We start from the raw sequence: 102925 nt of genomic DNA, 5'->3' as shown, positions 1-102925 counted from the left end.
CGACCCGGCAATCCATCATCTTCGTGAAATCGCTTCTTTCGCGCGCTCCCGCGCGCGATGGATACGCGGGTCAAGCCCGCGTATGACGATTGCGGAGGTGGCGGCGCCAGCCGCAAAGGTCACGATCGTTCAAACCGCCGGCTTCGGCAGGCCGTGGATCGCGCTCGCGGCGCGGACGGTGTTGACCAGCAGGCACGCCACCGTCATCAGGCCGACGCCGCCCGGCACCGGGGTGATGGCGCCCGCGACTTCTTTGGCTTCGGCGAAGGCGACGTCGCCGACGAGCTTGTCCTTGCCGCCGTCCGGCGACGGCGTGCGGTTGATGCCGACGTCGATCACGGTGGCGCCCGGCTTGATCCAGTCGCCCTTGACCATCTCGGGCCTGCCGACCGCGGCGAACACCAGATCGGCCTGTCGGCACAGCGCCGGCAGATCGCGCGAACGCGAATGCGCGATCGTCACCGTGGCGTTCTCGTTGAGCAGCAATTGCACCAGCGGCTTGCCGACCAGATTGGAGCGGCCGATCACGATGGCATTCATGCCTTCCAGCGAGGCGTGGACCTGCCTGGCCATGATGATGCAGCCGAGCGGCGTGCACGGCGTCAGGGCGAACAGCCCCGAGGCGAGCCGGCCGGCATTGACCGGGTTGAGGCCGTCGACATCCTTGGCGGGGTCGATCGCATCGATCACCGCATTGCTGTCCAGCCCCTTCGGCAGCGGCAATTGCACCAGAATGCCGTGCACCGCCGGATCGGCGTTGAGCTGGCCGATCAGGGCCAGCAGCTCGGCCTGCGGCACGTCGGCCGGCAGCCGGTGCTCGAACGAGGCCATGCCGGCTTCCTGGGTCTGCTTGTGCTTGCTGCGGACATAGACCTCGGACGCCGGATCGCTGCCGACCAGCACCACCGCGAGCCCCGGCGTGATGCCGTGGTCGGCCTTGATCCGCGCCACTTCGGCGGCCACGCGGGCGCGCAGATCGGCCGAGATGATTCTTCCGTCGATGATTTGCGCGGTCATGTCGTCCCCTTTGTTATTCGATCGATGCGCTCCGCGATCGGAAGCGCGCTCCCTCTCCCATGGGGAGAGGGTCGGGGTGAGGGGGTACGGTCTATCTTTAGGCCGTAACCCCTCACCCGACCGGCTTCGCCGGTCGACCTCTCCCTATGGGAGAGGTGATGCATCGTGTGCGGAGGTGCTATTGCCCAACTTGGATGCCGAATCAATCCGGCTTTGGCGCGGTCAGTTTTCGCAATATCTCGCCGAGCTTGGTCGGATCGCCGTCGACCGCGATCTGCTTCTGCCGCGACGTCGCCCCCGACAGCAGCCGGACGTTGCGTTTCGGCACGCCGAGCGACTTTGCCAAGAGCTCGATCACCGCCCGGTTGGCCTCGCCGCCGTCGGCGATGGCGCGAACCCGCAGCTTCAGCACCGGGCGGCCGTCCGACAGCGTCTCCAGCCCGTCGATCTCGTCGCGCCCGCCGCGTGGCGTGACCCGCACCGCGACGGCGACGCCCTGAGCAGAATACCGCCAAGCCTCGGCCATGGAAACTCGGGCTCCGGCGGTGGGCGGCTCAGAACACCGAGGGGTAGATGTAATAGGTGATCACCCGCTGCAGGAACATGATCAGAAGGATCAGGATGATCGGGGAGATGTCGAGCCCGCCGAGCGACGGCAGCAGATTGCGGATCGGCGCCAGCAGCGGCTCGGTGATCCGGTACAGGAATTCCGACACCGCAGAAACGAACTGGTTGCGCGTGTTCACGACGTTGAAGGCGATCAGCCAGGACAGGATCGCCGAGGCGATCAACAGCCAGATATACAGATCGAGAATGATGAGAACGATGTCGAGAATGGCGCGCATGGCGGTGGAAATCTCGCGGGTTCGAACGCGGAAGGACTAGCCGTAAATATCGGTTCGGGCCCGTGCAAACAAGGGAACTCGCTGCAAATAAAGCCCGATGCGGCCAATGCGGCACGTCCTTGACTTGGCCCGATCAGGCACTGTAAATGGCGGCGTTCGCTGACCGGCGCATGACAATGCCTGCCGGCCGCGGAGGGGCCATAGCTCAGCTGGGAGAGCGCGTCGTTCGCAATGACGAGGTCGGCGGTTCGATCCCGCCTGGCTCCACCAGCCTTCGCTGGCTTCGCCAGCTTCGGCTCGGCAAGCCCTTCAGACGCGAAGGCTGCCGCGGCGTAGCCCGAAGGGCGAAGACGGGCCGCTTTCAAGTCGGCCCGCGCAGCAACAATCCCAGCATAAGTACCTTCGATAAACTGCTTCGCGAGGCGGTGAGATAGCCCAAATCCGTCATGGCCGGGTTTGTCCCGGCCATCCACGTCTTGTTCGAGGCGACCGCCGCAAGGCGTGGATGCCCGGCAACAAGGCCGGGCATGACGCGTGGCAAACGTGTTGCCTGCCCCCAAGGGGCCGGGGCCTATCGCCCTCACACGCTCCTGAACTGCGGCGGGCGTTTTTCGACGAAGCTGGCGACGCCTTCCCTGAAGTCGTCGCTGCCGAGCGAGACGACCATCTCGCGATTGGCCTCGATCGTGGCCTCGGAGAGCGTCTGGAACGGCACCTCGTAGAGCTGCCGCTTGATCACCCGTATCGAGGCCGGCGAGACGTTGTCGGCGAGATCGCGGGCGTACGCATAGGTCTGCTCGCGGAGCTGCTCGGCCGGATACAGCCGGTTGACGAGACCAATGCGCAGCGCCTCCTCGGCCGACACCCGCCGCGCCGACAGCAACAGGTCGAGCGCGTGCGCGTGGCCGACGATCCGCGGCAGCATCCACGAGATGCCGTGCTCGGCGATCAGTCCGCGCCGCGCGAAGGCGGTGGTGAACACCGCAGAGTCGGCGGCGAAGCGGACGTCGCAATACAGCGCGTGCACCAGCCCGATGCCGGCGGTGGCGCCGTTCAGCATGCCGATGATCGGCTTTCCGATCGCCGGATAGAACGCGTAGCGGGTCTGCCAGTCGGACCGGCGGTTCATGTCGAACGGCGGCAGGCTCGACGCCCGGCGGACGTCAGACGGGTCGATGGTCTGCAGCACCTGCATGTCGGCGCCGGCGCAGAAGCCGCGGCCCGCGCCGGTCAGCACGATCACCCGGACGTCCGGATCCTCCGCCGCCGCTTCCATCGCCTGCCGCACCTCGCGCTCCATCACCGGCGTCCACGCATTCATCCGGTCCGGCCGGTTCAGCGTGATCGTGGCGATCCTGTCGGCGACGTCAAAGAGGATGTCCTGATAGAGGATGTCCTGGGTGCTCAACGGCGTCACTCCCTTTTTGCTTTTGTTGCGCCCTTCGCGGGCATTCTTGGTGCGGCAGCGCGCTTCCGCGCGCCGCCTGCGCCGGAGAGTAGCAAGCGCATCCGGCGGATGGAAAGCAGCCCGTGAATCGAGGGGGAGTTATTCGGCGGCTTCGCGCAGCGGCATCGCCGGCAATGCGAGCGGCGTCCGCGTCAGCCAGTGATCGAGAAAATCCGCAAGCCAGGCGTGCTCGGCGGCGTCGTGCAGCGCGCGGTCGGCGAAATGATCGCGGCGCGGCCGGGCGCCCGGCAATTCCAAGCGCTCGTGGCCCCTGGTGGTCCAGCGATGCAGCATCGCCCAGGTGACGTCGGGATGGAACTGCAAGCCGTAGGCGCTGCCGATGCGGATCGCCTGAACCGGAAAGTCGCCGCCCTCCGCCAGCAGTTCGGCGCCGGCCGGCAGATCGAAGCCCTCGCAATGCCAGTGATACACCTGCCGCGGCCATTGCGCGCACATCGCACGGCCGGCCGCGGTCGGGCGGATGTCGTAATAGCCGATCTCGGCGCGGCCCTCGGGATGCGGCGAGACTCTGGCGCCGAGCTGCGCCGCCAGCATCTGGGCGCCGAGACAGATCCCGAGAAACGGCCGGTCTTCCTTCAGCGGCACGGAAATCCACGCGATCTCGCGGCGGATATAGTCGTCGGGATCGTTGGCGCTCATCGGGCCGCCGAACATCACCACGCCGGCGTGGCCGTCGAGCGTGTCCGGAAGCGGATCGCCGAAGCGCGGCCGGCGGATGTCGAGCGGATGGCCCAGGGCACGCAGCGCATTGCCGACCCGGCCGGGCGTCGAGGTCTCCTGATGCAGCACCATCAGCACAGGCCGCGGGTCCGCCACCTGGCCGGCGGGCTGCAGCTTGGGCGAAGCCACCCGGGAAAAATCGTCAATCGGTCGCAGGAGCATGGCGTCTCGGAGCTGGCGGATTGATCAGGATCGTCGCACCGCCGTGCAATTGCCTCGACGGATTGAAGTTTCTCAGTCGCCAGTTACTAAAGCAAGCTCCGGGCCAGAATTATGGCCGGACCGCCCGTCCTCAGCGCTGCCGCTGCTGATAGCCGCCAACCGCGGCGAGAATGAAGCCGCGCGGAAAGAACCGCAGCAGGAACGGCACAATCTTGATGCCGATGCCCGGCAGCACCAGCCGGCGGTTGTTCATCAGGCCCTGATAGCCTTGGCGGGCGACCTCGGCCGGCGAGACGTTGAGCACCGCCGAATCGAAGCCGGGCTCGAAGCCGGCCCGCGACTGGAACTCGGTCGGCACCGGCCCCGGGCAGATCGCGGTGACCCGGACGCCCTTCTTGCCGAGCTCCTGATGCAGCGCCTCGCTCAGCGACAGCACATAGGCCTTGGAGGCGTAGTACACCGCCATGCCCGGCCCCGGCAGGAAGCTGGCGATCGAGGCGACGTTGAGAATACCGCCGCGCAGTTTGGCGACGCTGTCGGCGAAGCGCAGCGACAGGTCGGTCAGCGCGCGGATATTGACGTCGATAATGCCGAGCTGGTCCTCGCGGTCGATCTCCGCGGCGCGGCCGAACAGTCCGTAGCCGGCATTGTTGACGAGGTACTCGACCTCGACGCCGGCGGCAGCCAGCCGGGCCACGATCTCGTCGACGGCTTCGGGCTTTGCCAGATCGCAGGCGATGATGATCGGCTCCGGGCCGCCCTTGGCGGTGATCTCGGCGGCCAACACCTCGAGCCGATCGGCGCGCCGCGCCACCAAGGCTACTCTGTGAGCATTTGCCGCGAAAATGCGCGCCAGCTCCGCACCGATCCCCGCCGATGCACCCGTAATCAACGTCACGCGTTCAGTCACAATGCAAGACTCATGAATTGAGAGGCCGGATGACCGCCGGATCATCACTAGGCCTAATGCAAGATGCAAGCAGCGTGCAAGGACATTGGCGGCTCGTGTCCTATCGTCGGGCGCCTGACGCCCGTCTCGCGGCCAGAACCAGATCGAAGCCGCCGATCATGACAGTTCAGAAACAAGTAGTGCCCGTAAGACTGCCCGGGCTTAGTTCGCCGGATCGGTTTCCGGTTGCTGCGCGGCGACCTGGCGTTTGAGACTGATGCGATCGCGCGACGACACCGCGAGCAGGTCGGCGGCGCGCCACACCACGTTCTCCTCGAACTCGGTGACGTTGCCGTCGGCGAATACCAGCTCCCACATCATCTCGATGATCCGCAGCCGGCCCTGCTCGTTGACCGAGCGCATGATGACGCTGGTGAAATTATACAGATCGACCGCCTCGCCTTCGGCCAGCGTCGCCGAGGCGATCAGCTTGGCGGCGGTGGTCGAATCCAGGTCGAAACGCGTCTCGAGCAGCTTGTGCAGCTTGCTGCGTTCGACCTCGGAGGGTTCGCCGTCGAGCGAGATGACGTGAATCAGCAGCGCCGTCGCGGCCAGCCGGTAGCCGCCATCGTCGAAGGTCAGTTCGTCCGGCGCGGTCGGCGCAACGACGTCGGAAATGAATTGGCGCAGTTTATCCAGCATCGGCTTCGAACTCTCCGCGTCGAGGGGGCGAACTCAGGCTCGTTTGATGACGTGGAATCGTAACGTTGGCAATCCGGCCGGGTTCCCGCCGGCTTGATGACGGTTCGGCAATGTCGTGGATGCGTCAAGGAATTTCATAGACCAGCACCTTGTCGGCGATGCCGCGCAGCGCGGCGTGTTTCTCGATCGGCGCGATCGCCTCGCGGTCGAGGATCGCGGTGACCGCGGGCGTGTCGATCACCGCGCCGGTGAGGTGGATCGCCTGCGTGGTTGCAAGCCCGAGGACGCGCGCGGCGATGTTGACGGTCTGGCCGAAATAATCCTGCCGCTCGTTCAGCGTCACCGCAAGGCACGGGCCTTCGTGAATGCCGATCTTCACCACCAGATCGCGCGTACCTCGCTCCTCGTTGAGCGCATCCATCGCCTTGCGCATCCGCAACGCCGCGGCGAGCGCGTGGTCGGGGCGGTTGAAGGTCGCCATCACGGCGTCGCCGATGGTCTTCACCACCGCGCCCTTCTCGGCGGCGATGATCTCGAGCAGCGCGCGGAAATGCGCCCGCACCAGATCGAACGCCGCGAGGTCGCCGACACGCTGATACAACGCGGTCGATCCCTTGAGGTCGGTGAACAGGAAGGTCAGCGAGGTGATCTTCAGCCGCTGGTCGGGGCTGAGATTGTCGGCCTTGAACACGTCGCGGAAAGTCTGGTTGGTCAGCATCCGCTTGGCGGTGAGGATCGGCTTGCGCTTGCCGAGCAGCGTATGCAGCGCGTCGGCGGCGACCCACACCGCCGGCAGCACCCGCTTGTCCGCATTGTTGGTCAGCGACAGTTTCAGCAGCCCCGGCCGCAGCGACACTGTCGGCGTCAGCGGGTGCTGGCGCTCGAACGTCAGCGACACCGACTGCACTTCGGAGCTTGGCTCGCCGGCGACGTCGATGAACTGCGCCGAGTGCGTCACCGGCTCGAACACGATGATGAACTCGCCCGGCAGATCGAGCGTCAGTTCGGTCGTCTCGCCCGGCTGCAACGCCGCGGCGCCCAGCGTGTCCTGATCGGACAGCCGCGCCAGCACGTCCTCGTCGAGCTCGATGCCGGAGCTCCAGAACATCTGCCGGGTGTAGTCCCACAGCGGCAGGCTGTCGGGATCGTGCGCGCCGATCCGCCGGATGGCCGGACTGATGGTGAAGGCGGCCTCGACCTGATCGTCGACCGAGGCCTCATAGGCTTTGGCGCACAGCGCGCAGGTGTATTCGTCATGCCGCAGTGCCTTCAGCGACGGATGGCTGTCGAGCACGCCGCTGCAGCCCGGGCACAGCACGTTCCAGCTCATGTCGAACAGGCCGAGCTGGGCCGCATGCAGAAACCCGGCGATCACCTTCTCCTCGTCGAGGCCTGTCCGCGTCGCGAATTCCAGCACGTTGATGCGGTTGAGTTCGCTGTCTTCGCCATCGGCGATCAGATGCGCGATGGCGTCGACGACGGGAGCCTCGGTCGTCTGTCGCAGCACGGCGTAGAGAGGTCGGACATCGGTCATGGCCTTCATTTAGGTCACGTCTCGATGTCGGCCAAATGAAGCCTTGTTGATCACCGCCGCGTGAGCCGGAACAGCGGCGAGCGATCGGGCTGGGTGGTGACGATGCCGATCGGCATCACCGGGGCCGTATCGATCAGTTCGATCCGGAACGTGCCGACGATCCGGGCCAGCGCCAGCGTCGCCTCGACCAGCGCAAAATGCGCGCCGATACAGATCCGCGGCCCGACGCCGAACGGCAGATAGGCGAAACGATCCGGCGGCGGCGCGCCCGGCAGGAAGCGCGACGGCATGAAGGCGGATGGATTGTCCCACAGCTTCTCGTGCCGATGCAGCAGCCACGGCGCGATCAGTATGACGTCGCGCCTGCGGACCGCGTGGCCGGCGACGGTGTCCGGCCCGGCGGCCTCCCGCGCGATCAGGAAAGCCGGCGGATACAGCCGCAGCGTCTCGTCGAGCACCGCGCGGGTGAACGGCAGCTTGTCGATCGCCGGCGTCCGGGCGGTGCCGGCACCGCGGGCCTCGTCGGCGAGGTCGTCCTGGGTCTGCGGATCGAGCGCCAGCAGATACAGCGCCCAGAACAACGCGGTCGCGGTTGTCTCGTGGCCGGCGAGAATCATGGTGGCGACCTGATCGCCGAGCTGATCGTCGGAGAACGCCTCGCCGGTCTCGGGATCGCGCGCCGCGACCATCAGGTCGAACAGATCGCGCGGCGGCGCGCCCTCGCTCTTGCCGGCGGCGCGGCGGGCGGCGATCAGTTCGCCGACGAACCTCGTCCAGCGCCGGCGGAAGAATGCGCGGGAAATATCCTGCGGCGTCGGCCAGCCGAGCGGCAGCAGCAGGTCGAGAAACCGCGGGCTCGCGAGTCTGGTGCCGTATTCGATGACGTAGTCGCGCAGCGCCTTGCCGTGGCTGCCCATCTCGAACGAGAACATCGTCCGCCCGGCGATCTCGAGCGCCAGATGCTGCATCCTCTCGCGCAGGTCGACCGGCGTGCCGGCGCTCGCTTGCAGTTCGGCGACTGCCTCCTCGGTGGCCGAGATCATATGCGGCACCAGCGTGCCGACCGCGCGCGGCGTGAACGCCGGCGCCAGCGTGCGGCGCTGATGCTTCCAGGCGCGGCCCTGCGCCAGCAGCAGGCCTTCGCCGAGCATCGGCTGCAGCACGCGGATGCCGGTCGCGGTGCGCGTGTAGTTCTCGTCATTGTCGACCAGCACATGCCGGATCGCATCGGGCGTATTGAGAATGTAGCTGGCGTGGTTGAAGAACCGGCCCTTGACGATGTCGTCCTGATAGGCGCGCGCACCCCAGCTCGCGATCGCATTGCGGCGGATCGCCGCGAGCCGGCCGAGCGCGGAGATATCGTCCGGCGCGCGCGGCGGCGTCGGCGGAACCAGCGGCGCGCGGCGATCGGCAATGTCGTGGACTTCGGCGATGCTCACGGCTCGTTCCTTGTCGCGGGTTCCACAGTCTCTGAAGCTAGGAAGCGAACCGGGCGCCGGAAAGGCCTGTTCAGTGAGTTCGGCCACAGTGACGCGGTTGTCGGAGATCCGGCATGCCGGCGCCCGATTCACCCCCGTTTGAACCGGCCGATCATTGCGCCGGCCCGCGTTGCCACTGGACAGGCCCGGAGTTTCGCGGGCATCACTGCAGGCAAGCGCCGAAAATCGGCGCAGGCGGCGGGGATGGCGTCGAATGGAAGGGCTTTGATGACGGGCGGGTCGAAGCGAGGCGCATTCTCCGCCGGCGGTTTCGCGGCGCCGCTGCGCCATCCGCTGTTCCGGCGGATCTGGCTGGCAAGCCTGTTGTCCAATCTCGGCCTGATGATCAACGGCGTCGGCGCCGCCTGGGCGATGACCCAGATGGCCTCCTCGGCCGACAAGGTGGCGCTGGTGCAGACCGCCCTGATGCTGCCGATCATGCTGGTGGCGATGCCGGCCGGCGCGATCGCCGACATGTATGACCGTCGCCTGGTTGGGCTGGCGTCGCTGATGCTGGGCCTCGGCGGCGCGACGACGCTCACGGTGCTGGCGCATCTCGGCCTGGTGACGCCGGAGATCCTGCTCGCCTTCTGCTTCGTGATCGGCACCGGCATGGCGCTGTTCGGCCCGGCCTGGCAGGCCGCGGTCAGCGAGCAGGTGCCGGGCGAGGCGCTGCCCGCGGCGGTGGCGCTGAACGGCATCAGCTACAACATTGCCCGCAGCTTCGGCCCGGCGCTCGGCGGCATCGTGGTGGCGACCGCCGGTGCGGTCGCGGCGTTCGCGGCGAATGCGCTGTTGTATCTGCCGCTGCTGGCGGCGCTGTTCCTGTGGCGGCGGGTCAACGAGCCGCCGCGGCTGCCGCCGGAGCGGCTCAATCGCGCGATCGTCACCGGCGTGCGCTACATCGCCAACTCGCCCTCGATCCGCATCGTGCTGGCGCGGACGCTGATCACCGGCATCGCCGGCTCGTCGGTGCTGGCGCTGATGCCGCTGGTGGCGCGCGATCTGTTGAAGAGCGGCGCCGAGACCTACGGCATCCTGCTCGGCGCGTTCGGCGTCGGCGCGGTGATCGGCGCGCTGAATGTCGGGCTGGTGCGCGAGCGGCTGAGCAGCGAGGCCGCGATCCGCGGCTGCGCGCTGATCATGGGCGTGGCGATGGCGGCGGTCGCGCTGAGCCGCTGGTCGCTGCTCACCGCCGCGGCGCTGGTGATTGCGGGCGCGGTGTGGATGCTGGCGATCGCGCTGTTCAATATCGGCGTGCAGCTCTCGGCGCCGCGCTGGGTGGCGGGACGCTCGCTGGCGGCGTTTCAGGCCTCGATCGCCGGCGGCATTGCGATCGGAAGCTGGGTCTGGGGCCATGTCGCCGACCTGTCCGGCGTCGCGCCGTCGATGCTGATCTCGGCCGGCGTGATGGTCGTCTCGCCGCTGCTCGGGCTGTGGTTGCGGATGCCGTCGGTCGGCACCCAGATCGAGGACGCCGATCTTCTGGCCGATCCCGAAGTCCGGCTGGCGCTGACCCCGCGCAGCGGACCGCTGGTGGTCGAGATCGAATATCGCATCGATCAGGACGACGCCCGGGCGTTTCACGGCGTGATGCAGCAGGTGCAGCTCAGCCGCCAGCGCAACGGCGCCTATGGCTGGTCGATCGCGCGCGACATCGCCGACCCGGAACTGTGGACCGAGCGCTATCACTGCCCGACTTGGCTGGACTATCTGCGGCAGCGCAACCGCTCGACCCAGGACGATCGCAATCTGCATCAGCGCGCGATGGCGTTCCATCGCGGATCGGACCCGATCCGGGTTCGCCGGATGCTGGAGCGGCCGTTCGGATCGGTGCGATGGAAGGACGAGTCGCCGGATCGCACCACCGGCACCGAGGTGCTGCCAGTCGCCGGTGTCAGCGGCGGCTCGACCTGAACCGAGCCGTTACTGGCCGTTGTCGGTCAGCACCTTGGCGCAGGCCTTGCTCAGCCGCGCGCGGTTCTTCTGCAGGCAGGCCAGGATGACGCCGTCGCCCTGGTCCATCACCGCGCGGCAGAACCGCGAGACGTCGCGGCCGCAGCCCGGATCCGGGCGGCCGGACTGCGCCTGCGCCGCAGAGACCAGCAGCAGCATGGCCGCAAGGGTGACAACTGATTTCAGCATGGCGCCTGTCCAAATACGTGCCGAATAAGTGAACGACTTGCCGGAGCCTTCAGCAAGTCGGCCGCGCTGGTTTCGTTCCACCGCGCCTCCGGCAGGCGGTGGCGGATCGCGACCGGGGATGCGCTAACCGTCGCGCGGAACGATCACCGTCGGCTTGGTCAGCTCGACCACGTCCTTGGCCTGATCGGTCAGCACCCGGAACTGGGTCTGCAGAAACTCGGTCTGGATCCGGACGACGTCCTGGAAGTCCTTGGCGTGCAGCAGCTGTTCTGAGAAGTCGAAGGTCGCCTGGACGTTGCGTTCGACATAGCCCTTGAGCGTGTTGGCCTGGCTGCTGGTTCCCATCGGAGACACCGACAGGCTCTTTTCGATGAACTGCAGATAGTTGTTCATCGCGCCGCGCGCCTGCTCGAGGTTCTTCGACATCATGTTCAGGATGACGTCGGATGAGTCCTTGTCTGCCATTTCAATCTCCCCCCGGGCCGCAAACGCCGTTGCTATCGATCGTGATCTATCGATGTATTGATGACCAAATCGCGCGCGCCGTCCAGTGGAAGCGTGCGCCGTTTGACAAAATGGCTAATCCGAATGCCGCGCGCATCCCGCACGCAGGACGTCATCCCGAGGCAGCAGCATCCCCGGGCAGCAGCATCCCGAGGCATGAGCACCCGACGCACCGGCTAAGCGAGCCTCGAAGGACGGGCCGCATCGACGCCGACGCGATTCCGCTTCCCGTCGAGGCTCGCCCCGACGGGAGCCAGTCAGGACGGGAGCTACTCAGCACGACGCGCGCGGCGCCCGAGCGGAGAAATCACCAATCGGGCGCCGGGGCGGGACTTAGTTGAACCGCGCCCGATCGAGCTGATCGACGCTCTTCTGCGCCCGATAGATCTCGGTGACGTACCAGGCCAGCACGATCAGCGTCGCGATCCGCACCACCGACACCGGCAGCATCAGGCTGAACGCGACGATCAGCAGCGCCACCGCGGCCGCCTTCACCACTTTCACGCGATCGCCGAAGATCGGATAGAACCACGCCTTGTTCTCTTCGGCCCAGAACGGCGGCTTGACGCGGTTGAGGCCGTAGCGCGCCCAGGTGTCCTTGAAGCCGAGTTCGTAGGCCCAGACCAGATACAGCGTGACCCAGAACGACAGGAAAGCGACGACGACGGACATCGGTCCGGCGGCGAAGCCGACGACGATCAGCACCGCAACGGCGAGTGCGATGAACCATTTTTGCATCGGTTTGACCCTTGATACTGCAGAGGGCTCCGCGTCGGACACCCGACCGCGCAGCCCCCTTTGAGAAGTGCCGGCGGCGCTTATTTGCGGGCGCAGGACACCACGATGGCCGTCGAGGACGGGCCGCAGCTCGCGGTGATCTGTCCGTTCTCGATCAGAAGATTGTCGCTGAATTTCGCGCCGGTGGAGCCGATGCAGATCGCCGAGATCAGCGCTTCATCGGCTTCGCAGGTGGTCGGGCAGCCGTTCGCCGGGCACGACGACGACGTCACGGTGCGAAATGCCGGGGGCGGCGGCGGAGCGACCGGCGTCGCAGCGATGGCCGGTTCGATCAGCATGGCGCGCGGACCGCCGATGCGATCGCTGACCGCGAGTGCAGCAACAAGGGCGACGGAGCCCAGCAGGATCATCGTTGAGGAGCGCATACTACCTCCATACCAGTTGGTTTTGCACGATTCCGATCTTAACTGCAGCATCGTAGCAACACTCGGGAATTTCAACAGGGACAAGTTTAATCAGACTAAATGCCGGGCGAATGAAGCCGGGCGGAAGCAGGCGAAAAATCTGACGGAACATGGCGAAGTGCGCCCGCGATCCGCTTCGCACGACCTTGCACCGGGCACGATACCGATGCCTATCGGTCTGGCAAAACGGGCGGATTTCAAACACGGCGGGGAACACGCGAAGCCGGCAGCCGGCGCGGTCGCAACCGTCGAGCGGAAAGCGGCAGCGACATCGCCCTCATTGCGACCTCGTCGCTCGACCTGAGTGCCGAGACGCCGTTGTCAGTTAGTTCGACACGCTCCGTCCGGGACATTCCGGACAAATCACTGCGATGCACGCAGATGATTCGCCGCAACGCACATCGGCGCGACCAAGTGATTCGCGCGTGGCCCGAAGCCGCGGCCGATTCATCGACGGCAAGCGCCGCTCGCCACGGCCCCGGAAGCCATGATGATTTCACACCCCAGGCAAGCGGTCCGACGTTTGTCAGCGGCCCGATAGGTTGGCGGCGCTAGACCCTCTGTGCAGAGCACCGGGACGCGGCAGCGGCGGATCGGGATCCGCGACGCGCCGCCCCCCTTGCTCGCACCATCGCTGAAGATTGGATATCCGATGAACAACGCCCTGCTCCTCAAGCTGCACCGCTGGACCACTCTGGTGTTCGCGCTGCCGCTGATCGCGATCATCTTCACCGGGCTGATCCTGTCGGTCGAACCGATCATCCAGAGTCGCGGCCTGCCGGCCGGCATGGTCGACGCCGAGCGCATCACCGGCTTGCTGCAGCGCCACGATCCCGCCGGCAAGGCGCGCGGTCTGGCGATCAACGCCAGCGGACAGCAGATGCGCCTGATGGGCGTCAACGCGCCGGCGATCGACCTCGCCACCGGCGAGGCGGCGACGGCGTCGGATCCGCTCGGCGATGTGCTGCTGTGGGCGCGGCGCACCCACGAGCGTTTGCTCGGCTACGAGTGGCTGGTGATTTCCTCGACCATCGCGCTGGTCGTGGTGATGGCCCTCGGCATCCTGATGGGCCTGCCGCGGCTGCGCAACAGCCTCGCCGGATGGCACAAGGGCGCGGCCTGGTTCACGCTGCCGCTGCTGCTGCTGAGCCCGATCACCGGCCTGTTTCTGGCATTCGGGCTGACGCTGCAGAGCGCCCCGCCGCCGGCGGCGGCCCTGGCTCCGCTGCCGCTCGCCGATGCCGTCCGCGCGGTCGCGCAGTCGCATGACGTCGCTCATCTGTCGATGATCGCCAATCGCGGCGGACGGCTGATGGCGCGGATCTACGAGGGCGGCGAACTGCGCGCCTACAGTTTCGCCGCGGACGGCGTCACGCCGCTGCCGCGCAACTGGCCGCGGCTCTTGCACGAAGGCAACTGGTCGGCGCTGATCTCGGGGGCGCTCAACGTGATCGTCTCCGTGGTGCTGTTCGGCCTGCTGGTCTCCGGCGTGGTGCTGTGGGCGCGCCGCAAGCTTCGCCGCCGTCCGCAGACGGCGCCCGGCAAGACAGCGACCGGCACAGCCTGATCCGCCGGCGATGGCTGACGGAGGCTTAACGGGATCGCTCGCATTGTCGGCGGGCGGTCAACGGATCGTTGCGCGAGGCGCGTTAGGTTTGCCGCCTCCACCGCTGCGAGTGCGTCATGTCCAGCATTTCCGCGATCGCCGTCTCCGGCCTGAAGGCCGCGACAAGGCGGCTCGAAGTCTCCGCCAGCAACATCGCCAATCAGCAGTCCACCGGCGCGCTGCCGGCGGCGAACGGCACGGTGCCTGCCGGCGCGCCGCAGGCGTACAGGCCGATGCAGGTCAATCAGACCGCCGTCCCCGGCAGTGGCACCCGGACCAGCGTTACCACGACGGCGCCCGGCAAGATCGCGGTCTCCGATCCGCAGGCGCCGTTCGCCAATGAAGACGGCATGGTCGCGGCACCCGATGTCGATCTGGCGCAGGAACTGATCGGCCAGATGGTCGCCAAATACAGCTACACCGCCAATCTCGCGACACTGAAGGCCGACCGCGACATGAGCAAGGCGCTTCTCGACGCCACGGCGTAGTCGTCAATCCGAGCCGTCATTGCGAGGAGCGCAGCGACGAAGCAATCCAGCTCCGTGCACGGAGCCGCTGGATTGCTTCGCTTCGCTCGCAATGACGATGAGGATGCGTTGTAACTAACCGATCGGCCCGCTGGCGACGCGCGGCGCGAAATCCGGCACGCCGAGTTCGTCCTTGCGATGGCACGCGACGTAGTGCTCCGGCCCGGTCGCATCGAGGAACGGCAATTCCTCGCGGCAACGCTCGATCGTGAACGGGCAGCGCTGCGCGAAGCGGCAGCCGGGCGGTGGATCGACCGGCGACGGCGGCTCGCCCTTGACCAGATACTTCGCCTTCAGTTCGTCGCGCAGCGGCCCGGGCGGCACCGCGGCCGACACCAGCGACCACGTGTAGGGATGCCGCGGCCCGGTGAACAGCGCCGAGGCCGGCGCCTGCTCGGCGATCTTGCCGAGATACATCACGGCGATCTCGTCGCAGAATTGCTGGATCACGCCGAGGTCGTGCGAGATGAAGATGTAGGTGAGCCCGCGCTCGCGCTGCAGCTTCTTCAGCAGATTGAGAATCTGCGCCTGGATCGCGACGTCGAGCGCCGAGACCGCCTCGTCGCAGACGATCAGTTCGGGTTCGGGCGCCAGCGCCCGGGCGATGCACAGCCGCTGGCGCTGGCCGCCGGAGAACTGATGCGGAAACAGGTCGGCGGCCTCGGGCGGCAGCCCGACCTCGGCCAGCAATTGCCGCACCCGCTCGTCGCGTTCGCGGCTGGTGCCGATCTGCAGCAGGTCGAGCGGCTCGCGGATCTGGTCGCCGGCGCGGCGGCGCGGATCGAGCGCCGAGAACGGATCCTGAAACACGATCTGCACATGCCGGCGCACCTGCCGCAGCGGCTCGCCGCTGAGCGGCATGATGTCCTCGCCGCGGAACACGATCTGGCCCGAGGTCGACGGCACCAGCCGCATGATCGCCTGCGCGGTGGTCGACTTGCCCGAGCCGCTCTCGCCGACGATGCCAAACGTGGTGCCGCGCCGGACCCGGAAGCTGACGCCGTCAACGGCGTGGACGAAGGACGGCTTGCCCCACGGCCGCTTCCGCCCGGTGCGGAAATGCACCACGAGATCGTTGACGTCGAGCAGATAGGGGCTGGCGTCGTCGGGCCGCAGGTCTTCGTGAATCATCATGCCGCGATCTCCTCGGCGCGCCAGCACGACACCGCGTGCCCGGTCGAGACCGCGTCGAGCGGCGGCTGCGGCCGCGACCGACAGACGTCGCGGGCATTGGCGCAGCGCGGCAGGAAGGCGCAGTCCGGCCCGCGCTGCCCGAGCGACGGCACCATGCCGGGGATCTCGCCGAGATCGATCCATTGCGGCGGTTTCGCCACGCCGACCGCGAGATGCGGCACGCAGGCGAGTAGTCCGCGGGTGTAGGGATGGCGCGGCGCGGCGGCGATCTCGTGCGACGGCCCGGTCTCGATGCAGCGGCCGGCATACAGCACGGCGATGTCGTCGGCGAGTTCAGCGACCGCGCCGAGATCGTGGGTGATCAGCACGATCGCGGTCTCGGTCTCGTCCTGCAGCTTGGCCAGCAGATCGAAGATCTGCGCCTGCACGGTGACGTCGAGCGCGGTGGTGGGCTCGTCGGCGATCAGGAGCTTCGGCTTGCAGGCCAGCGCCATCGCGATCATCACCCGCTGCCGCATGCCGCCGGACAACTGATGCGGATAGGCCTTGGCGCGCTGCTCGGCGGCCGGGATCTGCACCGCCTTGAGGAACTGCACGGCCTGCTCGCCGGCGTCCTTGCGGCTCATCCGGCGGTGATAATACAGCACCTCGGCGATCTGGTCGCCGACGGTGTAGAGCGGGTTGAGCGCGGTCATCGGCTCCTGGAACACCATCGACATCGCGTCGCCGCGCAGCGCCCGCATACGCCTGTTGCGGACTGCCAAGACGTCCTCGCCCTCGAGCAGGACGCGACCGCCGGTGATGACGAAGCCTTCCGGCAACAGCCGCATGATCGCCAGCGCGGTCATGCTTTTGCCGCAGCCGCTCTCGCCCACCAGCGCGATGGTGCGGCCCTTGTCGATGCTGAACGACAGATTCTCCAGCACCGGGACGAGATCGCCGTCGCGATTGGTCATGCTGACGCTGAGCTTGTCGACTTCGAGTACCGGCACCATCGTCATCTCCGTCGCAGCCGCGGATTGACCGCATCGTTGATGCCGTCGCCGACCAGGCTGATCGCCAGCACCGACAGGAAGATCGCGGCGCCCGGGAAGGTCACCGCCCACCAGGCGTCGAGCACGTAGTTGCGGTTCTGGCCGATCATCAGGCCCCAGCTCATGGTGTTGGGATCGCCGAGCCCGAGGAAGCTCAGCCCGCCCTCGAACAGGATCGCGACGCCGATCGCCAGCGTCGCCGACACGATGATCGGCGGCAGCGCGTTGGGCAGCACCACCCGCAGGATCAGATGCAGATTGCCGGCGCCGGCGGCGCGCGACGCCTTGATGAAATCGAGATCGCGCAGCCGCATGAATTCCGCGCGCGTCAGCCGCGCCGCCGAGGTCCAGCTCACCGCGCCGATCGCCAGCGTGATGGTCATGAGCTTCGGCCCGAACAGCGTCACCAGCACCATCGCGAACAACAGCGGCGGCAGGACCTGGAAGAATTCGGCGATCTTGACCAGCAGGCTGTCGATCCAGCCGCCGAAGAAGCCCGCCAGCGAACCGACCGTCACGCCGATGGCGATGGTGATCAGCGCCGCGACGGCGCCGACCGTGAGCGTCGCGCGGCCGCCATAGACCAGCCCCGCCAGCACGTCGCGGCCGAGATAGTCGGTGCCGAGCCACGCATCGGCGGACGGCGGCGTGAACGGCAGGCCGACGATCTCCAAGGGGTCGAGCGGATAGATCCACGGCCCGAACAGCGTCCCCGACACCAGAACGATCAGCAGCACCGCGCCGGCGACGCCGGACGGGCTCTTGAGAAATTGACGAAACGCGGCGCTGGCCGGCGACACCGCTTTGGCGGCGGGCAGTGCGCCCGGCGCCGCGGGCGGCGGCGCGGCCTGCGCCACGATCAGCGTCTGGTCGAGCGTGCTCATCGGGCCCCCGCGCGGATTCGTGGATCGACCAGGCGATACACCAGGTCGGTGATGATATTGGCGGCGATCACCATCACCGCGGAGAAGAACAGCACCGCCATCAGCGTCGGATAGTCGCGGCGCAGGATCGAGTCGAACACCAGCCGCCCCATGCCGGGCCAGCTGAACACCGTCTCGACCAGCACCGCGCCGGCGAACAGATTGCCGAACTGCAGGCCGACCACGGTGACGATCGGGATCAGCGCGTTGCGCAGCGCGTGCTTGAAGATCACCACGCGTTCCGGCAGGCCCTTGGCGCGGGCGGTGCGGACGTAGTCCGCAGAGAGCACGTCGATCATGTTGACGCGCGCCAGCCGCGAATATTGCGCGATGAACACCAGCGCCAGCGTCAGCGACGGCAGCACCAGATGGGTCGCGACGTCGAGCACATAGGCGAAGCCGGTCTTCGGATTGACCACGTCCGCCATGCCGCTGACCGGCAGCACCGGCCAAACCGAGCCGAACAGCAACAGCAGCATCAGGCCGGTCCAGAAGATCGGCGCCGCATAGCCGGTCAACGACAGCACCGTGACGACGTGGCTGAGCAGCCCGTTCGGGCGGCGCGCGCTGACCACGCCGAGCAGCGTGCCGATCACCACCGCGGTGAGCAGCGACGACAGCGCCAGATACAGCGACGCCGGCAGCCGCTGCCCGATCAGGCTCAGCACCGGCTGGTTGAAGTAATAGGAATAGCCGAAGTCGCCGTGGGCGACCTTGCCGAGATAGGTGAAGAGCTGCTGCAACAGGCTGTCGTCGAGACCGTATTTGGCGCGCAGCTCGGCGATCACTTCCGCCGACGCCCCACCCATCTCTCCGGCGATCACCTGCACCGGATCGCCCGGTGCAAGATGAATCAGGCAGAAATTCAGCACCAGCACCGCGAGCAGCAGCGCCGCGGCGTTGGCGAGTTTTCCGAAAAGATGGGTGAGGAGCGTCATGGTGCTGTCTGTCTACCCGGTTGGGTTCAGGTCTTCGGCGGAGTGACCCAGTGCAGTTCGTCGAGTGGCGAGACGACGCCCCAGATCGTGGTCGGCAGCCCGCCGAGGCCGTTGGCGAAGGCGTTGTGGAACGGCACGGCGTTGATGAAGAACACCGGAACCTCGTCGACGACGATCTTCTGGAACTCCGAATACAGCGCCTTGCGTTTCTCCGGCGAGGTTTCGACCGCCGCCTTGCCGAGGATCTCGTCGACCTTCGGGTTGGAATATTGCTGGGTGTTCGACCAGATGATGCCCTTGCGGATATTCGAGGTCAGATAGGTCCGGTCGACGCCGATCACCGGATCGGCCCAGTTGTAGACCGAGTCCATCGTCAGATCGAAATCGAAGTTCGAGACCCGCTGCGCCCAGGTCGGGAAGTCCGGGGCGGCGCGAACCTCGAGATTCAGGCCGACGCGCTTCAGCGCCGAGCGCATGTATTCGGCGACGTTGCGCTGCTGCTCGTCGCTGCCCGGGAGGTAGTCGATCGTCAGCGTGGCGCGGACGCCGTTGCCGTCCGGCTTGAGGCCGGCCTCGTCGAGCAGCTTGTTGGCCTTGGCGACGTCGAACTTGTAGAGCTGGACGTTCTTCTCCTCGAGCGGCGAGCCCGGCGCGATCGGCCCGGTCGACGGCATCGCCTTGCCGCCCATCAGCTTGTTGACGATGAAGTCGCGATTGGCCGCATAGGCGATCGCCTGACGGACGCGAACGTCGTCGAGCGGCTTCTTCTTGGTGTTGAAGGCGAGCCAGTTCAGCGCGCCGAGACCGGCGAAGCCCTTGTCGACGACCTTGAGGTTCTTCGACTTCTCCAGCCGGTCGATGTCGCGCACGCCGGTGACGAACGGGACCGCATGAACCTCGCCGCGCTCGGCCGAAACCATCAGCGCGTTCGGATCGGAGATCAGCCGCACCACGATCTTGTCGAGCTTCGGACGGCCCGGGATGAAGAACTTGTCGAACTTCTCCAGCGTGTAGTATTCGCCCTGCTTGTATTCGGCGAGCTTGTAGGGGCCGGAGCCGACCGGCTTGAGGTTGGCCGGATGCGACTTGACGTCCTGGCCGTCGCCATAGACGTGCTTCGGCAGGATCGGCATCAGCGCCGGCGACATCGCCAGCAGTAGCGCCGGATGCGGATGCGACAGCTTGATCACCGCGGTCTTGGGATCGGGCGTCTCTACCTTGTCGACCGCGGCCAGCATGGTCTTGAACGGGTGGTTCGCCTTGATGGTCATGATCGAGAACGCGACGTCCTCGGAGGTCACCGGCTTGCCGTCGTGAAACACCGCGTCGTCGACCAGCTTCAGCGTGATCGACAGGCCGTCCGGCGCGACCTCCCAGGATTTGGCGAGATAAGGCTGCGGATTCCAGTTGTCGTCGAAGCGCAACGGGCTGGCGAAGATCTGGGTGCTCGGCAGCGCGGTGGCGATGCCCGATTGCACCGCGCCGTTGAAGTGCCGCGGCACCTGCGTCGAGCCGATCACCAGCGTGCCGCCGCCAGCCTGCTGCGCGCGCAGATCGGCCGGCAGGCCGAGCATCGCGAGCCCTCCGAGGGAGCCGATAACAAAGGTTCGCTTCGTCAACTTCATGGATTTCAACTCCGCTGTGAAGGTTCGAGGGCGAGGACGATCGATGCGCACGCCGTGCGCATCGGCAAAACGACGAGACGGGCGGCGCTCATGACGACGCTCCGGACGCCAGCGCGCGATCGAGGATTGCGTCGAGCACCGCCGGCGGCGGCAGCTCGCTGGTGCCGACGCCGACCAGCACGATGCCCGGCGAGTCCGGCTGGTCCGGCGCGGGCGGCGTCAGCGACCACGCCCGGTCGACCATCTGGAACACCTTCGCGCCGGCCTCGCCGTCGAGCCGGCACGAGCCCTTCAGCCGCAGCAGCGCGGGCGGCAGCGCCGCCAATGCGCCGGCGATCCGGTCGCGATCGAACGCGCCGTCGCGGCGATAGGCCCAGCTCCGGAACGCGGCGCCGTGATCACGCGGCGCTGTGTCGGGCGAGTCGGCGCGAAACGCGGAGGTCGCTGCGCCGGCGTCGAGCGATGCCAGCGTCGGCAGCGATTCACGCGACGTGTCGATGATGCGCAGGCCGGGCTTCAGCGCCAGCAACGCGGCGCGCGCCGCGGCGAGCGCTTCGGCCTCGACCAGATCGCTCTTGTTCAGCAGCACGACGTCGCACTGCGCGAACTGCCCGCGCACGGTGTCGCCGACGCGAACGTCGTCGATCAGTTGCGCGATCCGGCTGGCATCGGCCAGGACGACGACGCGGTCGAGCCGCAAGCTCGGCTCGATCAGCGCGATCTCGGCGATCATCCACGGATCGCCGACGCCCGAGGCCTCGATCACGATGCGCTCGAACGGCACCGGCGCGTCGAGCACCTTGCACATCGTGTCGATGAAGCCGGTGCCGATGCTGCAGCAGATGCAGCCATTGGTCAGCGTCATCGTGCTGCCGTCGTGGCTCGCAATCAGCGTCGCGTCGACGTTGATCTCGCCGAAATCATTGACCAGCACTGCGGTGCGCGGGCTGCCGGTGGCGAGCAGATGATTGACGAAGGTGGTTTTGCCAGCGCCGAGAAAGCCGCCGATCACTGTGACTGGAGTGGTCGCGGACGGTCTCGTCATGCGCGGGGCGCCTCCCGGACGACGCCGCCGACGACGGTGCCCCAGATCGCGATATCCTTCAACCGCTCCGGCGCGACTTCCAACGGGTGGTCTTCGAGCACGACGAAATCGGCGAACTTGCCGGTCTCGATGCTGCCGACCAGATGATCCATCTTCAAGGTATAGGCCGCCCCGATGGTGATCGCCGCGAGCGCCTGCTCCACGGTCAGCGCCTCGGTGTCGCGGCCGAGCACGCGACCGCCCGAGGTGACGCGGTTGACCGCGCACCACGCGGTGAACAGCGGCGCCAGCGGCGTCACCGGCGCGTCCGAATGGATCGCGAACGGCACGCCGATCCGCTGCGCGGTGCCGGTGGCGTCCAGCCTTGCGGCGCGCTCCGGGCCCATCGTCAGATCGTAATGCGAGTCGCCCCAGTAGTAGACGTGGTTGGCGAACAAATTGGCGCAGACGCCGAGCGCCTTCATCCGCCGGAACTGCGCGGCGTCGGCCATCTGGCAGTGTTGCAGCGTATGGCGATGGTCCGGCCGCGGCGTTTCGATCTGCGCCGCCTCGATGGCGTCGAGCGCGAGCTCGGTGGCCTCGTCGCCATTGGTGTGGATGTGGAGCTGGATGCCGGCGCGGTGATACGCGCCGACGATCCGCGGCAGTTCCTCGGGCGCGATGTACCACAACCCGTTGGCGGCGCCGTTGTGATAGCCGGGCCAGCGCAGCCGCGCGGTGAAGCCCTGGATCGAGCCGTCGACCACCAGCTTGACGATGCCGTAGTGCAGCCTGTCGTTGCCGCCTTCGCGCAACGCCGCGATCTTGGCGACGCCCTGCTCCGGCGTGTGCGACACCGCCGCCAGCGCCGGAACTAATCGCATGCCGAAATCCGCGGCCTCGGTCGCGGTGCGATACACATCGACGGTCTGGTCGGACATGTCGTTGTGCAGATCGGTCACCGTGGTGACGCCCTGCACGCAGCACGAGGCCGCGTAGCGCGCGACGTCGGCGGCGGTGATGTTGCCGGTCTGCGGATTGTTGCCGAGCGAACGAAACAGCCGCATCCGCGCCGGGATGCCCTGCAGTTCGCCGCTGGCGAGGCCGTCGGCGCCGGCGACGACGCCGGAAGTGTTGGTGGCGTGCAGCAGTTCGGCGCGTTCCAGCGTCGTGGTGTTGACGTTGTTGATGTGGAACGAGGCGTGGACAACGATCACCGGCCGCGTCGTCGAGACCCGGTCGAGATCCTGCCGCGTCAGCATCTTGCCGCCGATATGCAGCGGATCGAACCCCCAGGCGAACAGCGGCGCGTTGGGTTCCTGCAACTGAGCTTCGGCCTGCTGCAGCCGCGCGACGATGGCGTCGATATCGGCGACGCCGGCCACGATGCGGCCTTCCGGCGAGCGGCGGTCGAACGCGCCGATATAGGGAAGCTGCCACATCAGGCCTTCCATGATGTGGCTGTGGCCCTCGACGAAGCCCGGCATCAGCACCTTGTCGGCGAAGCGATCGTCGAGCCGCGCGCCGCCGGCGCACAGTTCGTCCGCCGTGCCGGTCGCGACGATCCGCCCGTCTCGCACCGCAACATGCGTAGCAGTCGGACGCGACGGGTTCATCGTGATGATGCTGCGGGCCGAATAGACGACGGTATCGTGGTTCACGCTGCTGAGCCTTTCGAACTTGCAGTTGCGAGCGTGAAGCGAACCACCCGGCCGCACTAGCGCCAGATGCCCCGCACGAATGGAGCCAGCGCCATCCGCCCAGCGCTGGGCTCGATGGCAGAGTTCTTGCTTATCAATCTCAAACCGACATACTCGGATTTCCGGCTTCCAACGGATCCGCTGCGCTGACAGGTTATACCGACAGGTTATATCGTCTTGGGAAAGCTCGCACAGCTCACTTATCAGGACGCCGCTCGCAACGGCGCGCTCGATCGTTCGGCAAATGCCTCGGCGAATGCCGCATCATTAGTCAATAGCGACACGCTGTTCTGGGGCGCCTTATTCCGCGGGATGGATCGCGGCGGCTCGTTTCTGCAACTGCAGATCCGCCAGATCATCGTCACCGCGATCGAGGACGGCCGGCTGCCGCTCGGGATGCGGATGCCGTCGAGCCGCGATCTCGCCGCGGTGCTCAAGGTGTCGCGCAACACCGTGGTGATCGCCTACGAGCAACTGGTCGACCAGAACTTCCTGGTGTCGCGGCAGCGCAGCGGCTACTTCGTCGCCGGCCTGTCGAAGAAGGTCGCATCCGGCACCGGCCGTCCCGCCGAGGCGGCGAGCCGCGACGATGCGCATTGGGCCGCGCGCTATGCGGTGCAGCCGTCGGCGCACCGCAACATCGTCAAACCGGCCGACTGGCAGGCGCAGCCCTACCCTTTCATCTTCGGGCAGTTCGATCCCAGCCTGTTTCCGACCAACGACTGGCGTGAATCCGCGCGCGCCGCGTTGAGTGTTCCCGAAATCAACAACTGGGCGCGCGACCTGATCGACGGCGACGATCCGGCGCTGATCGAGCAGTTGCAGCTCCAGGTGCTGCCGCGACGCGGCATCCATGCGCGTTCCGACGAGATCATGATGACGATCGGCGCGCAGCACGCGCTGTATCTGATCGCGACGCTGTTCATCAACGACCGCACCCGCGTCGGCATCGAGGAGCCGGGCTATCCCGACGCGCGCAACATCTTCCGGATGCTGACGCCCGACGTCGTCCCGCTCGCCTCCGACGCGCAGGGGCTGCTGCCGGACGAGCGTTTTCAAAGCTGCGCGCTGGCCTATGTCACCGCCAGCCATCAATGCCCGACCGCGACGGTGATGCCGCTGCAGCGGCGGCTGGAGCTGCTCAAGGCCGCCGAGACCGGCGACGTCGTGCTGGTCGAGGACGATTACGAGGGCGAGCTGATGCCCGAGGCGGCAACGCTGCCGCCGCTGAAAAGCCTCGATCACGCCAGCAACGTGCTCTATGTCGGCAGCCTGTCGAAGGCGCTCGCGCCCGGGCTGCGGCTCGGCTACGTGGTGGCGCCGGCGCCGGTGATCCGCGAGCTGCGGGCGCTGCGGCGGCTGATGCTGCGCCACCCGCCGCTGAACAACCAGCGCGTCGCCGCGCTGTTCATCGGCCTCGGGCACTATCGCTCGCACCTCGCCCAGGTCGGCCGCGTGCTGCTGGAGCGTGCGAAGATTCTGGACCGGCTGCTGCCGAAATATCTGCCGGACTGCAGCTTCTCGCGCGGACCGGGCAGCACCAATTACTGGATCACCTGCCCGCCGGGCACCGACACCACCGCGCTGGCGCGGGAAGCGCTGGCGCAGGGCGTGGTGATCGAGCCGGGCGCGGTGTTCTCGATGGACGAGACCGCCAGCCGACATTGCTTCCGGCTCGGCTTCTCCTCGATCCGCACCGACCGCATCGAGGTCGGCATCGAGCGGCTCGGCCAGGTGATCGCGCGGCATCTGAAGACGTAGTGAGGCGCCCGCCCCGTCGTTGCGAGGAGCGGAGCGACGAAGCAATCCAGCGCAGTGCACGGCGCTTCTGGATTGCTTCGCGGAGCCTGCCATCGGGCGGCGCTTTGCGCCGACCCGGTGGCTCGCAATGACGAAAGCCTCACATCAGCTCGCTGATGCCCTTGGCGGCGCTGAGCAGGGCGACGCCGCCGAGGCTTGCGATCGACACCGTGCGATGCAGCGCCTCGGTGCCGCGACGGAAGCCGTATTCGCCGATCCTGGTGCCGAGCAGCATCGCCGGGAAAGACAGCGCCGCCAGCCAGAGAATGCCGCCATTGACCAGCCCGACCGCGGCGGTGCTGGCGAAGGCCGTGATCGAGGTCGCCAGAAAGAAGACCAGCAGCGACGCGCGCGCTGCAGCCGCGCGGAACGGTCCGGACATGTAGTACACCACCGCCGGCGGCCCCGGCATCGCGGCGAGGCCGTTGAACAGGCCGGCGGCCAGTCCGACCGCGGCTGTGGCCGGCCGCGACGGAATCTCCGCCAGCGCAAAGCCGCGGCTCAGGATCACCACGGCGACGGCGGTGATGGTGGCGATCGCAATTCGCGCGATGGGCGCCGGCGCGATGCTGAGCACCAGCGCGCCGATCGGCGAGCCGATCACCGCGCCGACGATCAGCCAGCGCAGCGACGGCCAGTGGCAGTCGCGGCCGGCGCGGCGGAAATCCGTCAGCCCGCCGAGCAGTTGCAGCACCACCGCGATCGGCACGGCTTTCGCCGGCGCCATGAACAGACCGAGCAGCGGCACCGCGGCGAGCGCGAAGCCGAAGCCGGTGAAGCCGCGCAGCAAGGCCGCGGCGATCACCGCCGCGAGCGTCGCCGCGATCACGCCCGGCGTCGGCAGCGCGCCGAGAAAACTCGCCTGCGCCGCGGCGATCAGGTCCTGCATGGCAGCGTTCACCGCATGTCGATGACGACGGTCTTCTTCTTGGTGAAGTGTTCGAGCATCGCTTCCAGCGATGCCTCCTTGCCGAGACCGGATTTCTTGAACCCGCCGTAGCTGAGATTGGGCTGGATCGTCAAATTCTGGTTGACCTGGACGTAGCCGGCGTCGAGCCGCTGCACGGCGCGCAGCGCGGTGCGCAGGTCGTGAGTCCAGACCGTGGCGGCGAGGCCGAAATCGCTGTCATTGGCGCGGGCGATGACGTCGTCCTCGTCGTCCCACGGCTGCACGCAGACCACCGGGCCGAAGATTTCCTCGCGCATCAGCGGGCTATCCTCCGGCAGGCCGGTGACGATAGTCGGCTGCAGGAACAGGCCATCCTTGAGATGGCTGGCGCGCGGCAGCTCGCCGCAACGCGCGACCCGCGCGCCGGCGGTGCGCTCGCCGAGCGCCAGATAGGATTCGATCTTCGCCTTCTGCCGCTGCGAGATCACGGTGCCGATGTCGGTCGCCTCGTCGAGCGGATCGCCGATCGTGAGCTTCGCCACCGCCTCCTGCAACGCGACGACGAACGCGTCGATCAGCTTGCTGTGCACATAGATGCGGCTCGCCGCGGTGCAGCTCTGGCCCTGCCGGGTGAAGCGCATCCCGGCGATCGCGCCGGCGACGACGCGCGCCATGTCGGCGTCCGGATAGACGATCATCGGGCTCTTGCCGCCGAGTTCGAGGCTGACTGGAATGATTTTTCGCGCGGCGGTCTGGTAGATCAGTTCGCCCACAGCCTGCGAGCCGGTGAACGTCACCTTGGCGACCGCGGGATGCTCGACCAGCGCCGAGCCGCAGTCCCGGCCGGTGCCGCAGATCACGTTGAGCACGCCGGCCGGCAGCAGTTCGGCCATCAGCCGCGCCATCTCGATGGTGGCGAACGGGGCTTCTTCCGACGCCTTGACCACCACCGTGTTGCCGGCCACCAGCGCCGGGGCGATCTTCAGCATCATCAACACCAGCGGCACGTTCCACGGCAGGATCGCGGCGACGACGCCGAGCGGCTCGCGGCTGGTGTAAGTGAGGATCTGCGGATCGAACGGCAGCGTCTCGCCCTTCAGCTCGGAGGCGAGGCCGGCATACATCGTGACGATATCGATCGCGGTGGCGATCTCGCCGCGGCATTCGGTGCGGATCGCCTTGCCGGTTTCCAGCGCCAGCACCGCGGCCAGCACGCCCGACTTCGCCGCGATGGCGCGTGCGGCTTCAGCGATCAGTTTGCCGCGCTGCCGCGCCGGCGTCGCCGCCCAGCCCGGAAACGCCGCCGACGCGGCGTCGACGGCGCGCGCGACGTCGTCCGTGTTCGCGGCCGGCGCTTCGCCCAGCACCGCGCCGGTGGCCGGATCGAGCACCTCGAGCGTGGCGCCGTTGACGGCCGGAACCAGCGCGTTGCCGATCAGGTGACGGCCGTGCAATTGGGTGATCACATCCGAGACCTCGGACGCGATGGCGGGATCGATGCGGGTGGCGATGTTGATCATGCCGCCACCTTGGCGATTGTGTTTCGCGCGCGAAGGTCCAGCCGCAGCCAAGCCATTGGGCCAGTTTGCGGGGCCAGTTCGCGGGGCCAGTTGGCCGCGCCGGTTGGGCGGTTCGGCGTCGCGGCGATTCTGGCCGCAGACGTCGCGGCATCTGGTTCTAAGCCGCCCTCGCCTGTCGTGGCACCGTCCGATCGAAGCTGCCGGCCGATCCGCGCCATCATCACGGAGACGCTCGCGCGCCCACCATGATGGAACGCTCATGTCCACTCTCGATACGTCTGCTCCCGATACGTCCGCACTCGATGCGCTGCGACTGCGCAAGCTGGAACAGTTGTTCGACGCCTTCAACCGGCACGACGGCGCCGGAGTGATGTCGGCGATGACCGACGACATCGTGTTCGATGCCGCGGCCGGTCCCGACGCCTGCGGCCGCCGCATCGTCGGCACCGCCGCTGTCCGCGCCGCGTTCGAGGGCACCTTCGCGACCTTTCCGGATGTCAGTTGGGAATGCACCCGCCACGCCGTGTTCGGCGACCGCGGCATCTCCGAATGGATTTTTCGCGCGACCGCAAAGGATGGATCGCGGATCGAGGCCGAAGGCGTCGACCTGTTCGGATTCCGCGGCGACAAGATCTGCAGCAAGAGCGCGTTCCGCAAGGACCGCCCCGCGCTGCCCGCCCAGGGAGCCGCATGATGAATCGGCCGCTCAAGACACCGCCGCTGGCGGCCTATGATCCGCATTACGATCCGCTGGTCAGCGACGGCCCCGGCCACAATCGCGACTACGCGCCGACCTACTGGCACGCCACCGCCGGTCCGCTGCCGGACGACGACGGCCCGGTGACCTCCGACATCGACGCCGACGTCGCGATCGTCGGTTCCGGCTATACCGGGCTCGCCTGCGCGATCTTTCTGGCGCGCGAACATGGTATCAAGCCGGTCGTGCTGGAAGCCAATCGCGTCGCCTGGGGTTGCAGCACCCGCAACGGCGGCCAAGGCCAGAACGCCGCCGGCCGGCTGACGCGGTCGCAATGGATCGCGCGCTGGGGCGTCGACGTCGCCAAGCAGCTCCACGCCGAAATCCGCGACGGCTTCGAGACCTTCGAGGAACTGATCCGGCAGAGCCCGATCGATTGCGAGCCGCAGCGCGGCGGGCATCTCTACATAGCGCACCGCCAGCGCCAGTTCGACAAGATCGCCGCCGAGGCCGAGGTGCTGCGCGACGTGTTCGGCGAGCAGACGCGCGTGCTCGGCGCCGATCGCTTGCGCAGCGACTACCTCAATGAAGCCGAAGCCGTCGGCGCGGTGCTGGAGCCGCTCGGCACCGGCGTGCACCCGGCCCGGCTCGCCTTCGGCTATCAGCAGATGGCGCGCGATCTCGGCGTCAAGGTCTATCCCGCCAGCCCGGTCGCCGAGATCCAGTCCCGCGACGGCGCGCTGCATCTGCGCACGCCGGGCGGAACGGTGCGGGCGCGCGCGGTCGGCATCGCCACCGGCGCCTACACGGCGCCCGGGCTGACCCCGGCGTTGCGCGGCCGCTGCATGCCGATCCTGTCGAACTCGATCGTGACCCGGCCGCTGACTGCCGCCGAACTCGACGCCACCGGCTTCAGAACCAGACTGGTGCTGACCGACACGCGGACGCTGCGCTACTACTACCGCCTGCTGCCCGACAACCGCATCCAGATCGGCAGCCGCTCCTCGATCACCGGCGCCGACGCCGACCATCCGAAGCACCTGCAATTGCTGATCGACGGGCTGCATCGCAAATTCCCGGCGCTGCAGGGCATCGAGATCGATTACTCATGGTGGGGCTGGGTCGACGTCAGCCACGACATGATGCCGCGGATCTTCCGGCCCGACCCGCAGCAAAAGCTGTTCTACGCGCTCGGCTATGGCGGCAACGGCGTGTCCTATTCGGCGCAGGCCGGCCGCCGCATGGCTCAGATGATCGCCGGCCAGCACTTCAAGGGCCAGGACCTGCCGATCTTCACCTCGCCGCTGCCGACCCACGCTTTCGAGCCGTTCCGCCGGCTCGGCCAGCGCATGCTGTACCGCTGGTATCACATGCGCGACGAAGCGGCGTAGCCGCTCGCTTCGTCGCTGAAAGTCGAGTTTCCCGCCGTCCTGACAACCCGTCATGGCCGGCCTTGTGCCGGCCATCCACGAACTTGGGCTCACGCCGCAAGAAAGACGTGGATGGCCGGGACGAGCCCGGCCATGACGTATGGGGGAGCATCACTCCCGCGCGCGCTTCATCCGCGCGATCAGCAGGTCCGCCACCATCCGGCACGACGGCGAGATGTTGCGGGTGGCGAGCTGCACCAGCGTCACCTGCGTCGCCTCCAGCCGCTTGTCGCGCAGCGGCACCGCCACCAGCCGGCCCGCCTCGATCGCCGGCATCGCGGTGTCGCGCGGCAGGAAGGTGGCAAGATCGGTGCGCGACGCCAGCATCTGGGCGAACGCCAGCGAATTGGTCTCGCTGCAGATCTCCAGCCGCACCTTGGCGTTGGCGCAGGCGCGGTCGATCTCCTGACGGATGCCGAACGACGGATCGGGAACGATCACGCGCAGACCCTCGAGATCCTTGACCGAGCAGGACTCGCGATCCGCCATCGGATGATCGGGCGCGACGATCAGGCACAGCGACTGCCGCATCCGCGCCAGCTCGATCAGGTCGCGCCGCGGCGCGCGCCCGAACACCAGCCCGAGATCGACCTCGTTGCGCCCGACCAGCTCGGCGACCGCGCGCGAGCCCACCACCGTGGTCGAGACCAGAATGCCGGGATAGTCCACCGACAGGTCGACCAGGAAGTTCGACAAGAAATTCGCCAGCATGCCTTCGACGGTCGCGAACCGGATCTGGCCGCGGCGCATGGTCTCGAATTCCTGCACCTTGACGCGAATGCCGTCGAGCAGGCTGCGGTTGTCGACCGCGTAGCGATACACCAGCCGGCCGGCGTCGGTCAGCGTCATGCCGCGGGCGTTGCGCTCGAACAGCTTGACCGACAGTTCCTCCTCGATCGCCTGGATCTGCCGGCTGATCGCCGACGGCGCGATCCGCAGCGTCGCGGCGGCCTGCTTGATCGAGCCGGATTCCGTGACTTCACGAAAATAGCGAATCGCCGCCGACTCGATCATCGCTGCGGGTTCCTTCGGTGGCCGGTGGCTTCGGGGCTGCCGAAGATTCCGGCAGCGGCTGGCTAGCGGTCTAATTATTCGATCTGAGACCTCTAATTTCAATGCTTTTATTCGAATGGATGGTTTGGCAGAGTTGGCCCACCCAAGGCCGCCAAGGAGGACAACAGATGCTTCACTCGTGGGTTGCTCGCTGCGTACGCCTCTCGATCCCGCTCGGCATCGCCGCGCTGGCATCCGGAACCCAGATATCCGCAGCGTCGGCCGACGACGTCATCAAGATCGGCGCGCCGCTGCCGATCACCGGCCCGCTGGCGCCGGAAGCCATCAAGCAGCAGCAGGGCTACAATCTGTGGGCCGAGCAGGCCAACAAGGCCGGCGGCATCAATGTCGGCGGCAAGAAGTACAAGGTCGAGATCGTCTACACCGACTACCAGTCGAACACGCCGCGCGCCGTGCAGGCGACCGAGCAGCTCATCACCCAGAACAGCGTCAACTTCCTGTTCGCGCCGTTCGGCTCCGGTGCGGCGAAGGCGGCCAGCACGGTGTCGGAAAAGCACAAGGTGCCGACGCTGGCGGCGACCGCCTCGTCGTCCCAGGTCTACGACCAGGGCTACAAATATCTGTTCGGCACCTTCACCCCGAACGACACCCTGACGACGCCGCTGACCCAGATGATCAAGGCCAAGGTGCCGGAGGTCAAGAAGGTCGCGATCCTCGCCCGCAACGATCTGTTCCCGCTGGCGATCGCGCAGGAGATGGAGAAGTCGGCCAAGGCCAACGGCTTCGAGGTGGTGTATTTCGAGAAATACGCGATCGGCACGCTCGACCATTCCGCCACGCTGTCGTCGATCAAGGCGCAGTCGCCGCAATGGATCTTCGTCACCGGCTACACCAACGATCTGCTGCTGGTGCGCAAGCAGATGATCGACCAGCAGATGAAGGCCCCGGTGGTCTCGATGATCGCCGGCCCGGCCTATCAGGAATTCATCGACGCGCTCGGCAAGGGCGCCGAGAACGTCTCGAGCGCCGCCTGGTGGCACCCCGCTGCGCAATATGACGGCAAGGACATATTCGGCACCACCGCCAATTTCGTGAAGCTGTTCAAGGACAAGTACAACGCCGAGCCGGACTATGCGCATGCTTCGGCGGCACTGTGCGGCGCGCTGTTCCAGATCGCGATCGAGAAGGCCGGTTCGGTCGACCGCGACAAGGTGCGTGACGAACTCGCCAAGATGGACATCGTCACCTTCTTCGGCCCGGTCAAGTTCGGCGCCAACGGCCAGATCAACTCGCTCGACCCGCCGGTCTTCCAGATCCAGGGCGGCAAGCCGGTGGTGCTGTTCCCGCAGGCGATCAAGCAGGGCGACCTCAAGATCGGCCTCGAGTAAGCGTCGGCGGTCTGCTCCCAGCCCCACCACTCGTCATTGCGAGGAGCGAAGCGACGAAGCAATCCATGCCACGCATGGCGCCTCTGGATTGCTTCGCTGCGCTCGCAATGACGGGGCAAAGGCTTCGCTGAACGATCTCAATTCTCGCCCGGCGCCGCTTCATCCCAGATCTCGACATTCCTCGCCTCCAACCAAGTGAACCCGCTCTCATGCAAGCCGTCCAGATCCTGATCAACGCGCTGGTGCTGGGCAGTCTTTATGCCTGCATCGCGATCGGGTTTTCGCTGGTGTGGGGCGTGCTCAACGTCATCAACCTGATCCACGGTTCGTTCATCGTGCTCGGCGCCTATCTGGCCTTCGGCCTGTACCAGTCGCTGCATCTGTCGCCGTGGTACGCGATCGTGGTCGCGGCGCCGGTGTTCTTCGTGTTCGGCTACATCGTGCAGCGGCTGATCCTCAACCGGGTCATCACCGCGCCGGTGCTGGTGACGCTGACGCTGACCTTCGGGCTCGATCTGATCCTGAACAACGCGATGATCTATTTCTTCACCGCCGACTATCGCCGCCTGACGCTGATTCCGCCGCTCGGCTCGGTGTCGTTCGAGGGCGTGGTGGTGCCGGTCGACCGGCTGATCGCCACCGCCACCGCTTTGGCGCTGACCGGCCTGCTGTATCTGCTGCTGCGCCGCTCCAGGGTCGGCCGCGCCATCGTCGCGGTGCGGCTCGATCGCGACGCCGCGGTGCTGATGGGCGTCCATGTGCCCTCGATCTACGCGGTCGCGTTCGGTCTCGGCGCGGCGCTGGCTGGTTGCGCCGGCGTGCTGATGGCGCTGATCTTCCCGATCTCGCCGCTGACCTCGACGGCCTATCTCGGCAAGGCCTTCGTGGTCTGCGTGCTCGGCGGGCTCGGCAGCGTGTCCGGCGCGCTGGCCGGCGGCATGCTGCTGGCGCTGGTCGAAAGCGTCGGCTCCGCCTTTTTCGGCCCGGCGCACGCCACCACGCTGTCGTTCCTGCTGTTGATCATCTTCCTGATCCTGCGCCCGCAGGGCCTGGTCGGCCGAAAGGGCTTCGAATGAGCCGCAGCAATATCGCCCTTCTGATTCTGATCGCCTGCGTCGCGGCTCTGCCGCTGTTCGGCGGCGCCTATGCGCTGCGGCTCGGCACCATCGCCTGCATGTATGCGGTGCTGGCGCTGTCGTGGAACGTGGTCGGCGGCTTCGCCGGCTATCCGTCCTTCGCCACCGCGGCGTTCTTCGGCTTCGGCGCCTATTGCGGCGGCGTGCTGATGGGCAAGGGCTTCCCGCTGTGGGCGGCGGCGGCGGTCGCCGGTCTGCTGGCGCTGGTCTCCGCGGTGGCGCTCGGCGCGGTGCTGCTGCGGCTGCGCGGACATTATTTCGCGATCGCCAGCCTGTCGCTCGCCGAGGTGCTGCGCGAGGTCGTCAACAACGCCACCGACCTCACCGGCGGCGGCATGGGGCTGAACATCCCGCTCGCCTCCGGCGCCGGCGTGATGGCGGAGGCGACGTTCTTCTTCTACGCGATGTGGGGCGTGATGCTGCTCACCGCGCTGATGGTGATCGTGGTGGCGAACTCCAAGCTCGGCTTCGCGCTGAACTGCATCCGCCAGAACGAGACCGCCTCCAGCATGGTCGGCCTCAACACCACGCTGGCAAAGAGCATCGCCTTCGGCCTGTCGGCCTGCTTCGTCAGCGTCGCCGGCGGCATCTACGCCGCCTGGGTGCACTATATCGATCCGTCCGACGTGTTCGACATCCTGTATTCGGTCAAGCCGATCGTGATGGCGCTGATGGGCGGGCTCGGCTCGCCGCTCGGCGTCGCCTGCGGCGCGTTCATGTATCTCGGCCTCGAGGAGGTGGTGTGGCGCAACTACACCCACATCCACACCGGCGTGCTCGGCGTGCTGATCGTGATGCTGCTGCTGTTCCTGCCGCACGGCCTGAGCTCGCTGCGGGTCGACCGGCTGTGGCGGAGGACGAAGCATGTCTGAGCTGCTGCAACTCACCGGCGTCTCCCGGCATTTCTCCGGCCTGCAGGCGCTGCGCGACGTCTCGCTGTCGGTGTCGGGCGGCGAGGTGCTCGGCCTGATCGGGCCGAACGGCGCCGGCAAGACCACGCTGGTCAACACCATCTGCGGCGTCACCCCGGCGAATTCCGGCACCGTCAGCTTCGACGGCAAGGACATCACCAAGATCAAGACCTATCAGGCCGCCCGGCTCGGGCTCGCCCGCACCTTCCAGATCGTGCAGCCCTTCGCCGAATTCTCCGCGCTCGACAACGTCGCCGCCGCGGCGCTGTTCTCGCAGCCGGGCGCCAGCCTGAAATCGGCCCGCGAGGCGGCGCGCGAGCATCTGGCCTTCGTCGGTCTGGAGCCGCAGGCCGATCAGTCCGCCGCCACCCTGACGCTGGCGATGCGCAAGCGGCTCGAACTGGCCAAAGCGCTGGCGATGAAGCCGAAGCTGCTGTTTCTCGACGAGGTCAATGCCGGCCTCAACAGCGCCGAGGTCGAACGCGCCACCAAACTGATCCATCAGCTCGCGGCGAACGGCATCACCATCGTGATGATCGAACACCTGATGAAGGTGGTGCTGAACGTCTGCACCCGCATCGTCGTGCTGCACAACGGCCAGCTCATCGCCGACGGCGCGCCGCGCGAGGTGATCAGCAATCCCGCCGTGGTCGAGGCCTATCTCGGCCAGCAATACGCCAAACGGACGGCCCACCATGGCTGACGAACTGATCCTCGAAGCCAAAGGCCTCGACGCCGGCTACGGCGAAATCCAGGTGCTGTGGGGCATCGACCTCGCGGTGCGCCGCGGCGAGATCACCGCGCTGATCGGCTCCAACGGCGCCGGCAAGACCACGCTGATGCGCGCGCTGTCCGGGCTGATCCCGGTCCGCGCCGGCCGATATCTCTCCGAAGGCCAGGACATCACCGGCAGCTCGGCCGCGCAGATCCTGAGCCACGGCATCGTCCACGTCCCGGAAGGCCGGCGGCTGTTCGGCGCGATGAGCGTCGAAGAGAATCTGATGATGGGCGCCTATCTGCGCAGCGCCGGCCGCGCCGAGATCAGGCGCGACCTCGACCGGGTCTACGCCACCTTCCCGAAACTGCGCGAGCGCCGCAACCAGCAGGCGGCGACGCTGTCCGGCGGCGAGCAGCAGATGTGCGCGATCGGCCGCGGCCTGATGAGCGCGCCGAAGCTCTTGATGATCGACGAATTGTCGCTCGGCCTGTCGCCGCTGCTGGTCGAGCAGCTGGTCGACGCGCTGCGCGTGCTCAACGCCGGCGGCACCTCGATCCTGCTGGTCGAGCAGGACGTCACCATCGCGCTCGATCTGTGCCACCGCGCCTTTGTGATGGATATGGGCCGGATCGTGCGCGAGGGCTCGGGCGAGGATCTGCTCGCCGACCCGATCGTGCGCGACGCCTATCTGGGCGTGCTGCAGGACTGACCGACCAACCAGCTTTCTATCGCGACATCCGAAAGAGGACCCATGATCGAGACCGTCGAAGCCCCGAACAGCGGCTATCGCTACATGCCGGGCGTGTTTCAATATTCCTGCGGCATCGCCGCGCTGCCCGGCTTCGCCATCGAGCGCGTGCGCTTCGCCGAGCCGGTGCCGCTGAAGCAGGGCTTCGCCAGGATCGCCGAAATCCTGAAGGCCGCCGGCCGTCCGCTGACCGCGTTCGGCGCCTGCGAACTGCGCTCGCCCGCGCCGTTCACCGAGGACGGCTTCAAGGCCTTCAACGAGATCTACATCCAGACGCTGGTCGACTGGGGCATCATGAAGGACGGCATCAACCCGATCGCGCGCAGCAACGTCTGTCCGCAGATCGATCCGCCGGCCGAGCCGAGCTTCTACGCCTTCTCCTACACGGTGCCGGCCGAGAACGCGCCGCCGTCCTTCGTGATTGCCGGCAGCGGCGAGGCGCCCGAGGGCAAGGGCAATTATCGCGACCACATCGTGCGGCCCGGCGACACCAGCCCCGAGGGTCTGCAGGAGAAGGCGAAGTTCGTGCTCGGCGAGATGGAGAGGCGGATGAGCGCATTCGGCGGCAGCTGGCGCGACATCACCGGCGCGCAGCTCTACACCGTGTACGACGTCCATCCGTTCCTGGAGAGCGAGCTCGGCAAGCGCGGCGTATTCCGCCACGGCCTGACCTGGCACTTCAACCGCCCGCCGGTGGAAGGCCTCGATTACGAGATGGACTGCCGCTGCGTGCATCGCGAGCGCGTGGTCTGATGCGCAGCAGCCGCGCCCCGCAGCGCGTCGCCATTGCCGGGCTCGGCGCCATCGGCAAGGCGATCGCGCGTGAACTCGATCGCGGGCTCGACGGGCTGACGCTCGGCGCCGTCGCCAGCGGCGACCCGGAGAAGCATCGCGATTTCCTGGGCGGCCTGCGGGCGACGCCGCAGGTCGTGCCGCTCGATCAGCTGCACGCTCATGCCGATCTGGTGATCGAGGCGGCCCCCGCCAAATTGCTGCGGGCGATCGTCGAGCCGTTCGTGAGCCGCGGCAAGACCGCGATCGTGCTCAGCGCCGCGGCGCTGCTCGACAACGAGGACCTGATCGAGCTGGCGAAGGCGAACGGCGGCCAGATCATCGTGCCGACCGGCGCGCTGATCGGGCTCGACGCCGTCACCGCCGCCGCGGTCGGCACGATTCATTCGGTGCGGATGATCACCCGCAAGCCGGTCGACGGCCTGCGCGGCGCGCCGTTCATCGTCGACAACGGCATCGACATCGACGGGTTGGGCGAGCCGCTGAAGCTGTTCGAGGGCACCGCGCGTGAGGCCGGCAAGGGCTTTCCGGCCAATCTCAACGTCGCGGTCGCGCTGTCGCTGGCCGGCATCGGGCCGGATCGCACCATGGTGGAGATCTGGGCCGACCCCGGCGTCACCCGCAACACCCACCGCATCGAGGTCGATTCGGATTCGGCGCGATTCTCGATGACGATCGAAAACGTGCCCTCCGACAATCCCCGCACCGGCCTGATCACGCCGCTGTCGGTGATCGCGCTGCTGCGCAAGCAATCCGCCGCGCTGCGCGTCGGCACCTGAGACGGCGACGACCTCCCGACGGGCGACGGGCGACGGGCGCGCCGAAATGCCGCCTTCCCCTGCGAATTGCGGGAAGCGAAAATACCGCAACCGCACAGAAATGGTTGCCCGATTGAATTCATCCTGCTGCTTCGCGGCCTGCTCCCGGCCGGCGCTGCCGTTTGCCGCCCTTGCATCCGCCGGCCAATCCTGCAAACCCTGTCAAACATCTCCGCGGGCTGAGATTTCCGTGGTCGGGGATGCGCAAACCGGCGTCGCGAACAACGGCGTGCACGGATGGGGTCGATGCCGCTCGCACTGATTGCTCTGATACCACTGTTCGGCGCCGTCCTGCCCCTGGTTGCAATCCGGTCCGGGCGCAACGCCTGCACCTTTGTGACCGCTTCCGTCAGCCTGGTCTCGCTCGTGATTCTGCTCGCGCACGCGCCTGCGGTATTCGAGGGCGCGACAATCCGCTCAGGCACCGAATGGGTGCCGGCGCTCGGGCTGTCGTTCCGGTTCTTCCTCGACGGCCTCGGCCTGTTCTTCGCCACCCTGATCCTGGCGATCGGGCTGCTGGTGATCGTCTATTCCCGCTTCTATCTCGGCCGCGACGATCCGATGGGCCGGTTCTTCGCGTTTCTGCTGCTGTTTCAGGGCGCGATGCTGGGCATCGTGATCAGCGACAACATCCTGCTGCTGGTGGTGTTCTGGGAGCTGACCAGCCTCAGCTCGTTCCTGCTGATCGGCTACTGGAATCACCTGCCGGAAGGCCGCCAGGGCGCCCGGATGGCGCTGGTCGTCACCGGCGGCGGCGGGCTTTTGCTGATGGGCGGGATGCTGCTGCTCGGCCAGGCCGCCGGCTCCTATGAGCTGACCGAGATCCTGCAGCGCGGCGACGCGATCAAGGCGTCGCCGCTGTACGTCCCGATCCTGCTGCTGGTGCTCGGCGCGGCCTTCACCAAATCGGCGCAGTTTCCGTTTCACTTCTGGCTGCCGCACGCGATGGCGGCGCCGACGCCGGTCTCGGCCTACCTCCACTCCGCCACCATGGTGAAGGCCGGCATCTTCCTGCTGGCGCGGCTGTGGCCGGTGCTGTCCGGCACCGAATGGTGGTTCGCGATCGTCGCCACCACCGGCCTGGTGACGATGCTGATCGGCGCCTGGATCGCGCTGTTCAAGGACGATCTCAAGGGCATCCTGGCGCATTCGACGGTGAGCCATCTCGGCCTGATGACGATGCTGCTCGGCTTCGGCACCCGCTTCGCCGTGATCGCCTGCATGTTTCACGTCCTCAACCACGCGACCTTCAAGGCCGCTTTGTTCATGAGCGCCGGCATCGTCGACCACGAGACCGGCACCCGCAGCCTGCGCAAGCTCGGCGGCCTGCTGCGGCGGATGCCGATCAGCGCCGTGCTGGCGCTGATCGCCGCGGCGTCGATGGCCGGCGTGCCGCTGTTCAACGGCTTCCTGTCCAAGGAAATGATGCTGGAGGCCGCGGCCGACACCCAGGTGTTCGGCAGCGTCTGGCTGGTGCCGGCGGCGGCGACGCTCGGCGCGCTGCTGTCGGTGGCCTATTCGGTGCGATTCGCGGTCTCGACCTATCTCGGAAAGCCCCGCGCCGTGCTCGACGCCAGGCTGCACGATCCGCCGTTCGGCATGTGGGCGCCGGTCGCCGCTTTGGTGATCCCGGTGGTGGCAATCGGGCTCGCGCCGCAACTGCTCGCCGGCGCGGTGGTCGAGCGCACCGCGCAGGCCGTGGTCGGTGCCGCGCCACTCGACTTTCAGCCGCTGGCGATCTGGCACGGCCTGACCCTGCCGCTGGCGATGAGCGGCATCGCGCTGCTGGGCGGCCTGCTGCTGCTGATCGTCCACACCCCGCTGGAGACCGTGCGCGGCTGGCTGCCGCGGCCCGACGCCAAGGCGATGTTCGACGCGGTCGTGGCGGCGGCGGTGCGCAGCGCGCGCTGGAGCATCCGCCGGCTGCACAATGAATCGCTGCCGCGCTATCTGATGGTGATCACGCTGACGATCCTGGCGGTCGGCGCGGTCGGCTTCCTCGGCGGCCGGCACGAGGCCGGCCTCCGCGCGCTGCTGCCCGTCACCCTGCCGGCGGCGGTGGCGTGGATTCTGCTGGTCACCGCCAGTCTCGGGGTGATGATGTTCCACATCCACCGGCTGCTGACGCTGATCCTGAGCAGCGTCGTCGGGCTGATCGTGTCGCTCACCTTCATGCAGTTCTCGGCGCCCGATCTGGCGCTGACGCAGATCTCCGTTGAAGTCGTGACGGTGATCCTGCTGCTGCTGGCGCTCAACCTGCTGCCGAAGCTGACGCCGCCCGAGCCGAAATTCGGCCGCAAGCTGCGCAACAGCCTGATCGCCGGCTGCGGCGGGCTTTCGGCCGCGGCGCTGGCCTATGCGGTGATGACCCGCGACTTCAGCTCGATCTCGGCCTATCACCTCGCCGAATCCAAGCCCGGCGGCGGCGGCACCAATGTGGTCAACGTCATCCTGGTCGACTTCCGCGGCTTCGACACCTTCGGCGAGATCATCGTGCTGTGCATCGCCGCGCTGGTGATCTACGCGCTGCTGAGCAATGCGCTCGAAGGCGCGGCGGCGCGGCGGCTCGATTCGATGCGGCAGCACGTCGACTCCGCCGACGCGCATCCGTTGCTGCTGGTGGTCGCGGCGCGCGCGCTGCTGCCGCTGGCGATCACGGTCGGCGTCTACATCTTCCTGCGCGGCCACAACCAGCCCGGCGGCGGCTTCATCGCCGGCCTGGTCGTCGCCACCGCGATCATCATGCAGTTCATGGCGAGCGGCTACACCTGGTCGGCCGAGCAGCGCCGGATCGACGGCCACCGCCTGCTCGGCGCCGGCGTGCTCGCCGCCGCCGCCACCGGCATCGGCGCGTTCCTGTTCGGACGGCCGTTCCTCACCAGCGCCTTCGTCTACGTGCCGGTGCCGCTGATCGGGAACGTCGAACTGGCGAGCGCAATCCTGTTCGACATCGGCGTCTTCCTCACCGTGGTCGGCACGGTGGTGCTGTCGCTGTCGCAGATCTCGCGGGTCGAGCGCCGCGCCAAGCGATCGCCGGTGCCGCCCGGCCCGTCCGACATCCCGATTCTGCCCCGCTCCCCGATGCGGCCGCGGCCCGCAGCTCCCGCGGCTCAGGAGGGCTGAATGGAAATCCTGGTTGCGAGCGGCATAGGCGTACTGACCATGGTCGGCCTGTATCTGGTGCTGAGCCGGCACGCCTTTCCGGTGATCATCGGCACCACCTTCCTGTCCTATGCGGTGAACCTGTTCCTGTTCGCGATGGGGCGGCTCGCGATCGACAAGGCGCCGATCATCACCAAGGGCGTCACCGACTACGCCGATCCGCTGCCGCAGGCGCTGGTGCTGACCGCGATCGTGATCTCGTTCGGCATGACGGCGCTGGTGGTGGTGCTGGCGCTGCGCGGCTTCCTCGAGACCGGCACCGAGCGCGTCGAGAACGGCGAGCCGCGGCGCGACGCGGCCAAGCGCGAGGCGGCGCGCCGATGAGTCACCTGATCATCGCCCCGATCGTCCTGCCCGCGGTCGCCGCCGCCTTCCTGGTGCTGGTGCTGCGGCACGATCTGGCCAGCCAGCGCATCGTTTCGGCGGGCGCGACGCTGGCGCTGCTCGCGGTCGCCGGCTGGCTGTATCTGTCGGCGGCCGACGGCGCGCCGACCTCCTATCAGCTCGGCGACTGGCGCGCGCCGTTCGGCATCGTGCTGGTGCTCGATCGCCTCGCGGCCACGATGGTGCTGCTGACGGCGCTGCTGGCGGTCGCGGTGCTGATCTACGCGATGGCCGGCTGGGACGATCGCGGCCGGCATTTCCATCCGCTGTTCCAGTTTCAACTGATGGGCCTCAACGGCGCGTTTCTGACCGGCGACGTGTTCAACCTGTTCGTGTTCTTCGAGATCATGCTGATCGCCTCCTACGGCCTGATCCTGCACAGCGGAGGCGCGCGGCGGCTGCGTTCTGGCTTCCATTATGTCGCGATCAATCTGGTCGGCTCGACGCTGTTCCTGTTCGCCGTCGGACTGATCTATGCGGTGACCGGCACGCTCAACATGGCGGACCTCGCCGCCAGGGTGACGCAGATCGCGCCCGGCGACGAAGCCATCCTGCGCGTCGGCGCGCTGCTGCTGCTGCTGGTGTTCGCGCTCAAGGCCGCCTTGGTGCCGCTGCAATGGTGGCTGCCCTCGGCCTATGCGGCGGCGCCGGGCCCGGTGGCGGCGCTGTTCATGCTGATGACCAAGGTCGGCGCCTATTCGATCGTCCGGGTCTACACCGTGGTGTTCGGCGCCGACGCCGGGCCTGTGGCGGACATCGCCGCGCCGTGGGTGGTGCCCGCCGCGCTGGCGACGCTGGCGCTCGGCGCGGTCGGCGTGCTGGCGAGCCCGACCTTGCTGGGGCTGGTCTGCTTCTCGATCGTCTGGTCGATGGGCTCGCTGCTGCTGGCGCTCGGCCTGTTCGACGCGAGCGGCCTGTCCGCCGGGCTATACTATCTGCTGCACAGCACGCTGAGCGGCGCGGCGCTGTTCCTGCTCGCCGATCTGGTCATCGCGCAGCGCGGCCGCCTTGCCGACCGGCTGGTGGCGGCGCCGCGGCTTGCCCATGCCGACCTGCTCGCCGGCCTGTTCTTCGTCGCGGCGATCGCCATGACCGGAATGCCGCCGCTGTCGGGCTTTCTCGGCAAGCTGCTGATCCTCGACGCGAGCTGGCACGGTCCGCTGGCGGTGACGAGCTGGGTGATCCTGCTCGGCACCAGCCTTCTGGTGATCGTCGGCTTCGCCCGCGCCGGCAGCGCGCTGTTCTGGAAGATCGCCGAGCGCCCGCCGCAGCCGGTTGACCCCGCGCCGTCGATCGCGCTGCCGGTCGCGGTGATCGCCGGCCTGCTCGGCGCCACCGCGCTGCTGTCGGTGTTCGCCGGCCCGATCACCCGCGAACTGGCGGCAACGGCGCAGCAGACGCTCGATATCAATGCCTATGTCCGCGCCGTGAACCCGGCCGCCGTGGCGCTGTCGCGGAGCGCGCCGCAATGACCAAGGTGCTGCCGCATCCGATCCTCAGCCTGGTGATCGCCGGCGTGTTCGTCGCGCTGATCAATACGTTCTCGCTCGGCAGCGTGGTGCTGGGGCTGCTGCTCGGGTTCGCGATCCCCTTGTTCACCAGCCCGTATTGGCCGACCCGGCCCACCATCCGCAATCCGCTGAAGCTGATCGTGTATTTTGCGATCGTCGGCTGGGACATCGTCGTCTCCAACGTTCAGGTCGCCTATTGGGTGCTGTTCTGGCGGAGCGCGAGCCTGCGATCGCAATTCGTGATCGTGCCGCTCGACCTCACTTCGCCAGAGGCGATCGCGCTGCTGGCGGCGACCATCACCATGACGCCGGGCACGGTCAGCGCCGATCTCGCCGCCGACGGCAGCGCCATTCTGGTGCATTGCCTGCACACCACCGATCCGGCGGGCACGGTCGAGCAGATCAAGACCCGCTACGAACGGCGGCTGAAGGAGATCTTCGGATGATCGCAACAGCGTGCCTCATCGCGGTCGGCGTGATCAGCGTGTCGGCGCTGATGAACCTCTACCGGCTCGGCACCGGGCCGGACGTGCTCGACCGGATCCTTGCGCTCGATACGCTGGCGGTCAACGCCATCGGCCTCATCGTGGTGATCGGCATCTGGTTCGACACCAGCCTGTATTTCGAGATCGCGCTGCTGTTCGCGGCCGTCGGATTCCTGTCGACGGTCGCGTTCTGCAAATATCTGCTGCGCGGCAATGTGATCGAATAGCATGACGATGGCCGGACTGAACGAATTGCTGGTGTCGGCGCTGATCCTGATCGGCGCGTTCTTCCTGTTCGTCGGATCGTTCGGTCTGGTGAAGCTGCCGGACGTCATGCGTCGTCTGCATGCGCCGACCAAATCCACCACGCTCGGCATCGGCTCGCTGCTGATCGCCTCGATGCTGTATTTCGCGCTGCTGCGGGACGCCCCGTCGCTGCACGAGCTGATCATCTCGATCTTCCTGTTTCTCACCGCGCCGATCGCCGCGCACATGATTTCCAAGGCCCACATCCTGCGCAACCGCGCGCTGCAGCAGGAACTGCCGGCCCCACCCGGCGAGGAAGGCTGGGCGACGCTCGACCCGCACGGCGTCGACGAGAAGCCGATCGATCCGGGATCGACACGGTCGACAAACGCCAAAGATTGAAGACACCCGTTTCAACCCGTCATGGCCGGGCTCGTCCCGGCCATCCACGTCTTGCCTCTTGCACGCTCGTCAGACGTGGATGGCCGCGACAAGCTCAGGCATGACGAAGCGTTGCTCGATGTCTCTACAGACACGGCGACACGGCCGGAATCACCAGGCCGGTCCACACCGTCGCGACCAGTGCCGCAGCATTCGATCCGATCGCGACCCGGCGCGTGAAGCGCAACGTACCGTCGTCCGCCGTTCGGGGCAGCCGCCAGCAATGGATCAGGATGCCGGTCTGCACGACGAGGTGAACCCCCCAGATCGCAAGCAGCGCCCCGCGCTGCAGGTCGGTGTCGGCGATCACGATCCCCTGCCAGCCATAGGCACAGCCGACCGACAGCGCGGCATAGAGCAGCGTGAAGGCCGAGGCCCAGACCACGAAGCCCGAGGCGATCAGCAGCAGCGACGCGGAACGGGCGGGCGAACGCGTCATGCCGTCACCCCATCACCAGCGGCAGGCCGTAGACGATCAGCAGCGTCGCGATCCCGATCGCCGCGGTATAGTCGCTCCACAGCGCGCCGATCCGAAGATCGACGGTCCGCGTCTGCGACACATAGCCCGCCCGGCTGCGCCAGATGCCGAAGCCGGCGAACACCGCGGCGAGCGCGGCGTGCAGACCGGCATAGATCAGGATGATCGTGGTCGCGGCGCCGTAGGCGTGCTGCGTCGGCGGCGGCACCGCCAGAATGACGTCGGCGAGGCCGAGCAGCGCCACGATCTGCCCGAGCAGCGCGATCGCCAGCGCCGCCTCGCGCCGACGTCCACTGCGGACCACGCCGCGCAAGGTCGCGATCCGGCCGGCGATGAAGCCGGTCACGAGGCCGCCCGCGCTCAGCGCGACGCCCCACGGCGCCCAGCCGATCATCGACGGCGGCGGCCAGTTCGGCGCCACCACCCACAGAAACAGGATGCCGAAGGCGAGCGACGCGAAGGCGGTGGCGTCAGCCGCCAGCGTCAGCCCCATCGCCCATAGCGACGGCGGCGACCGCGCCTCGCTGTGCAGCACCGCCTCGGCGCCGTTCCCGATCGGCAGCGCGCCGTGATCGCGCCGCTCGCCCGACACCGGCGTCCAGGCCAGCAGCATCGCGACGATCGCCGGCAGCGCCAGCAGCGCCACCACGTACAGCTTGAACAGCACGGATACGAAGAACACGCCCGTCACCAGCGCGGTGAACAGCGGCAGCATGGTCTGGTTCGGCAGCCGCACGATCTGCTCGACCCGTCCCGACATCACATCGACGCCGAGCGTCTCCAGCCAGCCGTTGCGGACGAAGCCGAGATAGCCGCCGCCGCGCGCCAGATGGTTGCCGAGGTCCGGCCGCTCCTGCAGCGGCGCGCGCGTCGCGACGTCGGGCAGCGACGCGAAGGCGTAATTGGTCGGCGGCACGGCGATGGCCCATTCCAGCGTGCCGGCGCGCCAAGGATTGCGCGCGCTGCGCTTGCCGTGCAGCCAATGCAGCAGCACGTCGACGGTGAACAGCGCGAAGCCGATCGCCATCACGAAGCTGCCGACCGACGACACCAGATTCGGCCACTCCCATCCGGTCTCCGCGCCGTAGCCGTGGATCCGCCGCGGCATGCCGAGCAGGCCGGTCAGGTGCATCACCAGAAACGTCACGTTGAAGCCGACAATGATCAGCCAGAACGCCGGCACGCCGAGGCTGTGGCGCGGCACCCGCCCGGTGAAATGCGGCAGCCAGTAATACGCCGCCGCCAGCATCGGAAACACGAAGCCGCCGACCAGCACGTAGTGCAGATGCGCGACGACGAAATGGGTGTCGTGCACCTGCCAGTTGAACGGCACGATCGCCAGCATCACGCCGGTCAGGCCGCCGATCACGAACACCGAGAAGAACCCGAGCAGATACAGCATCGGCAGCTTGAGCTGCGGCCGCCCGGCCGCCAGTGTGCCGATCCAGGCGAAGATCTGCACCGCGGTCGGCACCGCCACCGCGGTGCTGGCCGACGAGAAGAACGCCAGCGCCAGATGCGGAATCCCGACCGTGAACATGTGGTGGACCCACAGCCCGAAGCTGAGGAACGCCAGCGCCACGATGCTGATCACGATCGCGCTGTAGCCGATGATCTCGCGCCGCGCCAGCACCGGCAGGATGGTCGAGACCATGCCGGCGGCCGGCAGGAAGATGATGTAGACCTCGGGATGGCCGAACAGCCAGAACAAATGCTGCCACAGCAGCGCGTCACCGCCGCGGGTCGGGTCGAACAGCGGCAGGTCGAAGGCGCGCTCGACCTCGAGCAGGATCGAGCCGAGGATCAGCGGCGGAAAGCCGAACAGCATCATGAAGGCGGTGACCAGCAGATACCACGCCAAGAGCGGCATCTTGTCGAGCGACATCCCGGGCGCGCGCGTCTTCAGGATCGTGGCGATGATCTCGACCGCCGCCGACAGCGCCGAGATCTCGACGAAGGTGATGCCGATCAGCCAGATGTCGGAATTGATCCCGGGCGTGTAGACCCGCGAACTCAGCGGCGTGTACATGAACCAGCCGCCGTTCGGCGCCAGCCCGACCGCCATCGCGATCAGCAGCATCGAGCCGCCGAACAGATAGCACCAGTAGCCATAGGCGCCGAGCCGCGGAAACGCCATGTCGCGCGTGCCGAGCAGCTTCGGCAGCAGGTAGATCGCGAAGCCCTCGAACATCGGGATCGCGAACAGGAACATCATCACCGTGCCGTGCATGGTGAAGACCTGATTGTAGATCTCGGGCTGGAGAAACGCGCTGCGCGGCGTCGCGAGCTGCGCCCGGATCAGCATAGCCAGGATGCCGCCGATGCCGAAGAACACGAAGGCGGTGGCGATGAAGCGGCGGCCGACGATGGTGTGGTTCACCGCCGCGAGCCGCCCCCAGCCGCCCGGCGTGCCCCACAGCGCGTCGAGCTGCTTGTGCAGGCGGATCGCGCCGCCCGGCGCCGCGACGGTGTCGTTGGTGCGCTCGTCCATCATCGCTGCTCCTGCGGCAGCGCGCGCAGCCGGTCGTCGTAGTCACCGGGGTCGTGCGCGGTGACGCTGAAATCCATGATGGTGTGGCCGGTGCCGCAGAATTCGGCGCAGACCCCGCGATAGATCCCGGGCCGCGCCGCCGACAGCCGGATCAGATTGACGTGTCCCGGGATCGCGTCGATCTTGCCGCCGAGCCGCGGGATCCAGAAGCTGTGGATCACGTCGGCGCTGCTGACGCGCAGATCGACCGGCCGGCCGGCCGGGATGTGCAGTTCGTTGACCGAGATCCGCCCGCCGCCCTGCCCGGGATAGCGGAACGTCCACTGCCACTGCTTCGCCTCGACATCGACCCGCAGCGCGTCGGCCGCGGGATGCGCGAGCAGCCGCTCGCCGGTCAGCAGCCCGTAGCCGAGCAGCGGCGTCAGCACCAGCGCCGGCAGCACCAGCCCGCCGCCGACCAGCCACAGTTTCGGCGACGCCGTGCCGTCGCCGCGGCGCACGAACGCCCACCACAGCAGCGCCATCACCAGGCCGAACAGCGCGACGGCGCCGATCAGCATCACCCACCACAGTTCGGCGATCGCCGCCGCCGCCGGCCCGGCCGGATCGAGCGCCGACAAGGGTCCGCCGCAGCCGGCGAGCGGCAACGCGGCGATTGCGATCGCCAAGGCTTTGAACCAAGCGCGATCGCGGCGCATTAGGTCGGGGCGAGGTAAGCCATGGCCAAGACGATCATCGAAGAAGTCAGCGAATACGACACCAGTTCCATCGTGGCCCTCGCCGGCCATCCGATCCATGCGATGATGGTCTCGTTTCCGATCGCGCTGGTGATCTCGACGCTCGGCTGCGACATTTTCTACTGGTGGAGCGCCGATCCGTTCTGGGCGCGCGCCGGGCTGTGGGCGAGCGGCTTCGCATTCTGGTTCGGCGTCGCCGCGAGTCTCGCCGGCACCGCGGAGCTGCTGCTGGTCAAGGGCATCCGCACCCGGGCGGCGAGCTGGATCCATGCCACCGCCGGCGTCATGCTGGTGTCGGTCGCCGGTGCCAATTGGGGCTTGCGGCTGGTCGATCATCTGAACGTGCTGCCGGTCGGCCTGATGGTCTCGGTGCTCGGCACGGTGTTCGTCGGCATCGCGGGCTGGCACGGTGGCAAGCTGGTGTTCGATCACGGTGTCGGCCTGATGGTGTCGACGAAGGATTGAAGCCCGCCGGGCTCGCGCATCCATGGCGGCACGAAGGCGAGATCGATCGGCGGCTTGGTCAGGATCAGCGACAGGATGACGCCGATCACCGCCAGCGTCGCCAGCGTCATCGCCCAGCGCCGCCAAGGCGCGTAGTGGCCCTCCGGCTCGAAGATGCTGAGGATCAGATAGCCGGCCCGCATGTGAAAGATCACCAGCAGGCCGACCGCGAGCAGCTTCAGCATCATCCAGGTGGTGAACGCTTCGCGCAGGAACAGCAGGATGGTGCCCGCCACCACTGCGACGAACGCCGCCGGAGAGGTGACGCCGATGAACAGCGTCCGGGTGAGGCGATTGAGTTCGACCGCCGGGCCCGCGTCGAGCCGGCTGCGCTGGGCGAACAGGCCGGGTAGCGCCAGCAGCCCGGCGCACCACACGATCAGCGCCACAATGTGGATCGCCTTCAGCCACGCGATCATCGCGCGGCTTCATCGGCCGCGACCGGTCGGTCGAGCCGGCTCGCCAGCAGCGCCAGCGCCGCCGCCAGATAGGGAATCGACGCCGGCACCCACATGATCAGCCCGGCGAGTTGCTGGTCCTGCAATGCGGTCAGCCCCCACGGCGCGGTGACGCCGAGATGCGCCTCATACAGCGGCGCGCGGGCGAAGGTGATGACGGCGCCGAGCAGCCCCATCTGCACCACCTGGCCGAGCAGCAGTGCCAGCGTCGCGCCGAGCCGCGCCGCCGGCGCCAGCACCGCGCCCCACAGCCAGATCGCGCTGCCGAGCAGGCTCAGCTCCATCACCCAGAACATCGCCGGATCGGCCAGCGCGGCGGCGTAGGGCGCCGGCGCGTGCCATAGCCACAGCAGCACCATGTGGAGGACGAACGCCGCGGCACCGCCCGCGGCGCCGATCCTCACGGGAACGCCGACTCGCGGCAGCGACATCACCAGCAGCGGCGCAACGACCGCGACCAGCACGGCGTGATGAGCGACCCGCGCGGAGAACAGCGCCGAGGTCAGCGCGCACAGCGGCGACACGAAGATCATGAACAGCAGGGTCCATCCGGCCGCCGCCGCCAGGATGCGGCCTTGGGCGGCGGGTTCCCGCCGGAGCGAACCGAGATGCAGCGCAACGCCCCCCGCCAGCATCACCAGCAGCACCGGATCGAAATTCCAGCGGCTCAGCAGCTCTTCGGGAAGCGGCGCAGCGCCGCAATAAGGGTCGATCATTGTGCGTCTCCGAGCGATGTCTGCTGCCGGACAACGACGCTGCGGAGGACCGTGAACGCCAGAACGCCGAGCCGCGCTGGACCAGCCCGGTCGCCAGCCCGGTCGCGATCATCGCGCCGGCCCCGCGATGGAACAGACCTGCCCGACCGGCAACGCACAAAGCCCGTTCGGGATGCGGCGCAGCATGGTGGCAAATGGTCACACGTAGTAAACGCAGTCCAGGCGGGCGCCTGCGTCACGCCGGCGGCTTGCGCAGATACGCGAACGCATAGGCCGAAGCGATCAGGAAGCCGCCGACGATGTTGCCGACGGTGACGGGTACGAGGTTGCCCAGCACGCCCGCGAGCGAAACCGACGGAAACGCCTCGGGAGCAATCGCCGCCATCTCCCAGAACGGCGCGGTGGCGAAGGTCTTCACCATCCAGCCGTAAGGAAGGATGTACATATTCGCCACCGAGTGCTCGAGCCCCGCCGCGACGAAGGCCGCGATCGGGAGCAGCACGGCGAACACCTTGTCGGTGGTGGTCCTTGCGCTGTAGCCGATCCACACCGCGAGACAGACCAGCATGTTGGCGAGGATGCCGCTGGCGAACGCGGTGCCGAAACTGCGCGCACTCTTGACCTCCGCCAGTTCGAGCGCAGCCCGGCCGACGGCGCCGTCTCCCGCCAGATGCACCCCTGCGGCCAAAGCAACGATCGCAATCAGCAGCGATCCGGCGAAATTGGTCAGATAGACCACACTCCAGGCGGTCAGCATCGGCTTCAGGGTAAGTCGCCGCGCCACCAGCAATCCCGCCATCAGGGTATTTCCGGTGAACAACTCGGCACCGGCGACGATCACCAGCACCAGCCCCAGGGTGAACACCGACCCGGCCAGGACCTGGCTCGCGCCGTAGGGCCAGCCGTCCGCGCCGGCCAAGGCGACGGTGGCGAACAGGGCGCCGAACGCGATGTAACCGCCGGCCAGCAGACCGAGCACGGACATCGTCCCGAGCGGCAGCGACGCCTTCTCCTGCAGCGCCTCGCTCACTTCCTCCGCCAAAGCCGGCGGCTTCGGGGCCACGAGAGCTTCGGCATGGGTACGGTCATTCGGCATTGCGGGCCTCGAATCGGGTTCGCCGCGCTCGCCGGCCGCGACCATCGCCGGCGGGTCGCGCATCGAGGGCCAACGCCGTTGGCGTGACCGCGTTCCTGATCGGCATTCGGAGGCGCGCAGCGCCGTCTCGAACCATGCGCCGCCGGCCCTGCGTCGCCCCCATCCTTCGAGACGCCCGGCTTCGCCGGGCTCCTCAGAGTCCGATTCAAAATGAGAGCAACAAGATCAGGCACAAGAGTTCGTCATTGCGAGGAGCACCCGGATCGGCGCTCCGCGCCGTCCGAGCACAGGCTCCGCGACGAAGCAATCCAGAAGCCCCATACTCGGCGCACTGGATTGCTTCGCTTCGCTCGCAATGACGGGGATAGGGCGCTGATTTGGCGGCCCGCATTTCCGGTCAGACACTCAGGATGAGGATCAGTGCATTTTGCAATCGCCATATCGCTTCACGCGATCGATGAAGCGCTATTGCCGTCTTCACCCGCGCGGATCTGTCCGCTTCCGACGCGCAGTTGCGGCTGCTGGAGCCGGGACGCGGCCTCAGAGAGCACGAGGCCGCCGCGCGGCCTAGCCGACGCGTCCCTTGCCGAAGCTCTCGGCGAGCGCTCTGAACCGCACCAACTGGTCGGCGCGTAGTTCGCGATTTGAGTCGCGGCCGACGAACACCTTGAACATGATGCCGCCGCTCTGGTTGAGAAACGCCACGAAGGCGCTGGCCTTGCCCATGAACGGCCGCTCGACGAAAGCGACGGCGCCGCAATGGTCGTGCCGCAGATGTCCGTGCAGGCCTTTCGGCTGCATCAGGTTGAAGTAACCGCGGCCGATCTCGCCGGCCGGCACCTCGCCGGTGAATTCGAAGATCGCATCCTCGGTGTGCACGATCAGCGTCACCTCGCCCCAGGTCGCGATATCGGTCATCGCCGGGACGAAGCCGTCGCCGGGCCCGAGCCGCGCCATACCGGGCGGCAGCGCCTCGATCACGTCGCGCGGCGACACGTTGCGTTGCCGCGCCACATCCTCGATCACCGCGGCCGGATTGTCGGCCATATAGGCCCGAAGATCGGCGGGCTCCGACGTCACGACCGACGCGTCCATGTATTGTCTCCGTTTCCGTTCAGGCGGCGTTTCCGTTCAGGCGGCCGCCGCCGATTTGCGCTCGGTGCGGATCACCTCGAAGCCCTCGAACCGCGGATGGCCGAGATAGATGCTCTCGCCGGTGTCGTTGCCGGCCCGCGCATGCGAGCGGCGGAATTGCTCCGACGTCGTCCAGGCCTCGAAGGCCGCCTTGTCGACCCAGGTGGTGTGGGTCGAATACAGCGTATGGTCGTCGCTCACCGGGCCCTTGAGGAGATGAAACTCGATGAATCCCGGCATCTCGCCGAGATAGGATTCGCGCGCGCTCCAGATCGCCTCGAATTTGTGCTCCGCGCCGCGCTTCACCTGGAACCGGTTCATAGCAATGAACATGTCATCTCCCTGTCGCTGGAATAAGCTGTTGACCCGCTGCGTCCGGCCCGACGCGCGGGCTGCAGCGAATTCCTATGCACCTCCGAAGTGCACCTTGATCCCGCCTTTGTAAACGATGCCGGGCCCCGGGCTGCTGAACAGAACGTCGTTCTGCGACGTTCCGTCGGTCGAGGATCCGGGGATCGCATACGGACGATAATAGTTGTTCAGGACATTATCGACCGAGAAGTGCAGGGTCACGTCCGGCGTCGGCCGGTAGGCGACGTTGAGATTGACCAGATCGTAGGAGGTCCCCGGCAGATAGCCGGCCGGAAGGTTGGTATTGGCCGCGTAGGACGCCCATTGCGCCGCGATCGTGAGCTGCCGGTCGAGCAGGCGGACGCCGCCCGAGGTGACGACCTTGCGCGCCGGAACCGAGGCGAGGCCGAGGCCGGTATCGGTATTGGTGCCGCGCAGCGTCGAGGCCGACACGCCGACGAACCACAGCCCGGCGTCGTAGGAGGTTTCGAGTTCGACGCCCTCGATCCTGGCGTGCGGGATGTTCTGATACTGATAGAACTTGCTGTACTGGCCGAAGGCCGGCCCCAGATTCGACGTCTGGGGCGTCGACCCCACCAGCTCGATGTAGTTGTCGACGTCGTTACGGAAGGCGTTGATCTTGCCGCGGAAGCTGTCGCCCGACACGAACAGATCGTTGTATTTCAGATTGATGCCGATTTCCTTGTTCTTGCCGACTTCGGGCCGCAGCCCGGCATTCGGGATCAGGCAGAACAGGCCGCTGGTGCCGTCGGCGCAGGTGAACAGCGCCGGGCCGCCGCCGGTGGCGTGCGCGCCCGAGATCAGCGTCTCGGTGATCGACGGCGCGCGATAGCCTTCGGCATAGCCGACATAGGGCGTGAAGCCCGCGACCGGCGTGACGCCGACCGTGATCTTCGGCGACAGCCGGCTGCCGCTCGCGGAACTGGTCTGCGAATTCAGTTCGTAATGGTCGTACCGCGCGGCGCCGATCACCTCGAGCCAGCTCGCATAATTGTTCTTGAGCTGGATGAAGCCGCCCGACACGGTGCGCTCGCCGCTCGGCGTCGTGATGTTGGAATTGCCGCGCGAATCCGTCGTGGTGACCTTGTCGTTGAAGGCGTCGACGCCGTAGGTGACGGCGGTGCGCCAGTCGCCGTAGTCGAATCGCGTGGTGTTGTTGGCGTCGATGCCGATCGTGTCCAGCCGGTAGCCACGGGTGTCGCCGACGCAGCCGGAGATGTTGTTGCCGACATTGCCGGCGCCGCAATAGGCCGCACCGCTGGTGGAGTTGTGATAGGTCTTGGTCTGGTCGTTGTCGGTCCGGTTGCCGTACAGGTTGATGTTCCAGTCGAACAGCATGTCGTCCGGCCGCGAATATCGCCAGCTCATCGTTCCGGTGTAGTTCTTCACGTTGGAATCGTACACCGAGGAGCCCTGATACAGCGCGCGCTGCGCCGCGGTCAGCACCGGCCCGCGATTGAACTGGCCGATATTGTAGTTGTAGTCCTGGAACAGACCGCCGAACTTGATCTCGTGACCTTCGGCCGGCCGCACCGTCAGCTTCAGCAGCCCGCCGGCGATGTCGTTGCCGGTGTTGCCGATCTCGGTGCCGGCGCCGTCCTTGTAGTTGCCCTGGGTGCGATACAGCGCGCCGCCGAACACGTCGACGGTCGGGTCGACCCGGACGCCGCCGAAGATCGAGCCGAGCCCGCGCGCATTGTTGCTGCCGTAGGAGCCGGTCATGTCGACGCCCCAGCGCTCACCGGCGCGCAGCACGTCGTCGATGTCCTTGGTGCGGAACGACACCACGCCGCCGATCGCGCCCGAGCCGTAGACGTTGGCGCTGGGGCCGCGCACCACGTCGACGCCGCCGATCAGTTCGGGATCGAGGAAGAACGAGCCCTGCGCGTTGTGGCCGGAGCGCTGATAGTTCTGCCGCGCGCCGTCGACCACCACGGCGACCCGACCGAAATCCTGCAGGCCGCGGATGTTGATGGCGGTCGACGGATCGTCGCCGCGATCCTGGAACGCCACGCCCGGCGTCGCCACGAAGATGTCCTGCAGCCGGTTGGGCTGAAGCCGCTCGATCTGCCCCAGCGTGATCGCGCTCGCCGGCGCCAGCGCGTCGATCGCGCGCTCCTCGGTCTTGGTCGCCACCACGGTGATGGTGTCGAGCGGCTGCATCACCTGCCCGGCCTGCGCATAGGCCTCGCGCGGGTCGCGCGCAGGAGCTTGCACCTGATGTTGCGCCGCCGGTTTCGCCGCGCGCTCGCGCTTGGCCTGCTTCTGCTTGTCGGGTTGCGGCGCGGTCGCCGCGGTTTGCGCCGCAGCCGGCGCCACCGCCAAGGCGATGACGGATCCAGATAGCAAAAGCGCACGGATGCGCGAATTCAGCCCTACCATGACAGCCCCGATCGAGTTGATTGATTGCGGCTGGCGGGCGCGCCCGAAGGCGGCTGGCTGGCAGAGAACCGCCGGCAGATGCCGGCGGCTTACAATTTGGTAACGGAGCGGAACCGGGTGGTCAACGGCGCGTGCTAACCGATTAAAACGATTGTAAGGAATCGTCGACGCGCAATGCGCGCACAACTACACGCGCGGCGGAACGAAGAACTCGCGCAGATCGGCCGGCTCGGCCGGCAGCGACGCCCGATCGACGGTGGAGAGCGTCAGCCGATGCGTCGCGGCGGCCGCGACGGTCAGCAGCACCACGGCCGCGAGATCGGCGCGTGCGATCATGCCGTGCACGCGGGGATCGTCGTACAGCGCGCCGCCGCCGGTCGGCTCGCCCTCGGTCAATCCTCCCGGACGGATGATGGTCCAGTCGAGTTCGAGCCGGCGCAGATGATCCTCGGCGCGGGTCTTGGCGTCGAGCACCGGACCGATCGCGGCGATGATCCGCTCGGACGCGAACGCCCGGCTGTCGCCGCAGGCCAGCGACGAAATCTGCACCAGCCGCCGGACGCCGCCGCTCACGGCCGCATCCGCAATCACGTTGTTGCCGAACTCGTCGACCAGCCGCCCGTCCGGCAGCGCGCCGCCGACGGTCGCGATGATCGCATCCGGCGCGGCGCGCTTCACCACATCGGCGACACCACCGGCATCGGCGAGATCGACCACGGAGATTTCCGCCGCGCCGGAAAGGTCCTGCAGCCGATCGGCGTCGCGGCCGGCGGCGTGGACGCTCCAGCCGATCGCGGCGGCCTGCGACACCAGATGCCGACCGGTCCTGCCGGTCGCGCCGAATACCAGAATTTTCATACGGCCCCGTTTCGATTCGAGACGCGGTCGCCCCGCGCGTGCGCAAGCATAGCCGGACTCACAAGGAAGCGCAGCACGCGCTCGGATCGGCCTGCGTCGCCGACTGCAGCCCCGCGGACAGGCCGCTGGTGAGATTGCTGATCCAGAACGCGCCGGCATGATTGGGCCTGAAGCCGTCGCCGCAGAGTTCGCCGAGACCGGCCGCCGCCCAGTTCGCCAGCAGCGGCGCCACCGCGGCGCGGAAGCCGGGCCGCAGCGTCTCGACCGCGGCGAGGTCGAGCCGTCCGGCCTCGAGGCCGGCCGCGATCATCGCATGCGCCGCATGATCGGCCGGCACCAGCGCCAGTCCCTCGACCGGCTCGCGATGCTGCGCGATCATGTCGCGGCGCTGCGCGATGTCGATGACGTTGCGCCAGCGATAGCCGTGCGCCTGGCCACCGGCGCCCGCGCCGAACGGAAGGCACGCGACGCCGCGCTTGATCGCCGCATTGTAGCGATTGAGTTCGCGCACCGAGCGCACCAGATGCGACTGCGACACCTGCAGCCAGCCGAGCCCGGCGAGCCGCTCGACCGCCTCCGCATAGGCGCGCGCCTGCAGGCTCGGCGTCGCAGGCGCGGCCAGCTTGCCCTTCTCGATCGCGCGCGCCATCGGCCCGCCCGGAAACATGTTGAGCGCATAGAGCGTGACGCCGTCGAGCCCGAGCTGATCGACGGTCGCGATATCGCTCCCCCAGGTCTCGTCGGTCTGTCCCGGCAGTCCGTAGATCAGATCGCACACCACCGCGGTGCGGCCGAGCGCGACCAGATCCGCGAGAAACGACTGCACCTCGGGGCCTGCGAGCTTGCGGCCGAGCCGGCGCCGCACCTGCGTCGAGAACGTCTGCACCCCGATCGACAGCCGGGTCACGCCGGCGTCCGCCACCTTCGCGGCCTTCGCCGGATCGAAGCCGAAGGCGCGGCCTTCGAGCGTGATCTCGCAATCCCCGGTCAGCGGCAGATAGCGCCGCAGACCCTCGACGAGGCGCGCGAGATCGTCGGCCGCGAGCGCCGACGGCGTGCCGCCGCCGATATACACCGCGTCGATCGGCGCCGACGCGATCAGCGGCGTGCCGGATCGCGCCGCGAGTTCGGCGAGCACGTCGTCCACATAGGCAGGGCCGGCCTCGGCGCGCCAGACATTCTGGTAGAAGCCGCAGAACAGGCAGTGGGTCTGGCAGAACGGCACGTGCACATAGGCCACCGCGGTCTCCGTCCGCGGCGTCGCGAGGATGCGTTCGAACACCGCGCCGACATCGTCGCTGTCGACCGGCCGGCTGCCGCGCCATGGCGGCGAGAACGACCGCTTCGCGAACGCCTCGGTCAAGGGATCGCAGCCGATCCGCACGAAGTAATCGCTGATCTGCTGCGCCGCCGCCGGCGCCGGATGATGCCCGTGCCCGTGCCCGCCATGGGACGCCGCGCCGCCCGTCTTCACATTCGCCATCGTCATCGGCGTCGCCCCGCTGCGGAGGCGACGGCATCGATCGGCATCGGCCACGACGCGCGTCCGCGCGCGGACGCGCGCAGGTAACTGGCCAGCACGACCATCCTGAATTCCAATCAGATCATCGGTGATGGGCTGGCGGGCGCTGCTGATGCAGGGGGCTGGCTGGCCGAGATAGCACGCGACGCTCGCGTGACACGGAGCGGCGTCAAGTAAACCTGACGCCGGCCCCGTCGCGCGTCAAGCCGGGGCGCCCCGGTTTAAAGTGATTATAAGACACAATCCGGCGGCAGCGCCTATACTGGATCGGACACAGGCTCGACTACCAAGACGGCTGCCATGACCGAACACACTGATAACAAGAGCACCACCGATGCCGGACCGGCGGCCGAGCGCGCCGTCAATATCGTCGGCAATCAGCTCGAGAGCCGCGAGCTGTTTTCGCTGGGCCGCGAGATCGTCATCGCCCACGGCGGCGACCGATACCGGCTGCGCCTGACGTCCCAGAACAAACTGATCCTGACCAAATGATCGGCTCGCTCGTCTCGCCCCCCGCGCGCTACGCGCTTCTCTCGGTGCTGGCGGCGACCGTTCTCGCCGCGACCCCCGGTTTTGCCGGCGACATCGCGGTGCGCGACGCGCACGGCCGCGAAGTGACGATCACCGATACCTCGCGGACGCTGTCGATCGGCGGCGCGATCACCGAAGTGCTGGTGGCGCTCGGGCTCGAGCACCGCATCGCCGGGATCGATTCGACCAGCACCTATCCGCCGGCGGCCGTGAAGGACAAACCGAATGTCGGCTATCTGCGGCAGCTCTCCGCCGAAGGCGTGATCGGGCTGAACCCGACGCTGATTCTGGCGATGGACAGCGCCGGCCCGAAGCCGACCATGCAGGCGATCGAATCGGCCAAGATCCCGCTCGTGCTGATTCCCGAGAAGCTCACCGAGCAGGGACTGCTGGACAAGATCCGACTGATCGGCCGCGCCATGAACGCGGACGCCGCCGCGAGCTGCCTCGCGAACGCCGTGGCGGAGGATTTCGATCAGCTCCGCCTGCTCCGGGCGAAGATCGACAGGCCGCTGCGGGTGATGTTCGTGATGTCGCTGGTCAACGGCCAGGCGATGGCGGCGGGCCGCAACACCGCCGCCGACGAGATCATCGAACTGTCCGGCGGCGTCAACGCGATCGACGGCTATGACGGCTACAAGCCGATCAACGACGAGGCGATCGTCGCGGCGAAGCCCGACGCGGTGCTGACGATCCGGCGCAGCCGCGACACCTTCGAGGCCGATGCGTTCTACGCCCATCCGGGCTTCGCGCTGACGCCAGCCGCGAAGAACCGCGCCTTCGTGTCGATGGACGGGCTGTATCTGCTCGGCTTCGGCCCGCGCACCCCGGCCGCCGCGCGCGATGTCGCCGCGACGCTGTATCCGCAGCTCGCGAGCCAGGCCGGCGATTTCAAGCCGAAGGCGGCGTCGGCCGTTTGCCGCCCATGACGGTGATGGAGATCGGACGCCGACGGGCGGCGAGGTCGTTCCGGCCGCGCTCCGCTGTCACTATCGCGGTGCTGCTCGCGCTGCTGCTGATCTGCCTGGCGCTGGCGCTGACCGTCGGCGCCGCCGGCATTCCGCTGTCGCGCCTGCCCGCCGCGCTCGGGCTGCTGCCCGCCGCCGATGCCGGGCCGATGGCGGCGCGCGATCAAATGGTGTTGTGGTCGATCCGGCTGCCGCGCATCCTCACCGCCGCGATCGTCGGCAGCCTGCTGGCAGCGTCGGGCGCGCTGATGCAGGGGCTGTTCCGCAATCCGCTGGCCGATCCGGCGCTGGTCGGCGTCTCCAGCGGCGGCGCCTTCGCGGCCGCGTCGTCGATCGTGCTGCTGGATCACATGCTCGGCGACAATCTTCGCTTCCTGCAGGACCATCTGCTGCCAGTCGCCGCCTTCGCCGGCTCGCTGGTCACCACCATCGCGTTGTACCGGATCGCCAGCCGCGCCGGCCGCACCTCGATCGCGCTGTTCCTGCTCGCCGGACTCGCCATCGCCGCCATCGCCAATGCGGGGATCGGCGTGCTGGTGTATCTCGCCGACGACCGGCAGTTGCGCGACATCACCTTCTGGATGATGGGATCGCTCAGCGGCGCCAACTGGGCCAAAGCATCGTCGACCGCGCTGGTGCTGCTGATCGCGCTTGCGGTGTTCGTCAAGGTCGCGCGCCATCTCGATCTGCTGGTGCTCGGCGAGTCGGAGGCGTTTCACACCGGCGTCGACGTCGAACGGCTGAAGCGTCTGTCGATCGTGCTGGTGTCGCTGATGACCGGCGTCGCGGTCTCGGTCTGCGGCGTGATCGGATTCGTCGGCATCGTCGTGCCGCATCTGCTGCGGCTGCTGATCGGCCCGTCGCACCGGCTGCTGCTGCCCGCCTCCGCCTGCCTCGGCGCGGTGATGCTGGTGGCCGCCGACACCGTCGCCCGCACCATCGTGGCGCCGGCCGAAATGCCGATCGGCATTCTCACCGCGGCGATCGGCGCGCCGTTCTTCCTCGTCATCCTGCTGCGCCAGCGCAAGCTGGTCGGCCTATGAGCACCGCGCTCGAGGCCCGCAAGGCCGGCTTCGCGACCGGCGGCGCGACGCTGGTCGACAGTGTCGATCTCGCCGTCGCGCAAGGCGAGCTGATCGCCATCGTCGGGCCGAACGGCGCCGGCAAATCCACCCTGCTGCGAATGCTGTCGGGCGACCTGCGTCCGAGTTCGGGCGCGGTCCGGCTCGGCGATCGCGAATTGTCGTCCTATTCGCCGCGCGAACTGGCGGACCGTCGCGCGGTGCTGGCCCAGCATATCAATGTCAGCTTTCCGTTCACGGTCGAGGAGATCGTCCGGATGGGCACCGGCGATGTCGGCCATCGCAAGGCCGGCGCGCTGATCGAGGCCGCGCTGCACGAGGTCGGCCTCGGCGAGTTTCGCGCGCGCGACATCACCACGCTGTCCGGCGGCGAGCAGCAGCGCGCGCATTTCGCCCGCGTGCTGGTTCAGCTCTGGAGCAGCGAAGCGGTGCGCGGACCGGGCATCCTGCTGCTCGACGAGCCGACCTCCAGCCTCGACATCCGTCATCAGCTCGACCTCGCCCATACGGCGCGGCGCTGCGCCCGCAACGGCGCCACCGTGATCGCGATCCTGCACGACCTCAACCTCGCGACCCGCTTCGCCGAGCGCATCGTCGTGATGCACGACGGCGCCGTCGCTGCCGACGGCCCGCCGCGCGCGGTGATGCGCCCCGAACTCATCGGCGCGGTGTTCGACGTCGACCTCGCCGTGCAGACCGACGCTTCAGGCAGCCCGTTCGTGCTGCCCGAGCTGGCGCGGGTGTAGCCCGCGGCTCCATCGACGCCGAGCCGCGCAGGACTACGCCGCCAGAAACCGCCTGAACTGGCGCAGCGCCAGGAAGAACAGCACGGCGCCGATCGCGAACAGCGCGGCGAGCTGCGGCCAGACCACGTCGAGGCCGGCGTCGCGAAACAGGATCGCCTGCGCCATCGAGACGAAATGCGTGTTCGGCGCTATCAGCATGATGTCCTGGATGATCTGCGGCATGCTTTCGCGCGGCGTCATCCCGCCCGACAGCGCCTGCAGCGGCAGCAGGATCAGCATCAGCAGCAGCCCGAATTGCGGCATGGTGCCGGCGGCGGTGGCGAGGAAGATGCCCATGCAGGTGGTGGCGAACAGATGCAGCGCCGTGCCGAACAGGAACAGCGCCACCGAGCCGTGCACCGGCACCGCCAGCACGCCCTGCACGACGACGATCAGCGCGAAACTCGACGCCAGCAGCACCACGCTGCCCATCGACCAGATCTTGCTCACCATGATCTCGAACGGCGTCACCGGCATCACCAGCAGATGCTCGATGGTGCCGTGCTCGCGCTCGCGGATCAGCGCCGCCCCGGTGAGAATGATCGACAGCATGGTGACCGACGAGATCAGCTGATTGATCGCGCCGAACCAGCCCTTGTTGAGCTCGGCGTTGAACCGGATCCGCAGCGCCTGTTCGACCGGGACGGTGGTGGCGGCGCGGTGCTTGGCGAGGAATTCGTCGACCTCGCCGGTGACGATCGACTGCACATAGCCGCCGCCCGAGAACGCCTGGGTCATCCGCGTCGCGTCGATATTGAGCTGGATGGTCGGCGACTTCCCCGCCAGCAGGTCGCGCTGGAATTCCGGCGGAATGTCGAGCGCGAAAGTGTCGAGCCCGGCGTCCATCCGCTTGTCCATCTCCGCTTGCGTGATCAGTTTCGGGATCGAGAAATATGGCGGGTTGAACGCCGTGACGATCCGCTGCGACACCGGCGACTGATCCTCGTCGACGATCGAGATCGCCGCGTGATTGAGCGTTTCCGGCAGCGCCCTGGAGCCGGTGTAGATCGAGAAGGTGAACGAATACACGATCAGCGCCAGCATCATCGGATCGCGCAGCAGGCCGCGCAATTCCTTGACGCCGAGCTCGACGATGTTGGCGATGCGCATTATTTCGCCTGTTTCTGGAGCAGCGCGACGCCGAGACCGAACATCACCGGCACCGCGATCAGCAGCGGCACGAAGGACGACCACATCTGCGCGAAGCCGAGCCCCTTCGAAAACGCGCCGCGCGTGATGTCGACGAAATAGCTGGTCGGATAGATCCTGCCTATGAACGCGCCGGCGCCCTGCAGCGACGAGACCGGATCGATCAGCCCGGAGAACTGGATCGCCGGGATCAGCGTCAGCAGCGTGGTGCCGAAGATCGCCGCGATCTGGCTGTTCATGAAGGTGGACAGCACCAGCCCGAGCGCGGTGGCGAACACGACGTAGAGCAGCGCGCCGGTGCCGAAGGCGATGAAGCTGCCGGTGAACGGCACCTGGAAGGCGAAGATCGCGAACGCCGTCAGCATCACGAAGTTCAGCATCGCGAGCACCACGTAAGGCAGCTGCTTGCCGATCAGGAATTCCAGCCGCGTGGTCGGCGTCGCGTAGAAATTGATGATCGAGCCGAGCTCCTTCTCGCGCACCACGCTGAGCGCCGCGAGCATCGCCGGAATCATCAGCAACAGCAGCGGAATCACCGCCGGAGCCATCGCCACCACGCTCCGGATGTCCGGATTGTAGCGATAGCGCATCGCGATCTGGAAACTGCCCGCGGTCGCGGCATCGCCGTACAGCTCGCTTGCCTTCCGCTTGAGCCAGCCGAGATGCATCGCCTGCGCGTAGCCGCGCGCGGTCTCCGCCCGCGACGGCATCGCGCCGTCGATCCAGGCGCCGACCTCGACGGAACGGCCGCGCGAAACGTCGCGGCCGAACCCCGGCGGAATCTCGATCGCCATCGTCAGTTCACCGCTGCGCATCCTGCGGTCGAGATCGGCGTAGTCGGTGATCGGGCGCTGCTCGGCGAAGTAGCGCGAGCCGGCGATGTCGAGGATGTAGTCGCGGCTGATCGCGGTGTCGTCGCGATCGAGCGCCGCGAAGCTCAGTTTCTCGACGTCGAGATTGATGCCGTAGCCGAGCACGAACATCAGCACCACGCTGCCGATCAGCGCCAGCGTGGCGCGGATCGGATCGCGCTGCAGTTCGAGCGCCTCGCGCCGCGTATAAGCCAGCATCCGCCGCAGATCGAACCAGGACGACGATGCCCGGGGCGGATGCGGGGCGTCCTCGTCTGCTGCGGATGTGACTTGCGCGGCAGTGGTCTGCGGAGCCGATGGCGTCGCCGCGGTTCCGATCGCCTCCTCCAGATAGGCGATGAAGGCGTCCTCCAGGCTCGCCGCCGATCGGCTCGCGACGATCGCGCCCGGCGTGTCGCTGATCAGCACGCGGCCGGCATGCATCAGCGAAATGCGGTCGCAGCGCTCCGCCTCGTTCATGAAGTGGGTGGAAACGAAGATGGTGACGTTGTCGTTGCGCGACAGGTCGGACAGCATCTGCCAGAAGCCGTCGCGCGCGATCGGATCGACGCCGGAGGTCGGCTCGTCGAGAATCAGAATGGCCGGCGAGTGGATCATCGCCACCGCCAGCGACAGCCGTTGCCGGATGCCGAGCGGCAGATCGTCGGGCAGCTTGTCGATCACCTCGGCAAGATCGAACCGCCGCTCCATCTCGGCGATGCGCGGCGCGATCGTCGCCGGCGCCATCTGGAACAGCCGGGCGTGGAGTTCGAGATTTTGCCGGACGGTGAGTTCGCTGTAGAGCGAGAACGCCTGCGACATGTAGCCGACGCGCCGGCGCACCGCCATGTCGTTCGGGTCGACTTCGTTGCCGAACAGCCTCGCCTTGCCTTCGCTGGCCGCGAGTAGTCCGGTCAGCATCTTCATCGTCGTGGTCTTGCCGCAGCCGTTGGAGCCGAGGAAGCCGAAGATCTCGCCCTGCCCGATCCGGAACGACACATCGTCTACCGCGGTGAAGTCGCCGAACCGCATGGTGAGATGTTCGGCCTCGATCGCGACGCCGGTCCGGCCGGTCGGGCGCGGCGGAATTACCACCTCGGCATGGCCGCGGCGCTCGGCTTCGGGCAGCAGAGCGATGAAGGCGGCATCCAAGGATTTACCACCGGTTTGCCGCAACAATTCCGCCGGCGTTCCGGTGGCCAGCACCCGCCCGGCGTTCATCGCCACCAGCAGGTCGAAGCGCTCCGCCTCCTCCATGTAAGCGGTCGCCACGACCACGCTCATACCGGGGCGTTGCGCCCTGATGTCGTTGATCAATTCCCAGAACTGCCGGCGCGACAGCGGGTCGACGCCGGTGGTCGGCTCGTCCAGGATCAGCAGGTCGGGATCGTGGATCAGCGCGCAGCACAGCCCGAGCTTCTGCTTCATGCCGCCGGACAACTTGCCGGCCGGCCGCTCGGCGAATGCTGAAAGCCCAGTACTTTCAAGCAGATCGGCAATCCGCGCGACCCGTTCGCGGCGGCTGTGGCCGAACAGCCGGCCGAAGAAGTCGACATTCTCGAACACCGACAGCGTCGGATACAGATTCTTGCCGAGCCCCTGCGGCATATAGGCGATCCGCGGGCAGACGGCGCGCCGGTGCGCCGCGTCCGCGATGTCGCCGCCGAACACTTCGACGCGCCCCTGCTGCACCGCGCGCGCGCCCGAAACCAGCGACAGCAGGCTGGATTTGCCGACGCCGTCAGGCCCGATCAGTCCGATCATGCAGCCCGGCGGCAGATCGAGCGTGACGTCGTCGAGCGCCAGCGTCTTGCCGTAGCGCAACGACACCGCGGCGAGCCGCACCACCGGCGCGCGCGGGTCTGAAGCGCCCGCGGGATCACTCATTGCGCCAGCGCTCCGCTGATATTCGCCGGCCATTCGGCCTTCGGATCGAGCCGGACATAGGCGACCCCCGGCAACCCGGTCTTGACCCGCGCGATGTACTTGCGCAGCAGCTCCTGCGGGATGTGGGCCTTGACCCGGAACATCAGCTTCTGCCGCTCTTCTTCGGTCTCCACCGTCTTCGGCGTGAACTGCGCGGTGTCGGCGACGAAGGTCGCCTTCGCCGGGATAGCCACTTTCGGCAGCGCGTCGAGCACCAGACGCACATCGGCGCCGATCGCGATCTGGCCGGCCTGCGCGGTCGGCAGGAAGAAGGTCATATAGACGTCGCTGAGATCGACCAGATTGAGCACGCGCCCGCCGGCGGCGATCACTTCGCCGGGCTGGGCGACGCGATACTGCACGCGGCCGTCGCGCGGCGATTTCAGCGTGCTGTCGTTGATCTCGACGGTGATGCTGTCGATCGCGGCCTTGGCGGCATCGACCGCGGCGCCGGCGTCGATCACTTGCGCTTTCGCCGAGCTGATCGCCGCCTCGCTGGCCGCAAGCTGCGCCTTGGCGGCGGCGACCGCGGCCTTCGCGCCCTGCTCGTTGGCGCGGTCGTCGTCCAGCACCTGCTGCGACACCGCGCTGGTCTTGATCAGCGCTTCGGCGCGCGCGAGCTTGCGCTCCAGCGCATCGAGCTGCGCGTCGCGCTGCGCGATCACAGCGACAGCCGCCTCACGCTCGGCTTCGCGCTGCTTGACCAGGCTGGTCGCGGTTTCGATGCCGATGCTGGCGCGCCGCAACTGGGCTTCCGCCTGGCGGCGCTGCGCTTCGAGCTGATCCGTGTCCATCCGCGCCAGCACCTGACCCGCTGTGACGAAGTCGCCCTCGCGCACGAGAATGTCGCGGATGCGGCCGGCCGACTTCGTGGAAACGTCGATCTCGGTCGCCTCGATCCGGCCATTGCCGCTGGCGATGCCGGGCGGCAGCCCCTTGGCGCCGAACGTGCGCCACGCGAAGTAACCGCCACCGACCGCCGCCACAACGGCGAGTATCACCACCCAACGCTTCCAGCCGCTCGTCATCGACAACCTCTCCGGTTAACGCCGCTGCACGAAGCACCACTCCAATAGTGTCGTCACGACTCGACTAACAAACCCTTGGCAGGGACCGACATTCAGAACCTTGACAGCGATCAACAACGATTGACTAAACGTTGAGACATCTGTGTCCCCCGTGCATCAATCGCCCACTCGAAGGTGGTAGCCATCCGCGACGAAATGGTCCCATCAGCGCGACCGGGCTGCGACCCGTTGCGCGAGGTTGCCGTCCTGCGGTTCACACGACGATGCAATGAAGAGACTGGCGCGCGACATCACCACCGCAATCGATGGTTGATCACGGCGGCTATCCCGTTTCGCGACGCACGGCAATGCCGATGGTCGATTCGTCGTCATTTCCGAAGCGGGGCGCTCAGAACTCCACGCGCTCCAGCGCGGCCTTGTCGTGCAAGGAGAACAGCGGTCCGTCGTACAGGAACGAGCGCTGATGGATCACGATGCGGTCGCCCTCGACGCTGACATGCGCGTAGTCCGGCGCCTCATGCGAGCCGGGGATGTGGCCTTCGGTCACGAGATCGAACGCGACCTGGTGCGCCAGCGAGCGCTGGATGTGGAACGGAATGCCGCGCCAGACGCCGGCGATCGGCCGGTGCAGATGGCCCATGAACAGATAATCGGGCCGCCGCGTCCGCGCGATCACCTCCCATTCGGCTTCGGGATTGGCGAGCCGGATCGTATCCATATAGCGCAGCCCGGTGTCGAACGGCGGGTGATGCTGGAACAGCAGCAGCGGCCGGTCAGTCGGCGCCGAAGTCAGCGCGTGTTCGAGAAACGCAAGCCGGGCGTCGCACAACAGTCCCTCGTGATTGGGCGCGGCTTCGTTCAGCGTGTCGAGCGTCACAACAGTGGCGGCGTCGAACACCTGCATCGTCTGCACGAAGCCGGCGGCGTCGCGCGGCACGCCCGGGAAGTAGCGGGCAAAGCCGGCGCGCTTGTCGTGATTGCCCATCAGCAGCAGGGTCGGCGCACGCAGTTCGCCGAGGACTTCGGCCAACGCTTGATAGGCGGCGTCCTCGCCCCAATGCGCGAGATCGCCGGTGACGATCACGAAGGCGATCTCCGGGTGGTCGCGATTGATGCAGCCGATCGCAGCACGCAGCCGCTCGGCGGGATCGAGCCCGTAGATGCGCCGGCCGCGGGCGACGAAATGAGTGTCGGTCAGAACGACGAACTTCATCGCACCATCGTCTCCCGATCCCAGGCCGTGTAGTCGGGCGAGCCTTCCACCCGGATCGGGCCGGTGTAGCCGAATTCGACCATGTGCACGGTGACGTCGTCGTCGCCGATGAAGGCGACGCCGTAGGATTCCGGCAGGTCCGACGCGCTCAGCAGCGCGGTCTCGGAGAACAGCGGGAACGACGCGTGGTTGGTGCCGCGCAGCGACGACGTCGGCACGCCGGCCACCGAGCCGCACAGCGGCAGATGGCAATGGCCGAAGAAGATGTGACGGATACGATCGCGGTGGCGGCCGACGATCTGCCGAAACGCCGCGTCATCGAGCAGGCGAATCTGGTCCAGCGCGCCGAGATGGGTCCGGATGGGGTTGTGATGCATGAACAGCAGGAACGGGCCGGGGTGCCCAATCAGTTGCCGCTGCAGCCAGACTTGCCGCGCGTCGCAATAGCGGCCCGCATGGGTGTCCGGCTCGACCGTGTCGAGGAGCAGGCAGCGACCGGCCGAGACGTCGTGGACGCCCTGCACGAAGCCGCCGTCGTCATATTCGGGAAACACGCTCAAGAACACGTCGCGGCGGTCGTGGTTGCCGATGCACAGCCGCGTCGGAATCGGAAACGCGTCGAGCGTGGATTTGAGCCAGATATAGTCGTCACGATCGCCCCAGTCCGACAGATCGCCGGTGATCACCATCAGCTCGGCGTCGTGGTGATCGCGCAGCACGTGCGCCAGCGCGCGCTCGAAATTGCGTCGCGGATCGCGGCCGCCGATCGTCGCCCCCGGCGTCGTGAGGTGGATATCGCTGAGCTGGATCAGTTTCATGGCGTCCTCCCGGAACGAAAGCGGAGCGGGCAAGCCCGCTCCGCGCAGGTCATTGCGTATCAGCGCGCCGCGCCGACCGATTTCGGCAGCAGCTTCTGCACGTCCTTGGTCATGTCGGCGAGCACCGCGTCCGGCTCCTTGGCCCGCGCGCCGGTCACGATCGAGTTGAGATGGTCCTTGATCACGTCGGTGATCTTGAGGCCGTTGTCGCCGGGGAACGCGTACCATTTGGTCAGCAGCGCGAGCTGGCTCACGGCGGTGTAGTTGTTCGGGTTCTTCTCGTAGAAATCCTTGAGATAGACGTCGTTGGCGACCTTGTTGGGCGGCATGTAGCCGGTGGTTTCTGCCATGATCGCCGCGCCCTTCGGGCCGGTCCAGAATTTCACCACTTCCCAGGCCGCGTCACGCTTGGCCTTGTCCTTGGCGGTGATCAGCACGACGTTGCCGCCGGCCGGCAGCCGGCCGTTCGGCTTGACGACGTCCGGGAAGATGTGGGTCTTCAGCGTGAACTTGCCGCCGATCATCTGCGTGGTCTTGTTGAGATCGGAGGTCGAGGTGATGTGGATGCCGGTCTTGCCCGCCGCGAAGGCGGCGCGCATCGACGGCTGGTCGAGATTCGGCATGCCGCCCTCGGTGACGAGGCGGGCGATCTGCTTCATGGCGAACTGGCCTTCCGGACCGTCGAACGCCACCTTGGTTTCGTCGGCGTTCAGCATGGTGCCGCCGCGGGCGAACACCGGCGCCTGCCACAGCCAGTTGCCGGTGATGTCCCACGCATAGGTGATGCCGTTGTAGTCAGGGCCGAGCGCCTTGACCTTCTTGGCGAGGTCGATCAGGCCGTCCCAGCTGGTCGGCAGATTGTTCGGATCGCCGCCGACCTGCTTCACCAGATCGACATTGACGTAGACGATCGGCAGCGAGATCGCGAACGGCAGCGCGTAGACCTTTCCGCTCGCCGTGCCGATGTCGTACATCGCCTGGTGGAAGCCCTGCTTGTCGAAGTCCTTTTCGGCGGCGATGTAGCCGTCGAGTTCGGCCGGGATGTTCTTGTCGACCAGCACGCGGACGCGGTTCAGGCCCTGGAAGGTGACGTCGGGGACCTGATTGGTGACCGCCTCGCGCAGCACCTTCTGGGTGCCTTCCTCATAGGATTCGTAAGGCGCGCGGAAGCTCACCTTGATCTCCGGATGCACCTTGGCGAATTCGGCCGCGATCTGCTTGTGGGTCTCGGTGAACAGCTCGGGATAGGGATATTGCAGCACGACTTCGGTCTGCGTCTGCGCGTGGGCGCAGCCGGCGGCGAGCGTGAGAGCCGCCGCAGCCATCCAGGTTCGCAACATAAGAGATCTCCTTGTGTGAGAGGGACGTCGTTACTTCAGGCCGGTCATCGTGATGCCTTCGATGAACCGGCGCTGGGCGAGCAGAAACGCGATCACCAGCGGCGTGATGATCACCAGCGCCGCGGCCATCAGCGGGCCGTAATTGGTGCCGGCCTCGGCGTTGCGGAAATGCGCGACCGCGAGCGGCGGCGTCCGCAGCTGTTCGCTGTTGAGCACGATCAGCGGCCAGAAATAATCGTTCCAGTGGGCGACGACCGAAAAGATGCCGAAGGCGGTGACCGCCGGGATCGCGGTCGGCAGCATCACCCGCCAGACGATGCCGAATTCGGAGATGCCGTCCATCCGCGCGGCGTCGATCAGATCGTCGGGCACGGTCTTGAAGAACTGCCGCATCAGGAAGATGCCGAACACCGAGATGGTGAAGGGCAGCACCAGGGCCGCGTAGCTGTCGAGCGCGCCGATCTGGTGCAGCAACAGGAACACCGGGATCGCGGTCGCCTGCGGCGGAATCAGGATGCCGAACAGCACCAGCGCGAACAACGTGCCGCGGCCGACGAAGCGCAGCTTCGCCAGCGCATAGGCGGCCGGCAGCGCGACCAGCACCTGCAGCACGAAGATCGACACCGTGACGATCAGGCCGTTGAGCAGGAACCGCCCGAGATTGGACTTGGCGAAGGCTTCCTGCAGATTGTCCCACAGGGCGAAGTGATGGGGGATCAGATGCACGTCGCTGGTGTAGATCTCGGCCGGCGGCTTCGACGCGGTCGAGATCATCCAGATGAAAGGCGTCAGCACCACCAGCGCCCCGCACAACAGGACGACATGGCGCAGCACCGCCCAGGGGTTCGGCTTCAGCGCTTTGATCATGCGTGCACCTGTCGGGCGGCGAGGTGGGCCTTGACGAGGGTCAGCGCCAGCACGAACACCAGGAACACCACGGTCAGCGCCGCGGCGTAGCCGGAGCGGAAGAACTCGAAGCCTTCCATGTACATGGTGTGGATCAGCACTTCGGTGGATTTCGACGGCCCGCCTTTGGTGAGGACGTGCACGGTGTCGAACACCTGGAAGGAGCGGATGCCGGTGATCACCACGACGAACACCGTGACCGGCCCGAGCAGCGGCCAGGTCACCAGCCGGAACCGCGACCACGCGCTGCCGGCGCCGTCGATCTCGGCGGCGTCGTAGAGAGATTTCGGGATCGAGACGAGGCCGGCGAGGAACAACACCATGTTGAAGCCGAGCGCCTGCCAGATGCCGATCACGCAGAGCGACAGCAGCGCGGTGTTGCTGTCCTGCAACCAGCCATGCGCGGGCAGCCCGACGCTGCGCAGCAGCCCGTTCACCAGCCCGAATTGCGGATGCAGCATGAACTCCCAGACGATCGCCATCGCGATCAGCGTCGCCATCACGGGCAGGAAATACACCATGCGATAGAAGCCGCGCAGCCCGGCGCCGCTCTGGATCAGCAGTGCGACGCCGAGCCCGAGCGCGACCGCGCCCGGCACCACGATCACCACATAGGTCAGCGTATTGGTCAGCGAGATCCAGAACACCCGATCGGCGAACATCTCCTGATAGTTGGCGAGCCCGATCCAGCCGAGCGACGGCGCGCCGAGCTGATAGTCGGTGAACGACAGCGCGATCACACCGAGGAGCGGCCCGAGCAGCATCAGGAGCATCAGCACGACAGCGGGCCCGACCAGCCCATAGGCTGCGACATGGCCCAGCCGCGGTGAGCGGCGGGCGGCGACGGCGGGAGCCGGCCGCGCCAGCGGAAGCGTGCCGAGGGTGGAGGCGGCGTCAGACACTGGCCGCCTCCCGCATCCGCTGCGCCGCTGCCGGCAGCTTCGTCTCGATGCGCTTGCCGGCAGCATCGAACAGCCGGATCGCGTCGGGCGCGACGCCGAACCGCGAGCTGCTGCCGAGCGGCGGCAATGCGCGAACGTCGCCGATCCGCGCAAGTACCGGATGAGGGATGCCGTCGACGCCGAGATGCACGAAGGCTTCGGCGCCCATGTTCTCGACATGCACCACAGCGCCGGCGAACGCGCCGGTGGCGCCGAGCTCGATCCGTTCGGGGCGGATGCCGATGCGGCACGGACCAGCCGCGACCGCGGCTGCGACGCCGAGCGGATGTCCGAGCATCTCGACAGCGCCGTCGGCGCGGATGTGACCGGGAAACACGTTGATCTTCGGGCTGCCGACGAATTCGGCGACGCGAATGTCGCGCGGATTGTCGTAGACCTCGGCGGGGCGGCCGACCTGCACCAGTTCGCCGCCGATCATCACGGCGATCCGGCCCGACATCGTCATCGCCTCGGCCTGGTCGTGGGTGACGTACACGAAGGTGGTGCCGAGCCGGCGATGCAGCTGAGCGATTTCGGCGCGCATGTGCACGCGCAGCTTGGCGTCGAGATTGGACAGCGGCTCGTCGAACAGGAACGCCACCGGCTGCCGCACGATGGCGCGGCCGACCGCAACGCGCTGGCGCTGGCCGCCGGAGAGTTGGCCGGGCTTGCGCTTGAGATAGGCCGAGAGTTCGAGCTGGGCGGCGACGCGCTCGACCTCGCCGCGGATCTCGCGCTCGACGCGGTGGCGGTTCGGCAGCAGCCGGCCGAGCGCCGGCAGCCGCTCCAGCGTCGACAGCCGCTTCATCCGCAGCGGCACCGCGATATTGTCGTAGACGCTGAGATGCGGGTACAGCGCGTAGGACTGGAACACCATCGCCAGATTGCGCTGGCTCGGCCGTATCCCGTCGACCGGTTGGCCGCCGATCCTGACCGCACCGGAGCTCTGCGGTTCGAGCCCGGCGATGATCCGCAACAGGGTCGACTTGCCGCAGCCGGACGGCCCGACCAGCGAAACGAACTCGCCATCCTCGATGGCGAGGTCGACGCCCTTTAGCACGTCGGTGGCGACGAAGGATTTGCGGATCGCACTGAGTTCGATTCTCGCCATACCGCCTGCTCCTCGATTGCGATCGATAAGCACGTGGGTAAGGGCGCCCCCTGACAGTCACATAACAGTCAACAGCTTTGCTTATGGTTCCCGCGAGATTTCCTTACGAAACTTGCGGCGTTGTCGCGAAGGATGGCCGTCACGGCCGGGAGCACGTTGCCGGCATGGCCCTGACATCGGCGCGGATGCGTGCAGTCAACGCAGTGTTCGAAACCGGCAGCTTTGCCGCGGCCGCGCGGCACATCGGCGTGTCGCAATCGGCGGTGGCGCAGTCGGTGCGCGAGCTGGAGGCCGAATTCGACGTGGCGCTGTTCGAACGCCACGGGTCGAGCCTGATCCCGACTTCGCTGTGCCGCCAGCTTTACGGCGCGACCAGCAAGATGCAGGCGGTGGAAGCCGACGCGCTCTCGATCCTGCAGCAGCGGGGCGAGCTGGCCGGCGGCGAGCTCCGCGTCGGCCTCGGCAATTCGATGCCGGGCATGGCGCTGATCGCCGCGTTCAAGCGGCTCTATCCGAAAGTGCAGGTGGCGATCGAAATCGGCAGCTGGTCGGCGATCGTCGCCGCCGTGGTCGAACAACGCGTCGATATCGGCGTGCTGCCCGAGGTGCCGGCGGACAAGCGCTTTCGTCGCGAAATATGCCTCGCGCAGCGCGTCGTCGCGCTGTGTCACCCCGACCATCCGCTGCAGGGGCGCGAACAGGTCGGGATCGCCGAGCTGACGCAGTATCCCCTGGTGTTTCGGTCGCGCGATTCGTCGACGCAACGCACCGTCGACCGCGCCTTCCGCGAACTCGGTTTGCGCCCGACGCCGTCACTGATCGTCAACACCCGCGAAGGGATTCTCGAGGCCGTCGCCAATCAGCTCGGCATCGGCTTCATGTGGGAGCAGGGCTCGAGCCGGACCGACGGCATCGCGCGGATTCCGGTGCCCGAACTCGACGCCGAAGTGCCGGAATGCATCTTCGCGCTCGCCGGCAAGAAGGGCCGCCTGGTCGAGCTGTTCTTTCTCGCCCGCGGCACGCCGGGCGTTGCCTAGGCCCAATCCTGTCAGTCGCGAAACTTCTTCTTCGGCTTTTTCTTGAAACCGGGGCTGGGCGCCGACGGATCGGCGCGGCGTGCCTTGCTGACATAGGCCGGCTTGTCGTCGCGCGGCTTCTTTTTCAGGCCATCCTGTTTGAAGCCGTCCTTCTTGAAGCCGTCTTTCTTGAAGCCGGCGTCCTTGTATCCCGCGTTCTTGCCGGCGCGCGGCGGGCGCGGGTCGGCCAGCGGCTCGATCTGCGGCGACCACGAATCGGGCCGCTTGCTGCGGCGCGTCTCGCGCTCCGACATCTGGCCGCCATGCGGCTTGGCCGAGGGTCTTTCGGCCCCCGCCTCGATCGGCTTGGCGCCGATCAAAGGCTCGATCCGGATGTTGTCGTCCTTGTCCGGGCGCTTGATCTGCGCGGCGAAATCCACCGCGGCCGAGGCCGCGATCTCGAATTCGGTGGTGGTGTCGAGAATCCGGATGGCGCCGATGACCTGACGATCGATGCCGCCGCGGCGGCAGATCATCGGCAGCAGCCAGCGCGCCTCGGCGTTCTTGCGCTTGCCGATCGCGGCGCGAAACCACACCCCGTCGGTCATCGCGTGTTTCTGTCCGGCCTTCCCCGGGCGCGCCCGCGAACCGGAATCGCGCGGACCATAGTCGCGCTCCTCGCGCGGCGCGCGCGCCCCCTTGGGCGTGGCGCGATCGTCGCGGCCGCGGACCGGGCGTTCGCCGGGATCGAGAATGTCTTCAGGCGCCGGCAGCCGGGCGCGATACAGCCGCGCCAGCGCGATTGCGATCTCTTCGCCGGAGCGCTCGGCCATCAGGGCCTGCGCCAGCGCCTGATCGTCCGGCGTCGCCTCCTCGGTGAACAGCGAATCCTGCATCATGCGCTGCTGATCCAGCGCGCGGATTTCGTCGGCCTGCGGCGCGGTGCCCCAGATCGCCTCGATGCCGGCGAGGTCGAGCAGTGATTCGGCGCGTCGCCGCCGCGCCGGCGGCACTAACAGAACGCTGACGCCCTTCTTGCCGGCGCGCCCGGTGCGGCCCGAGCGATGCTGCATCACTTCCGGATCGTTGGGCAGATCGGCGTGGATGACGAGGCCGAGATTGGGCAGGTCGATGCCACGCGCGGCGACGTCGGTGGCGACGCAGACCCGGGCCCGGCCGTCGCGCAAGGCGTTGAGCGCCTGCGTGCGTTCGTTCTGGGTCAGTTCGCCGGACAACGCGACGACCGAGAAGCCGCGCTCCAGCAGCGAGGTCTGCAGATGGTTCACCGCGTTGCGGGTGTTGCAGAACACGATCGCTGAGGGCGACTCCACGAAGCGCAGGGTGTTGACCACGGCGTGTTCGACATCGTTCGGCGCGATCCTGATCGCGCGATATTCGATATCGGCGTGGCCGCCTTCGCGGCCGGCGACTTCGACGCGGAACGCATTGTGCTGATAGGTCTTGGCGAGCGCGATGATGCCGCGCGGCAGCGTCGCCGAGAACAACAGGGTGCGGCGGCTCGCCGGTGTGGTCTTGAGGATGAACTCCATGTCCTCGCGAAAGCCGAGATCGAGCATCTCGTCGGCCTCGTCGAGCACCACGGCCTTCAATTGCGAGACGTCGAGCCGGTTGCGGCGCAGATGGTCGCACAGCCGCCCCGGCGTGCCGACGACGATATGCGCGCCGGCTTCCAGCTCGCGCTGCTCGCGGCGCGGATCCATGCCGCCGACGCAGGACACCACACGCGCCCCGGTGGCGCCGTACAGCCAGCCGAGCTCACGATGCACCTGCAGCGCCAGTTCGCGGGTCGGCGCCACGATCAGCGCCAGCGGCGCAGAGGCTGGCTGAAAGCGTTCGGCGTCGCCGAGCAGTTCGCGCGCGATCGCCAGCCCATAGGCGACGGTCTTGCCGGAGCCGGTCTGCGCCGACACCAGCAGATCGCGGCCGGCCGCGTCCGGCGCCAGCACCGCGCTCTGCACCGGCGTCGCTTCAGAATAATTGCGTTCCGCCAGCGCTCGGGCGAGCGGCGGGAGAGTGGTCGAAAATGGCACGGATAGAACACCTTATGGGCGATGACGCCTGAATGGGAAATCCCGGGACCGAACCGGTCGACGCGGCGCGCCTGACGATGCGCAGCCGCAAGGGGCCGACGATGATGGGAGGTCAGCCTGCTTTAAGCCAAGACCGCACAAAGCGCCAATCATTCGTCAGCCGCCCCGCCTCGACCGGCGCAGCCGATCGGTTCCGCCGCCGGCGGAGGGTGAAGGATCTTGCAATCCAGGGTAGCATCAAGATCAGATCGAACAGCATGCGGTTCCTCCTGCTGGTCGCTTGCGGGACCCAGGCGAGCGGTCGGACGTCACGCCGATGGACCTTGGTTGTGTGACGTCAGCACGGGCTCGGGATGCCGAGCTGGCGAATCCGATCCAGGCGCCAGCGGCGCGTCGTGATCGACGGTCGCTTCGCCGTGCTGGGTCAGCGGACGGTTGCCGGCCAGCGCGCGCAGAGCCACGTAGAACATCGGCGTGAAGAAGATCCCGAAGGCGGTGACCCCGATCATGCCGGCGAACACCGCGACGCCCATCGCGTGCCGCATTTCGGATCCGGCGCCGCTCGACGTCACCAGCGGCACGACGCCCATGATGAACGCCATCGACGTCATCAGGATCGGACGCAGCCGCAGCCGGCTCGCCTCGATCGCGGCCTGCACCGGGGTTCGCCCCGCGAATTCCAGCTCACGCGCGAATTCCACGATCAGGATCGCGTTCTTCGCCGACAGCCCGACCAGCACGATCAACCCGATCTGGGTGAAGACGTTGTTGTCGCCCCCGCTGATCCAGACGCCGAACATCGCCGCCAGCAGCCCCATCGGCACGATCATGATGATCGACAGCGGCAGGGTCAGGCTTTCGTATTGCGCGGCCAGCACCAGGAACACCAGCAGCAGCGCCACCGGAAACACGATCAGCGACGAATTGCCCGCGATGATTTCCTGATAGGTCAGTTCGGTCCACTCGTAGGACACGCCCTTCGGCAGCGTCTCCCTGGCGACGCGCTCGATCGCATCCTGGGCCTGTCCGGTCGAAAAACCGGGCGCCGCCCCGCCGCTCACATCGGCGGTGAGGAAGCCGTTGTAGCGCATCGCCCGTTCCGGCCCGGCGCTCTCCCTGACGCGCAGCAGCGTCGACAGCGGGATCATCGCGTTGCTGTCGGACCGCACCTTGAGCTGCCCGATGTCGTCGGCCCGCGCGCGGAACTTGGCATCGGCCTGCACCCGCACCGAATAGGTGCGGCCGAATTTGTTGAAGTCGTTGACGTAGAGCGAGCCGAGATAGATCTGCATGGTCTCGAAGATCGATGTCACCGGCACGTTGAGTTGCCGCGCCTTGGTGCGATCGACGTCGGCATAAAGCTGCGGCACGTTGATCTGGTAGCTGGTGAACAGCCCGGCGAGCTCCTTCTGTGCGCTCGCCTTGGCGACGAACGCCTTGGTGGCGTCGTTCAGCGCCTCGTAGCCGAGACCGGCACGATCCTCGATCTGCAGCTTGAAGCCGCCGATGGTGCCGAGCCCGGCGACCGGCGGCGGCGGGAACATCGCGATGAACGCGTCCTGGATGCCGGCGAACTTCTTGTTCAGCGACAATGCGATCGCGTTGCCGCTCAGCGACTTGTCCTTGCGCTCCGCAAAATCCTTCAGGCCGATGAAGACGATGCCGGAGTTCGACGAGTTGGTGAAGCCGTTGATCGACAGGCCGGGAAACTGGATCGAATTCTCGACCCCCGGCTCCTGCTGGGCGATCTCGCCCATCCGCCGGATCACCTCTTCGGTGCGGTCGAGCGTGGCGCCGTCCGGCAATTGCGCGAACCCGACCAGATACTGCTTGTCCTGGCCCGGCACGAAGCCGCCCGGCACCGCGTGGAACAGATACCCGGTGACGCCGACCAGCAGCAGATACACCGCCATGCCGATCGCGCGACGCGAGATCACCCGCCTGACGCCGCCGCCATAGGCCTCCGAACTCCGCGCGAAGAAGCTGTTGAAGCGGACGAAGAACCAGCCGAGCGTCCTGTCCATGAACCGCGTCAGCACATCCTTCGGCGCGTCGTGGCCCTTCAGCAGCAACGCCGCGAGCGCCGGCGACAGCGTCAGCGAGTTGAAGGCGGAGATCACGGTCGAGATCGCCACCGTCAGGGCGAACTGCTTGTAGAACTGCCCGGTCAGGCCGGTGATGAAGGCCAGCGGCACGAACACCGCGACCAGCACCAGCGCGATCGCGATGATCGGGCCGGTGACTTCGCGCATCGCCTGATAGGCGGCGTCCGTCGGGTTCAGCCCGCGCTCGATGTTGCGCTCGACATTCTCGACCACCACGATGGCGTCGTCGACCACGATGCCGATCGCCAGCACCAGCCCGAACAGGGTCAGCGCGTTGATCGAGAATCCGAACACGTGCATCACCGCGAAGGTGCCGACCACCGAGACAGGGACCGCGATCAGCGGAATGATCGAGGCGCGCCAAGTCTGCAGGAACAGGATCACCACCAGCACAACGAGCGCGATGGCTTCGAGCAGCGTGTGGATCACCGCCTCGATCGAGGCGCGGACGAATTGCGTCGGATCGTAGACGATGTCGTAGGCGACGCCGTCCGGCATGTTCTGCTGCAGTTCCTTCATCGTCGCGCGGACGTTGTCGGAAATCTGGATCGCGTTCGAGCCCGGCGACTGGAAGATCGGAATCGCCACCGCGGACTTGTTGTTGAGCAGCGAACGCAGCGCGTAGTCGGCGGCTCCGAGCTCGATCCGCGCGACGTCGCGCAGCCGCACGACTTCGCCGTTGTCGCCGTTCTTGACGATGATGTCGCCGAATTCCTCTTCGGTCTGCAGCCGCCCTTGCGCGTTGACCGAGAGCTGCAGATCGAGACCGGGCTGGCTCGGCGAACTGCCGACCTGCCCTGCCGCCGCCTGCACGTTCTGGGCGCGGATCTCGGCCACGACGTCGCTCGGCGACAGCCCACGCTCGGCGACCTTCTGCGGATCGAGCCAGACCCGCATCGAATAGTCGCCCGAGCCGAACAGCTGCACCTGCCCCACGCCCTCGATCCGCGCCAGCCGGTCCTTGACGTTGAGCACCGCGTAGTTGCGCAGATACGTCATGTCGTAGCGGTCGTTCGGCGACATCAGATGCACCACCATGGTCAGATCGGGCGCGCTCTTGATGGTGGTGACGCCGAGCGCGCGGACTTCCGCCGGCAACCGCGGCTCGGCCTGCGAGACGCGGTTCTGCACCAGCTGCTGCGCCTTGTCCGGATCGGTGCCGAGGCGGAACGTGACGTTGAGCGTCATCCGGCCGTCGGTGGTGGCCTGGCTGCTCATATAGAGCATGTTCTCGACGCCGTTGATCTGCTCCTCGATCGGCGTCGACACCGTTTCGGCGATCACCTTGGGATTGGCACCCGGATAGTTGGCGGTCACCACGATCGTCGGCGGCGCGACTTCGGGATATTCGGAGATCGGCAGCACCGGCAGCGACAGCAGGCCGGCGAGGAAGATCAGCGCCGACAAGACGCCGGCGAAGATCGGGCGATCGATGAAGAATTTGGAGAAATTCATGGCTGTGGTCCGTGCCGATCGGCCCGCGCGGGCGCAGAGATCCCTGCGCGGCCGAGGATGCGGCTGCGCTGCTGTCGGTCTGTGAATGAAAGACGCCCCGCCGCGCTCGGACGCGACGGGTGACGATTAGTTCTGCGCGACCGTCTTGCTGGAAGCGCCGGCGTCCATCGCCACCGCTTCCGGCTTGATGGTCACGCCCGGACGGACGCGTTGCAGGCCGTTGACCACGATGCGCTCGCCGGCCTTCAGGCCGGAGGCGACGATCCGGAGGCCGCCCACCGAGGCGCCCAGCGTCACCTCGCGATATTCGGCCTGGTTCCGGGCGTCGACCACCATGACGAACTTCTTGTTCTGGTCGGTGCCGACCGCGCGTTCGCTGACGAGCAGCGCCGGCTCCGGCTTCGGCTGGCCCATCGACAGCCGCGCGAACTGGCCCGGCATCAGCCGGCCGTCGGCATTGTCGAACACCGCGCGCACCCGAATCGTGCCGGAGCGCGGATCGACCTGATTGTCGATGAACTGCATCCGGCCCTTCACCGGTGCGCCACCCGCGCCGGTCGTCATCTGCACCGGGATGCGGTCGATCGCGGTCGGCGCGTGCTCGTCGGCCAGCGTCTTCAGCGCACGCGTCACCACCTGCTCGTCGGCGTTGAAGCTGGCATAGATCGGATCGACCGACACCAATGTGGTCAGCAGCGGCGAGCTCGGTCCGGCGGCGATCAGATTGCCCACCGTGATCTCCACCTTGCCGACCCGGCCCGACACCGGCGCGCGGATCTGCGTGTAGCCGAGATTGAGTTCGGCGGTCTTCAGCGCGGCCTCGGCGGTTCTGAGGCTGGCTTCCGCCTCACGATAGCCATTGGTCCGGGTGTCGAGCTCGCGCTGGGTGATGCTCGAGCTCGACAGCTGCTGCCCCCGCTCGAAATCGGCCCTGGCGAGCGTCAGGCGGGCCCGCGCCGCGGTGACCTGGCTTTGGGCACGATCGACCTCGGCGGCGTAGAGCGCCGGATCGATCACCACCAGCAGGTCATCTTTCTTGACCAGCGCGCCCTCACGGAAGCGGATCTCCTGCACGGCGCCGGCGACGCGCGAACGGACCTCGACGCGCTCGACCGCTTCGAGACGGCCGGAAAAGTCATCCGCCGGTGCGGTCGGCTTGGTCTCGACGGTGGCCACCGCGGCGGCCACCGCAGCCGGCGGCGCGGGCGTCTCCTGCGCCGCTGCGCCGGAGCGGTCGATCAGTGCCGCACTGCCCGCCAGGGCGGCCAAAACTGCGACGGTCCCTGCACCCAGGGATAGATTTCGAACGAATTTGCCGGCCATTCGTGGACCCCATTGATGCCTGCGGACTTGCCATAAGCCACGCAATTTCAGTAGCTTGGACGATCGCTCCGGTCGTCTGGAGCACCATCGTACCATGCTGCAGCGCACATATCGTACCGCTCGGTATAAATGGATCATCGACATCCCCTGTCAAGGGACTTATCTACCGATCAGTAGAAATCTCCGGAGGCGCCAACATGGTTATCGGACGACCCCGCGAATTCGACGTCGATGCGGCGCTGGACCTCGCTTTGCACGTGTTCTGGCGCAAGGGTTACGAGGGCACGTCGATGTCCGACCTGACCGAGGCGATGGGCATCACCAGGCCGAGCCTGTATGCGGCGTTCGGCAACAAGGAAGATCTGTTCCGCAAGGCGCTGGATCGCTACGTCGACGGCCCCGGCGGCTACTATCAGGCCGGCCTGCAGAAGCCGACCGCACGCGACGTGGTCGACCACATCCTCTATGGCGCGGTCGATGCGATGACCGATCCGAGCAATCCCGGCTGCCTTGCCGTGCAAGGCGCGCTGTGCTGCGGCGAGGCCACCGAGACCATCAAGCAGGAGCTCGCAGCGCGCCGCGCCAAGGGCGAACAGGATCTGCGCGACCGCCTTGCCCGCGCGATCGCCGATGGCGACCTGCCCGCCGAGGCCGATGCCGGCGATCTGGCGCGCTATGTCTCCGCCATTCTGCAAGGCATGGCTGTGCAGGCCGCCGGCGGCGCGACGCGCGAGCAGCTCCGCAAGCTCGCCGACATGGCGATGCGGGGCTGGCCGCCGATGGCGTGATCGAGCGGCGCGCCCGTCCGGCCGACGATGCCCCCGCACGGTCCGGCAGCGCCTCGATTGCCCCGGCGCCCTGGATCAATCGGCCAACGAGATTGACTTCCGGCGCCATGTCGCTCCCCCATCCACCCTATCTACGGTCGGCTCCGTCAGAACCGGCTGGAGATCGCACGTGGATTTTGAACTTTCCAAGGAGCAGCAGGAGATCAAGGCGCGCGCCGCCGCCTTCGTCGAGGAGGTCTGCAGGCCGCTCGAGGGTCAATGGGGGACGGACGATTACGCCGTCCCGCACGACGTCTTCATGGGCGTGGTGCGCAAGTTTCGCGAATACGGCTTTCGCGGCCTCGCGGTGCCGAAGGACGCCGGCGGCCAGGGGCTCGGCACCATCGCCAAATGCCTGGTGTACGAGGAGATCGTCAAATCCCCGGTGATGCACGGGCTGCTCGCGACCTGGTCGGGATTCCTCGATCCGCATCCGGCGCTCTACGTCGCGCCGGAATGGCAGAAGGAGGCGTATCTCTACCCGATCCTGAAGGACGACAAGTTCTACCACATCAACATTTCGGAACCCGGCGCCGGCTCCGACGCCGCCGGCATCGAGACCACCGCGGTGCGGGACGGCGACAACTACGTGATCAACGGCATCAAGCGCTGGGCGCCGCCGCCGAACCATCCGGGCATCACGCCGAAATATCTGCTCTGCTACGCCGTCACCGATCCCGGCAAAGGCTATGAGGGCATCAGCCTGTTCCTGGTGGACTATCCTAATCCCGGCGTGTCGGTGCTGCGCGAATACACCACGATGGCGCCCGGCACCTATCTGGGCCGCAGCTGCGACTATCAGTACAAGGATTGCGTCGTGCCGGCGAAGAACATCCTCGGCGCCGAGGGGATGGGCTTCCGCTACATGATGGATCAGCTCAACCGCAACCGCACCGTGATCGGCGCCCGCCTCACCGGCACGGCGCGGTGGGCGCAGAATCAGGCCGCCAAGCGCGCGCGGGAACGCGAGACCTTCGGCAAGCCGCTGTCCGAACGGCAGGCGATCCAGTGGATGCTGGCCGAGTCGGAGATGGATCTCGAGCAGTCGCGGCTGATGGTCTACAAGACCGCCTGGATGCTCGATCGCGGGCTCGACGCACGCAAGGAGGCGGCGATGGTGAAGTGTTTCGCACCGCTCGCCGCCTGCCGGGTGATCGACCGGGCGATCCAGATCCATGGCGGGCTCGGCGTGCTGCAGGAGAGCCGGTTCGGCCAGCTCTACTTCCAGAGCCGGATCGCGCAGGTCGCCGAAGGCACCACCGAAGTGATGAAGATGACGATCGCCCGCGAAGTGCTGCGCGCCAGCATGACCGAATAGCCGACGCATCTTCCGCCCAATGAAAAACGCCCGGCTTTCGCCGGGCGTTTTATTTTGCCGAAGCTCGGGCCGGACTTACTTCTCGGCGTCGATCACCACGCCGATCGGCTTCCACCTGGTTCCGTCGAACTGCATCAACTGCTCCTGGCTCATCGGTGTAAAGTGGGTCGGGCTGGTGTTCAGTCTGATGCCGGGCAGCAGCATCGGCAGCTCCAGATCCTTGATGTTCGCGGCCTGCTTCATCAGATTCTCGCGGCTGAGGTCGTCGCCGCAGGCCTTCAGCACGTGCTCGAAGGTCTGCGCGGTGGCATAGCCGAACACGTAGTAGGTCTCGGACGGGTCGGAGTTCGGCATGTACTGCTTCATGAACGCGAGATACTGCTTCATGCCGGGATCGTCGGCCCAGGCCGGGTCGTTCGGATCTTTGCGGAACGCGACCGTGATCACGCCCTTGGAGTTCTCCAGCCCCGCCGGCACCAGCGTGCTCGAGATCGAGCCGGCGGCGTCACTCAGCATGTGCAGCGCCTCCCACTTGGTCTCGGCCATCTTCTTGATCGCCTGCGCGGAGAATTTCGGCGTCGAGATGTTCAGGAAAACGTCGGCTCCGGTGGCCTTCAGTATCAGGATCTGGGAATCGGCCGTCGGCTCGGTGATCTCGTAGCTGAGCTCCTTGACGATCATGGCGTCGGCCTTGTCGCCGAGGCCGTCGCGGAAGCCTTTCGCATAGTCGCGACCGAAATCGTCGTTCTGATACAGCACCGCGACCTTCGCGTTCGGGCGTTCCGCGAGCAGATATTTGGCGTAGATCACGCCCTTGGCATGATTGTTCGGCTGCCAGCCCATCGACCATGGATAGGTCTTGGGCTCGGACACGCGATTCGCGCCGGTGCCGAGAAACAGGCCCGGGACCTTCTTGACGTTGAGATATTTCTGGATCGCGAAATTGGTCGGCGAGCCGAAGGTGCCGACGATCGCCAGCACCTCGTCGCTCTCGACCAGCCGCCGGGTCTGCTCGACCGCCTTCGACGGGCTGTAGCCGTCGTCGAGCGAGATCAGGTTGATCTTGCGGCCGTTGACGCCACCCTCGGCGTTGAGCTTCTCGAAATAGGCCGTCATCGCCCGGCCGATCGCCGCGAAGCTCGACGCCGGGCCGCTATACGGCATGGTCTGGCCGATCTTCACCTCGGTGTCGGTGACGCCGGGGCCGTACGTTTTCGTCTCCGCTCGCGCGGATGGAGACGCAACGATGCATGCGGCGGCACAAGCCGCTGCGATCAGCTTCTTCATGATGTTGTCCTGTCGGTGGTGGGTGGAGAGGCGGATCAGGCCGGCTGGAGGTAGCGCCGTTTGAGCAAATGCTTGAACAGCTTGCCGTTCTCCTGGCGCGGCAACTCGGGTTCGAAGTCGATCGAGCGCGGGCATTTCACATGCGACAGATGCTCACGGCAGAACGCCATCAGCTCCTGCGCCAACGCCGGCGCGGCGCGCGACGGGTCCTTGAGCTGCACCACCGCCTTGACCTCCTCGCCATATTCCGGATTGGGAATGCCGAACACCGCGACGTCGGCCACCAGCGGGTTCAGCGCCAGGCAGTTCTCGATCTCCGCCGGATAGATGTTGACGCCCCCCGAGATGATCATGTGCGAGCGGCGGTCGGTGAGATAGAGGAAGCCGTCGGCATCGAGATAGCCGACGTCGCCGATCGTCGACCAGCCGCGCGGGTCGCGGGACCGCGCGGTCTTCTCGGGATCGTTGTGATAGACGAATTGCGGCCCGTCGAAATACACGTCGCCGATCTCGCCGGCGCCGAGTTCGTTCTGGTCTTCGTCGAGGATGTGGATGGCCCCGACGCAGGCCCGCCCCACCGAGCCGCGATGCGTCAGCCAGTCGGCGGTCGAGATGCAGGTGGCGCCGTTGCGCTCGGAACCCGCGTAGTACTCCCACACGATCGGCCCCCACCACGCGATCATCTGCTCCTTCAGTTCGGGCGGACAGGGTGCGGCGGCGTGAATGGCACAGCGATGCGAGGACAGGTCGGCGCGGGCGCGAACGTCCTTGGGCAACCCGAGCAGGCGGAAGAACATCGTCGGCACCCACTGGCTGTGGGTGACGCGATAGCGCTCGATCGCGGCCAGCGCCGGCTCGGCCGCGAATTTCGTCATCACCACCGCGGTGCCGCCGCTCTCCAGCGTGCGCATCGTGAACCGCAGCGGCGCGCCGTGATACAGAGGCGCCGGCGACAGATACACCGTGTCGTCGTCGAATCCGAAATTCTCGCGCACCCAGTCGCCCGACGCCTGGGCCTGACGAAGGTTGGAGAACAGCGGCTGCTTGATGCCCTTGGGCCGGCCCGTGGTACCCGACGAATAGAAGAAGTCCTTGCCGACCGGGCCGTCCGGAAGCTCGATCATGCGGTCGAACTTCGCCAGTTCCTTGATGTAGTCGAGGCCGCCGCGGACATCGTCGCCGATCGTGAAGATCGTGCAGCCGTGCGGTTCGCCGGCCAGCGCGGTCACGACCTCGGTGAACCGCGCCCCCACGAACAGCACCTTGGCGCCGCTGTCGCGGACGATGAAGGCCGCCTCCTCGGGCTTCAGATGCGTGCTGACGGGCGTGTAGTACAGACCATGCCGTCGCGCGCCCCACAGCAGCTCGAAATAGCGCAGATCATTGTCGAGCAGGATCGCGATGCCGTCGCCGGCGGACAGCCCCATCCACATCAGCAACTGCGTGACCGCATTGGCGCGACGATCGAGCTCGCGATAGGTGATCGCCTCGTCCGAGAACGCAATCCGTGCGGCAACCTTGTCGGGACTGAGCTCGGCCCATTGATTCAAGATCGGCATTTCTTCCCCGCGGGCCGTTATCAGGTCGGCCATTTCGCGGCGAGTATCGGTTCTGGCGCGGCCGGGCTGAATGACCGTGCGCGCCATTTCGGTTGGCGAAATCCTACCGGGTGACGAATGACCGGGCGTGGCGCTCGCGGAATTCGCCGGGCGCGAGGCCGGTCCAGCGCCGGAACGCGCGGTGGAAGGTGCTGAGTTCGGAGAAGCCGAGCGACAGCGCCACCTCCTCCAGCGGCAATCGCGACTTCTTCAGCATGTGGGTGGCGATGTCGCGCCGCACCTGGTCCTTGATCTCCTGAAAGCCGCGTTGCTCCTCGTCGAGCAGGCGCCGGCGCAAGGTTTGTGGCGACATCGCCAGCATGCCGGCGACGTCTTCGAGCGACAGCGGCCGCTTCGGATTGCGGCGCAGGATGCCGCGGACGCGCTCGGCGACGCTGGCGTCGTCGCGATAGCGCACCAGCAGCGCGCTCGGCATCGACGCCAGGAACCGCCGCAGCCGCTGCTCGTCGGGCATGATCGGAAGATCCAGCAGTTCGGCGTCGAACCGGATCTCGGTGCGCGGCTGATCGAACAGCATCGGCGCGCGATACACCGGCTCGAGTTCCGAGCTGAACGGCTCTTCGGGAAACACGTAATGCACGGTGATCAGCGGCAGCCGGCGCCCGACCAGCCAGCACATCAGCCCGTAGGTGAACAGCAGGATCGCGCCGTTGACCATCCGCCGGCGCTTCGGCTGATCGAAATTGTCGGTGACGTAGACCGACGCATCGTGCTCGCCCTCGGCGAGACGAACGACGAAATCGTCCACCACCAGATGATAGAACTGGCAGCCGATGCGGATCGCCTCGCGCAGATTGGCGCAATGGATCAGCAGCCGGCACATCATACGGAACGTGCCGGGCTTGATCGGGCGGCTGCCGAGCAGCCACAATTCGTCGCCCGTCGCCCGCGTCAGCAGCGAGATCATCCGTGCGAACTGATCCTGCGGCAGCCGTGCGCCGGGCTGCTCCAGTTCTCCCGGGCGAATGCCGGCCCGCGCCAGCAGGCTGTCGATGTCGAGCCCGGCTTCGCGCGCGCCGCTGAGGATCAGGCCGACATAGCCGGTGTCGATCGCGGAGCGCGACGATGCGGCGCCGCGCGGTCGGCCTCGGCGTTGGGAGATGTCCGGCATGGCGGGCAGGATAGCGGCGCGGGCGCCCCGCCGCCAGCGCCGTGCTGACGTGGAGTGCCAACCCGAACGGTCGATCCGGTCATTGCGGCTCCCGTTCCGGGCCGCCATGCCGGCAGGAGAGCGAACGAGGAGACCCGAAGCCATGCGCGCGTTGATGAGTTGCGAGCCGGGAGGACCGGACACGCTGCGGCTGCTGGATGTTCCGGAACCGGTCGCGGGGCCGGGACAATTGCTGATTGCGGTGAAGGCCTGCGGCGTGAACTATCCGGATCTGCTGATGATCCAGGATCTGTATCAGGTGAAGACGCCGCGGCCGTTCGCGCCGGGCGCGGAGATCGCCGGCGTGGTGACGGCGCTGGGCGAGGGCGTCACCGACTTCCGCATCGGCGATCGCGTCGCCGCGCGAATCGGCACCGGCGGCATGGTCGAGGCGGTGGCGGTGGACGTCGTCCGCTGCGCGCCGATCCCCGACGGCATGTCGTTCGTCGATGCCGCGGTGATGCAGTTCACCTTCGAAACGGCGCTCTACGCGCTGCGCAACCGCGCCGGGTTGCAACCCGGCGAGACCGTGCTCGTTCTCGGCGCCGGCGGCGGCGTCGGCATCGCCGCCGTCCAGGTCGCCCGCATCATGGGCGCCCGCGTCATTGCGGCGGCCTCGTCCGAGGAGAAGCTGGCCTTCGCGCGCGATCACGGCGCCGCGGATGGCGTGCTTTATCCCGCGAGCGCGCCATCGGATCGAAAAGAGATCGGCGAGCGCCTGAAAGCCGCATTGGGCAAGGGCGCCGACGTGGTGATCGATCCGGTCGGCGGCTGGCTCGCCGAGACGGCGATCCGCTGCGCCGCCGATGGCGGCCGCTACGTCGTGCTCGGATTCACCGCGGGCATTCCGGCGCTGCCGCTCAACCTGCCGCTGCTGAAGAATTGCGACGTGCTCGGCGTCAACTGGCGCACCTTCTCGCTGACGCAGCCGGGGGCGCTGCGCGCCAACAAGGCCGAGCTGGAACGCTGGTACGGACAGGGCCTGCTCTCGTCGGGCGTGACCGCGCATTTCCCGCTGGAACAAGGCGGCATCGCGATCGAGGGGCTGGCCGCGCGCAGCGCGGTGGGAAAACGCGTCGTCGTCCTTTGATCGCTGTCCCGACAGGAATGCCTGTCCGATCTGGAACGCCTTGTAGCCGATCTCGACGAAGCCGGCGTCCGCCGGCGTATCGATTAGTCGCTGCGCGATTCGGCCGCTCTACCGGAGGCTCGCGAATGCCGACAACAATCCGCCACCCAGCAGCGCGTAGACGAGGCAGACCGGCAGGGTCCGTTTGAGAACGGCGCCTTCGCGACCTATCAGCCCGACCGTCGCAGCCCCGGCGACGATATTGTGTGGAGCGATAACATTGCCGATCGCGGCGCCGAAGCTCTGGCCGGCCAGCGCCAGCATCGGTGCAAATCCGACGGCCTCTGCGGCGGCCACCTGAAACCCCGCAAACAGCACGTTGGAGGCGGTCGCCGATCCGGTCACGAAGGACCCCAGCGCGCCGACCATCGGCACAGCCGCGGGCCATGCGGACCCAAGAAGTCCCGCGGCGGCGGTCGCCAGGGTGTCGATCATCCCGCTGTGAACCATGATCCGCGCCAGCATCAGAACCGAAACCAGAGCGAGCGCCACCGACGGCAGGCGCAAGGCCGCGCTGGACAGCGACGGCAGGATCACCGCGCGGTTGCGCCGGCTCGCCACGGCGGCAACAGCAAGGGCGAGCATCAGCATCGTGCCGGGATGATAGAGCGGCTTGACCGAGCCGGCGAAGCGGTCTCCGAGCGACCACTCCCAGGCGAACGACTGCAACCAGGCGGCCAACGATGGCACCGTTCGTGTGGCCAGGATCGCAACGAGTACCAGCCCATAGGGCAGGATCGCAGAAAGCACGCCATGGTTTGCGGCCGAGGCGGAGCGGCTGCCCGTCGACCATCGCCACTTCGCCACGGCGATGAACAGCAGCAGGCCGATCAGGGCGCCGCCCAGGGTGGGAAGTTCAGGACCGCTCAGCCACGCGAGCGCCAGCGCCGGCAGCAGAAACAACGCCGCCGCCGTCGGCACGGCGAACCAGGTCGCGCCGCCGCTGACCGGCGCAGCCAGTCGAAACACCACCAGCGCCAGCATCCAGCCGAGTGCGGCGTGCATCAGCATGATGGTGCCGGACAGGAGCTTCGGATCGACCGCGAGGACCTGCAGCAGCGGCAGCATCGGCGTGCCGACAGCGCCGAACGAGACCCCGGCCGCGTGGCCGATCAGCGCGAGCAGCAATGATCGCTCCGGCGAGAAGCCGAGCGTCACCAGCATCGGAGCCACCAGCGCCACCGGCGTGCCGAACCCGGCCGCGCCTTCCAGCAGCAATGCGAAGAACCAGGCCAGCAGCAGCGCGAGCACTTCGCGCTTGTCCGAAATCGAGACGAGCCAGCTGCCGATCCGGTCCGAGGCCCCGGAGCGCATCTGGAATTCGTGCAGCGCAAGCGCCGGAAAGATGATCCACAGAATCGTCGCCGCGGTGAAAGCCGCTTCCGCCAGAGGGCCTGCAACCGACATCAGACCGGGCGCGGGCTGGAAGGCCCACGCTGCGACGGCGAGGCCCGCGGCGGCGCTGATCATGCCCGAACGGGCCGCGGTCCAGCCCAGTCCGATCATGCAGACCAGCAGGATCAGGATCGGAAGCAGCGCGAGCAGTTCGGCCACGTGTCAGACACGCAATTCCAGCGAGATGGGATGTGCCGCTTGTCCGGTCAGTTCGAACTGGGAGATGTTCCGGATCGTCGTCTCGGCGATTTCCATCAGGGCCTCCTGCGTGAAGAAGGCCTGGTGACCGGTGATCAGAACGTTGGGGAATGTCAGCAATCGCGCGAAATCGTCGTCCTGAATGATCTGCCCGGACAGGTTCTCGAAGAACAGGTCGCTTTCCTCCTCATAGACGTCGAGCCCGAGAAAGCCGATCTTCTTGGTCTTCAATCCCTGGATCACCGCCCGCGTATCGATGAGCGCCCCGCGCCCGGTATTGATCAGCATCACGCCCGGCTTCATCATGGCGATCGAGGTCTCGTCGATCATGTGCCGGGTGTCCGGGGTCAGCGGGCAATGCAGCGAGACGATGTCGGACTCCGACAGCAGTTCTTCCAGGCCGACGAGACGTCCCCCGAGCGCCTCGAAGGCAGGATTGGGCCGGGGATCGAAGCCCAGCACGCGACAGCCGAATCCCGTCATGATCCCGGCCAGGCACAGACCGATGTTGCCGGTGCCGACGATTCCGATGCTCCGTCCCCTGAGATCGAATCCGAGCAATCCATCCAGCGCGAAATTGCCTTCGCGCACGCGCGCATGGGCGCGATGAATTCTCCGATTGAGGGACAGGATCAGCGCGACCGTGTGCTCCGCCACGGCCGAAGGCGAATAGGCCGGCACCCGCGCCACCGTGATCTCGAGATCGCGCGCCGCCAACAGGTCCACATTGTTGAAGCCGGCGCAGCGCAACGCCACCAGTCGAACGCCGTTGGCCTTCAGCCTTTCCAGAATGGATCGGTCGAGCCCGTCATTGACGAAAGCGCAGATCGCATCGGCATCTCCGCTCAGTTGCGCGGTGTCCAGCCCGAGCCGCGGCTCGAGAAAGCGCAGCTCGTGCCTGTCCCCGTCCTTGGTATTGGCCGCAGCCAGAAACTGCCGATCGTAGGGTTTGGTGTTGAATACCGCGACTTTCATAAAACATGCTCCGATCGGCGAATCTGCCGGCTGCGAGATATAACAGGGCATCCCGCTTGTTTACGACGCGGCGGGTCTTATGCAGCTCCTGGCATTGCGTCAGGACGCCGCAGAGCTGTCGTCATCGCCAATGCCGATCTGGAATCAACGCGGCAGCGCCGGTCTCACGACCGGATCATCCCCTGCCGGCCCCGACGAAGATGCGGTCGCCTCCGGGTTCATCCTCACCCCGCCCGGCGTCATCGTGCCGCCCGACACGATGAAAGCCATCGCGTCGTTGGCGCTCCAGTCGAGCCAGACAAGCCGTCGGGTCGGCACGATTTCGACATAGCCCGAGGTCGGATTGGGCGTGGTCGGCACATAGACCGCCGCGAGTTCCTCGCCGGTGTCGATCGCCTCGAACACGGCGGTGACGAACCCCACCGCACGCATCTCAGGACTCGGAAACTCGATCAGCACGACCCGCTGGCCGTTGCCCCCCGGCGGGCCGCGCTGCACCGAATCGATCAACGTCCGGGTCGCCCCGTAGATCGTCTTCACCAGCGGCACCCGCGTGATCAGCCGATCGAGAATCTGGATGTAGCGTCGTCCGACCATCATGTTGGTGGCCGCGCCGATGACGAACAGCGCACCCAGGACGATGACGACCGCCAGCAGCGACTGAAACCAGTTGCGCGTGAGCAGATCGGCGATGTCGGGAGCGTAGGGCTGTACGCCGCGGGAGAGCCCGAGCACCAGGGGGCGCCCAAGCCGGGTGATCTGCTCGAGCACGAATCCGACGACCCAGACGGTGATCAAGAGCGGCACGATCGTCAGCAGTCCGGTCAGGACGTTTCGGCGAAACCGCTCGATCATCTGCGCTCCTTCTGTTGGGCGGGTGCTTTCACCCGGCATCGACCGTGGATGGCCCGGACCAGCTTCACCCGGCCGCCGAGCCGGGGGCAACCATCGACGAAGCGGTGCGTTCGACCCGACCGCTATAACGGCACTCGGCGGCTCGCGGCCGGTTGTCCCCCGATCGGTGCGGCGACCCGGTGTCGCATGGAGCGTCGCTGATGGAGCGTTCTGAAACACTTTGCCTTGTTTGTGCTGCCCGGGGAGGCTCGCTTACTTCGAACGACCCGGCCGACTGCCGGACGGAATCCCCGTCGCGGCGGCGGCGGCGATGCAGGCAGCCCCCACCGGACCGCAATTCGAACCGCCGACTCAGCACCGCTTGCTGAATCGCCGTCATCCCTCCGAGGCGCGGGCGCAGCGGACTACTCGACGGGATGCGTTGCGGAACACAGACCTCGACTGGCGCACTCGCACAGGCCGGAAGCGCAAATGCTCGTAGGTTCTTCAGACCTGTGATCCGGCGGAGTATCTGAAAACTGGCGGGCCACGCCCGATGAAGATGAGCACTACGTCTACGTTATAGCCCTCTAACGCCGCATCTTGACCTCTCAAGGCACCGCGCGGTTTTCTAACAGGGACAGCACGAAGGTTTATGACAACCCTCGAACGGTCAGATCGGGTTAGTCTAGTCCTTGGCATGCTGCTGTCGGTTCAGCCAAACCGACGGCCAGTAAGGAACCCGCGAGCGGCTGCCGCTCCAACTCCTTGTCTGCCAAGCCCAGCCGAGCGGTAGTAATATACAACGTTTTACGATCGGCTGAGAAACAACAACTTGTCGGTCGCGACACTGGCAGCTGGACCCGGCGCCCAAAAGCCCCGTTGGGCTCGATCCGCTGAATTGCTCCAGCATCGAACAGCGTACTCCATATCGCCCCCTCATCATCGACAAGGAGGCCATCCGGGAAGCCGTCGTCGGGACCAAAGGTAGCGAACGGCCGACGGTTGCCTATGGAACCTGCTGCCGGATCGTAGTCATAGGCATGGATGACCGGGATCCGCGAGTCGGTGACGTACAGCGTCCGCCGATCCGGACTCCAGTCGAGTCCATTGATGAGCCTAAAGCCGTCATCCATCACATGCCAAGTGCCGTCCGGGTCAAGGCGATAGAGGATACCGGACCCGGCCTGCAGGTCCTTGCTCATCAACCCGATCCACAATCGGCCTTGATCGTCCAGCCGACCGTCATTGAGGCGGTAATCGGGGCCGCCGTGCGGAGCAGTCGCGTAACGTCGCAGTGCGCCATCATCTCCGACGATCGCTAGATCACATCCGAGCGCGGCCAGGAGCGTGCCGTCCTTGTGCTCGGCGATCATGCCGACCGCATCGGGCATGCCGGTCGTCGCATTTCGGCCGGTGACGGGGTCGAAGCGGTTCAGCGTGCGTCCCTCAGTGTCGACCCATAACAAATTGCCGGTCGACTCGCTCCACAGGGGGCACTCGCCCAGCACCGCCATGCCGACGAAAGCCGCAGCGGCACTGCTCACCGGATCGCGGCGCTGTTCTGGCGCATCGATGGCGATCCGTGACCAACAAGCCGCGACGTCTTCGGGTGTTGCGGCGTTTATCGCGGCCAAGTCGCGCGGATAGGAGACGCTGCTGGCATCCTGCGCCCTTGTTGCCACGAACTGGCCATTTGCGGCTCGCAGTATCCACCCGCTCGCGAGGCATTCGGGCGACACTAGGTAGAGGGCACCGGGGGCGACAGCATCGGGAAGCAACTCGTCAGGGTCTCCCTCGACACCCCACATCCGTGTCTTCGCGACGGGTGAGATGGCGTTCACCGCTATCCCGTGGGCCTGCCCCTCATGCGAAAGGATATTGACGATCCCGATCGCCCCCATCTTCGCGGCCGCGTAGGAAACCAGCCCACCTTGCGCGTAAGCTGGGTAGATCGCCCTGTCCGACGTCGTGAGCAGGATGCGACCGAACCTGTTCTCGCGCATGAACGGCCACGCCGCCTGAGCCAGCCATAGGGGCGTGTCGATGCCCAACCGGACCATGCGGTCGTGGAAATCGGGGTCCAGATCGTCGATCGCCTGATAACCGACCCATCCGGCATTGTGGATCAGCATATCGAGGTGGCCATGCTCCTTGATGATCCTGGCGACCAGGTCGTGGCATTCCGTACGTGTCGCGATAGGCCGCGGCTCGGCGATCGCCTTACCGCCACTAGCCACGAGTCGAGCCGCCGCCGCTTCAGCGATTGTTGCATCGACACCATTGCCGTCACATCCCGTCCCGGTGTCTTGAACGACGACTGTCGCCCCTCGCGCGGCGAGTTGCGCGGCATAGGCCAAGCCCAACCCCCGGCCGGCACCAGTCACCAGCGCTATGCGTCCCGAAAAATCGATCATGCTCTACCTCCTGCCTCCAAAAGTGGGCTGCAGGCAGCGGGCCGTCCAATACCGTCGACGACACCCTGTGATAGGCGGGCGCTATACTCGCAGCGCGAACTCCAGCCGTGCTGTGGCCGGCTCTGCCTCTCCCGCCCGGCGGCAGAGCTGGAGATCAAAACGGGCCGCGTCGCCAGCGACAGGATGATAAGCGATCTCCGCAGCCCGGACCTGGCGCATGCTGGCCGGCACGATCGCCACGCCTGCCTCGACAGCGACCAGTGACAGAACGGCATGCATGCCATACGCCTCATGGGCGATCATCGGCGAAAAGCCTGCGTCGCCGCACAGCCGCATCACCTGGTCATGAAACCCAGGCCCTTGTTCGCGCGGCCAGCAGACGAAAGGCTCACCTGCCAGAGCGTCGACCGTGACCGCGAGTGCGTCCGCCAGAGGATGAGCCTTCGGAACCGCTATAGCGAGCCTGTCGCTGTCAAAGGCGGCGGTCTGCAGGCCAGCCGCATCCCCGAGCGGGGGAATGACAATCGCCAGGTCGAGACTGCTCGCCCGCAGGGCCGCGAGCTGCGCGACCGTCGTCATCTCGTGCAAGTCGATCCGCACATGGGGATAGGCTCGCCGGAATGCACGCAAGGTTTCAGGCAAGCGCCCATACATGGCGCTGCCGACATAGCCCAGCAGTACCCGCCCTCGCGTGCCCGCTGCGGCATCCCGCGTCGCCGTCAGCGCCTCGTTGGCGACAAATAGCAGCCGCTTCGCCTCGGCCAGCAGTACTACGCCTGCCGGCGTAAGCCGAATCGTCTTGCGCCCCCGCTCGATCAGGGTCGCGCCAACTTCCTGTTCCAACCGTCGGACAGCGGTCGTCAGCGGGGGTTGTGACATAGCCAATCTTGCGGCCGCCCGCGTGAAGTGGAGTTCCTCGGCGACAGCCACGAACTGGCGCAAGACACGTAAATCGATGCGCGGCGGATTGTCTTGAGTCATCTTCACTCTCACTCCAAAATGTACTCGCGCAGCAAGCGTAGCTGGATCAGTGTTTGCTTCCGACTGTCCTTACACCGGCTCCGTCTTGAAAGATGTCTTCGGTTGGCAAAAATGCTCGAGGTCTGAGTGACCAATAGAAATTGAAATCTACTGATACAGACACGCTCAATACCGTTTCCGGAATGTACATAAGCATGACCGATGCGGCGATCGGCGATGATCGCGCAGCATCGCGTGCCACAGCGTACAATCGGCGGGGCTGGCGGAGAGGGAGGGATTCGAACCCCCGATAGGCTTGCACCTATGCCGCATTTCGAGTGCGGTGCATTCGACCACTCTGCCACCTCTCCGCGGCGCAAACCGGACATATCGGCCCGCGATTGGTCGGCGGTGTTTCTAGGCGAGCCGCGGCGGACAGACAAGGCGCGTCGGCGCAATATCGGCCGTCGAGCCGGAGCCCCTGGGCCAACATCCCCGCCGGACCGCGTCCGGGAACCGGCATAGCCGGGAAAACCCGCACTATTTCCGTGAACAATCCATGAACCTGCACTAGACTCGCGCGATACGACGAAAGCGAGATTCGCGCGCCATGACCGAACTGACCATCATTTGCCCGAACTGCGCCACCAGCGTCCCGCTGACGGAATCGCTGGCGGCGCCGTTGCTCAAGGACACCCAGAGCAAATACGAGCGGCTGATCGCGCAGAAGGACAGGGACATCGCCGGCCGCGAGGCCGCGCTGGAGGCGCAGCGCGCCGATCTCGACAAGGCGAAAGCCGCGGTCGGCCAGCAGGTCGCCGAGCGGGTCGCGGCCGAGCGCACCCGGATCGCCGCCGAGGAAGCCGCCAAGGCCAAGCGGCTCGCGGCCGACGACCTCGACGCCAAGGCGCGGCAGCTCGCCGAGCTGACCGAGGCGATGCAGCAGAAGGACGCCAAGCTCGCCGAGGCGCAGCGGGCGCAGGCGGCGTTCCTGCAGAAGCAACGCCTGCTCGAGGACGAGAAGCGCGAGCTGGACCTCACCATCGAGAAGCGCGTGCAGGCGTCGCTGGAGAGCGTGCGCAGCAAGGCCAAACAGGATGCCGAAGAGGGGCTGCGGCTCAAGGTCGCCGAGAAGGAAGAAACCATCGCGACGATGCAGCGGCAGATCGACAAGCTGAAATCCGAGCAGGGCTCGCAGCAATTGCAGGGCGAGGTGATGGAGCTCGAGCTCGAAGCCTCGCTGCGCGCGCGCTTCCCGCAGGATTCGATCGAGCCGGTGCCGAAAGGCGAATTCGGCGGCGACGTGCTGCACCGCGTGGTCAACGCCGCCAATCAGCATTGCGGAACTATTCTCTGGGAATCCAAGCGCACCAAGAACTGGACCGACGGCTGGCTGACCAAGCTGCGCGACGACCAGCGCAAGGCCAAGGCGGAGCTGGCGCTGATCGTCTCCAACGCGCTGCCGAAGGGCGTGCACAGCTTCGATCACATCGACGGCGTCTGGGTCGCCGAGGCGCGCTGCGCCATCCCGGTCGCGATCGCGCTGCGGCAGTCGCTGATCGAGCTCGCCGCCGCGCGCCAGGCCGGCGAAGGCCAGCAGACCAAGACCGAGCTGGTGTATCACTATCTCACCGGGCCGCGGTTTCGGCAGCGGGTCGAGGCGATCGTCGAGAAATTCACCGAGATGCAGTCCGATCTCGACAAGGAACGCCGCTCGATGATGCGGATGTGGGCCAAGCGCGAGGCGCAGATCCGCGGCGTGCTGGAAGCCACCGCCGGAATGTATGGCGACCTGCAGGGCATCGCCGGCAAGGCGCTCGGCGAGATCGACGGCATGGCGCTGCCGATGCTCGAGGATTTCAGCGACGACGAGGCCGATCAGGCGGCGTGAGCGCGCCTCTGCGATCAGCGCGTGATCAGTACGACTTCGCCAGCCCCAGCACCTTCTCGGCGATGAAGGAGAGCGCGAGCTGCGGGCTGACCGGCGCGATGCGGGGGATCAGCACTTCGCGCAAGTAACGTTCGACATGATATTCCTTGGCGTAGCCGAAGCCGCCATGGGTCATCACCGCCTGCTCGCAGGCCGAAAACCCCGCCTCGCCGGCGAGATATTTCGCCGCATTGGCGGCGGCGCCGCACGGCATCCCGTTGTCGTATTGCCACGCCGCCGACATCACCATCAGCCACGCCGCTTCCAGCTCGACCCAGTTCTTCGCCAGAGGATGCTGGATCCCCTGGTTCTGGCCGATCGGGCGATTGAACACGATCCGCGACTTGGCGTAGTCCGCCGCGCGCGCCAGCGCCAGCTTGCCAAGCCCGACGGCTTCGGCGGCGATCAGGATGCGCTCCGGGTTCATGCCCTCGAGAATATACTGGAAGCCGCTTCCTTCCTCGCCGATCCGGTCCTCGACCGGGATCTCGTAGTCGGCGAAGAACAATTCGTTGGAGTCGACGATCTTGCGGCCCATCTTCTCGATCTCGTGGATTTCGACCTTGTGGCGATCGAGATCGGTGTAGAACAGGCTGAGGCCGTGGGTCGGCGACTTGACGTCCTCCAGCGGCGTGGTGCGCGCCAGCAGCAGGATCTTGTGCGCGACCTGCGCGGTGGAGATCCAGACCTTCTGGCCGTTGACGACGTAGCGATCGCCTTTCCTCACAGCCCGCGTCTTGAGCTGGGTGGTGTTGAGCCCGGTGTTCGGCTCGGTCACCGCGAAGCACGCCTTCTCGCGCCCTTCCACCATCGGCGGCAGCATCCGCCGGCGCTGCTCCTCGGTGCCGAACACCACGACCGGGTTGAGCCCGAACACGTTGATATGCACCGCCGAGGCGCCCGACATGCCGGCGCCGGATTCGGAGATCGCGCGCATCATGATCGCGGCCTCGGTGATACCGAGGCCGGAGCCGCCATATTGCTCCGGCACGCAGATGCCGAGCCAGCCGGCGTCCGCCAGCGCCTTGTGGAAGTCGTGCGGGAAGCCGCCCTCGCGATCCTTCCGCAGCCAATAGGCGTCGTCGAAGTCGGCGCAGATCTTCGCCACCGCGTTGCGGATGGCCTGCTGCTGATCGGTGAGGGCGAAGTCCATGAGCTGGCTCTTTGTTGATTGGTGTCGCGCGTTTCCCGCGCGCGAGCGTCGCGCGCCGCCGCACAATGCCATCTGCGGCCGCGCAGGCAAGCGCAACGCTGGCCGGCGCGCGGCGAATTCCGAGCCGCGGCAAATCGCGCGGACGCTCAGCGATCGAACACGGTGTTGCGCTGCGCGCCGACCAGAATGAAGGTGGTCCGCTTGGGCACCTCCTTCAAATTCTCGGCGCCCATATAGGTCATCGCCGAGCGCAACCCGCCGGTGATGGTCTCCAATGTCGCCCGCACCTCGCCGCGATACGGCACCGCGACGGTCTTGCCTTCCGCCGCGCGATAATCGGCGACGCCGCCGTGATACTTGTTCATCGCGGTCTCGGACGACATGCCGTAGAACGTCATGCTCTTTGGCACACGTTGGCCGCCCTCCTCGACATATTGCAGTTCGCCGCCGCATTCGGCGTGGCCGGCGAGCATGCCGCCCAGCATGACGAAGTCGGCGCCGCCGCCATAGGCCTTGGCGATGTCGCCCGGCACGGTGCAGCCGCCGTCGGAGCAGACATGGCCCTTGAGGCCGTGCGCGGCGTCGGCGCATTCGATCACCGCCGAGAGCTGCGGATAGCCGACGCCGGTGAGATCGCGCGTGGTACACACCGAGCCCGAGCCGATACCGACGCGGACGATGTCGGCGCCGGCGATCACCAGCGCCTCGGTCATCTCCGCCGTCACCACCGTGCCGGCCATGATGATCGCGTCGGGATTCTCGTCGCGCAGCTTCGCCACCGCGCGGACGAAGTTCTCGGTGTAGCCGTTGGCGACGTCGATGTTCAGCATCGGGACCCGGGTCTGCTTCTTGACCGCGGCGAGCCGCTCCCAGTCGGCGGCGCCGGTGCCGACGGTGAGGAACACGTTGGGATCCTCATGGCGCTCGAGATGGCGCGCCAGCCGCTCCGGATCGTAGAATTTATGCAGCGCCACCAGCGCGCCAAACGGCCGGAACGCCTCCGCCATCTCGATGGTCCCGACCGTATCCATGTTGGAGGCGATCAGCGGAAAGCCGGTCCACGCCTGGCTGGAATGACGAAACCGGAAGCTGCGGCTGATATTGGCTTCGAACCGCGACGACAGCACCGAGCGCTTCGGCCGGATCAGCACGTCGCGGAAGTCCAGCTTCGGATTGAGGTCGATATGCACGCGCGGGTCCTCGGTTGCGTCGGCGGGCGGCCATTATAAGAAGCATTGATGGCGCATTGGTTCGCGCCCGCAATGCGCAAATCGTCGCCTGCGCCGTCACCGCAGGCGGGTTGCGGCGGCGGCCGAAGCGCTGCAGAACTGGCGCAGGACGCTTGCGAGGGAGAACCGGGATGAAGGTTGCGGTGATGGGCGCCGGCGCCGTCGGCTGCTATTTCGGCGCGCGGCTGGTACAGGCGGGGCACGATGTCACGCTGATCGGCCGCCCCGGCCATGTCGCAGCTATCGACGCGCACGGCCTGCGGCTCGAAACCCGCGACGGCGAGACATTCATTCCGCTGAAGGCCGCCACCGACCCGTCCGCGCTCGATCCGCCGGATCTGGTGCTGTTCTGCGTCAAGTCGGCCGATACCGAGACCGCGGGTCGCGCGCTGGCGCCGAAGCTGCGGCCCGACACCGCGATCCTCAGCCTGCAGAACGGCGTCGACAACGCGCAGCGATTGTCGGCTGCGATCGGTCATCCGGTGATCGCGGCCGTCGTCTATGTCGGCACCGAGATGGCCGGCCCCGGCCATGTCCGGCATCACGGCCGCGGCGAATTGCTGATCGGCGCCTCGCCGCGGAGCGGCGTTCTCGCCGCGACGCTGACGGAGGCGAAGATCCCGACCACGGTCGCGGCCGATATCGATCAGGCGCTGTGGTCGAAGCTGATGATGAACAGCGCCTTCAACGCGCTGTCGGCGGTCGCCGACATGGCCTATGGCCGGATGTTCGAGGTCGCGGGCGCGCGCGATGTGGTGACCAGCGTGATCGCCGAATGCGCCGCGGTGGCGCGCGCCGGCGGCGTGTCGATTCCGGACGACATGCTGGAGAAGGCGCTGGCGCTGCCGGCGTCGATGCCGAACCAGAAATCATCGACCGCGCAGGATCTCGCCCGCGGCAAGCCGAGCGAGATCGACTTCCTCAACGGCTATGTGGTGCGACGCGGCGCCGCGCTCGGCATCCCGACCCCGACCAACCTGACGCTGCAGGTGGCGGTGAAACTGATCGAAGCCAGCCGCGGCATCGGCCGCTGAAGCGGGCTACGCAGACGTCCGACAAATGCCGTGCTCTCAACATTCTCGGCGTCATCCTGAGGTGCCCGGTGGACCGCGCGCATGCGCGGTGCACCGGGCCTCGAAGGATGGGCCAAAGCGCCCGTCGCCTCATCCTTCGAGGCTCGCTACGCTCGCACCTCAGGATGACGGTTGTGCGGGTGGAGAGAGAAGCTAACTAACTCATCATCCATGGACAACCGATCTCACACCGTCGCCGTCGCGGCCTCGGCCAGAATACAGCGCGCCGTCCGCCCCGGCCCGACCTGCACGTCCGGCGGCAGCGCCTCGGTGCAGCGCGGCTGCGCATAGGCGCAGCGCGGCGCGAACGAGCAGGCCGTTGGCGCCTTGTCGAGCGACGGCGGCGCGCCGGGGATCGTCTCCAGCCGCGCGCCGCGCTTGGCGCCGTGCACGGTGGAGGCGAGCAGGCCCTGCGCATAGGGATGCTGCGGCGTGCGCACGATCTCGCCGAGCGTGCCCTGCTCGATGATCTGCCCCGCATACATCACCGCGACGCGGTCGCAGATCTCGATCGCCACGCCGATATCATGCGTCACGAAGATCACCGACATGCCGAACTCGCGCTGCAATTCGCGCAGCAGCAGCAGGATCTGGATCTGCACGGTGGCGTCGAGCGCGGTGGTCGGCTCATCTGCCAGGAGGATCTTCGGCCGGCAGGCGAGCGCCAGCGCGATCATCGCGCGCTGCCGCATGCCGCCGCTCATCTCGTGCGGATAGGCGTCGAGCCGCCGCTTCGCCGACGGAATCCGCACGACTTCGAGCATCTCCAGCGCCCGCGCGGTGGCGTCCTTGCGGCTCTTGCCTTCGTGGCGCATCACCGTCTCGGCGATCTGATGACCGATGGTGTAGACCGGATCGAGCGCCAGCGCCGGCTCCTGGAAGATCATCGACACCGTCTGGCCGCGAAAATTCGACAGCGCGTCGTCGTCGAGCGCCAGCACGTCGCGGCCCAGCACCTCAACACGGCCGGAAATCTGCGTGCGCTTCTTCGGCAAAAGCCGCATCAGCGCGCGCAGCGTCACGCTCTTGCCGGAGCCGGATTCGCCGAGCAGCCCCAGCACTTCGCCCTCGCCGAGCGTGAGACTGAGATTGTTGACCGCGTGCACCGTGCGCTCGCCGGTGAAGCGGATGTTGAGATCGCGAACCTCGACCAGATTGCTCATGTCAACGCCGGCATCTTGTTGTGGAATTCGGTGGCGCGCTGGAACGCGGCGCCGATCCGCAGGATCATCGCCTCGTCGAACGGCCGCCCGATCAGTTGCAGCCCGATCGGCAGGCCGCCGGCGCTGAAGCCGCAGGGAATCGCCAGCGCCGGCAGGCCCAGATAGTTGATCGGCCGGGTGAAGCGCGTCAGCCGCTGGATCACCGCTTCGGCGTTCAGGCTGTTACCGACGTCGCTCTCCGCGATCGTCGGGGCCGGCACCGGCGCCACCGGCGCCAGCACGGCATCGACATCGGCGACCGCCGCGAGATGCGCCGACAGCGCCGGCCCGCGCCAGCGCATCGCCTCGAGATAGGAAATCGCCGGCACGCCGAGGCCGTTCTGCAGCCGCATCAGCACCTGCGGGCCGTAATCCTGCGGCCGCTCGATCATCCAGCTCTTGTGGAACGCGGCCGCTTCGACCGCGAGCACGAGCTGACACGCCGCCGTCAATTGCGGCTGGTCGGGCAGATCGACCGCGACCACACTGGCGCCCTCGGCCTTGAGCGTGGCGATGGTCTCGTCGAGCACGCGCGCCACTTCAGGATCGAGGTCGTCGACATAGAACGCCTTCGGAATCCCGATCCGCACGCCGCGCATCGGCGCGCGCGTCGCCGCGAGATAGTCCGGCAATTCGCCGGCGATGCAGGTGAGGTCTTGCGGATCGGCGCCGGCCGTCAGCCCGAGCAGCAGCGCGCAATCCTGCGCGGTGCGCGCCAGCGGCCCGACGGTGTCGAGCGACTGCGACAGCGGCATCGCGCCGGCGCGGCTGACGCGGCCGACCGTGGTCTTCAGCCCGGTGACGCCGCAGAAATGCGCCGGCATCCGGATCGATCCGCCAGTGTCGGAGCCGAGCGCCGCAAACGTCAGCCGCGCCGCAACGGCCGCACCCGAGCCCGACGACGAACCGCCGGTGATGTGATCGATGTTCCAAGGATTATGCACCGGGCCGAAATGCGCGTTGTGACCGGTCGGCCCATAGGCGAATTCCGACATCTGCAGCGAACCGAGCCGGACCGTGCCGGCATCTTTCAGCCGCTGCAGCGCGGTCGACGTCGTGGTCGCGACGTCGTCCTGCCGGATTTTCGAGCCGCAGGTCACGACGTGCCCGGTCTCGTAGTACATGTCCTTGTGCGCCAGCGGCACGCCGTGCAGCACGCCGCGACTGTCGCCGCGCGCCAGCTCGGCGTCTGCGGCATCCGCGGCGGCGAGCGCGCTGTCGGCTTCGATCGACATGAAGGCGTTGAGCCGCGGCTGCTGTGCCGCGATGCGATCAAGGCAGGCCTGCGTCACCTCGCGCGAGGAAACTGTCTTCGCAGCGATCGCCTGCGCGATTTCGGTCAGCGACAGCAGCGCCGGATCGGTCGCGCTCATGATGCGGCCTTCGCAGTCTGCGCGACCAGGAAGCTCGCGGGTTCGAGATCGAACGGCAGCGTGCCTGCGATCGGCGCAAAGCCGTCGAACGCCGGCCCGATCGAATTGGCGATCCGCGCCGCGACCTCGTCGCTCACCGGCACGCCGGCCGCCTCCGCCATCGCCTTGATCTGGTCCGGAACGGGTCTGGTCATGTCGTCTCCAATACTATCGGCGCCCGGCTGTGGCCCGAGCCGGGGATCGCCATGTAGCATGCCGCCTGATGGCCGCTCGGGTCCAACGCGGTCAGCTTCGGCGCGTTGCCGCCGCACAAAGGCTCCGCCAACGGGCAGCGGGTGTGAAACCGGCAGCCGGCCGGCGGATCGATCGGGTTGGGCGGATCGCCGGAAATCGGCGGCACTTCGGTGCGGCGGTTAGGATCCGACGACGGCATCGCCGCCAGCAGCGCCCGCGTATAGGGATGCGCCGGCTGATCCCAGACCTTGTCGACCGGCCCGAGCTCGACCACTTCGCCCAGATACATCACCAGCACGCGGTCGGAGATGTAGCGCACCACGTTGAGATCGTGGCTGATGAACAGATAGGTCAGGCCGAATTCGCGCTTGAGGTCGACCAGCAGGTTCAGCACCTGCGCTTCGACCGATTTGTCGAGCGCCGACACCGCTTCGTCGAGGATCACCAGCCGCGGCGACAGCGCCAGCGCGCGCGCGATGTTGACGCGCTGGCGCTGGCCGCCGGAGATTTCATGCGGGTAGCGATTGGCGAAGTTTTCCGGCCTCAACCCGACCTTGCCGAGCAGCTCGCGCGCCAGCGCGCGGGCGGTGCCATCGGCCATGCCGTGCACCTTCGGACCGAACGCGATCGACTCCTCGATGGTGAGGCGCGGGTTCAGCGACGCGTAGCTGTCCTGAAACACCATCTGCATGCCGCGACGCAATTCGCGCAGGCTGAGCTCGCGCCCGACGGCGCGGCCGTCATAGATGATGTCGCCGGCATTGCGCGGCATCAGATGCATCAGCAGCCGCGCCGTGGTCGACTTGCCGCAGCCGGATTCGCCGACGATGCCGACGGTCTCGCCCTTGGCGATGGCGAACGAAACATCGTCGACCGCGCGCACCGTCTTGGCGGCGCTGAACAGCCCGCCGCGCACCGGGAAGTGCTTGGTGAGACCTTTCACGTCCAGCAGCGGCTGCGCGGCGCCGCCGATATCCTCGATCGGCTCCAGCCCGTGGGTGAGTTCTGCGGCTTGCGTCATCTCAGTTCCTGATATCCATCGCGCTGCGCAGGCCGTCGCTCAACAGGTTGAAGCAGATCGACACCGCGAAGATCATTACGCCCGGCAATGCCGCCACCCATGGGTTGACGTAGATCGCGGTGCGCAGCGTGTTCAGCATCAGCCCCCATTCCGGCTCCGGCGGCTTGGTGCCGAGGCCCAGAAACGACAGACCCGCGGCCAGGATCATCGACACCGAGATCAGCCCGGTGGCGTAGACGAAGATCGGCCCCAGCACGTTGCCGAGCATGTGCACCCGCATGATGGTGAACGGGCCGGCGCCCGAGGCGCGCGCCGCCTCGACGAAGTCCATGTTGCGCACGCCGGTGGTGACGCTTTCGGCGACGCGGGTGATCTGCGGCAGGAACACCACGGTCAGCGACACGATCGAATTGGTGATGCCGGCGCCGAGCGCGCCCGAGATCGCGATCGCCAGCAGCACCGACGGGAACGCGTAGAACACGTCGATGGTGCGCATGATCGCGGTGTTGACCTTGCCGCCGACATAGCCGGCGACGAGGCCCAGCGAAGTGCCGAGCACGAACGCCAGCACCACCGGCAGAATCCCGATCAGCAGCGACAGCCGCCCGCCATAGATCAGCCGCGCCAGCATGTCGCGGCCGAGTTCGTCGCTGCCGAGCGGATAGTTCGGCGTGCCGATCGGCTTCAGCCTTCGGATCATCGAGCCCTGATACGGATCGGCGAGATGCAGATAGGGCGCGAAGATCGCCGACAGCAGGATCAGCAGCAGGACGATCGCGCAAGCGATGCTGACCTTGTCGCGCAGCAGCCTGCGGCCGACGGTGGACCAGTAGCCGCGCGCGTTGCCGGCGGGCGCGGTCTGCACGGCGGTGTCGGTGATCGCGGTCATGAGCGGCAATCCTTCATGCTCAGGCGCGCTTGATGCGCGGGTCGATCGCGGCCTGCGCGATGTCCACCACCAGATTGAGGAACACGAAGAACAGCGCC

The 102925-nt window shown here is 67.1% G+C and carries 92 protein-coding genes and 2 tRNA genes (1 of these 94 cut by a window edge); 31 read left to right on the top strand and 63 right to left on the bottom strand.

All coding sequences use genetic code 11. From position 1 onward, the window contains the following. Positions 1-129: 129 nt before the first annotated feature. The 3 genes from folD to ACTZWT_RS22550 all read right to left on the bottom strand — a co-directional run bounded on the left by folD (position 130) and on the right by ACTZWT_RS22550 (position 1862). The gene (folD, locus tag ACTZWT_RS22560; protein WP_444771912.1) at positions 130-1017 is read right to left on the bottom strand and encodes a bifunctional methylenetetrahydrofolate dehydrogenase/methenyltetrahydrofolate cyclohydrolase FolD; all 888 of its coding nucleotides are present in this window, start codon (positions 1015-1017) and stop codon (positions 130-132) included. Positions 1018-1219: 202 nt separating this feature from the next. Further along, entirely contained in the window at positions 1220-1543 is a 324-nt protein-coding gene (locus ACTZWT_RS22555; RefSeq protein WP_444771911.1) for a DUF167 domain-containing protein, read from the bottom strand. Positions 1544-1571: 28 nt separating this feature from the next. After that, positions 1572-1862: a YggT family protein gene (locus ACTZWT_RS22550; RefSeq protein ID WP_444771910.1), complete on the bottom strand. Its 291-nt coding sequence runs from the start codon at positions 1860-1862 to the stop codon at positions 1572-1574. Between the two features lie 194 nt (positions 1863-2056). Between ACTZWT_RS22550 and ACTZWT_RS22545 the strand changes: the two genes are divergently transcribed. Further along, positions 2057-2132, top strand: a tRNA-Ala gene (locus ACTZWT_RS22545). Between the two features lie 310 nt (positions 2133-2442). Here the strand turns inward: ACTZWT_RS22545 and ACTZWT_RS22540 are convergent. The 6 genes from ACTZWT_RS22540 to ACTZWT_RS22515 form a co-directional block, all read right to left on the bottom strand. Then, positions 2443-3255 (bottom strand): enoyl-CoA hydratase, encoded by an 813-nt coding sequence (locus ACTZWT_RS22540; RefSeq protein ID WP_444771923.1) that lies wholly within the window; start codon positions 3253-3255, stop codon positions 2443-2445. A 153-nt stretch (positions 3256-3408) separates the two neighbouring features. Continuing rightward, positions 3409-4212 carry a glutamine amidotransferase gene (locus ACTZWT_RS22535; protein WP_444771909.1) on the bottom strand — a complete coding sequence of 268 codons (804 nt, stop codon included), beginning with the start codon at positions 4210-4212 and terminating at the stop codon, positions 3409-3411. A gap of 130 nt (positions 4213-4342) precedes the next feature. Then, on the bottom strand, positions 4343-5122 hold the full coding sequence (locus ACTZWT_RS22530) for an SDR family NAD(P)-dependent oxidoreductase (protein ID WP_444771908.1): 780 nt from the start codon (positions 5120-5122) through the stop codon (positions 4343-4345). A gap of 201 nt (positions 5123-5323) precedes the next feature. Next, positions 5324-5803, bottom strand: coding sequence for a tellurite resistance TerB family protein (locus ACTZWT_RS22525; protein ID WP_444771907.1), 480 nt, complete (start codon positions 5801-5803; stop codon positions 5324-5326). Positions 5804-5927: 124 nt separating this feature from the next. Further along, positions 5928-7337: an adenylate/guanylate cyclase domain-containing protein gene (locus tag ACTZWT_RS22520; RefSeq protein WP_444771906.1), complete on the bottom strand. Its 1410-nt coding sequence runs from the start codon at positions 7335-7337 to the stop codon at positions 5928-5930. Between the two features lie 50 nt (positions 7338-7387). Continuing rightward, positions 7388-8776, bottom strand: a complete 1389-nt coding sequence (locus tag ACTZWT_RS22515; RefSeq protein WP_444771905.1) for a cytochrome P450 — start codon at positions 8774-8776, stop codon at positions 7388-7390. Between the two features lie 267 nt (positions 8777-9043). Between ACTZWT_RS22515 and ACTZWT_RS22510 the strand changes: the two genes are divergently transcribed. Next, positions 9044-10732, top strand: a complete 1689-nt coding sequence (locus tag ACTZWT_RS22510; protein ID WP_444771904.1) for an MFS transporter — start codon at positions 9044-9046, stop codon at positions 10730-10732. A 9-nt stretch (positions 10733-10741) separates the two neighbouring features. Here ACTZWT_RS22510 and ACTZWT_RS22505 read toward each other — a convergent pair whose 3' ends face one another. From ACTZWT_RS22505 to ACTZWT_RS22490, 4 genes are all read right to left on the bottom strand, one after another. Then, a complete protein-coding gene (locus ACTZWT_RS22505) occupies positions 10742-10960 on the bottom strand; it encodes a hypothetical protein (protein WP_444771903.1) in 219 nt (72 codons plus the stop codon). A gap of 123 nt (positions 10961-11083) precedes the next feature. Beyond that, positions 11084-11425, bottom strand: coding sequence for a phasin family protein (locus ACTZWT_RS22500; RefSeq protein WP_444771902.1), 342 nt, complete (start codon positions 11423-11425; stop codon positions 11084-11086). A 372-nt stretch (positions 11426-11797) separates the two neighbouring features. Beyond that, positions 11798-12202, bottom strand: a complete 405-nt coding sequence (locus tag ACTZWT_RS22495; RefSeq protein ID WP_444771901.1) for a hypothetical protein — start codon at positions 12200-12202, stop codon at positions 11798-11800. Between the two features lie 80 nt (positions 12203-12282). After that, complete coding sequence (locus ACTZWT_RS22490) at positions 12283-12627, bottom strand: hypothetical protein (protein WP_444771900.1); 345 nt, start codon at positions 12625-12627, stop codon at positions 12283-12285. A gap of 691 nt (positions 12628-13318) precedes the next feature. Between ACTZWT_RS22490 and ACTZWT_RS22485 the strand changes: the two genes are divergently transcribed. Both ACTZWT_RS22485 and ACTZWT_RS22480 read left to right on the top strand, forming a co-directional pair. Next, complete coding sequence (locus tag ACTZWT_RS22485; protein WP_444771899.1) at positions 13319-14233, top strand: PepSY domain-containing protein; 915 nt, start codon at positions 13319-13321, stop codon at positions 14231-14233. 116 nt (positions 14234-14349) lie between these two features. Beyond that, positions 14350-14760, top strand: coding sequence for a flagellar basal body rod protein FlgC (locus tag ACTZWT_RS22480; RefSeq protein ID WP_444771898.1), 411 nt, complete (start codon positions 14350-14352; stop codon positions 14758-14760). A gap of 114 nt (positions 14761-14874) precedes the next feature. Here ACTZWT_RS22480 and ACTZWT_RS22475 read toward each other — a convergent pair whose 3' ends face one another. From ACTZWT_RS22475 to ACTZWT_RS22445, 7 genes are all read right to left on the bottom strand, one after another. Then, positions 14875-15933, bottom strand: a complete 1059-nt coding sequence (locus ACTZWT_RS22475) for an ABC transporter ATP-binding protein (RefSeq protein WP_444771897.1) — start codon at positions 15931-15933, stop codon at positions 14875-14877. Then, positions 15930-16928 (bottom strand): ABC transporter ATP-binding protein, encoded by a 999-nt coding sequence (locus tag ACTZWT_RS22470; RefSeq protein WP_444771896.1) that lies wholly within the window; start codon positions 16926-16928, stop codon positions 15930-15932. Before ACTZWT_RS22470 ends, ACTZWT_RS22475 begins: the two co-directional genes overlap by 4 nt. A 2-nt stretch (positions 16929-16930) precedes the next feature. Next, a complete protein-coding gene (locus tag ACTZWT_RS22465; protein ID WP_444771895.1) occupies positions 16931-17851 on the bottom strand; it encodes an ABC transporter permease in 921 nt (306 codons plus the stop codon). Further along, complete coding sequence (locus ACTZWT_RS22460; RefSeq protein ID WP_444771894.1) at positions 17848-18828, bottom strand: ABC transporter permease; 981 nt, start codon at positions 18826-18828, stop codon at positions 17848-17850. Before ACTZWT_RS22460 ends, ACTZWT_RS22465 begins: the two co-directional genes overlap by 4 nt. 26 nt (positions 18829-18854) lie before the next feature. Further along, positions 18855-20453: an ABC transporter substrate-binding protein gene (locus ACTZWT_RS22455; RefSeq protein WP_444771893.1), complete on the bottom strand. Its 1599-nt coding sequence runs from the start codon at positions 20451-20453 to the stop codon at positions 18855-18857. A gap of 88 nt (positions 20454-20541) precedes the next feature. Continuing rightward, positions 20542-21498, bottom strand: coding sequence for a CobW family GTP-binding protein (locus ACTZWT_RS22450; RefSeq protein WP_444771892.1), 957 nt, complete (start codon positions 21496-21498; stop codon positions 20542-20544). Next, complete coding sequence (locus tag ACTZWT_RS22445; RefSeq protein WP_444771891.1) at positions 21495-23138, bottom strand: amidohydrolase; 1644 nt, start codon at positions 23136-23138, stop codon at positions 21495-21497. Before ACTZWT_RS22445 ends, ACTZWT_RS22450 begins: the two co-directional genes overlap by 4 nt. A 216-nt stretch (positions 23139-23354) precedes the next feature. Here ACTZWT_RS22445 and pdxR point away from each other — a divergent pair, with 216 nt between their 5' ends. Continuing rightward, complete coding sequence (pdxR, locus tag ACTZWT_RS22440; RefSeq protein WP_444771890.1) at positions 23355-24938, top strand: MocR-like pyridoxine biosynthesis transcription factor PdxR; 1584 nt, start codon at positions 23355-23357, stop codon at positions 24936-24938. A gap of 139 nt (positions 24939-25077) precedes the next feature. Here the strand turns inward: pdxR and ACTZWT_RS22435 are convergent, their stop codons facing one another. Both ACTZWT_RS22435 and ACTZWT_RS22430 read right to left on the bottom strand, forming a co-directional pair. Beyond that, positions 25078-25866, bottom strand: coding sequence for a TSUP family transporter (locus ACTZWT_RS22435; RefSeq protein WP_444771889.1), 789 nt, complete (start codon positions 25864-25866; stop codon positions 25078-25080). An 8-nt stretch (positions 25867-25874) separates the two neighbouring features. Next, on the bottom strand, positions 25875-27386 hold the full coding sequence (locus tag ACTZWT_RS22430) for an aldehyde dehydrogenase family protein (protein ID WP_444771888.1): 1512 nt from the start codon (positions 27384-27386) through the stop codon (positions 25875-25877). 259 nt (positions 27387-27645) lie between these two features. On the opposite strand from ACTZWT_RS22430, the gene ACTZWT_RS22425 reads away from it, so the two are divergent. Then, positions 27646-28080 carry a nuclear transport factor 2 family protein gene (locus tag ACTZWT_RS22425; protein WP_444771887.1) on the top strand — a complete coding sequence of 145 codons (435 nt, stop codon included), beginning with the start codon at positions 27646-27648 and terminating at the stop codon, positions 28078-28080. Beyond that, a complete protein-coding gene (locus tag ACTZWT_RS22420; RefSeq protein ID WP_444771886.1) occupies positions 28080-29474 on the top strand; it encodes an NAD(P)/FAD-dependent oxidoreductase in 1395 nt (464 codons plus the stop codon). Before ACTZWT_RS22425 ends, ACTZWT_RS22420 begins: the two co-directional genes overlap by 1 nt. A gap of 150 nt (positions 29475-29624) precedes the next feature. Here ACTZWT_RS22420 and ACTZWT_RS22415 read toward each other — a convergent pair whose 3' ends face one another. After that, on the bottom strand, positions 29625-30527 hold the full coding sequence (locus ACTZWT_RS22415; protein WP_444771885.1) for a LysR family transcriptional regulator: 903 nt from the start codon (positions 30525-30527) through the stop codon (positions 29625-29627). 167 nt (positions 30528-30694) lie between these two features. On the opposite strand from ACTZWT_RS22415, the gene ACTZWT_RS22410 reads away from it, so the two are divergent. From ACTZWT_RS22410 to ACTZWT_RS22350, 13 genes are all read left to right on the top strand, one after another. Beyond that, entirely contained in the window at positions 30695-31915 is a 1221-nt protein-coding gene (locus tag ACTZWT_RS22410) for an amino acid ABC transporter substrate-binding protein (protein WP_444771884.1), read from the top strand. 209 nt (positions 31916-32124) lie between these two features. Then, positions 32125-32991, top strand: coding sequence for a branched-chain amino acid ABC transporter permease (locus tag ACTZWT_RS22405; RefSeq protein ID WP_322515202.1), 867 nt, complete (start codon positions 32125-32127; stop codon positions 32989-32991). Beyond that, entirely contained in the window at positions 32988-33923 is a 936-nt protein-coding gene (locus tag ACTZWT_RS22400; RefSeq protein ID WP_444771883.1) for a branched-chain amino acid ABC transporter permease, read from the top strand. The genes ACTZWT_RS22405 and ACTZWT_RS22400 overlap by 4 nt, the downstream gene beginning before the upstream one ends. Then, complete coding sequence (locus tag ACTZWT_RS22395) at positions 33916-34665, top strand: ABC transporter ATP-binding protein (RefSeq protein WP_444771882.1); 750 nt, start codon at positions 33916-33918, stop codon at positions 34663-34665. The genes ACTZWT_RS22400 and ACTZWT_RS22395 overlap by 8 nt, the downstream gene beginning before the upstream one ends. Next, positions 34658-35389 carry an ABC transporter ATP-binding protein gene (locus tag ACTZWT_RS22390; protein WP_444771881.1) on the top strand — a complete coding sequence of 244 codons (732 nt, stop codon included), beginning with the start codon at positions 34658-34660 and terminating at the stop codon, positions 35387-35389. The genes ACTZWT_RS22395 and ACTZWT_RS22390 overlap by 8 nt, the downstream gene beginning before the upstream one ends. Before the next feature lie 42 nt (positions 35390-35431). Next, positions 35432-36181 (top strand): 2-amino-5-chloromuconate deaminase CnbZ, encoded by a 750-nt coding sequence (gene cnbZ, locus ACTZWT_RS22385; RefSeq protein WP_444771880.1) that lies wholly within the window; start codon positions 35432-35434, stop codon positions 36179-36181. After that, positions 36181-36999 carry an aspartate dehydrogenase gene (locus ACTZWT_RS22380; protein ID WP_444771879.1) on the top strand — a complete coding sequence of 273 codons (819 nt, stop codon included), beginning with the start codon at positions 36181-36183 and terminating at the stop codon, positions 36997-36999. Before cnbZ ends, ACTZWT_RS22380 begins: the two co-directional genes overlap by 1 nt. A gap of 285 nt (positions 37000-37284) precedes the next feature. Beyond that, the gene (locus ACTZWT_RS22375; protein ID WP_444771878.1) at positions 37285-40161 is read left to right on the top strand and encodes a monovalent cation/H+ antiporter subunit A; all 2877 of its coding nucleotides are present in this window, start codon (positions 37285-37287) and stop codon (positions 40159-40161) included. Next, a complete protein-coding gene (locus tag ACTZWT_RS22370) occupies positions 40162-40524 on the top strand; it encodes a Na(+)/H(+) antiporter subunit C (protein WP_444771877.1) in 363 nt (120 codons plus the stop codon). Beyond that, entirely contained in the window at positions 40521-42056 is a 1536-nt protein-coding gene (locus ACTZWT_RS22365) for a monovalent cation/H+ antiporter subunit D (protein ID WP_444771876.1), read from the top strand. The genes ACTZWT_RS22370 and ACTZWT_RS22365 overlap by 4 nt, the downstream gene beginning before the upstream one ends. Further along, positions 42053-42541: a Na+/H+ antiporter subunit E gene (locus ACTZWT_RS22360; RefSeq protein WP_444771875.1), complete on the top strand. Its 489-nt coding sequence runs from the start codon at positions 42053-42055 to the stop codon at positions 42539-42541. Before ACTZWT_RS22365 ends, ACTZWT_RS22360 begins: the two co-directional genes overlap by 4 nt. Then, positions 42538-42807, top strand: coding sequence for a K+/H+ antiporter subunit F (locus ACTZWT_RS22355; RefSeq protein ID WP_444771874.1), 270 nt, complete (start codon positions 42538-42540; stop codon positions 42805-42807). Before ACTZWT_RS22360 ends, ACTZWT_RS22355 begins: the two co-directional genes overlap by 4 nt. Before the next feature lie 7 nt (positions 42808-42814). Next, positions 42815-43228 (top strand): Na+/H+ antiporter subunit G, encoded by a 414-nt coding sequence (locus ACTZWT_RS22350; protein ID WP_444771922.1) that lies wholly within the window; start codon positions 42815-42817, stop codon positions 43226-43228. 124 nt (positions 43229-43352) lie between these two features. On the opposite strand, the gene ACTZWT_RS22345 is transcribed toward ACTZWT_RS22350, so the two are convergent. Genes ACTZWT_RS22345 through coxB form a run of 3 tightly spaced genes read right to left on the bottom strand, consistent with a single transcriptional unit; the run spans position 43353 to position 46934 of the window. Beyond that, positions 43353-43706 (bottom strand): hypothetical protein, encoded by a 354-nt coding sequence (locus ACTZWT_RS22345; protein ID WP_444771873.1) that lies wholly within the window; start codon positions 43704-43706, stop codon positions 43353-43355. A gap of 4 nt (positions 43707-43710) precedes the next feature. Continuing rightward, positions 43711-46239 (bottom strand): cytochrome c oxidase subunit I, encoded by a 2529-nt coding sequence (gene ctaD / locus ACTZWT_RS22340; RefSeq protein ID WP_444771872.1) that lies wholly within the window; start codon positions 46237-46239, stop codon positions 43711-43713. After that, a complete protein-coding gene (coxB, locus tag ACTZWT_RS22335; RefSeq protein ID WP_444771871.1) occupies positions 46236-46934 on the bottom strand; it encodes a cytochrome c oxidase subunit II in 699 nt (232 codons plus the stop codon). The genes ctaD and coxB overlap by 4 nt, the downstream gene beginning before the upstream one ends. Positions 46935-46955: 21 nt before the next feature. Here coxB and ACTZWT_RS22330 point away from each other — a divergent pair, with 21 nt between their 5' ends. After that, a complete protein-coding gene (locus ACTZWT_RS22330) occupies positions 46956-47438 on the top strand; it encodes a DUF2231 domain-containing protein (protein WP_444771870.1) in 483 nt (160 codons plus the stop codon). Here ACTZWT_RS22330 and ACTZWT_RS22325 read toward each other — a convergent pair. The 8 genes from ACTZWT_RS22325 to hutW all read right to left on the bottom strand — a co-directional run bounded on the left by ACTZWT_RS22325 (position 47402) and on the right by hutW (position 55982). Further along, positions 47402-47896: a CopD family protein gene (locus ACTZWT_RS22325; RefSeq protein ID WP_444771869.1), complete on the bottom strand. Its 495-nt coding sequence runs from the start codon at positions 47894-47896 to the stop codon at positions 47402-47404. The two genes, ACTZWT_RS22330 and ACTZWT_RS22325, sit on opposite strands and share 37 nt — an antisense overlap. Next, on the bottom strand, positions 47893-48651 hold the full coding sequence (locus tag ACTZWT_RS22320; protein WP_444771868.1) for a cytochrome c oxidase assembly protein: 759 nt from the start codon (positions 48649-48651) through the stop codon (positions 47893-47895). Before ACTZWT_RS22320 ends, ACTZWT_RS22325 begins: the two co-directional genes overlap by 4 nt. A gap of 235 nt (positions 48652-48886) precedes the next feature. After that, a complete protein-coding gene (locus ACTZWT_RS22315; protein WP_444771867.1) occupies positions 48887-49747 on the bottom strand; it encodes a formate/nitrite transporter family protein in 861 nt (286 codons plus the stop codon). Between the two features lie 567 nt (positions 49748-50314). Continuing rightward, positions 50315-50842 (bottom strand): heme utilization cystosolic carrier protein HutX, encoded by a 528-nt coding sequence (gene hutX / locus ACTZWT_RS22310; protein WP_444771866.1) that lies wholly within the window; start codon positions 50840-50842, stop codon positions 50315-50317. Between the two features lie 36 nt (positions 50843-50878). Beyond that, entirely contained in the window at positions 50879-51214 is a 336-nt protein-coding gene (locus ACTZWT_RS22305) for an antibiotic biosynthesis monooxygenase family protein (RefSeq protein ID WP_444771865.1), read from the bottom strand. 72 nt (positions 51215-51286) lie between these two features. Continuing rightward, on the bottom strand, positions 51287-53635 hold the full coding sequence (locus tag ACTZWT_RS22300; protein ID WP_444771864.1) for a TonB-dependent hemoglobin/transferrin/lactoferrin family receptor: 2349 nt from the start codon (positions 53633-53635) through the stop codon (positions 51287-51289). A gap of 186 nt (positions 53636-53821) precedes the next feature. Beyond that, positions 53822-54493, bottom strand: coding sequence for an NAD(P)H-binding protein (locus ACTZWT_RS22295; protein ID WP_444771863.1), 672 nt, complete (start codon positions 54491-54493; stop codon positions 53822-53824). Between the two features lie 58 nt (positions 54494-54551). Next, complete coding sequence (gene hutW, locus ACTZWT_RS22290) at positions 54552-55982, bottom strand: heme anaerobic degradation radical SAM methyltransferase ChuW/HutW (RefSeq protein ID WP_444771862.1); 1431 nt, start codon at positions 55980-55982, stop codon at positions 54552-54554. A 333-nt stretch (positions 55983-56315) separates the two neighbouring features. Between hutW and hemP the strand changes: the two genes are divergently transcribed. From hemP to ACTZWT_RS22270, 4 genes are read left to right on the top strand one after another with little or no spacing between them, the layout of a single operon-like run. Further along, entirely contained in the window at positions 56316-56507 is a 192-nt protein-coding gene (gene hemP / locus ACTZWT_RS22285) for a hemin uptake protein HemP (protein WP_444771861.1), read from the top strand. Beyond that, positions 56504-57475, top strand: coding sequence for a heme/hemin ABC transporter substrate-binding protein (locus ACTZWT_RS22280; RefSeq protein ID WP_444771860.1), 972 nt, complete (start codon positions 56504-56506; stop codon positions 57473-57475). The genes hemP and ACTZWT_RS22280 overlap by 4 nt, the downstream gene beginning before the upstream one ends. Continuing rightward, on the top strand, positions 57472-58557 hold the full coding sequence (locus ACTZWT_RS22275) for a FecCD family ABC transporter permease (RefSeq protein WP_444771859.1): 1086 nt from the start codon (positions 57472-57474) through the stop codon (positions 58555-58557). The genes ACTZWT_RS22280 and ACTZWT_RS22275 overlap by 4 nt, the downstream gene beginning before the upstream one ends. Beyond that, positions 58554-59342, top strand: a complete 789-nt coding sequence (locus ACTZWT_RS22270) for a heme ABC transporter ATP-binding protein (RefSeq protein ID WP_444771858.1) — start codon at positions 58554-58556, stop codon at positions 59340-59342. Before ACTZWT_RS22275 ends, ACTZWT_RS22270 begins: the two co-directional genes overlap by 4 nt. Before the next feature lie 33 nt (positions 59343-59375). Here ACTZWT_RS22270 and ACTZWT_RS22265 read toward each other — a convergent pair whose 3' ends face one another. The 9 genes from ACTZWT_RS22265 to ACTZWT_RS22225 all read right to left on the bottom strand — a co-directional run bounded on the left by ACTZWT_RS22265 (position 59376) and on the right by ACTZWT_RS22225 (position 70664). After that, complete coding sequence (locus ACTZWT_RS22265) at positions 59376-60491, bottom strand: ABC transporter permease (protein WP_444771857.1); 1116 nt, start codon at positions 60489-60491, stop codon at positions 59376-59378. Then, positions 60491-63268: a ribosome-associated ATPase/putative transporter RbbA gene (gene rbbA / locus ACTZWT_RS22260; RefSeq protein ID WP_444771856.1), complete on the bottom strand. Its 2778-nt coding sequence runs from the start codon at positions 63266-63268 to the stop codon at positions 60491-60493. Before rbbA ends, ACTZWT_RS22265 begins: the two co-directional genes overlap by 1 nt. Beyond that, positions 63265-64335, bottom strand: a complete 1071-nt coding sequence (locus ACTZWT_RS22255; protein WP_444771855.1) for an HlyD family secretion protein — start codon at positions 64333-64335, stop codon at positions 63265-63267. The genes rbbA and ACTZWT_RS22255 overlap by 4 nt, the downstream gene beginning before the upstream one ends. A gap of 388 nt (positions 64336-64723) precedes the next feature. Continuing rightward, complete coding sequence (locus tag ACTZWT_RS22250; RefSeq protein ID WP_444771854.1) at positions 64724-65548, bottom strand: phosphodiesterase; 825 nt, start codon at positions 65546-65548, stop codon at positions 64724-64726. Next, positions 65545-66366 carry a phosphodiesterase gene (locus tag ACTZWT_RS22245; RefSeq protein WP_444771853.1) on the bottom strand — a complete coding sequence of 274 codons (822 nt, stop codon included), beginning with the start codon at positions 66364-66366 and terminating at the stop codon, positions 65545-65547. The genes ACTZWT_RS22250 and ACTZWT_RS22245 overlap by 4 nt, the downstream gene beginning before the upstream one ends. 59 nt (positions 66367-66425) lie before the next feature. Continuing rightward, positions 66426-67706, bottom strand: coding sequence for an ABC transporter substrate-binding protein (locus ACTZWT_RS22240; RefSeq protein ID WP_444771852.1), 1281 nt, complete (start codon positions 67704-67706; stop codon positions 66426-66428). A gap of 30 nt (positions 67707-67736) precedes the next feature. Continuing rightward, the gene (locus tag ACTZWT_RS22235; RefSeq protein ID WP_444771851.1) at positions 67737-68573 is read right to left on the bottom strand and encodes a carbohydrate ABC transporter permease; all 837 of its coding nucleotides are present in this window, start codon (positions 68571-68573) and stop codon (positions 67737-67739) included. Beyond that, the gene (locus tag ACTZWT_RS22230) at positions 68570-69514 is read right to left on the bottom strand and encodes a carbohydrate ABC transporter permease (RefSeq protein WP_444771850.1); all 945 of its coding nucleotides are present in this window, start codon (positions 69512-69514) and stop codon (positions 68570-68572) included. The genes ACTZWT_RS22235 and ACTZWT_RS22230 overlap by 4 nt, the downstream gene beginning before the upstream one ends. Then, the gene (locus tag ACTZWT_RS22225; RefSeq protein WP_444771849.1) at positions 69507-70664 is read right to left on the bottom strand and encodes an ABC transporter ATP-binding protein; all 1158 of its coding nucleotides are present in this window, start codon (positions 70662-70664) and stop codon (positions 69507-69509) included. The genes ACTZWT_RS22230 and ACTZWT_RS22225 overlap by 8 nt, the downstream gene beginning before the upstream one ends. Positions 70665-70828: 164 nt before the next feature. Here ACTZWT_RS22225 and ACTZWT_RS22220 point away from each other — a divergent pair, with 164 nt between their 5' ends. Next, positions 70829-71701: a LysR family transcriptional regulator gene (locus ACTZWT_RS22220; RefSeq protein ID WP_444771848.1), complete on the top strand. Its 873-nt coding sequence runs from the start codon at positions 70829-70831 to the stop codon at positions 71699-71701. An 11-nt stretch (positions 71702-71712) separates the two neighbouring features. On the opposite strand, the gene ACTZWT_RS22215 is transcribed toward ACTZWT_RS22220, so the two are convergent. From ACTZWT_RS22215 to ACTZWT_RS22205, 3 genes are all read right to left on the bottom strand, one after another. Continuing rightward, positions 71713-73731 carry a DEAD/DEAH box helicase gene (locus ACTZWT_RS22215; RefSeq protein WP_444771847.1) on the bottom strand — a complete coding sequence of 673 codons (2019 nt, stop codon included), beginning with the start codon at positions 73729-73731 and terminating at the stop codon, positions 71713-71715. Between the two features lie 308 nt (positions 73732-74039). Next, positions 74040-77291, bottom strand: coding sequence for an efflux RND transporter permease subunit (locus ACTZWT_RS22210; protein ID WP_444771846.1), 3252 nt, complete (start codon positions 77289-77291; stop codon positions 74040-74042). A 126-nt stretch (positions 77292-77417) separates the two neighbouring features. Beyond that, positions 77418-78614: an efflux RND transporter periplasmic adaptor subunit gene (locus ACTZWT_RS22205; RefSeq protein WP_444771845.1), complete on the bottom strand. Its 1197-nt coding sequence runs from the start codon at positions 78612-78614 to the stop codon at positions 77418-77420. A gap of 197 nt (positions 78615-78811) precedes the next feature. Here ACTZWT_RS22205 and ACTZWT_RS22200 point away from each other — a divergent pair, with 197 nt between their 5' ends. Together ACTZWT_RS22200 and ACTZWT_RS22195 are read left to right on the top strand one after the other, a co-directional pair. Beyond that, on the top strand, positions 78812-79402 hold the full coding sequence (locus ACTZWT_RS22200) for a TetR/AcrR family transcriptional regulator (protein WP_444771844.1): 591 nt from the start codon (positions 78812-78814) through the stop codon (positions 79400-79402). A 169-nt stretch (positions 79403-79571) separates the two neighbouring features. Continuing rightward, a complete protein-coding gene (locus ACTZWT_RS22195; RefSeq protein WP_444771843.1) occupies positions 79572-80759 on the top strand; it encodes an acyl-CoA dehydrogenase family protein in 1188 nt (395 codons plus the stop codon). A gap of 75 nt (positions 80760-80834) precedes the next feature. On the opposite strand, the gene ACTZWT_RS22190 is transcribed toward ACTZWT_RS22195, so the two are convergent. From ACTZWT_RS22190 to ACTZWT_RS22180, 3 genes are all read right to left on the bottom strand, one after another. Beyond that, positions 80835-82046 (bottom strand): ABC transporter substrate-binding protein, encoded by a 1212-nt coding sequence (locus ACTZWT_RS22190; protein WP_444771842.1) that lies wholly within the window; start codon positions 82044-82046, stop codon positions 80835-80837. A gap of 35 nt (positions 82047-82081) precedes the next feature. Next, complete coding sequence (locus ACTZWT_RS22185; protein WP_444771841.1) at positions 82082-83605, bottom strand: acyl-CoA synthetase; 1524 nt, start codon at positions 83603-83605, stop codon at positions 82082-82084. Positions 83606-83708: 103 nt separating this feature from the next. Continuing rightward, the gene (locus tag ACTZWT_RS22180; protein ID WP_444771840.1) at positions 83709-84776 is read right to left on the bottom strand and encodes an AraC family transcriptional regulator; all 1068 of its coding nucleotides are present in this window, start codon (positions 84774-84776) and stop codon (positions 83709-83711) included. A 142-nt stretch (positions 84777-84918) separates the two neighbouring features. Here ACTZWT_RS22180 and ACTZWT_RS22175 point away from each other — a divergent pair, with 142 nt between their 5' ends. Next, a complete protein-coding gene (locus ACTZWT_RS22175) occupies positions 84919-85905 on the top strand; it encodes an NADPH:quinone oxidoreductase family protein (protein ID WP_444771839.1) in 987 nt (328 codons plus the stop codon). A 108-nt stretch (positions 85906-86013) separates the two neighbouring features. Here the strand turns inward: ACTZWT_RS22175 and ACTZWT_RS22170 are convergent, their stop codons facing one another. The 6 genes from ACTZWT_RS22170 to ACTZWT_RS22145 form a co-directional block, all read right to left on the bottom strand. Then, a complete protein-coding gene (locus ACTZWT_RS22170) occupies positions 86014-87498 on the bottom strand; it encodes an L-lactate permease (protein ID WP_444771838.1) in 1485 nt (494 codons plus the stop codon). Between the two features lie 3 nt (positions 87499-87501). Further along, entirely contained in the window at positions 87502-88512 is a 1011-nt protein-coding gene (locus tag ACTZWT_RS22165; RefSeq protein ID WP_444771837.1) for a 2-hydroxyacid dehydrogenase, read from the bottom strand. Between the two features lie 144 nt (positions 88513-88656). Beyond that, positions 88657-89367, bottom strand: a complete 711-nt coding sequence (locus tag ACTZWT_RS22160; RefSeq protein ID WP_444771836.1) for a DUF502 domain-containing protein — start codon at positions 89365-89367, stop codon at positions 88657-88659. Positions 89368-90029: 662 nt separating this feature from the next. Then, entirely contained in the window at positions 90030-91763 is a 1734-nt protein-coding gene (locus ACTZWT_RS22155) for an SDR family NAD(P)-dependent oxidoreductase (RefSeq protein ID WP_444771835.1), read from the bottom strand. An 81-nt stretch (positions 91764-91844) separates the two neighbouring features. After that, entirely contained in the window at positions 91845-92744 is a 900-nt protein-coding gene (locus ACTZWT_RS22150; RefSeq protein ID WP_444771921.1) for a LysR substrate-binding domain-containing protein, read from the bottom strand. A gap of 260 nt (positions 92745-93004) precedes the next feature. Continuing rightward, positions 93005-93094: transfer RNA gene (locus ACTZWT_RS22145), tRNA-Ser, on the bottom strand. A gap of 239 nt (positions 93095-93333) precedes the next feature. Between ACTZWT_RS22145 and ACTZWT_RS22140 the strand changes: the two genes are divergently transcribed. After that, a complete protein-coding gene (locus ACTZWT_RS22140; protein ID WP_444771834.1) occupies positions 93334-94614 on the top strand; it encodes a DUF2130 domain-containing protein in 1281 nt (426 codons plus the stop codon). A 25-nt stretch (positions 94615-94639) separates the two neighbouring features. Here the strand turns inward: ACTZWT_RS22140 and ACTZWT_RS22135 are convergent, their stop codons facing one another. Next, positions 94640-95806, bottom strand: coding sequence for an acyl-CoA dehydrogenase family protein (locus ACTZWT_RS22135; protein WP_444771833.1), 1167 nt, complete (start codon positions 95804-95806; stop codon positions 94640-94642). A gap of 146 nt (positions 95807-95952) precedes the next feature. Further along, the gene (locus ACTZWT_RS22130) at positions 95953-96996 is read right to left on the bottom strand and encodes a GMP reductase (RefSeq protein ID WP_444771832.1); all 1044 of its coding nucleotides are present in this window, start codon (positions 96994-96996) and stop codon (positions 95953-95955) included. 170 nt (positions 96997-97166) lie between these two features. Between ACTZWT_RS22130 and ACTZWT_RS22125 the strand changes: the two genes are divergently transcribed. Then, positions 97167-98069: a ketopantoate reductase family protein gene (locus ACTZWT_RS22125; RefSeq protein ID WP_444771831.1), complete on the top strand. Its 903-nt coding sequence runs from the start codon at positions 97167-97169 to the stop codon at positions 98067-98069. A 224-nt stretch (positions 98070-98293) separates the two neighbouring features. Here the strand turns inward: ACTZWT_RS22125 and ACTZWT_RS22120 are convergent, their stop codons facing one another. The 6 genes in view from ACTZWT_RS22120 to ACTZWT_RS22095 are tightly spaced (at most 19 nt apart) and all read right to left on the bottom strand, a layout consistent with a single transcriptional unit that may run on beyond the window. After that, positions 98294-99271: an ABC transporter ATP-binding protein gene (locus ACTZWT_RS22120; RefSeq protein ID WP_444771830.1), complete on the bottom strand. Its 978-nt coding sequence runs from the start codon at positions 99269-99271 to the stop codon at positions 98294-98296. Then, entirely contained in the window at positions 99268-100683 is a 1416-nt protein-coding gene (locus ACTZWT_RS22115) for an amidase (protein WP_444771829.1), read from the bottom strand. The genes ACTZWT_RS22120 and ACTZWT_RS22115 overlap by 4 nt, the downstream gene beginning before the upstream one ends. Further along, positions 100680-100877: a hypothetical protein gene (locus ACTZWT_RS22110; RefSeq protein WP_444771828.1), complete on the bottom strand. Its 198-nt coding sequence runs from the start codon at positions 100875-100877 to the stop codon at positions 100680-100682. Before ACTZWT_RS22110 ends, ACTZWT_RS22115 begins: the two co-directional genes overlap by 4 nt. Beyond that, on the bottom strand, positions 100874-101938 hold the full coding sequence (locus ACTZWT_RS22105) for an ABC transporter ATP-binding protein (RefSeq protein WP_444771827.1): 1065 nt from the start codon (positions 101936-101938) through the stop codon (positions 100874-100876). Before ACTZWT_RS22105 ends, ACTZWT_RS22110 begins: the two co-directional genes overlap by 4 nt. Position 101939: 1 nt before the next feature. Further along, positions 101940-102827 carry an ABC transporter permease gene (locus tag ACTZWT_RS22100; RefSeq protein ID WP_444771826.1) on the bottom strand — a complete coding sequence of 296 codons (888 nt, stop codon included), beginning with the start codon at positions 102825-102827 and terminating at the stop codon, positions 101940-101942. Positions 102828-102846: 19 nt separating this feature from the next. Beyond that, a protein-coding gene (locus tag ACTZWT_RS22095; RefSeq protein WP_444771825.1) for an ABC transporter permease crosses the window boundary here: on the bottom strand, positions 102847-102925 show its 3' portion. It continues 875 nt past the right edge of the window; 79 of the gene's 954 nt are visible here — the last part of the coding sequence; the start codon falls outside the window, past its right edge; the stop codon is at positions 102847-102849.

It is taken from the genome of Rhodopseudomonas sp. NSM (assembly GCF_052445935.1).
Classification (GTDB): Bacteria; Pseudomonadota; Alphaproteobacteria; order Rhizobiales; family Xanthobacteraceae; genus Rhodopseudomonas.
Note: the sequence above shows the minus strand (reverse complement) of the source record. Positions and strands in the feature narration are given on the sequence as shown.

What these genes read in the sequence shown, in the direction of transcription:
- ACTZWT_RS22320 (WP_444771868.1), bottom strand. Translation starts at nt 48,651, where the DNA reads ATGATCGACCCTTATTGCGGCGCTGCGCCGCTTCCCGAAGAGCTGCTG.
- ACTZWT_RS22430 (WP_444771888.1), bottom strand. Translation starts at nt 27,386, where the DNA reads ATGATCAACATCGCCACCCGCATCGATCCCGCCATCGCGTCCGAGGTC.
- hutW (WP_444771862.1), bottom strand. Translation starts at nt 55,982, where the DNA reads ATGACGATGGCGAATGTGAAGACGGGCGGCGCGGCGTCCCATGGCGGG.
- ACTZWT_RS22490 (WP_444771900.1), bottom strand. Translation starts at nt 12,627, where the DNA reads ATGCGCTCCTCAACGATGATCCTGCTGGGCTCCGTCGCCCTTGTTGCT.
- ACTZWT_RS22160 (WP_444771836.1), bottom strand. Translation starts at nt 89,367, where the DNA reads ATGATCGAGCGGTTTCGCCGAAACGTCCTGACCGGACTGCTGACGATC.
- ACTZWT_RS22120 (WP_444771830.1), bottom strand. Translation starts at nt 99,271, where the DNA reads ATGAGCAATCTGGTCGAGGTTCGCGATCTCAACATCCGCTTCACCGGC.
- ACTZWT_RS22555 (WP_444771911.1), bottom strand. Translation starts at nt 1,543, where the DNA reads ATGGCCGAGGCTTGGCGGTATTCTGCTCAGGGCGTCGCCGTCGCGGTG.
- ACTZWT_RS22315 (WP_444771867.1), bottom strand. Translation starts at nt 49,747, where the DNA reads ATGCCGAATGACCGTACCCATGCCGAAGCTCTCGTGGCCCCGAAGCCG.
- ACTZWT_RS22465 (WP_444771895.1), bottom strand. Translation starts at nt 17,851, where the DNA reads ATGAGCACGCTCGACCAGACGCTGATCGTGGCGCAGGCCGCGCCGCCG.
- ACTZWT_RS22325 (WP_444771869.1), bottom strand. Translation starts at nt 47,896, where the DNA reads ATGATCGCGTGGCTGAAGGCGATCCACATTGTGGCGCTGATCGTGTGG.
- ACTZWT_RS22275 (WP_444771859.1), top strand. Translation starts at nt 57,472, where the DNA reads ATGACGGTGATGGAGATCGGACGCCGACGGGCGGCGAGGTCGTTCCGG.
- ACTZWT_RS22330 (WP_444771870.1), top strand. Translation starts at nt 46,956, where the DNA reads ATGGCCAAGACGATCATCGAAGAAGTCAGCGAATACGACACCAGTTCC.
- ACTZWT_RS22185 (WP_444771841.1), bottom strand. Translation starts at nt 83,605, where the DNA reads ATGCCGATCTTGAATCAATGGGCCGAGCTCAGTCCCGACAAGGTTGCC.
- ACTZWT_RS22360 (WP_444771875.1), top strand. Translation starts at nt 42,053, where the DNA reads ATGACCAAGGTGCTGCCGCATCCGATCCTCAGCCTGGTGATCGCCGGC.
- ACTZWT_RS22425 (WP_444771887.1), top strand. Translation starts at nt 27,646, where the DNA reads ATGTCCACTCTCGATACGTCTGCTCCCGATACGTCCGCACTCGATGCG.
- ACTZWT_RS22375 (WP_444771878.1), top strand. Translation starts at nt 37,285, where the DNA reads ATGCCGCTCGCACTGATTGCTCTGATACCACTGTTCGGCGCCGTCCTG.
- ACTZWT_RS22450 (WP_444771892.1), bottom strand. Translation starts at nt 21,498, where the DNA reads ATGACGAGACCGTCCGCGACCACTCCAGTCACAGTGATCGGCGGCTTT.
- ACTZWT_RS22155 (WP_444771835.1), bottom strand. Translation starts at nt 91,763, where the DNA reads ATGATCGATTTTTCGGGACGCATAGCGCTGGTGACTGGTGCCGGCCGG.
- ACTZWT_RS22395 (WP_444771882.1), top strand. Translation starts at nt 33,916, where the DNA reads ATGTCTGAGCTGCTGCAACTCACCGGCGTCTCCCGGCATTTCTCCGGC.
- ACTZWT_RS22345 (WP_444771873.1), bottom strand. Translation starts at nt 43,706, where the DNA reads ATGACGCGTTCGCCCGCCCGTTCCGCGTCGCTGCTGCTGATCGCCTCG.
- ACTZWT_RS22405 (WP_322515202.1), top strand. Translation starts at nt 32,125, where the DNA reads ATGCAAGCCGTCCAGATCCTGATCAACGCGCTGGTGCTGGGCAGTCTT.
- ACTZWT_RS22180 (WP_444771840.1), bottom strand. Translation starts at nt 84,776, where the DNA reads ATGCCGGACATCTCCCAACGCCGAGGCCGACCGCGCGGCGCCGCATCG.
- folD (WP_444771912.1), bottom strand. Translation starts at nt 1,017, where the DNA reads ATGACCGCGCAAATCATCGACGGAAGAATCATCTCGGCCGATCTGCGC.
- ACTZWT_RS22210 (WP_444771846.1), bottom strand. Translation starts at nt 77,291, where the DNA reads ATGAATTTCTCCAAATTCTTCATCGATCGCCCGATCTTCGCCGGCGTC.
- ACTZWT_RS22355 (WP_444771874.1), top strand. Translation starts at nt 42,538, where the DNA reads ATGATCGCAACAGCGTGCCTCATCGCGGTCGGCGTGATCAGCGTGTCG.
- ACTZWT_RS22135 (WP_444771833.1), bottom strand. Translation starts at nt 95,806, where the DNA reads ATGGACTTCGCCCTCACCGATCAGCAGCAGGCCATCCGCAACGCGGTG.
- ACTZWT_RS22365 (WP_444771876.1), top strand. Translation starts at nt 40,521, where the DNA reads ATGAGTCACCTGATCATCGCCCCGATCGTCCTGCCCGCGGTCGCCGCC.
- ACTZWT_RS22190 (WP_444771842.1), bottom strand. Translation starts at nt 82,046, where the DNA reads ATGAAGAAGCTGATCGCAGCGGCTTGTGCCGCCGCATGCATCGTTGCG.
- ACTZWT_RS22240 (WP_444771852.1), bottom strand. Translation starts at nt 67,706, where the DNA reads ATGTTGCGAACCTGGATGGCTGCGGCGGCTCTCACGCTCGCCGCCGGC.
- ACTZWT_RS22470 (WP_444771896.1), bottom strand. Translation starts at nt 16,928, where the DNA reads ATGGTGCCGGTACTCGAAGTCGACAAGCTCAGCGTCAGCATGACCAAT.
- ACTZWT_RS22435 (WP_444771889.1), bottom strand. Translation starts at nt 25,866, where the DNA reads ATGCAGGACCTGATCGCCGCGGCGCAGGCGAGTTTTCTCGGCGCGCTG.
- ACTZWT_RS22100 (WP_444771826.1), bottom strand. Translation starts at nt 102,827, where the DNA reads ATGACCGCGATCACCGACACCGCCGTGCAGACCGCGCCCGCCGGCAAC.
- ACTZWT_RS22380 (WP_444771879.1), top strand. Translation starts at nt 36,181, where the DNA reads ATGCGCAGCAGCCGCGCCCCGCAGCGCGTCGCCATTGCCGGGCTCGGC.
- cnbZ (WP_444771880.1), top strand. Translation starts at nt 35,432, where the DNA reads ATGATCGAGACCGTCGAAGCCCCGAACAGCGGCTATCGCTACATGCCG.
- ACTZWT_RS22475 (WP_444771897.1), bottom strand. Translation starts at nt 15,933, where the DNA reads ATGATGATTCACGAAGACCTGCGGCCCGACGACGCCAGCCCCTATCTG.
- ACTZWT_RS22535 (WP_444771909.1), bottom strand. Translation starts at nt 4,212, where the DNA reads ATGCTCCTGCGACCGATTGACGATTTTTCCCGGGTGGCTTCGCCCAAG.
- ACTZWT_RS22220 (WP_444771848.1), top strand. Translation starts at nt 70,829, where the DNA reads ATGGCCCTGACATCGGCGCGGATGCGTGCAGTCAACGCAGTGTTCGAA.
- hutX (WP_444771866.1), bottom strand. Translation starts at nt 50,842, where the DNA reads ATGGACGCGTCGGTCGTGACGTCGGAGCCCGCCGATCTTCGGGCCTAT.
- ACTZWT_RS22175 (WP_444771839.1), top strand. Translation starts at nt 84,919, where the DNA reads ATGCGCGCGTTGATGAGTTGCGAGCCGGGAGGACCGGACACGCTGCGG.
- ACTZWT_RS22115 (WP_444771829.1), bottom strand. Translation starts at nt 100,683, where the DNA reads ATGAGCGCGACCGATCCGGCGCTGCTGTCGCTGACCGAAATCGCGCAG.
- ACTZWT_RS22500 (WP_444771902.1), bottom strand. Translation starts at nt 11,425, where the DNA reads ATGGCAGACAAGGACTCATCCGACGTCATCCTGAACATGATGTCGAAG.
- ACTZWT_RS22280 (WP_444771860.1), top strand. Translation starts at nt 56,504, where the DNA reads ATGATCGGCTCGCTCGTCTCGCCCCCCGCGCGCTACGCGCTTCTCTCG.
- coxB (WP_444771871.1), bottom strand. Translation starts at nt 46,934, where the DNA reads ATGCGCCGCGATCGCGCTTGGTTCAAAGCCTTGGCGATCGCAATCGCC.
- ctaD (WP_444771872.1), bottom strand. Translation starts at nt 46,239, where the DNA reads ATGATGGACGAGCGCACCAACGACACCGTCGCGGCGCCGGGCGGCGCG.
- ACTZWT_RS22485 (WP_444771899.1), top strand. Translation starts at nt 13,319, where the DNA reads ATGAACAACGCCCTGCTCCTCAAGCTGCACCGCTGGACCACTCTGGTG.
- ACTZWT_RS22370 (WP_444771877.1), top strand. Translation starts at nt 40,162, where the DNA reads ATGGAAATCCTGGTTGCGAGCGGCATAGGCGTACTGACCATGGTCGGC.
- ACTZWT_RS22410 (WP_444771884.1), top strand. Translation starts at nt 30,695, where the DNA reads ATGCTTCACTCGTGGGTTGCTCGCTGCGTACGCCTCTCGATCCCGCTC.
- ACTZWT_RS22225 (WP_444771849.1), bottom strand. Translation starts at nt 70,664, where the DNA reads ATGGCGAGAATCGAACTCAGTGCGATCCGCAAATCCTTCGTCGCCACC.
- ACTZWT_RS22165 (WP_444771837.1), bottom strand. Translation starts at nt 88,512, where the DNA reads ATGAAAGTCGCGGTATTCAACACCAAACCCTACGATCGGCAGTTTCTG.
- ACTZWT_RS22295 (WP_444771863.1), bottom strand. Translation starts at nt 54,493, where the DNA reads ATGAAAATTCTGGTATTCGGCGCGACCGGCAGGACCGGTCGGCATCTG.
- ACTZWT_RS22200 (WP_444771844.1), top strand. Translation starts at nt 78,812, where the DNA reads ATGGTTATCGGACGACCCCGCGAATTCGACGTCGATGCGGCGCTGGAC.
- ACTZWT_RS22400 (WP_444771883.1), top strand. Translation starts at nt 32,988, where the DNA reads ATGAGCCGCAGCAATATCGCCCTTCTGATTCTGATCGCCTGCGTCGCG.
- ACTZWT_RS22265 (WP_444771857.1), bottom strand. Translation starts at nt 60,491, where the DNA reads ATGCGCATCGCCAACATCGTCGAGCTCGGCGTCAAGGAATTGCGCGGC.
- ACTZWT_RS22480 (WP_444771898.1), top strand. Translation starts at nt 14,350, where the DNA reads ATGTCCAGCATTTCCGCGATCGCCGTCTCCGGCCTGAAGGCCGCGACA.
- ACTZWT_RS22550 (WP_444771910.1), bottom strand. Translation starts at nt 1,862, where the DNA reads ATGCGCGCCATTCTCGACATCGTTCTCATCATTCTCGATCTGTATATC.
- ACTZWT_RS22505 (WP_444771903.1), bottom strand. Translation starts at nt 10,960, where the DNA reads ATGCTGAAATCAGTTGTCACCCTTGCGGCCATGCTGCTGCTGGTCTCT.
- ACTZWT_RS22245 (WP_444771853.1), bottom strand. Translation starts at nt 66,366, where the DNA reads ATGAAACTGATCCAGCTCAGCGATATCCACCTCACGACGCCGGGGGCG.
- ACTZWT_RS22235 (WP_444771851.1), bottom strand. Translation starts at nt 68,573, where the DNA reads ATGATCAAAGCGCTGAAGCCGAACCCCTGGGCGGTGCTGCGCCATGTC.
- ACTZWT_RS22255 (WP_444771855.1), bottom strand. Translation starts at nt 64,335, where the DNA reads ATGACGAGCGGCTGGAAGCGTTGGGTGGTGATACTCGCCGTTGTGGCG.
- ACTZWT_RS22420 (WP_444771886.1), top strand. Translation starts at nt 28,080, where the DNA reads ATGAATCGGCCGCTCAAGACACCGCCGCTGGCGGCCTATGATCCGCAT.
- ACTZWT_RS22105 (WP_444771827.1), bottom strand. Translation starts at nt 101,938, where the DNA reads ATGACGCAAGCCGCAGAACTCACCCACGGGCTGGAGCCGATCGAGGAT.
- ACTZWT_RS22415 (WP_444771885.1), bottom strand. Translation starts at nt 30,527, where the DNA reads ATGATCGAGTCGGCGGCGATTCGCTATTTTCGTGAAGTCACGGAATCC.
- ACTZWT_RS22140 (WP_444771834.1), top strand. Translation starts at nt 93,334, where the DNA reads ATGACCGAACTGACCATCATTTGCCCGAACTGCGCCACCAGCGTCCCG.
- ACTZWT_RS22510 (WP_444771904.1), top strand. Translation starts at nt 9,044, where the DNA reads ATGACGGGCGGGTCGAAGCGAGGCGCATTCTCCGCCGGCGGTTTCGCG.
- ACTZWT_RS22305 (WP_444771865.1), bottom strand. Translation starts at nt 51,214, where the DNA reads ATGTTCATTGCTATGAACCGGTTCCAGGTGAAGCGCGGCGCGGAGCAC.
- ACTZWT_RS22270 (WP_444771858.1), top strand. Translation starts at nt 58,554, where the DNA reads ATGAGCACCGCGCTCGAGGCCCGCAAGGCCGGCTTCGCGACCGGCGGC.
- rbbA (WP_444771856.1), bottom strand. Translation starts at nt 63,268, where the DNA reads ATGAGTGATCCCGCGGGCGCTTCAGACCCGCGCGCGCCGGTGGTGCGG.
- ACTZWT_RS22460 (WP_444771894.1), bottom strand. Translation starts at nt 18,828, where the DNA reads ATGACGCTCCTCACCCATCTTTTCGGAAAACTCGCCAACGCCGCGGCG.
- ACTZWT_RS22250 (WP_444771854.1), bottom strand. Translation starts at nt 65,548, where the DNA reads ATGAAGTTCGTCGTTCTGACCGACACTCATTTCGTCGCCCGCGGCCGG.
- ACTZWT_RS22150 (WP_444771921.1), bottom strand. Translation starts at nt 92,744, where the DNA reads ATGACTCAAGACAATCCGCCGCGCATCGATTTACGTGTCTTGCGCCAG.
- hemP (WP_444771861.1), top strand. Translation starts at nt 56,316, where the DNA reads ATGACCGAACACACTGATAACAAGAGCACCACCGATGCCGGACCGGCG.
- ACTZWT_RS22390 (WP_444771881.1), top strand. Translation starts at nt 34,658, where the DNA reads ATGGCTGACGAACTGATCCTCGAAGCCAAAGGCCTCGACGCCGGCTAC.
- ACTZWT_RS22455 (WP_444771893.1), bottom strand. Translation starts at nt 20,453, where the DNA reads ATGAAGTTGACGAAGCGAACCTTTGTTATCGGCTCCCTCGGAGGGCTC.
- ACTZWT_RS22110 (WP_444771828.1), bottom strand. Translation starts at nt 100,877, where the DNA reads ATGACCAGACCCGTTCCGGACCAGATCAAGGCGATGGCGGAGGCGGCC.
- ACTZWT_RS22350 (WP_444771922.1), top strand. Translation starts at nt 42,815, where the DNA reads ATGGCCGGACTGAACGAATTGCTGGTGTCGGCGCTGATCCTGATCGGC.
- ACTZWT_RS22205 (WP_444771845.1), bottom strand. Translation starts at nt 78,614, where the DNA reads ATGGCCGGCAAATTCGTTCGAAATCTATCCCTGGGTGCAGGGACCGTC.
- ACTZWT_RS22300 (WP_444771864.1), bottom strand. Translation starts at nt 53,635, where the DNA reads ATGGTAGGGCTGAATTCGCGCATCCGTGCGCTTTTGCTATCTGGATCC.
- ACTZWT_RS22525 (WP_444771907.1), bottom strand. Translation starts at nt 5,803, where the DNA reads ATGCTGGATAAACTGCGCCAATTCATTTCCGACGTCGTTGCGCCGACC.
- ACTZWT_RS22125 (WP_444771831.1), top strand. Translation starts at nt 97,167, where the DNA reads ATGAAGGTTGCGGTGATGGGCGCCGGCGCCGTCGGCTGCTATTTCGGC.
- ACTZWT_RS22520 (WP_444771906.1), bottom strand. Translation starts at nt 7,337, where the DNA reads ATGACCGATGTCCGACCTCTCTACGCCGTGCTGCGACAGACGACCGAG.
- ACTZWT_RS22495 (WP_444771901.1), bottom strand. Translation starts at nt 12,202, where the DNA reads ATGCAAAAATGGTTCATCGCACTCGCCGTTGCGGTGCTGATCGTCGTC.